At 56.8% G+C, this 113024-nt stretch carries 105 protein-coding genes; 71 read left to right on the top strand and 34 right to left on the bottom strand.

The features are described from left to right. Positions 1-123: 123 nt before the first annotated feature. Positions 124-1626, top strand: coding sequence for a nucleobase:cation symporter-2 family protein (locus QCBJ_RS12210; RefSeq protein WP_093546036.1), 1503 nt, complete (start codon positions 124-126; stop codon positions 1624-1626). 115 nt (positions 1627-1741) lie between these two features. On the opposite strand, the gene QCBJ_RS12205 is transcribed toward QCBJ_RS12210, so the two are convergent. Both QCBJ_RS12205 and QCBJ_RS12200 read right to left on the bottom strand, forming a co-directional pair. Beyond that, a complete protein-coding gene (locus tag QCBJ_RS12205) occupies positions 1742-2674 on the bottom strand; it encodes a proline iminopeptidase-family hydrolase (protein ID WP_012722916.1) in 933 nt (310 codons plus the stop codon). Between the two features lie 92 nt (positions 2675-2766). Further along, positions 2767-3531, bottom strand: coding sequence for a LuxR family transcriptional regulator (locus QCBJ_RS12200; protein WP_012722917.1), 765 nt, complete (start codon positions 3529-3531; stop codon positions 2767-2769). 182 nt (positions 3532-3713) lie between these two features. On the opposite strand from QCBJ_RS12200, the gene QCBJ_RS12195 reads away from it, so the two are divergent. From QCBJ_RS12195 to QCBJ_RS12170, 6 genes are read left to right on the top strand one after another with little or no spacing between them, the layout of a single operon-like run. After that, on the top strand, positions 3714-4601 hold the full coding sequence (locus QCBJ_RS12195) for a proline iminopeptidase-family hydrolase (protein ID WP_012722918.1): 888 nt from the start codon (positions 3714-3716) through the stop codon (positions 4599-4601). Positions 4602-4604: 3 nt separating this feature from the next. Next, entirely contained in the window at positions 4605-5552 is a 948-nt protein-coding gene (locus QCBJ_RS12190; protein ID WP_012722919.1) for an ABC transporter permease, read from the top strand. Further along, on the top strand, positions 5549-6406 hold the full coding sequence (locus QCBJ_RS12185; RefSeq protein ID WP_012722920.1) for an ABC transporter permease: 858 nt from the start codon (positions 5549-5551) through the stop codon (positions 6404-6406). Before QCBJ_RS12190 ends, QCBJ_RS12185 begins: the two co-directional genes overlap by 4 nt. Continuing rightward, on the top strand, positions 6403-7359 hold the full coding sequence (locus QCBJ_RS12180; protein WP_046035078.1) for an ABC transporter ATP-binding protein: 957 nt from the start codon (positions 6403-6405) through the stop codon (positions 7357-7359). The genes QCBJ_RS12185 and QCBJ_RS12180 overlap by 4 nt, the downstream gene beginning before the upstream one ends. Then, positions 7356-8327 (top strand): ABC transporter ATP-binding protein, encoded by a 972-nt coding sequence (locus tag QCBJ_RS12175; RefSeq protein WP_102060905.1) that lies wholly within the window; start codon positions 7356-7358, stop codon positions 8325-8327. The genes QCBJ_RS12180 and QCBJ_RS12175 overlap by 4 nt, the downstream gene beginning before the upstream one ends. Before the next feature lie 32 nt (positions 8328-8359). Next, positions 8360-9874, top strand: a complete 1515-nt coding sequence (locus tag QCBJ_RS12170; RefSeq protein WP_012722923.1) for an ABC transporter substrate-binding protein — start codon at positions 8360-8362, stop codon at positions 9872-9874. Positions 9875-9942: 68 nt separating this feature from the next. Here QCBJ_RS12170 and QCBJ_RS12165 read toward each other — a convergent pair whose 3' ends face one another. The 4 genes from QCBJ_RS12165 to QCBJ_RS12145 all read right to left on the bottom strand — a co-directional run bounded on the left by QCBJ_RS12165 (position 9943) and on the right by QCBJ_RS12145 (position 13632). Next, positions 9943-10683 (bottom strand): YciK family oxidoreductase, encoded by a 741-nt coding sequence (locus QCBJ_RS12165; protein ID WP_012722924.1) that lies wholly within the window; start codon positions 10681-10683, stop codon positions 9943-9945. Positions 10684-10861: 178 nt separating this feature from the next. Continuing rightward, entirely contained in the window at positions 10862-11533 is a 672-nt protein-coding gene (gene mupP / locus QCBJ_RS12155) for an N-acetylmuramic acid 6-phosphate phosphatase MupP (RefSeq protein WP_102060904.1), read from the bottom strand. 4 nt (positions 11534-11537) lie between these two features. Further along, a complete protein-coding gene (gene ubiG / locus QCBJ_RS12150; RefSeq protein WP_003172645.1) occupies positions 11538-12236 on the bottom strand; it encodes a bifunctional 2-polyprenyl-6-hydroxyphenol methylase/3-demethylubiquinol 3-O-methyltransferase UbiG in 699 nt (232 codons plus the stop codon). A gap of 64 nt (positions 12237-12300) precedes the next feature. Further along, positions 12301-13632, bottom strand: a complete 1332-nt coding sequence (locus tag QCBJ_RS12145; protein ID WP_102060903.1) for a TRZ/ATZ family hydrolase — start codon at positions 13630-13632, stop codon at positions 12301-12303. 108 nt (positions 13633-13740) lie between these two features. On the opposite strand from QCBJ_RS12145, the gene mtnA reads away from it, so the two are divergent. From mtnA to QCBJ_RS11990, 31 genes are all read left to right on the top strand, one after another. Further along, entirely contained in the window at positions 13741-14817 is a 1077-nt protein-coding gene (mtnA, locus tag QCBJ_RS12140) for an S-methyl-5-thioribose-1-phosphate isomerase (RefSeq protein ID WP_102060902.1), read from the top strand. Between the two features lie 423 nt (positions 14818-15240). Next, complete coding sequence (gyrA, locus tag QCBJ_RS12135; RefSeq protein WP_046035074.1) at positions 15241-17895, top strand: DNA gyrase subunit A; 2655 nt, start codon at positions 15241-15243, stop codon at positions 17893-17895. Between the two features lie 242 nt (positions 17896-18137). Continuing rightward, on the top strand, positions 18138-19223 hold the full coding sequence (serC, locus tag QCBJ_RS12130; RefSeq protein ID WP_012722929.1) for a 3-phosphoserine/phosphohydroxythreonine transaminase: 1086 nt from the start codon (positions 18138-18140) through the stop codon (positions 19221-19223). Continuing rightward, positions 19223-20317: a prephenate dehydratase gene (gene pheA, locus QCBJ_RS12125; protein ID WP_102060901.1), complete on the top strand. Its 1095-nt coding sequence runs from the start codon at positions 19223-19225 to the stop codon at positions 20315-20317. Before serC ends, pheA begins: the two co-directional genes overlap by 1 nt. 9 nt (positions 20318-20326) lie before the next feature. Next, entirely contained in the window at positions 20327-21439 is a 1113-nt protein-coding gene (gene hisC, locus QCBJ_RS12120) for a histidinol-phosphate transaminase (RefSeq protein WP_012722930.1), read from the top strand. A gap of 28 nt (positions 21440-21467) precedes the next feature. Next, positions 21468-23678 carry a bifunctional prephenate dehydrogenase/3-phosphoshikimate 1-carboxyvinyltransferase gene (locus QCBJ_RS12115; RefSeq protein ID WP_043204980.1) on the top strand — a complete coding sequence of 737 codons (2211 nt, stop codon included), beginning with the start codon at positions 21468-21470 and terminating at the stop codon, positions 23676-23678. Next, complete coding sequence (gene cmk / locus QCBJ_RS12110) at positions 23675-24364, top strand: (d)CMP kinase (RefSeq protein ID WP_012722932.1); 690 nt, start codon at positions 23675-23677, stop codon at positions 24362-24364. The genes QCBJ_RS12115 and cmk overlap by 4 nt, the downstream gene beginning before the upstream one ends. Before the next feature lie 120 nt (positions 24365-24484). After that, positions 24485-26176: a 30S ribosomal protein S1 gene (rpsA, locus tag QCBJ_RS12105; RefSeq protein ID WP_012722933.1), complete on the top strand. Its 1692-nt coding sequence runs from the start codon at positions 24485-24487 to the stop codon at positions 26174-26176. Between the two features lie 161 nt (positions 26177-26337). Continuing rightward, the gene (locus QCBJ_RS12100; RefSeq protein WP_102060900.1) at positions 26338-26622 is read left to right on the top strand and encodes a hypothetical protein; all 285 of its coding nucleotides are present in this window, start codon (positions 26338-26340) and stop codon (positions 26620-26622) included. 182 nt (positions 26623-26804) lie between these two features. Then, entirely contained in the window at positions 26805-27467 is a 663-nt protein-coding gene (locus QCBJ_RS12095; RefSeq protein ID WP_102060899.1) for an acetyltransferase, read from the top strand. Between the two features lie 145 nt (positions 27468-27612). Then, entirely contained in the window at positions 27613-27906 is a 294-nt protein-coding gene (ihfB, locus tag QCBJ_RS12090; RefSeq protein ID WP_102060898.1) for an integration host factor subunit beta, read from the top strand. A gap of 30 nt (positions 27907-27936) precedes the next feature. Then, positions 27937-28155 carry a lipopolysaccharide assembly protein LapA domain-containing protein gene (locus QCBJ_RS12085; RefSeq protein ID WP_102060947.1) on the top strand — a complete coding sequence of 73 codons (219 nt, stop codon included), beginning with the start codon at positions 27937-27939 and terminating at the stop codon, positions 28153-28155. 350 nt (positions 28156-28505) lie between these two features. Then, a complete protein-coding gene (locus QCBJ_RS12080; RefSeq protein WP_102060897.1) occupies positions 28506-29939 on the top strand; it encodes a UbiA family prenyltransferase in 1434 nt (477 codons plus the stop codon). Next, positions 29936-31249, top strand: a complete 1314-nt coding sequence (locus QCBJ_RS12075) for an FAD-binding oxidoreductase (RefSeq protein WP_102060896.1) — start codon at positions 29936-29938, stop codon at positions 31247-31249. Before QCBJ_RS12080 ends, QCBJ_RS12075 begins: the two co-directional genes overlap by 4 nt. Continuing rightward, positions 31246-31986, top strand: a complete 741-nt coding sequence (locus QCBJ_RS12070) for an SDR family oxidoreductase (protein ID WP_102060895.1) — start codon at positions 31246-31248, stop codon at positions 31984-31986. The genes QCBJ_RS12075 and QCBJ_RS12070 overlap by 4 nt, the downstream gene beginning before the upstream one ends. Beyond that, on the top strand, positions 31983-32939 hold the full coding sequence (locus QCBJ_RS12065; protein ID WP_102060894.1) for a lysylphosphatidylglycerol synthase transmembrane domain-containing protein: 957 nt from the start codon (positions 31983-31985) through the stop codon (positions 32937-32939). Before QCBJ_RS12070 ends, QCBJ_RS12065 begins: the two co-directional genes overlap by 4 nt. Positions 32940-33017: 78 nt before the next feature. After that, entirely contained in the window at positions 33018-34661 is a 1644-nt protein-coding gene (locus QCBJ_RS12060; protein WP_145994226.1) for a hypothetical protein, read from the top strand. A gap of 95 nt (positions 34662-34756) precedes the next feature. Further along, on the top strand, positions 34757-36052 hold the full coding sequence (locus QCBJ_RS12055) for an NAD(P)/FAD-dependent oxidoreductase (RefSeq protein WP_102060892.1): 1296 nt from the start codon (positions 34757-34759) through the stop codon (positions 36050-36052). A 1009-nt stretch (positions 36053-37061) separates the two neighbouring features. Continuing rightward, entirely contained in the window at positions 37062-38201 is a 1140-nt protein-coding gene (gene wecB / locus QCBJ_RS12050) for a non-hydrolyzing UDP-N-acetylglucosamine 2-epimerase (protein WP_122748553.1), read from the top strand. Between the two features lie 22 nt (positions 38202-38223). Continuing rightward, entirely contained in the window at positions 38224-39495 is a 1272-nt protein-coding gene (gene wecC, locus QCBJ_RS12045; protein ID WP_102060891.1) for a UDP-N-acetyl-D-mannosamine dehydrogenase, read from the top strand. Between the two features lie 88 nt (positions 39496-39583). After that, positions 39584-40834 (top strand): oligosaccharide flippase family protein, encoded by a 1251-nt coding sequence (locus QCBJ_RS12040; RefSeq protein ID WP_158242098.1) that lies wholly within the window; start codon positions 39584-39586, stop codon positions 40832-40834. Positions 40835-40931: 97 nt separating this feature from the next. Continuing rightward, positions 40932-42071 (top strand): N-acetyl sugar amidotransferase, encoded by a 1140-nt coding sequence (locus QCBJ_RS12035; RefSeq protein ID WP_164441104.1) that lies wholly within the window; start codon positions 40932-40934, stop codon positions 42069-42071. Next, positions 42068-42673 (top strand): imidazole glycerol phosphate synthase subunit HisH, encoded by a 606-nt coding sequence (gene hisH, locus QCBJ_RS12030; protein ID WP_102060888.1) that lies wholly within the window; start codon positions 42068-42070, stop codon positions 42671-42673. The genes QCBJ_RS12035 and hisH overlap by 4 nt, the downstream gene beginning before the upstream one ends. A gap of 3 nt (positions 42674-42676) precedes the next feature. Next, positions 42677-43456 carry an AglZ/HisF2 family acetamidino modification protein gene (locus tag QCBJ_RS12025; protein ID WP_102060887.1) on the top strand — a complete coding sequence of 260 codons (780 nt, stop codon included), beginning with the start codon at positions 42677-42679 and terminating at the stop codon, positions 43454-43456. A gap of 77 nt (positions 43457-43533) precedes the next feature. Then, positions 43534-44352, top strand: a complete 819-nt coding sequence (locus QCBJ_RS12020; RefSeq protein ID WP_102060886.1) for a glycosyltransferase family 2 protein — start codon at positions 43534-43536, stop codon at positions 44350-44352. An 11-nt stretch (positions 44353-44363) separates the two neighbouring features. After that, positions 44364-46499, top strand: coding sequence for a bi-domain-containing oxidoreductase (locus QCBJ_RS12015; protein ID WP_102060885.1), 2136 nt, complete (start codon positions 44364-44366; stop codon positions 46497-46499). 80 nt (positions 46500-46579) lie between these two features. Further along, positions 46580-48328 carry a heparinase II/III-family protein gene (locus QCBJ_RS12010; RefSeq protein ID WP_256581499.1) on the top strand — a complete coding sequence of 583 codons (1749 nt, stop codon included), beginning with the start codon at positions 46580-46582 and terminating at the stop codon, positions 48326-48328. Next, positions 48325-49536, top strand: coding sequence for a glycosyltransferase family 4 protein (locus QCBJ_RS12005; RefSeq protein ID WP_102060883.1), 1212 nt, complete (start codon positions 48325-48327; stop codon positions 49534-49536). The genes QCBJ_RS12010 and QCBJ_RS12005 overlap by 4 nt, the downstream gene beginning before the upstream one ends. A gap of 3 nt (positions 49537-49539) precedes the next feature. Beyond that, on the top strand, positions 49540-50133 hold the full coding sequence (locus tag QCBJ_RS30190; protein ID WP_102060882.1) for a sugar transferase: 594 nt from the start codon (positions 49540-49542) through the stop codon (positions 50131-50133). Between the two features lie 317 nt (positions 50134-50450). Next, positions 50451-51626, top strand: coding sequence for a DegT/DnrJ/EryC1/StrS aminotransferase family protein (locus QCBJ_RS11995; RefSeq protein ID WP_102060881.1), 1176 nt, complete (start codon positions 50451-50453; stop codon positions 51624-51626). Positions 51627-51700: 74 nt separating this feature from the next. Then, positions 51701-53695, top strand: a complete 1995-nt coding sequence (locus QCBJ_RS11990) for a nucleoside-diphosphate sugar epimerase/dehydratase (RefSeq protein WP_102060880.1) — start codon at positions 51701-51703, stop codon at positions 53693-53695. 135 nt (positions 53696-53830) lie between these two features. Here QCBJ_RS11990 and QCBJ_RS11985 read toward each other — a convergent pair whose 3' ends face one another. Further along, on the bottom strand, positions 53831-55180 hold the full coding sequence (locus QCBJ_RS11985) for an O-antigen polymerase (protein ID WP_102060879.1): 1350 nt from the start codon (positions 55178-55180) through the stop codon (positions 53831-53833). Here QCBJ_RS11985 and QCBJ_RS30130 point away from each other — a divergent pair. Then, the gene (locus QCBJ_RS30130; RefSeq protein ID WP_158242097.1) at positions 55170-55325 is read left to right on the top strand and encodes a hypothetical protein; all 156 of its coding nucleotides are present in this window, start codon (positions 55170-55172) and stop codon (positions 55323-55325) included. The two genes, QCBJ_RS11985 and QCBJ_RS30130, sit on opposite strands and share 11 nt — an antisense overlap. A 275-nt stretch (positions 55326-55600) precedes the next feature. Continuing rightward, a complete protein-coding gene (locus QCBJ_RS11980; protein WP_102060878.1) occupies positions 55601-55933 on the top strand; it encodes a helix-hairpin-helix domain-containing protein in 333 nt (110 codons plus the stop codon). A gap of 19 nt (positions 55934-55952) precedes the next feature. Here QCBJ_RS11980 and QCBJ_RS11975 read toward each other — a convergent pair whose 3' ends face one another. Further along, entirely contained in the window at positions 55953-56531 is a 579-nt protein-coding gene (locus QCBJ_RS11975; RefSeq protein ID WP_102060877.1) for a TetR/AcrR family transcriptional regulator, read from the bottom strand. 133 nt (positions 56532-56664) lie between these two features. Between QCBJ_RS11975 and QCBJ_RS11970 the strand changes: the two genes are divergently transcribed. Then, positions 56665-57309: a GntR family transcriptional regulator gene (locus QCBJ_RS11970; protein WP_102060876.1), complete on the top strand. Its 645-nt coding sequence runs from the start codon at positions 56665-56667 to the stop codon at positions 57307-57309. A gap of 14 nt (positions 57310-57323) precedes the next feature. Then, positions 57324-58172 carry a DUF1989 domain-containing protein gene (locus QCBJ_RS11965; RefSeq protein ID WP_102060875.1) on the top strand — a complete coding sequence of 283 codons (849 nt, stop codon included), beginning with the start codon at positions 57324-57326 and terminating at the stop codon, positions 58170-58172. 9 nt (positions 58173-58181) lie between these two features. Here QCBJ_RS11965 and QCBJ_RS11960 read toward each other — a convergent pair whose 3' ends face one another. Next, positions 58182-58349 (bottom strand): DUF2897 family protein, encoded by a 168-nt coding sequence (locus QCBJ_RS11960; RefSeq protein WP_012722955.1) that lies wholly within the window; start codon positions 58347-58349, stop codon positions 58182-58184. 112 nt (positions 58350-58461) lie between these two features. Continuing rightward, positions 58462-59826: an ethanolamine permease gene (gene eat / locus QCBJ_RS11955; RefSeq protein ID WP_010211919.1), complete on the bottom strand. Its 1365-nt coding sequence runs from the start codon at positions 59824-59826 to the stop codon at positions 58462-58464. Positions 59827-60228: 402 nt separating this feature from the next. Between eat and kdpF the strand changes: the two genes are divergently transcribed. From kdpF to QCBJ_RS11925, 6 genes are all read left to right on the top strand, one after another. Further along, the gene (gene kdpF / locus QCBJ_RS11950; protein WP_003218754.1) at positions 60229-60318 is read left to right on the top strand and encodes a K(+)-transporting ATPase subunit F; all 90 of its coding nucleotides are present in this window, start codon (positions 60229-60231) and stop codon (positions 60316-60318) included. A 9-nt stretch (positions 60319-60327) separates the two neighbouring features. Beyond that, positions 60328-62022 carry a potassium-transporting ATPase subunit KdpA gene (gene kdpA / locus QCBJ_RS11945; RefSeq protein WP_046035051.1) on the top strand — a complete coding sequence of 565 codons (1695 nt, stop codon included), beginning with the start codon at positions 60328-60330 and terminating at the stop codon, positions 62020-62022. A 15-nt stretch (positions 62023-62037) separates the two neighbouring features. Continuing rightward, positions 62038-64095: a potassium-transporting ATPase subunit KdpB gene (gene kdpB / locus QCBJ_RS11940; protein WP_177410659.1), complete on the top strand. Its 2058-nt coding sequence runs from the start codon at positions 62038-62040 to the stop codon at positions 64093-64095. A gap of 138 nt (positions 64096-64233) precedes the next feature. Continuing rightward, positions 64234-64779 carry a potassium-transporting ATPase subunit KdpC gene (gene kdpC / locus QCBJ_RS11935; protein ID WP_043204996.1) on the top strand — a complete coding sequence of 182 codons (546 nt, stop codon included), beginning with the start codon at positions 64234-64236 and terminating at the stop codon, positions 64777-64779. A 123-nt stretch (positions 64780-64902) separates the two neighbouring features. Beyond that, a complete protein-coding gene (locus QCBJ_RS11930) occupies positions 64903-67554 on the top strand; it encodes a sensor histidine kinase KdpD (protein WP_102060874.1) in 2652 nt (883 codons plus the stop codon). A 37-nt stretch (positions 67555-67591) separates the two neighbouring features. Continuing rightward, complete coding sequence (locus QCBJ_RS11925) at positions 67592-68281, top strand: response regulator (RefSeq protein WP_043204998.1); 690 nt, start codon at positions 67592-67594, stop codon at positions 68279-68281. A 114-nt stretch (positions 68282-68395) separates the two neighbouring features. Here the strand turns inward: QCBJ_RS11925 and QCBJ_RS11920 are convergent, their stop codons facing one another. Then, a complete protein-coding gene (locus QCBJ_RS11920) occupies positions 68396-69433 on the bottom strand; it encodes a patatin-like phospholipase family protein (protein ID WP_012722961.1) in 1038 nt (345 codons plus the stop codon). A gap of 239 nt (positions 69434-69672) precedes the next feature. On the opposite strand from QCBJ_RS11920, the gene QCBJ_RS11915 reads away from it, so the two are divergent. From QCBJ_RS11915 to QCBJ_RS11905, 3 genes are all read left to right on the top strand, one after another. Continuing rightward, complete coding sequence (locus QCBJ_RS11915) at positions 69673-69951, top strand: hypothetical protein (RefSeq protein ID WP_012722962.1); 279 nt, start codon at positions 69673-69675, stop codon at positions 69949-69951. Positions 69952-69992: 41 nt separating this feature from the next. Next, positions 69993-70754 (top strand): CHAD domain-containing protein, encoded by a 762-nt coding sequence (locus QCBJ_RS11910; RefSeq protein ID WP_012722963.1) that lies wholly within the window; start codon positions 69993-69995, stop codon positions 70752-70754. A 90-nt stretch (positions 70755-70844) separates the two neighbouring features. Continuing rightward, the gene (locus tag QCBJ_RS11905; RefSeq protein ID WP_012722964.1) at positions 70845-71642 is read left to right on the top strand and encodes an acyl-CoA thioesterase II; all 798 of its coding nucleotides are present in this window, start codon (positions 70845-70847) and stop codon (positions 71640-71642) included. Between the two features lie 2 nt (positions 71643-71644). Here QCBJ_RS11905 and QCBJ_RS11900 read toward each other — a convergent pair whose 3' ends face one another. The 7 genes from QCBJ_RS11900 to QCBJ_RS11870 all read right to left on the bottom strand — a co-directional run bounded on the left by QCBJ_RS11900 (position 71645) and on the right by QCBJ_RS11870 (position 81062). Continuing rightward, positions 71645-72007, bottom strand: coding sequence for an Mpo1-like protein (locus QCBJ_RS11900; protein WP_012722965.1), 363 nt, complete (start codon positions 72005-72007; stop codon positions 71645-71647). A 192-nt stretch (positions 72008-72199) separates the two neighbouring features. Beyond that, on the bottom strand, positions 72200-72832 hold the full coding sequence (locus QCBJ_RS11895) for a hypothetical protein (RefSeq protein WP_046035047.1): 633 nt from the start codon (positions 72830-72832) through the stop codon (positions 72200-72202). A gap of 223 nt (positions 72833-73055) precedes the next feature. Beyond that, positions 73056-73313, bottom strand: a complete 258-nt coding sequence (locus QCBJ_RS30370; protein WP_256581498.1) for an Imm50 family immunity protein — start codon at positions 73311-73313, stop codon at positions 73056-73058. Between the two features lie 49 nt (positions 73314-73362). Next, positions 73363-73764: an Imm50 family immunity protein gene (locus QCBJ_RS11885; RefSeq protein ID WP_102060873.1), complete on the bottom strand. Its 402-nt coding sequence runs from the start codon at positions 73762-73764 to the stop codon at positions 73363-73365. Then, complete coding sequence (locus QCBJ_RS11880) at positions 73761-78479, bottom strand: RHS repeat-associated core domain-containing protein (protein WP_102060872.1); 4719 nt, start codon at positions 78477-78479, stop codon at positions 73761-73763. The genes QCBJ_RS11885 and QCBJ_RS11880 overlap by 4 nt, the downstream gene beginning before the upstream one ends. Before the next feature lie 198 nt (positions 78480-78677). After that, a complete protein-coding gene (locus QCBJ_RS11875; RefSeq protein ID WP_093546040.1) occupies positions 78678-80159 on the bottom strand; it encodes a methyl-accepting chemotaxis protein in 1482 nt (493 codons plus the stop codon). Between the two features lie 96 nt (positions 80160-80255). Continuing rightward, positions 80256-81062, bottom strand: coding sequence for a TatD family hydrolase (locus tag QCBJ_RS11870; protein WP_093546043.1), 807 nt, complete (start codon positions 81060-81062; stop codon positions 80256-80258). A gap of 235 nt (positions 81063-81297) precedes the next feature. Between QCBJ_RS11870 and QCBJ_RS11865 the strand changes: the two genes are divergently transcribed. From QCBJ_RS11865 to QCBJ_RS11855, 3 genes are all read left to right on the top strand, one after another. Next, positions 81298-82719: a transglycosylase SLT domain-containing protein gene (locus QCBJ_RS11865; RefSeq protein ID WP_012722969.1), complete on the top strand. Its 1422-nt coding sequence runs from the start codon at positions 81298-81300 to the stop codon at positions 82717-82719. 103 nt (positions 82720-82822) lie between these two features. After that, entirely contained in the window at positions 82823-83257 is a 435-nt protein-coding gene (locus QCBJ_RS11860) for a DoxX family protein (protein WP_012722970.1), read from the top strand. Positions 83258-83507: 250 nt separating this feature from the next. Further along, positions 83508-83816, top strand: coding sequence for a hypothetical protein (locus QCBJ_RS11855; protein ID WP_102060871.1), 309 nt, complete (start codon positions 83508-83510; stop codon positions 83814-83816). A gap of 4 nt (positions 83817-83820) precedes the next feature. Here QCBJ_RS11855 and QCBJ_RS11850 read toward each other — a convergent pair whose 3' ends face one another. The 3 genes from QCBJ_RS11850 to QCBJ_RS11840 are packed head-to-tail and all read right to left on the bottom strand — an operon-like array spanning position 83821 to position 87215. Beyond that, positions 83821-85551, bottom strand: a complete 1731-nt coding sequence (locus tag QCBJ_RS11850; protein WP_102060870.1) for a Gldg family protein — start codon at positions 85549-85551, stop codon at positions 83821-83823. Between the two features lie 15 nt (positions 85552-85566). Next, positions 85567-86292 (bottom strand): ABC transporter permease, encoded by a 726-nt coding sequence (locus QCBJ_RS11845; protein WP_012722973.1) that lies wholly within the window; start codon positions 86290-86292, stop codon positions 85567-85569. Next, positions 86289-87215, bottom strand: a complete 927-nt coding sequence (locus tag QCBJ_RS11840) for an ATP-binding cassette domain-containing protein (RefSeq protein ID WP_102060945.1) — start codon at positions 87213-87215, stop codon at positions 86289-86291. The genes QCBJ_RS11845 and QCBJ_RS11840 overlap by 4 nt, the downstream gene beginning before the upstream one ends. A gap of 218 nt (positions 87216-87433) precedes the next feature. On the opposite strand from QCBJ_RS11840, the gene QCBJ_RS11835 reads away from it, so the two are divergent. Both QCBJ_RS11835 and greB read left to right on the top strand, forming a co-directional pair. Further along, positions 87434-88420: a hypothetical protein gene (locus tag QCBJ_RS11835; protein WP_012722975.1), complete on the top strand. Its 987-nt coding sequence runs from the start codon at positions 87434-87436 to the stop codon at positions 88418-88420. Between the two features lie 112 nt (positions 88421-88532). After that, positions 88533-89006: a transcription elongation factor GreB gene (gene greB, locus QCBJ_RS11830; protein WP_012722976.1), complete on the top strand. Its 474-nt coding sequence runs from the start codon at positions 88533-88535 to the stop codon at positions 89004-89006. Between the two features lie 45 nt (positions 89007-89051). On the opposite strand, the gene QCBJ_RS11825 is transcribed toward greB, so the two are convergent. Further along, positions 89052-91562: an ABC transporter permease gene (locus tag QCBJ_RS11825; RefSeq protein WP_102060869.1), complete on the bottom strand. Its 2511-nt coding sequence runs from the start codon at positions 91560-91562 to the stop codon at positions 89052-89054. Then, positions 91562-92245, bottom strand: a complete 684-nt coding sequence (locus QCBJ_RS11820) for an ABC transporter ATP-binding protein (protein WP_005786391.1) — start codon at positions 92243-92245, stop codon at positions 91562-91564. Before QCBJ_RS11820 ends, QCBJ_RS11825 begins: the two co-directional genes overlap by 1 nt. A gap of 10 nt (positions 92246-92255) precedes the next feature. On the opposite strand from QCBJ_RS11820, the gene QCBJ_RS11815 reads away from it, so the two are divergent. The 3 genes from QCBJ_RS11815 to QCBJ_RS11805 all read left to right on the top strand — a co-directional run bounded on the left by QCBJ_RS11815 (position 92256) and on the right by QCBJ_RS11805 (position 94252). Continuing rightward, on the top strand, positions 92256-92861 hold the full coding sequence (locus QCBJ_RS11815; RefSeq protein ID WP_012722978.1) for an arylesterase: 606 nt from the start codon (positions 92256-92258) through the stop codon (positions 92859-92861). Between the two features lie 58 nt (positions 92862-92919). Continuing rightward, entirely contained in the window at positions 92920-93213 is a 294-nt protein-coding gene (locus tag QCBJ_RS11810; protein WP_043205006.1) for a hypothetical protein, read from the top strand. Between the two features lie 73 nt (positions 93214-93286). Next, positions 93287-94252 (top strand): L,D-transpeptidase family protein, encoded by a 966-nt coding sequence (locus QCBJ_RS11805; protein WP_102060868.1) that lies wholly within the window; start codon positions 93287-93289, stop codon positions 94250-94252. Positions 94253-94436: 184 nt separating this feature from the next. On the opposite strand, the gene oprI is transcribed toward QCBJ_RS11805, so the two are convergent. Then, the gene (gene oprI / locus QCBJ_RS11800; RefSeq protein WP_003172710.1) at positions 94437-94688 is read right to left on the bottom strand and encodes an outer membrane lipoprotei OprI; all 252 of its coding nucleotides are present in this window, start codon (positions 94686-94688) and stop codon (positions 94437-94439) included. A 613-nt stretch (positions 94689-95301) separates the two neighbouring features. Here oprI and QCBJ_RS11795 point away from each other — a divergent pair. After that, complete coding sequence (locus QCBJ_RS11795; protein WP_003189869.1) at positions 95302-95583, top strand: GNAT family N-acetyltransferase; 282 nt, start codon at positions 95302-95304, stop codon at positions 95581-95583. Positions 95584-95647: 64 nt separating this feature from the next. Here the strand turns inward: QCBJ_RS11795 and QCBJ_RS11790 are convergent, their stop codons facing one another. Both QCBJ_RS11790 and QCBJ_RS11785 read right to left on the bottom strand, forming a co-directional pair. Then, a complete protein-coding gene (locus QCBJ_RS11790) occupies positions 95648-96724 on the bottom strand; it encodes a 3-deoxy-7-phosphoheptulonate synthase (RefSeq protein WP_010211874.1) in 1077 nt (358 codons plus the stop codon). Positions 96725-96855: 131 nt separating this feature from the next. Further along, positions 96856-97290, bottom strand: coding sequence for a PilZ domain-containing protein (locus tag QCBJ_RS11785; RefSeq protein ID WP_012722983.1), 435 nt, complete (start codon positions 97288-97290; stop codon positions 96856-96858). Here QCBJ_RS11785 and QCBJ_RS11780 point away from each other — a divergent pair. The 5 genes from QCBJ_RS11780 to cysB all read left to right on the top strand — a co-directional run bounded on the left by QCBJ_RS11780 (position 97289) and on the right by cysB (position 101204). Continuing rightward, on the top strand, positions 97289-97675 hold the full coding sequence (locus QCBJ_RS11780) for a hypothetical protein (protein ID WP_012722984.1): 387 nt from the start codon (positions 97289-97291) through the stop codon (positions 97673-97675). The genes QCBJ_RS11785 and QCBJ_RS11780 overlap by 2 nt on opposite strands. Then, positions 97672-98634: a putative 2-dehydropantoate 2-reductase gene (locus QCBJ_RS11775; protein WP_012722985.1), complete on the top strand. Its 963-nt coding sequence runs from the start codon at positions 97672-97674 to the stop codon at positions 98632-98634. The genes QCBJ_RS11780 and QCBJ_RS11775 overlap by 4 nt, the downstream gene beginning before the upstream one ends. Before the next feature lie 15 nt (positions 98635-98649). After that, positions 98650-99555, top strand: coding sequence for a 5'-nucleotidase (locus QCBJ_RS11770; protein ID WP_012722986.1), 906 nt, complete (start codon positions 98650-98652; stop codon positions 99553-99555). A 70-nt stretch (positions 99556-99625) separates the two neighbouring features. Continuing rightward, entirely contained in the window at positions 99626-100126 is a 501-nt protein-coding gene (locus QCBJ_RS11765; RefSeq protein ID WP_012722987.1) for a universal stress protein, read from the top strand. Positions 100127-100229: 103 nt separating this feature from the next. Further along, positions 100230-101204 carry an HTH-type transcriptional regulator CysB gene (gene cysB, locus QCBJ_RS11760; protein WP_012722988.1) on the top strand — a complete coding sequence of 325 codons (975 nt, stop codon included), beginning with the start codon at positions 100230-100232 and terminating at the stop codon, positions 101202-101204. Positions 101205-101255: 51 nt separating this feature from the next. Here the strand turns inward: cysB and QCBJ_RS11755 are convergent, their stop codons facing one another. Both QCBJ_RS11755 and QCBJ_RS11750 read right to left on the bottom strand, forming a co-directional pair. Beyond that, complete coding sequence (locus QCBJ_RS11755) at positions 101256-101738, bottom strand: GreA/GreB family elongation factor (protein ID WP_102060944.1); 483 nt, start codon at positions 101736-101738, stop codon at positions 101256-101258. 5 nt (positions 101739-101743) lie between these two features. Continuing rightward, a complete protein-coding gene (locus tag QCBJ_RS11750) occupies positions 101744-102112 on the bottom strand; it encodes a hypothetical protein (RefSeq protein WP_043205008.1) in 369 nt (122 codons plus the stop codon). A gap of 132 nt (positions 102113-102244) precedes the next feature. Here QCBJ_RS11750 and earP point away from each other — a divergent pair, with 132 nt between their 5' ends. Together earP and QCBJ_RS11740 are read left to right on the top strand one after the other, a co-directional pair. Then, entirely contained in the window at positions 102245-103378 is a 1134-nt protein-coding gene (earP, locus tag QCBJ_RS11745; RefSeq protein WP_102060867.1) for an elongation factor P maturation arginine rhamnosyltransferase EarP, read from the top strand. Between the two features lie 49 nt (positions 103379-103427). Beyond that, positions 103428-104000 (top strand): elongation factor P, encoded by a 573-nt coding sequence (locus QCBJ_RS11740; protein ID WP_003172723.1) that lies wholly within the window; start codon positions 103428-103430, stop codon positions 103998-104000. A gap of 64 nt (positions 104001-104064) precedes the next feature. Here the strand turns inward: QCBJ_RS11740 and QCBJ_RS11735 are convergent, their stop codons facing one another. The 4 genes from QCBJ_RS11735 to QCBJ_RS11720 all read right to left on the bottom strand — a co-directional run bounded on the left by QCBJ_RS11735 (position 104065) and on the right by QCBJ_RS11720 (position 107246). Continuing rightward, complete coding sequence (locus QCBJ_RS11735) at positions 104065-105081, bottom strand: alpha/beta hydrolase fold domain-containing protein (protein WP_102060866.1); 1017 nt, start codon at positions 105079-105081, stop codon at positions 104065-104067. Positions 105082-105109: 28 nt separating this feature from the next. Further along, the gene (locus QCBJ_RS11730; protein WP_012722993.1) at positions 105110-105529 is read right to left on the bottom strand and encodes an organic hydroperoxide resistance protein; all 420 of its coding nucleotides are present in this window, start codon (positions 105527-105529) and stop codon (positions 105110-105112) included. 234 nt (positions 105530-105763) lie between these two features. Next, positions 105764-106216, bottom strand: coding sequence for a MarR family winged helix-turn-helix transcriptional regulator (locus QCBJ_RS11725; protein ID WP_012722994.1), 453 nt, complete (start codon positions 106214-106216; stop codon positions 105764-105766). A gap of 79 nt (positions 106217-106295) precedes the next feature. Then, positions 106296-107246, bottom strand: coding sequence for a LysR family transcriptional regulator (locus tag QCBJ_RS11720; protein WP_102060865.1), 951 nt, complete (start codon positions 107244-107246; stop codon positions 106296-106298). 109 nt (positions 107247-107355) lie between these two features. Here QCBJ_RS11720 and QCBJ_RS11715 point away from each other — a divergent pair, with 109 nt between their 5' ends. Then, entirely contained in the window at positions 107356-108105 is a 750-nt protein-coding gene (locus QCBJ_RS11715) for a sulfite exporter TauE/SafE family protein (protein ID WP_046035032.1), read from the top strand. On the opposite strand, the gene QCBJ_RS11710 is transcribed toward QCBJ_RS11715, so the two are convergent. Beyond that, on the bottom strand, positions 108095-108976 hold the full coding sequence (locus QCBJ_RS11710; RefSeq protein WP_102060864.1) for a LysR family transcriptional regulator: 882 nt from the start codon (positions 108974-108976) through the stop codon (positions 108095-108097). The genes QCBJ_RS11715 and QCBJ_RS11710 overlap by 11 nt on opposite strands. Positions 108977-109046: 70 nt before the next feature. Here QCBJ_RS11710 and QCBJ_RS11705 point away from each other — a divergent pair, with 70 nt between their 5' ends. Beyond that, positions 109047-109253: a DUF1127 domain-containing protein gene (locus tag QCBJ_RS11705; RefSeq protein WP_043205011.1), complete on the top strand. Its 207-nt coding sequence runs from the start codon at positions 109047-109049 to the stop codon at positions 109251-109253. A 45-nt stretch (positions 109254-109298) separates the two neighbouring features. Continuing rightward, positions 109299-110528 carry a winged helix-turn-helix domain-containing protein gene (locus QCBJ_RS11700; RefSeq protein ID WP_102060863.1) on the top strand — a complete coding sequence of 410 codons (1230 nt, stop codon included), beginning with the start codon at positions 109299-109301 and terminating at the stop codon, positions 110526-110528. Between the two features lie 118 nt (positions 110529-110646). Here the strand turns inward: QCBJ_RS11700 and QCBJ_RS11695 are convergent, their stop codons facing one another. Next, on the bottom strand, positions 110647-111993 hold the full coding sequence (locus tag QCBJ_RS11695; RefSeq protein ID WP_012723000.1) for a class II 3-deoxy-7-phosphoheptulonate synthase: 1347 nt from the start codon (positions 111991-111993) through the stop codon (positions 110647-110649). Between the two features lie 124 nt (positions 111994-112117). On the opposite strand from QCBJ_RS11695, the gene QCBJ_RS11690 reads away from it, so the two are divergent. Then, positions 112118-112873: a spermidine synthase gene (locus QCBJ_RS11690; RefSeq protein WP_012723001.1), complete on the top strand. Its 756-nt coding sequence runs from the start codon at positions 112118-112120 to the stop codon at positions 112871-112873. Positions 112874-113024 lie beyond the last annotated feature (151 nt).

Here is a 113024-nt window from a genome sequence, read left to right as displayed (position 1 = left end):
CCGGATTGTTTTTGTAACGCCGATGGAGGGTATCTTGTTCGATTGATTGTATACAACTCTATGGACATCCAGTCCGAACATTGCATACAGTGGCGGCACAACAAAAACAGAGAACCCCTCACCATGACTATCCCGAAGGCGTCACCGCAGCGGCCAGAAGATGAGAATCTCGGCGTCGCCGCCAACATGGCTTACGGCCTGCAACATGTGCTTACCATGTACGGCGGTATCGTCGCGGTACCGTTGATCGTCGGCCAGGCAGCCGGGTTGTCGCCGGCAGACATCGGCTTGCTGATCGCCGCGTCATTGTTTGCCGGTGGCTTGGCCACGCTATTGCAGACCCTGGGGCTACCGTTTTTTGGCTGTCAGTTGCCGCTGGTGCAGGGCGTCTCGTTTGCCGGTGTGGCAACCATGGTGGCGATTGTCGGCAGCGATGGCGCTGGCGGGGTGCCGGCGATTCTCGGGGCGGTGATGGCCGCGTCGTTTATCGGGCTACTGATTACCCCGGTGTTTTCGCGGATCACCAAGTTTTTCCCGCCGCTGGTGACGGGTATTGTGATCACCACTATCGGCCTGACCCTGATGCCCGTTGCGGCGCGCTGGGCCATGGGCGGCAACAGCCGCGCCGCGGATTTCGGCAGCATGTCAAACATCGGCCTGGCGGCATTGACGCTGGTGCTGGTGTTGCTGCTGAGCAAGATCGGCAGCGCGACCATTTCGCGCTTGTCGATCCTGCTGGCGATGGTGATCGGCACCGTGATTGCAGTGTTCCTCGGCATGGCCGATTTTTCCGGCGTGACCCAGGGGCCAATGTTCGGTTTCCCCACGCCATTCCATTTCGGCATGCCCACCTTCCATGTCGCCGCGATCATTTCCATGTGCATCGTGGTGATGGTGACCCTGGTCGAGACCTCGGCGGACATCCTGGCCGTGGGTGAAATCATCGACACCAAGGTCGATTCCAAACGCCTCGGCAATGGCCTGCGCGCCGACATGCTGTCGAGTATGTTTGCGCCGATCTTCGGGTCCTTCACCCAGAGTGCCTTCGCCCAGAACGTCGGCCTGGTCGCGGTTACCGGGGTCAAGAGCCGCTTTGTGGTGGCCACGGGCGGGTTATTCCTGGTGGTCCTCGGCCTGCTGCCCTTTATGGGGCGTGTGATCGCGGCGGTGCCCACCTCGGTGCTGGGCGGGGCGGGGATTGTGCTGTTCGGCACTGTGGCAGCCAGCGGTATCCGCACCTTGTCCAAGGTCGATTACCGCAACAACATGAACTTGATTATCGTGGCGACATCCATCGGTTTTGGCATGATCCCGATTGCTGCGCCGAGCTTCTACGATCACTTCCCGAGTTGGTTTGCGACCATCTTTCACTCGGGGATCAGCTCCTCGGCGATCATGGCGATCCTGCTGAACCTGGCGTTCAACCATTTCACCGTGGGCAATTCGGACCAGCAATCGGTGTTTGTGGCGGGGACTGAGCGCAGTTTGTGCTTCCGTGATGTGTCGGAACTGCGTGATGGGGATTACTTCAAAGGCGGCAAGCTGTTTGATGCCGAGGGCAGGGAGATCCCGTTGGTGGCGGAGGTGCCTAGGAAGGTCACCAAACCCGAGGCTAGCGAGGCCTGAATGTGGGAGGGGGCTTGCCCCCGATTACGGTGTATCAGCTGAGTGATTGGCTCCTGACACACCGCTATCGGGGGCAAGCCCCCTCCCACAATTGGAATGCATCCAGCTTGAGCATTCAGCCCGCCTTGAGCACGTTGTGCGGTACTGAACACACCTCATCCAGAAACTTCACCACGGTCCCCATGCACGCCTGGCGTTCTTCCACATGCGGCATGTGGCTGGAGTCTTCAAACAGCGCCCAGCGCACATCTGCGATTTCATCCAGGAACGGCTTGACCACCAACGGCGTCGCTTCGTCGTGCCGGCCGGAAATCACCAGCGTCGGCACGTTGATGGCCGACAGGCGGCCAATGGATTTCCAGTCCTTCAAACTGCCGATCACATGGAATTCGGTCGGGCCGCTCATGGCGTGGTACACCGTCGGGTCCGCATCGACCTGGGCGAAAGTGCGTGCCACTTCTTCCGGCCACGGGTTGACCCGGCACACGTGATGGTCATAAAACACCCGCGACGCCGCGAGGTATTCCGGGTCCTGATAGGTGCCGGCGGCTTCATGCTTGAGCAGGGTTTCATGCACACCTTCCGGCAGCAATTTGCGCAGGCGGTTGGCTTCGCTGACCCAGGTGCGCATGCACGTCGGCGAGTTGGCCGGGATGAAGGCGCGCAGGCCCTTGGGTTGCAAAATCGCATGTTCACTGCCGAGCATGCCACCCCAGGACTGGCCGAGGATCGCGTAGTTATCGCTGATCTGCAGGTGGTCCAGCAGGTTGTTCAGTTCTTCGAGGAACAGGCCCACGGTCCAGAAGGACGGGTCTTTGTCAGGCAGATGGGTGGAGCGGCCGTTGCCCAACTGGTCGTAGTGGATCACGGCGTGGCCGCTGGCGGCGACGTCCTTGAAGGCGTCTACATAGTCATGCGTGCATCCGGGGCCGCCGTGGATAACCACCAAGGGGGTGCGGCCGCTGGAGAGGTCACCGGTGACGCGGTACCAGGTTTGGTAGGCGCCAAACGCCGCATAGCCTTCGCGGATCTTTTCGATGAATTCCATTTCGTGCCCTGCTCTGAAAAAAGGATCAGGGACACGATAAGGCGTCATGGAAATTTAAGTAACTAGCAAAACAGCTAGGTTTTGCCGGACGGTCAGTCCTCCAGCAGGCGGTAATGAGTGGCGCGAACCACCGCCTGTACGCGGTTCTTGGCCCCCAGCTTGTGCATCGCCGAGGCCAGGTGCAGGGTGACCACCGCCAATGAGCGGCTCAGTTGCGTGGCTATTTCAGCGGCGGTCAGGCCGTCGGCGGCCCATTTGAGGCACTCGCGTTCGCGTTTGGTCAGGTGAATATGCGGGTAAGTGCGCAGTTCCTTGCTGAACAGCGGGTAGGCTGCTTCCTGCAAGGCGTGGGAAATCAGGCTGAAATCCGACAAGGTCTGCTGCGCATCCTGCAGCACACTGTGGGCCTTGCCGGTACGCAAGCCGGTCAGCGAGGCGAAGCCGCCGCGTGGCAGGTGGATCGGCACGCTGACGCCGCAGGTCAACTGCTGGTCATGCAGGTAGGTCGACACCGGGGCGTGGCAGGGATCGATGATCTTTTGCAGGGGGGTGTCGACCTTGACATCGTAGGACCACACGAAGGGCGACACCGTACTCAGGGCCAGATGTTGCACCGGATCGATCTGGTAGAAGCCCTTGCTGCACCATAAGGCGTGCCAGTCGGGCGGGGTGTTGCGCAGTTCCAGCACCGAAGGGGTGATCAAGGCGCCATCCTGGTCGATCGGCACCGGGGTGTAGTCATACACCAGTGCATCGAAACCCAACTGCTGGGCGAGGATAAACGTGTTGTCCATCTGCTCGTCCAGGCTCCTGCCCGGCATCAGACGGTGATTTAAGGCAGTAAGCTTGGCCAGCATCCGTTCTGCTCCCGAATTCATTTGAATCTCGACTTGCTGCAAGTAGAATGCCACGCCCCGGCGAAGGACTGCCAGGCCAAACCTATAAGAAATGCTAGGTTATGGACGCGCGGCATCCTCGGTAGTGTTGGTCGATAAACGGCCGCTACCTGCCAGGCCGACACAACACAAGGAATGTATGCATGTGGCGTGAAATTGCCCCCGACCAGCAGTACAACGTGCAAGTCGACGGCCATAACCTCGTGGTCTACAGCTTTGGCGAAGGCGATGAGGTGCTGCTGTGCCTCAACGGCGGGCCGGGCCTGCCGTGTGACTACCTGCGCGACGCCCATGGCTGGCTCAAGGAACACAACCTGCGAGTGGTTGCATTCGACCAGCTTGGCACGGGCGCATCAGCCAGACCCACCGACGTTTCGCTGTGGGAAATCGGCCGATATGTCGAAGAAGTCGAAACCGTGCGCCAAGCCCTGGGCCTGGGCCGCGTGCATCTGCTCGGGCATTCCTGGGGCGGCTGGCTGGGCATCGAATACGCCATCCATTACCCCGACGCGCTGAAAAGCCTGATCCTCGAAAACACCGTCGGTGACATTCCGCACCTGTCCCAGGAGCTCGAACGCCTGCGTGGCGCCCTCGGCAGCGAAACCGTGGCGATGATGCAGCGCCACGAAGCCATGGGCACCCTGGACCACCCGCAGTACCAGGCCGCGATCACCTTGCTCAACTACCGCCACGTGTGCCGTCTCGACGAATGGCCCGAGCCGGTCAAACGTTCCCTCGGCGACTGGAACATGGGCCCTTACGAAACCATGCAAGGTCCCAACGAGTTCCTCTACATCGGTAACCTCAAGGACTGGAACCGCATCCCTGAGATGGCCGCGTTCACGATGCCGATCCTGATCACCACCGGCCAGCACGACGAACTCACCCCGGCCTGTGCCCTGCGCATGAAAATGGCGGCCAAACACGCCCAATTGCACGTTTTCCCCAACAGCAGCCATATGCCCTTTTATGAGGAACCCCAGGCGTACTTCCCGGTGCTGTTGGACTTCCTTGCGCGTCATCGAGGCTGACGGATGAACCTGGCGCGCTACCGTTTTGTCCTGTCCCGGCCGCTGCAGTTGCTGCCGGTGCTGTTTGGCATCAGCCTGATTACCTTTGTGCTGGTGCGCTCGATTCCCGGCGACCCGGCCCGTGCCCTGCTGGGTTCGCGCAGCACGCCGGACGCCTTGCTGAAAATCCGCGCCCAGTACGGCCTCGACCAGCCGTTGTGGCTGCAATATTTCTACTTCCTGAAAAATCTGCTCAAGGGCGACCTCGGCCAATCGCTGCTGTACAAGGTCGACGCGCTCAAGCTGATCGTCACCCGCATCGAACCCACGCTGGTATTGGTGCTCGGCAGCGTGGTGCTGGCGCTGCTGATCGCGGTGCCGCTGGCGACGTTGGCCGCGCGTAACAAGGGCGGCTGGGCGGATAACCTGATCCGCGTGTTCACCACGGTCGGCCTGGGCATGCCGGCGTTCTGGCTGGGCTTGATGCTGATCCTGTTGCTGAGCGTGCAGTGGGGCTTGTTTCCCGTGTCCGGTTACGGTCGTACCTGGCTGGACAAGGCGCATCACATGGTGCTGCCGTGCCTGACCATCGCCCTGGCGCTGTCGGCGGTGTTGGTGCGCAACCTGCGGGCGAGCATGCTGATGGAGTTGCAGGCTGACCATGTCACCGCCGCCCGGGCTCGTGGGCTGTCGGAAGCCGCCGTGTTTCGCCGCCATGTGTTGCCCAATTCCCTGGTGCCGGCGGTCAACCTGCTGGCGGTGAATATCGGCTGGCTGATCAGCGGCACGGTGGTGATCGAAAGCCTGTTTGCCATTCCCGGCATCGGCCAGTTGCTGGTGCGCGGCATTTTCACCCGCGATTATATGGTGGTGCAGGGCGTCGCCATGGTGCTCGCCTGCGCGACAGTGGTGGTCAACTTCATCGCCGACGTGGTGACCGTGGCCCTCGACCCACGGGTGAAGATGCAATGAGCAGCCGCCCGTTGATTGCCCCGTGGCGTCTGCGCCTGCGTTTTGGTTTTCGCAATGGCCGGCTGACGGCTGCGTGGGGCCTGTTGATTTTGCTGGTGTGGCTGGCGCTGGCGCTGTGTGCGCCGTGGATTGCGCCTTATGACCCGATTGCGCAAAACACCGATATCAGTTTGCTCGGCCCGAGCCTTGCTCATCCCTTTGGCACGGATAACTACGGTAGGGACATCCTGTCGCGGGTCATCTGGGGCGCGCGCATTGACCTGCAGTTGGCCATCGTCGGGGTGATTTTCCCGTTCATGATCGGCACCTTTGTCGGCGCGGTGTCGGGCTATATCGGCGGGCGTTTTGACAGTTTCTGCATGCGCCTGATCGACGTGATCCTGGCATTCCCGTTCCTGGTGTTGATGCTGGCGATCATGGCCATCCTCGGTCCAGGCCTGAAGAGTTTCTATATCGCCATGGCGTTGGTGGGCTGGGTGTCGTATGCACGGCTGATCCGCTCGCAAATCCTGGTGCTCAAGGAAAGCGACTTTGCCCTGGCCGCCAAGAGCCTGGGCTTTGGCCATGGGCGCATTCTGTTCCGGCACTTATTGCCTAACGCCATGTTCGGCTCGATCGTGTTTTCCATGTCTGACGCCGTATTGGTGCTGCTCAATGGCGCCGCCGTGAGTTACCTGGGCCTGGGCGTGCAACCGCCGACCGCCGAGTGGGGGACGATGGTGGCCGAGGGGCAAGCCTTTATCACCACCGCGTGGTGGATCTGCACCTTCCCAGGGCTGGCCATCGTGACCTTGGCGATGGGCTTCAGCTTGCTGGCGGATGGCGTGGCGCAAGTGCTGGGGGATCGCTCATGAGTGTGCTGCAGGTGCGCGATCTCAGCGTGATCGCCAACAATGCCGGGCGCGAGGTGACCTTGGTCGACCGCGTGTCTTTCGATCTGGCCGAGGGCGAAATCCTTGGCTTGGTGGGCGAGAGCGGCTCGGGCAAGACCATGGCCTGTCGCGGTCTTATGCGCTTGCTGCCATCGCCCAACCTGCGGGTGCAGGGCGGTGCTGTAAGGCTGGCCGGGCAGGACCTGTTGCAGCTGGATGATGCGGGGATGCGCGCGATACGCGGCGGGCAACTGGGCATGATTTTCCAAAACCCCAGCAGCCACCTTGATCCGCTGATGCGCATCGGTGAACAGATTGCCGAAGGCATTCGCCTGCACCAGGGCGCATCGAAGAAAGATGCCCGGTTGCAGGCCATCGACGTGTTGCGCCAGGTGGGCATTCCCGATCCCCAGGCGCGCATCGACAACTACCCCCACGAGTTTTCGGGCGGCATGCGCCAGCGCGCAATGATCGCCGTGGCGCTGGGCTGCAACCCGAAAGTGCTGATCGCCGACGAGCCGACCACCGCCCTGGATGTGACGGTGCAGGCGCAAATCCTGCGGCTGTTGCTGGACCTGCGCGATCAACGCGGCCTGTCGATCATCATGATCACCCACGACCTCGGCGTGGTCGCGCAAACCTGCGACGCCATTGCCGTGATGTATGCCGGGCGCCTCTGCGAGCACGGCAGCAAATACGACCTGCTGGCCCGGCCACAGCACCCGTACACCGCCGGTTTGATCGACTGCCAGCCCGCCCACAGCAGTGGCCACGCCTTGCTGCGCACCATCCCCGGGCAGCCGCCGTTGCTGGATGCATTGCCCGCCGGCTGCCGGTTCAACCCACGTTGCCCGCAGGTCGGCGCCTTGTGTACCGAGGTGCTGCCGGAAGGCGCGCGCGTCGCCTGTCATTACCCGTTGGGAGCGCAGCCATGAGCCTGTTGCAGATCAAGGACCTCGAGGTGAAGTTTGCCGCGTCCGGCACCGGCTTGTTTGGTTTGAACAAGCAGTGGGTAAGGGCGGTGAACGGCGTGTCGCTGAACCTGGCGGCGGGCGAAACCCTGGGGCTGGTCGGCGAGTCCGGCAGCGGCAAAAGCACCTTGGGCCGCGCTATTCTGCACCTCAACCCGATCAGCGCCGGCCAGGTGTTGTTTGATGGCGTCGACATGGCGCATGGCAGCGCCATCGACATCACCCGCCTGCGGCATGAAACCGCGATGATCTTCCAGGACCCGTACGCCGCGCTAAACCCGCGCCACACCATCGGCGAAACCATCGCCGAAGTGCTGCGGGTGCAGCGCAAGGTCGCGCCGCAGCAGATTCCCGCGCGCGTGAATGAGTTGCTCGACCTGGTCGGCCTGCGCCCCGAACTCGCCGACCGCAAACCCGGCTCCCTCAGCGGCGGGCAATGCCAGCGCGTCGGCATTGCCCGGGCGCTGGCGGTGGAGCCACGACTGATCATCGCCGATGAGTGCGTGGCGGCGCTGGATGTGTCGATCCAGGGCCAGATCATCAACCTGCTGCTGGAACTGCAACAGCGCATGAACCTGGCGATCCTGTTCATCGCCCATGACCTCGCCATCGTGCGCCGCCTGTGCGACCGCGTGGCGGTGATGTATTTGGGCAAGATTGTCGAGGAAGGCCCGGTGGAGGCGGTCTTTACAATGCCACGTCATCCGTACACGGCGGCGCTGATCCAGGCGATTCCCGAGATTGACCCGCATCGGCCGTTACCTACGGAGCCCTTGCCGGGTGAACCCCCGAGCCCACTGAATTTGCCTACGGGCTGTGCCTTTCATCCGCGTTGCCGGCATGCCCGCTCCATGTGTTCCGTGGTGTTGCCGCCGACGCATTTCCTGCACGAGCATCGGTACAGTTGCGTGCTTGAAGAACCTTTGCTTTAACCCTCTGCCATTCATTAACAAGGAGTTGTGATATGCAATCGCGCCACTTGAAGTTGCTCGCCGCCGCCACATTGACCGCCTGGTCGCTGACCGCTGGTTTTGCCCAGGCGGCGGGTGTATTGACCATCGGCTGCCGTGAAGACAGCACCACGTTCGACCCGATCAAAAGCGCTCAGAACCGCGACACCTGGGTCTTCGCCAACGTCTACGACACCCTGGTGCGCGTCGACAACCTGGGCACCAAGATGGAGCCGGGTCTGGCCGAAAGCTGGGACATCTCCAAGGACGGCCTGACCTACACCTTCAAGCTGCGTGATGCGAAGTTCTCGGATGGCTCGCCGATCACCGCCGAAGATGCGGCGTTCAGCCTATTGCGTATTCGCGACAACAAGGCCTCGCTGTGGGCCGATCCGTTCAACCTGATCAACACCGCCAAGGCGTCGGACCCGAAAACCCTGGTGGTCACCCTCAAGACTCCGGCCGTAGCCTTCCTCTCGCAACTGGCGTCGCCGACGGTATCGATCCTGTCGGAAAAAGCCATGACCAAGATGGGCGAAGACGCCTACTCGGAAAACCCGGTGACCTCCGGTGCGTTTACCGTGGACGAGTGGCGCAAGGGCGATCGGGTGATCCTCAAGAAGAACCCGAACTTCTGGCAGGCCAAGAATGTGAGCCTGGATGGCGTGGAGTGGGTGTCCGTCACCGACGACAACACCCGCATGCGCATGGTGCAGAACAACGAGCTGGACACGGCGATCTTCGTACCGTTCTCACGGGTTGAAGAGCTGAAGAAAGACAAGAACGTGGTGATCCACGCCGACCCGTCGACCCGTGAAGATCACCTGCTGATCAACCACGCCCATGGCTTGCTGGCCAAGCAGGAAGTGCGTGAAGCGCTGGACATGGCTATCGACAAACAATCGCTGGTCAAGACCGCCACCTACGGTCAGGGCACCGTGGCCTATTCCTACATTCCAAAGGGCTCGCTGTACCACTACGCCAACAACCTGCAGCGCCCGTACGACCCGACCGCCGCCAAGAAGCTGCTGGAGCAGGCCGGCGCCAAGGACTTGAAGCTCAACTACGTGGTCAACGCCGGCAACGAAGCCGACGAGCAGATTGCGGTGATCATCAAGGACCAACTGGCCAAGGTCGGCGTGACCGCCAACCTGCAAAAGGTCGACCCGACCCAAAGCTGGCAGATGCTGGTGGACGGTGAGTACGATATTTCGGTGATGTACTGGACCAACGACATCCTCGACCCGGACCAGAAGACCACCTTCGTGCTGGGCCACGACACCAACCAGAACTACATGACCCGCTACAAGAACGACAAGGTCAAGGACCTGGTAGCCGCCGCACGCATTGAGGCCGACCCGGCCAAGCGTGAGCAGATGTATGTGGAATTGCAGAAATTGGCGAAACAGGACGTGAACTGGATCGACTTGTACTACAGCCCGTACATCAACATCTCACGCAAGAATGTGAGCAACTTCCTGCAAAACCCGCTGGGGCGTTTCACCCTTGAGGAAGTGGTGAAAAACTAAAGAACACTGCAATAAAAAATGTGGGAGGGGGCAAGCCCCCTCCCACATTTGGTTTTATAGTGTGCCTGTTATTGCGCGTCGAACGCCTGCCCGTTGATGCCGGCACTGTCCGGCCCCATCAGGTACAGGTACACCGGCATGATCTCTTCCGGCGCAGGCCTTTCCATCGGGTTTTCCCCTGGGTACGCCTGGGCGCGCATGCTGGTGCGCGTGCCACCGGGGTTGATGCTGTTGGCCCGTACTGCCGCCACGTCCTCCAGCTCATCGGCCAGGGTTTGCATCAGCCCCTCGGTCGCAAACTTTGACACCCCATAAGCCCCCCAATACGCCCGGCCCTTACGCCCGACGCTGCTGGAGGTGAACACCACCGACGCATCCTGGGACAGTTTGAGCAGCGGCAGCAGGGTGCTGGTCAGCATGAACATCGCGTTGACGTTCACGTGCATGACTCGCATGAAATTCTCACCGGACAACTGCTCGATCGGCGTGCGTGGGCCGATGATCGAGGCGTTGTGCAGCAGGCCGTCGAGGTGGCCGAATTCTTTTTCGATCATCGCGGCCAGCTCATCGTACTGATGGGGCAGGGCGGTCTCCAGGTTGAACGGGATCACCACCGGTTGCGGCTGGCCCGCCGCTTCGATTTCGTCATAGACCTGGGCCAGGTTGGCTTCGGTCTTGCCCAGCAACAGCACGGTAGCGCCATGGGCGGCGTAGGTTTTCGCCGCTGCCGCGCCAATCCCGCGACCGGCACCGGTCACCAGGATGATTCGGCCTTTGAGCAGTTCTGGACGTGCGGAGTAATCAAACATAAACAACCTCGACAGAATTCACAGAAAATCCATGTGATTGATCGCAACCTTTGCTTTTGTGGCGAGGGAGCTTGCTCCCGCTGGGGCGCGAAGCGGCCCCAAAAGATGGGCCTGCTACGCAGGCCAGCGGGAGCAAGCTCCCTCGCCACAAAGGCACATCAGCCGCAAGCATTCCCAATCAGCAACTGCACAGTGCGTTATCCAGTACTTTACGCAGCTCCAGCGGGTGATCCACCACCACATCGGCACCCCAATGGCGCGGGTTGTCGTCCGGGTGGATATAGCCGTAGGTCACCGCCGCGGTACGGGTGCCGGCGTCGCGGCCGGACTCGATATCGCGCAGGTCATCGCCCACGAACAGCACGCTGGCCGGGTCCAGGTCGAGCATCTTGCACGCCAGGATCATCGGCTCCGGGTCCGGCTTGCTGTTTTTCACATGATCGGGGCAGATCAGCAGCGCCGAGCGCTCGGCCAGGCCCAGCTGCTGCATGATCGGTTCGGCAAAGCGCAGTGGCTTATTGGTGACCACGCCCCAGATCAGTTTGGCTTTTTCGATGTCTTCCAGCAGCTCGGCCATGCCGTCGAACAATGTGCTGTGGACCGCGCAGCCCTTGAGGTAGCGCTCGAGGAACTCCTGGCGCAGCGCTTCAAAGCCTGGGGATTCCGGGTCCATCGAGAAGGTCACGGCGACCATCGCCCGTGCACCGCCGGAGATTTCATCGCGGATGTGCTGGGGATTGATCGGCACCAGGCCGCGGTCGGCGCGCATGGCCTGGCAGATGGCGATAAAGTCCGGCGCGGTGTCCAGCAGGGTACCGTCCATATCGAAGAGAACCGCTCGCAACTTCACAGGCTCACTCCTCGCGCAGGGTCTGGATCATGTAGTTGACGTCAACATCGCTGGCCAGCTTGTAGTGTTTGGTCAGCGGGTTGTAGGTCAGGCCGATGATGTCCTTGACGGTCAGCCCGGCCTGGCGGCTCCAGGCGCCCAGCTCGGAAGGGCGGATGAATTTCTTGAAGTCATGGGTGCCGCGCGGCAGCAGCTTCATGATGTATTCGGCGCCGATGATCGCGAACAAGTAGGCCTTGGGGTTGCGGTTGATGGTGGAGAAGAACACCTGGCCGCCCGGCTTGACCATGCGGAAGCACGCACGGATCACCGAGGACGGGTCCGGCACGTGCTCGAGCATTTCCAGGCAGGTGACCACGTCGAACTGCTCGGGCATCTCTTCAGCCAGGGCTTCGGCGGTGATCTGGCGATACTCCACGCTCACGCCGGATTCCAGCTGGTGCAGCTGGGCCACCGCCAAGGGCGCTTCACCCATGTCGATGCCCATCACGGTCGCGCCGCGCTGGGCCATGGCTTCGCTGAGGATGCCGCCGCCGCAGCCCACGTCCAGCACCTTCTTGCCGGCCAGGTTGACGCGTTCGTCAATCCAGTTGACCCGCAGCGGGTTGATGTCGTGCAGGGGTTTGAACTCGCTTTCGCGGTCCCACCAGCGGTGAGCCAGGGCTTCGAATTTGGCGATTTCGGCGTGGTCGACGTTGCTCATGGTGAATCCTCTAAATCTGATAAATCGGTTTGTCAGCCCTGAACGATACGGTTCAAGACCGGCGTTATTCGCTGTGCCCGCTGATACGTTGGCCCCAGGCGATGGCCGTGGCGGTCAACTGGTGTTCATCCATGCGGGTCAACTGCCGGTCGTCGAGCAATTGCTTGCCGGCGACCCAAAGGTGTTTCACGCAATCGCGTCCGGTGGCATATATAAGCTGTGAGACCGGATCGTAGATCGGTTGTTGCGCCAGCCCCGACAGATCGAAGGCAACGATATCCGCCGCCTTGCCGACCTCCAGCGAGCCAATCTCGTTTTCCAGGCCCATGGCCCGCGCGCCATTGAGCGTCGCCATGCGCAGGGCACGGTGGGCATCCAGCGCTGTGGCCGAACCGGCGACGGCCTTCGCCAGCATCGCCGCAGTGCGGGTTTCGCCCAGCAGGTCGAGGTCATTGTTGCTGGCGGCGCCATCGGTGCCGATGGCCACATTCACGCCAGCCTGCCACAGACGCTCCACCGGGCAAAAGCCGCTGGCCAGTTTCAGGTTGGATTCCGGGCAATGGATGACGCTGGTGTTGCTTTCTACCAGCAAAGCCAGGTCATCTTCGCTGATTTGGGTCATATGAACGGCCTGGAAGCGCGGCCCCAACAGCCCGAGGCGGCCCAGGCGCGCCAGTGGGCGCTCGCCGGTCTGCTCGACGGCTTGCTGCACTTCAAAGGCGGTTTCGTGAACATGCATATGGATCGTGGCGTCCAGCTCTTCGGCGATTACGCGGATTTTTTCCAGGTTGTCATCGCACACGGTGTAAGGCGCATGGGGGCCGAAGGTGATCTTGATGCGCGGGTGGTGCTTGAGGTCGCCGAACAGTTCAATGCCCTGGCGAATCGCCTCATCGGCCGTGCTGGCGCCGGGAATCGGGAAGTCGAGGATCGGAATCGCGATCTGCGCGCGCATGCCGCTGTTGTGCACGCAGTCGCTGGCGACCTTGGGGTAAAAGTACATGTCGGAGAAGCAGGTGATGCCACCCTTGAGCTGCTCGGCGATGGCCAGGTCGGTGCCGTCGCGTACGAACGCTTCATCGACCCACTTGGCCTCGGCGGGCCAGATGTGTTTTTCCAGCCAGGTCATCAGTGGCAGGTCGTCGGCCAGGCCGCGAAACAGGCTCATCGCCGCATGCCCGTGGGCGTTGATCAGGCCGGGGCTGAGCAGCATGCCCGGCAGCTCGCGCACCTCGTGGGTTGCCAGCTTCAAGGCCGCTGCCCGTGGCCCGATAAAGGCAATGCGCCCATCGCGGATGCCCAGGCCATGCTCCTTGAGCACCACGCCAGCGGGTTCGACAGGCACCAGCCAGGTTGGCAGCAGCAACACGTCGAGCGGGGCGGCAGTGGCGGTCATCGCGGGCTTCTTCCCAGGCAGCTATAAAAGAAGGGCGAAGTATACCCGAGCGCCCTGGCTGGCGGATCGCTATAATCGGCGGCTTTGTTCTTGAGTGCGGAGTAAGGGATGCGCGATCGACTGTTGGCAGCGGAGAAGGTGAAGGCCATCGATTGGCGTGATGGCGCGCTGTACCTGCTCGATCAGCGTGCCTTGCCATCCCGGGAAAGCTGGGTGGCCTGCGTGACGGTCGAAGACGTGGCGGCAGCCATCCGTACGATGGTGGTGCGCGGTGCGCCGGCCATTGGCATCAGTGCTGCGTATGGCCTGGTGTTGGCGGCCCGTGTGCGCATCGCCGAGGGCGGTGACTGGCAGGCTGCCTGGGAAGAAGACTACGCACTGTTAGCCGATGCCCGTCCCACCACATCGAACCTGTTCTGGGCGTTGAAGCGCATGCGCGACCGTCTGGATCGTGTCAAGAAGCACGCCGATCCGCTGGCGGTGCTGGAAGCCGAAGCCATCGCGATCCATGAAAGTGATCGCGAAGCCAACCTGACCATGGCCCAACTGGGCGTCGAACTGATCCGCAAGCACCAGGGCAATGCCCAGGCCATCCTCACCCACGGCAACGCAGGCGCCCTGGCGACCGGCGGCGTGGGAACGGCGCTCGGAGTGATTCGCGCAGCCTACCTGGAGGGCATGGTCGAGCAGGTCTATGCCAACGAAACGCGCCCCTGGCTGCAAGGTTCGCGGCTGACCGCCTGGGAACTGGCGGGCGAGGGTATCCCGGTGACGGTGAATGCCGATTCGGCGGGGGCGCATATCCTCAAGACCAAAGGCGTGACGTGGGTGATCGTCGGCGCCGATTGCATTGCCGCCAATGGTGACGTGATCAGCAAGATCGGCACCTACCAGCTGGCGGTGTGCGCGATGCACCATGGCGTGCGTTTCATGGTGGTGGCGCCGAGTTCCACCCTGGACATGATGATGGCCACTGGCGATGACGTTGCCCTGGAAGAGCGCGATGCCGGTGAGTTGCTGGAAGTGGCCGGCCAGCGCTTTGCGGCGGATGTGAATGCCTACAACCCGGTGTTTGACGTGACGCCGGCCGACCTGATCGACGTGATCGTGACCGAGAAAGGTGTGGTCGAGCGGCCGGATACGGCCAAATTGGCCAAGTTGATGTGCCGTAAGCGGTTGCATTGAGGGGTGTGGTGTTTGTGGAATGGCCTTCGGGGGCAAGCCCCCTCCCACACGTGAGCGGCGAATGCATTCAAAATGGGGGAGGGGCTTGCCCCCGATTGGCTTTATAAGTCAACAAAACCCTCGGATCTGCCCTCAGAAAAAAGCACCAACCCACCTCTGAGCCCCTCTCGTCGCCCTCAAGCCTGTCATCCGTCAACTTACTATGCTCCATGCGCATCAGGGGGATAGGTGCGTGGCGGCGATTGTGATAACATCCGGCGGTTTCCAGGGCCACCCCGAGGGGTGGCCTATAACGTGCAGATCCGTGTCATAACTCGTTGATTTGTCGTAAGTCGTTGTCAGGCACTCTGCCGGCAGCGGCGAGCTTCGTTCGTCCCAAATGGATGTGACGAGGTTTCACCCGAAAAAGGAATCAGGCTTCTCATGGGCGAACTGGCCAAAGAAATCCTCCCGGTCAATATCGAAGACGAGCTGAAACAGTCCTACCTCGACTACGCGATGAGCGTAATTGTCGGTCGGGCACTGCCTGATGCGCGCGATGGCTTGAAGCCCGTGCACCGGCGTGTGCTGTTCGCGATGAGCGAGCTGGGTAACGACTGGAACAAGCCGTACAAGAAATCTGCCCGTGTTGTCGGTGACGTGATCGGTAAGTATCACCCTCACGGCGACACTGCGGTGTACGACACCATCGTTCGGATGGCCCAGCCGTTTTCCCTGCGCTACCTGCTGGTAGACGGCCAGGGCAACTTCGGTTCGGTCGACGGCGACAACGCTGCGGCCATGCGATACACCGAAGTGCGCATGACCAAGCTGGCGCACGAGCTGCTGGCCGACCTGCATAAAGAAACCGTGGACTGGGTGCCGAACTACGACGGCACCGAAATGATCCCGGCCGTCATGCCAACCAAGATCCCCAACCTGCTGGTCAACGGTTCCAGCGGTATCGCCGTGGGCATGGCCACCAACATCCCGCCGCACAACCTCGGTGAAGTCATCGACGGTTGCCTGGCCCTCATCGACAACCCCGAGCTGACCGTCGATGAGCTGATGCAATACATCCCCGGTCCGGACTTCCCGACCGCCGCGATCATCAACGGTCGCGCCGGCATCATCGAAGCCTACCGCACCGGTCGCGGCCGCATTTACATGCGCGCCCGCTCGATGATCGAAGACATCGACAAGGTCGGTGGCCGCCAGCAGATCGTCATCACCGAGCTCCCTTACCAGCTGAACAAGGCGCGTCTGATCGAGAAGATCGCCGAGCTGGTTAAAGAGAAGAAGCTGGAAGGCATCACCGAGCTGCGCGACGAGTCCGACAAAGACGGTATGCGCGTCGTGATCGAGCTGCGCCGTGGCGAAGTGCCTGAGGTGATCCTCAACAACCTCTATGCCCAGACCCAGCTGCAAAGCGTGTTTGGTATCAACGTGGTTGCACTGATCGATGGCCGCCCGCGCATCCTGAACCTCAAGGATCTGCTGGAAGCCTTCGTCCGTCACCGTCGCGAAGTCGTTACCCGCCGTACCGTGTTCGAACTGCGCAAGGCCCGCGAGCGCGGCCACATCCTGGAAGGCCAGGCGGTTGCGCTGTCGAACATCGACCCGGTGATCGCCCTGATCAAGGCTTCGCCGACCCCGTCGGAAGCTAAAGAAGCCCTGATCAAGATGCCGTGGGAGTCCAGCGCCGTGGTGGCGATGGTTGAACGTGCCGGCGCCGACTCGTGCCGTCCGGAGACCCTGGATCCGCAATACGGCCTGCGTGACGGCAAGTACTTCCTGTCGCCGGAACAGGCCCAGGCCATCCTGGAATTGCGCCTGCACCGCCTGACCGGTCTTGAGCACGAGAAGCTGCTGGCCGAGTACCAGGAGATCCTCAACCAGATCGGCGAGTTGATCCGCATCCTCAGCAGCGCCGTGCGCCTGATGGAAGTGATCCGCGAAGAACTGGAAGTGATCCGCGCCGAATACGGCGACGTGCGCCGCACCGAGATCCTCGACGCGCGCCTCGACCTGACCCTGGGTGACATGATCCCGGAAGAAGAGCGTGTGGTGACCATTTCCCACGGTGGCTATGCCAAGACCCAGCCGTTGGCGGCGTACCAGGCCCAGCGCCGTGGTGGTAAAGGTAAATCGGCTACCGGCGTCAAGGATGAGGACTACATTGCTCACCTGCTGGTCGCCAACAGTCACACCACGCTGCTGCTGTTCTCCAGCAAGGGCAAGGTGTACTGGCTGAAAACCTACGAAATCCCGGAAGCGTCGCGTGCCGCCCGTGGTCGTCCGCTGGTCAACCTGCTGCCGCTGGACAGTGATGAATACATCACCACCATGCTGCCGGTCGAGGAATACACCGAAGGTCACTTCATCTTCATGGCGACCGCCAAAGGCACCGTGAAGAAGACCCCGCTGGAATCCTTCAGCCGTCAACGCAGCGTGGGCCTGATCGCCCTGGAGCTGGACGAAGGCGACGTACTGATCTCCGCCGCCATCACCGATGGCGAGCGTGAAGTCATGCTGTTCTCCGACGGTGGCAAGGTGACGCGCTTCAAGGAATCCGACGTTCGTGCCATGGGCCGTACCGCCCGCGGTGTGCGCGGCATGCGCCTGCCGGAAGGGCAGAAGCTGATTTCGATGCTGATCCCGGAAGAAGGCAGCCAGATCCTCACCGCTTCCGAGCGCGGTTATGGCAAGCGTACGGCCATCAGCGAGTTCCCGGAGTACAAGCGTGGCGGCCAGGGCGTGATCGCCATGGTCAGCAACGACCGCAACGGCCGTCTGGTCGGCGCGGTCCAGGTGCTCGACGGCGAGGAAATCATGCTGATTTCCGACCAGGGCACCCTGGTGCGTACCCGTGTGGCTGAAGTGTCGAGCCTGGGCCGTAACACCCAGGGCGTGACCTTGATCAAGCTGGCCAAGGACGAAAAACTGGTCGGCCTGGAGCGTGTCCAGGAGCCGTCGGAAGTCGAAGGCGAAGAGCTGGAAGGCGAGGAATTTGAAGGCGAGGTGATCGCAGCAGGCGATGACAACGTCGACGAGCCAACCCTCGATGCTGCCGCAGACGAAGAAGAACCGCAGGAATAAGCGGACACACAGGGGGCGGATGAAGATTCGCCCCCTTGTTGTTTGTCCCTTATGAAATAAACGTCCTTTGGCTGGACGCGGTCAATGTGGGAGCTGGCTTGCCTGCGATGGCAGCGCCGCGGTATCACTGCGCTACCGAGGTGCCCTTATCGCAGGCAAGCCAGCTCCCACAAGGGTTCGCTCCCGATAAAGGTTGTTGCCGAATATGATTGCAGCCCCACCAGATCAGAGTGAGATTGGATGTGAGCAAGAGAGCCTATAACTTCTGTGCCGGTCCCGCGGCGCTTCCTGAAGCAGTCCTGCAGCGTGCGCAGGGTGAACTCCTCGACTGGCATGGAAAAGGCCTCTCCGTGATGGAAATGAGCCATCGCAGCGATGAGTTCGTGTCCATTGCCACCAAGGCCGAGCAGGATCTGCGCGACTTGCTGGGCATCCCCTCCCACTACAAAGTGCTGTTCCTGCAGGGCGGCGCGAGCCAGCAGTTCGCCCAGATCCCGCTGAACCTGCTGCCGGAAGACGGCACTGCCGACTACATCGACACCGGTATCTGGGGTCAGAAAGCCATTGAAGAGGCCTCCCGCTACGGTCACGTCAATGTGGCGGGCACCGCCAAGCCTTACGATTACTTTGCCATTCCCGGCCAGAACGAGTGGAAGCTGTCGAAGGACGCCGCCTACGTGCATTACGTAGCGAACGAAACCATCGGCGGCCTGGAATTCGACTGGGTACCGGAAGTCGGCGACGTTCCGCTGGTGTGCGACATGTCTTCTGACATCCTTTCGCGCCCGATCGATGTGTCCAAGTACGGCATGATCTACGCGGGTGCGCAGAAGAACATCGGCCCGAGCGGCATCCTGGTCAACATCATCCGCGAAGACCTGCTGGGGCGTGCCCGTTCGCTGTGCCCGACCATGCTCAACTACAAGGTCGCGGCTGATAACGGCTCGATGTACAACACCCCGCCGGCGTTCGCCTGGTACCTGTCCGGCCTGGTCTTCGAGTGGCTGAAAGAGCAGGGCGGCGTCGCCGCCATGGGCAAGCTCAACGAAGAGAAGAAGCGCACCCTGTACGACTTCATCGACGCCAGCGGCCTGTACAGCAACCCGATCAACCTGACCGACCGCTCGTGGATGAACGTGCCGTTCCGCCTGGCTGACGATCGCCTGGACAAGCCATTCCTGGCCGGTGCCGACGAGCGCGGCCTGCTGAACCTCAAGGGCCACCGTTCGGTCGGTGGCATGCGCGCCTCCATCTACAACGCTGTCGACATCAATGCCATCAAGGCGCTGATTGCCTACATGGCAGAGTTCGAAAAGGAACACGGCTAATGTCTGAGCAAGAACTCAAGGCCCTGCGCGTACGCATTGACAGCCTGGACGAGAAAGTCCTGGAACTGATCAGTGAGCGCGCGCGGTGCGCCCAGGAAGTGGCACGCGTGAAGATGGCGTCCCTGGCGGAAGGTGAAGTGCCGGTGTTCTACCGGCCTGAGCGTGAAGCCCAGGTGCTCAAGCGCGTGATGGAACGCAACAAGGGCCCGTTGGGCAACGAAGAGATGGCGCGGTTGTTCCGTGAAATCATGTCCTCGTGCCTGGCGCTGGAGCAGCCGCTGAAAGTGGCTTATCTGGGCCCTGAGGGCACCTTCACCCAAGCGGCGGCCATGAAGCACTTCGGTCACGCAGTGATCAGCAAGCCCATGGCGGCGATCGACGAAGTGTTCCGTGAAGTGGCAGCCGGCGCGGTGAATTTTGGCGTGGTGCCGGTGGAAAACTCCACCGAAGGCGCGGTCAACCACACGCTGGACAGCTTCCTCGAGCACGATATGGTGATCTGCGGCGAAGTCGAGTTGCGTATCCACCACCACCTGTTGGTGGGCGAGAACACCAAGACCGACAGCATCAGCCGTATCTATTCCCACGCCCAGTCCCTGGCCCAGTGCCGCAAGTGGCTGGATGCGCATTACCCGAATGTCGAGCGCGTGGCGGTCGCCAGCAACGCCGAAGCGGCCAAGCGGGTCAAGGGTGAATGGAACTCGGCGGCCATCGCCGGTGATATGGCGGCGGGCCTGTACGGCTTGACGCGCCTGGCCGAGAAAATAGAGGACCGCCCGGACAACTCCACGCGCTTCCTGATGATCGGCAGCCAGGAAGTGCCGCCGACCGGCGACGACAAGACTTCGATCATCGTCTCCATGAGCAACAAGCCCGGCGCGCTGCATGAACTGCTGGTGCCGTTCCACGACAACGGGATTGACCTGACGCGCATCGAGACTCGTCCTTCGCGCAGCGGTAAATGGACTTACGTGTTCTTTATCGACTTCATCGGCCATCACCGCGACCCATTGGTCAAAGGCGTGCTCGAGAAAATCAGTCAGGAAGCCGTCGCACTCAAGGTGCTGGGCTCTTACCCGAAAGCGGTTCTGTGAGGCGTTAACATGAGTGGCAACTTCCTCGCCCTGGCTCAGCCGGGCGTGCAACAACTGTCGCCTTACGTTCCGGGCAAGCCTGTGGACGAGCTGGCGCGTGAGTTGAACCTGGATCCGTCCAAAATCGTCAAGTTGGCGAGCAACGAGAACCCGCTGGGCCCTAGCCCTAAAGTGCTGGCGGCGATCCGTGAAGAGTTGGCTGAGCTGACCCGCTATCCCGATGGCAACGGCTTTGCGCTCAAGTCCCTGCTGGCGGAGAAGTGCCGGGTCGAGCTGAACCAAGTGACCCTGGGTAACGGTTCCAACGATATTCTTGAGCTGGTCGGTCGTGCCTACCTGGCGCCGGGCCTGAACGCGGTGTTCAGTGAACATGCGTTCGCGGTCTATCCGATCGTGACCCAGGCGGTCGGCGCTGACGCGCGCATTATTCCTGCGAAGGAATGGGGTCATGACCTGCCGGCCATGCTGGCGGCCATCGACGCACAGACCCGTGTGGTGTTTATCGCCAACCCGAACAACCCGACCGGCACCTGGTTCGACGCTCAGGCGCTGAACGACTTCCTGCAAGACGTGCCTGAGCACGTGCTGGTGGTGCTGGACGAGGCGTACATCGAATACGCCGAAGGCAGCGACCTGCCGGACGGCCTGGATTTCCTGGCCGCCTACCCGAACCTGCTGGTCTCGCGCACCTTCTCCAAGGCTTACGGTCTGGCGTCGCTGCGGGTCGGCTACGGTTTGTCCAGCGCGGTCGTCGCTGACGTGCTGAATCGCGTGCGCCAGCCGTTCAACGTCAACAGCCTCGCCCTGGCGGCGGCCTGTGCGGCGGTGAAGGATGCCGAGTACCTGGAAGAAGGCCGTCGCATCAACGAAAGCGGCATGTTGCAGTTGCAGCAAGGCTTCCGTGAGCTGGGCCTGGGCTGGATTCCATCCAAGGGCAACTTCATCTGCGTCGACCTCGGCCAAGTGGCTGCCCCGGTCTTCCAGGGCCTGCTGCGCGAAGGCGTGATCGTGCGTCCGGTGGCCAACTACGGCATGCCGAACCACCTGCGCATCACCATCGGTTTGCCGGCTGAAAACAGCCGCTTCCTGGAGGCGTTGGCCAAGGTTCTGGCTCGTGGTTGATGTCACTGCATTGCAACCTGCTGTGCCTATGATCGGTCGCCTGGTGGTGGTCGGTCTGGGGTTGATCGGCGGCTCTTTCGCCAAAGGCCTGCGTGAAAGCGGGCTGTGCGGCGAAGTAGTCGGTGTGGACCTGGACCCGCAATCGCGCACGTTGGCGGTTGAGTTGGGGGTGGTGGATCGTTGTGAGGCGGACCTGGCGCTCGCGTGCCAGGGCGCTGACGTGATCCAGCTGGCCGTGCCGATCCTGGCCATGGAGAAGTTGCTGGCCGTGTTGGCGGGCATGGACCTGGGCCAGGCGATCCTGACGGATGTCGGCAGTGCCAAGGGCAATGTGGTGCGTGCGGCGCAACAGGCGTTTGGCGGCATGCCCGCGCGCTTCGTGCCGGGCCATCCGATTGCTGGTTCCGAGCAGAGCGGGGTGGAAGCGTCGAATGCGCAGCTGTTCCGTCGCCACAAAGTCATCCTGACGCCGCTTGCGCAAACCGACCCGGCCGCGTTGGCGGTGGTGGATCGTCTGTGGCGTGAGCTGGGGGCGGATGTCGAGCACATGCAGGTCGAGCGTCACGACGAAGTGCTGGCGGCGACCAGCCATTTGCCGCATTTGCTCGCATTTGGCCTGGTGGACTCGCTGGCCAAGCGCAACGAAAACCTTGAGATTTTCCGTTACGCCGCCGGTGGCTTCCGCGATTTCACGCGGATTGCCGGCAGCGATCCGGTGATGTGGCACGACATCTTCCTCGCCAATCGCGAAGCGGTGTTGCGCACCCTGGACACCTTCCGCAGTGACCTCGACGCCTTGCGCGACGCGGTCGATGCCGGAGATGGCCACCAATTATTGGGCGTGTTCACCCGTGCGCGGGTGGCGCGTGAGCATTTCAGCAAGATCCTGGCGCGCCGGGCCTACATGGAAACCGCTGTGAACACCGATGACCTGACCTTCCTCGCCAATCCGGGCGGCCGCTTGAGCGGACGCATTCGGGTGCCGGGTGACAAGTCGATCTCCCATCGGTCGATCATGCTGGGTTCGTTGGCCGAGGGTGTGACTGAGGTCGAAGGTTTCCTCGAAGGCGAGGACGCCTTGGCGACGTTGCAGGCGTTTCGTGACATGGGCGTGGTGATTGAAGGGCCGCACCATGGGCGCGTGACCATCCATGGCGTGGGGTTGCATGGCTTGAAGCCGGCACCGGGGCCGATCTACCTGGGTAACTCCGGTACGTCGATGCGCCTGCTGTCCGGTTTGCTGGCCGCGCAGCGCTTCGACAGTGTGCTGACGGGCGACGCGTCCCTGTCCAAGCGCCCGATGAATCGCGTGGCCAAGCCTCTGCGGGACATGGGCGCGGTGATCGAGACGGGGCCGGAAGGGCGTCCGCCGCTGACTATTCGGGGTGGTCAGGCGTTGAAAGGCCTGACTTACGCCATGCCGATGGCCAGTGCCCAGGTCAAGTCCTGCCTGTTGCTGGCGGGGTTGTATGCCGAGGGCAAGACCGCCGTGACCGAACCGGCACCGACCCGTGACCATACCGAGCGCATGTTGCGCGGTTTTGGTTACCCGGTGGCCGTGGAGGGCGCGACGGCTTCGCTGGAGTCGGGTCATGCCTTGATCGCCACCCATATAGAAGTGCCGGGGGATATTTCCTCCTCCGCATTTTTCCTGGTGGCGGCGTCGATCGCCGAGGGTTCCGAGCTTTTGCTGGAGCACGTGGGGGTCAATCCGACGCGTACCGGGGTGATCGAGATCCTGCGGCTGATGGGGGCGGATATCACCCTGGAAAATCAGCGCGAAGTCGGCGGCGAGCCTGTGGCGGACTTGCGGGTGCGTGCGGCGTCATTGAAGGGGATCGAGATTCCCGAAGCGCTGGTGCCGTTGGCCATCGATGAGTTCCCGGTGCTGTTCGTCGCGGCGGCCTGCGCCGAAGGGCGGACCGTGTTGCGTGGGGCGCAAGAGCTGCGCGTGAAGGAGTCCGACCGTATTCAGGTCATGGCCGATGGTCTGCTGGCACTGGGGGTGAAGTGTGAACCGACCCCTGATGGGATTATCATTGACGGTGGCCTGATGGGCGGTGGTGACGTGCACGCCCATGGCGATCACCGGATTGCCATGGCGTTCAGCGTAGCTTCCCTACGGGCGGCGGCGCCGATTCGTATCCATGACTGCGCCAATGTTGCTACGTCTTTTCCGAACTTTCTTACACTGTGTGCCCAAGTCGGCATCCGTGTTGCCCAAGAGGCTCAATTGTGAATATCAAAGCACCGGTGATTACCATCGACGGGCCAAGCGGCTCGGGCAAAGGCACGATCGCCGGCATCCTGGCCAAGCGCCTGGGCTGGTGCCTGCTGGATTCCGGCGCGCTGTACCGCCTGCTGGCATTTGCCGCTCGCAACCATGGCGTCGACCTGACCAACGAAGAATCCCTGAAGCTGCTGGCGGCGCACCTGGATGTGCAGTTCGTCGGCGCGACGGAAGGTCATCCCCAGCGCATCATCCTCGAAGGGGATGATGTGACGGATGACCTGCGTAACGAACAAGTCGGTTCCTGGGCTTCCCAGGTTGCCGCGCTGCCGGCCGTGCGTGATGCGCTGCTGCAGCGCCAGCGGGCATTTCAGGAGCCGCCGGGCCTGGTGGCTGATGGCCGTGACATGGGAACCGTGGTGTTTCCCGAGGCGCCCTTGAAGATTTTCCTGACCGCCAGCGCCGAGGAGCGGGCTCGCCGCCGTTACTTGCAGTTGAAGGGCAAAGTCGATGGTGTTAGTCTGTCGAGTCTGCTAGATGAGATCCGTGCACGCGATGAGCGTGATACCCAGCGCGCAGTAGCCCCGCTTAAACCGGCGGCTGATGCCATACAGCTGGATTCCACGGAGTTGTCCATCGAGCAGGTGCTGGAACGCATCATGAGTGAGATCGCCATTCGCGATATCGCCGGGTGACCAAGAAGGCCGCAGGGGACCAGTCATAGTCCTGCGGTGGCTTCTTTTAACTGAAACTGACCCACACCGTCTGGGGTGTGGAGATGGGCGTATTCTTCGCCCTTATCAACAGGAATTAAAATGAGCGAAAGCTTTGCGGAACTCTTTGAAGAAAGCCTAAAAACCCTGAACCTTCAGGCAGGCTCCATCATCACCGGTGTTATCGTTGATATCGATTACCAAGCTCGCTGGGTAACCGTTCACGCTGGTCTGAAGTCTGAAGCTCTGATCCCGCTGGAACAGTTCTACAACGATGCTGGTGATCTGACAATCAATGTCGGTGACGAAGTTCACGTTGCTCTGGACTCGGTTGAAGACGGTTTCGGTGAAACCAAGCTGTCCCGTGAAAAAGCCAAGCGCGCTGAATGCTGGATTGTTCTCGAAGCAGCCTTCGCAGCTGAAGAAGTGGTCAAGGGCGTTATCAACGGTAAGGTTAAAGGCGGCTTCACTGTCGACGTTAACGGCATCCGTGCGTTCCTGCCAGGTTCTTTGGTCGACGTTCGTCCAGTGCGCGACACCACGCACCTGGAAGGCAAAGAACTCGAATTCAAGGTCATCAAACTCGACCAGAAACGCAACAACGTTGTCGTTTCCCGTCGCAGCGTCCTGGAAGCAGAGAACTCCGCCGAGCGTGAAGCTCTGCTGGAATCCCTGCAGGAAGGCCAGCAAGTCAAAGGTATCGTCAAAAACCTCACCGACTACGGCGCATTCGTCGACCTGGGTGGCGTGGATGGCCTGCTGCACATTACCGACATGGCTTGGAAGCGCATCAAGCATCCTTCCGAAATCGTCAACGTTGGCGACGAGATCGATGTCAAGGTTCTGAAATACGATCGCGAACGCAACCGTGTTTCCCTGGGCCTGAAGCAACTGGGTGAAGATCCATGGGTCGCTATCAAAGCCCGTTACCCAGAAAGCACTCGCGTCACCGCACGTGTTACCAACCTGACCGACTACGGCTGCTTCGCTGAGCTGGAAGAAGGCGTTGAAGGCCTGGTACACGTTTCCGAAATGGACTGGACCAACAAAAACATCCACCCTTCGAAAGTCGTACAAGTCGGCGACGAAGTGGAAGTTATGGTTCTGGACATCGACGAAGAGCGTCGTCGTATCTCCCTCGGCATCAAGCAGTGCAAATCTAACCCATGGGAAGATTTCTCTGGCCAGTTCAACAAGGGCGATAAAATCTCCGGCACCATCAAGTCGATCACCGATTTCGGTATCTTCATTGGTCTGGACGGCGGCATCGACGGCCTGGTTCACCTGTCCGACATCTCCTGGAACGAAGTGGGCGAAGAAGCTGTTCGTCGTTTCAAGAAGGGCGACGAGCTGGACACCGTTATCCTGTCGGTTGACCCAGAGCGCGAGCGTATCTCCCTGGGTATCAAGCAACTGGAAAGCGACCCGTTCTCTGAATACGTTCAGGACAACGACAAAGGCGCAATCGTTAAAGGCATCGTGAAAGAAGTTGACGCTAAAGGCGCCATCATCACTCTTGCCGACGATATCGAAGCGACTCTGAAAGCCTCCGAAATCAGCCGTGACCGCGTTGAAGACGCGCGTAACGTTCTGAAAGAAGGCCAGGAAGTAGAAGCCAAGATCATCAGCGTTGACCGCAAGAGCCGTGTAATCCAGCTCTCCATCAAGTCGAAAGACGATGCTGAAGAGAAAGAAGCCATCCAAAGCTTGAAAGACAAGCCTTCGGATAGCATCGCTGCTGGTCCTACCACTCTGGGCGACCTGTTGCGTGCGCAAATGGAAAAACAGAACTAAGTTCTGTCAGACCATAGAAAAAGGGCGACTTCGGTCGCCCTTTTTTGTGCCTGAAATTTATTGAATCAACAACCGAGAACCAGGGCGTATAGCTCACTGTCAGAACTGACTATAGTCTTAACAAAAACGCGTTCAGCGTGGTTGCTTCAATAAGGATATGAATGAACAGGCTTATCGTAATAGTCGCAGTGCTCATGCTCGCAGGCTGCTCTGCCACCAGCGCCAAGACCCACGCCAAGCGCGGCGTCAGCGGCATTGAGGTCGATTGCTCAGGGCTGGGTAACAAGTGGGAGAAGTGCGAGAAGCGAGCGGCCCGCGAATGCAAGTTGCAGGGCTACAAGGTCATCACCCGGTCCAGCGACGCGAAGGACGAGGAGGGTGACTATCCTTTCGGCTGGAACCCCGCCGGCGCGGTAACGCGAACCATGCTGGTGATCTGTAATTAAGGTATAAGTGCGTCCCCCTGTGCAGCTGTCTAGCTTAATGGTGTCGGGGTGCCTAATTTATTGTGTCGATAGAGACTTGGTGTCGTGGTGATCATGAAGATTAATATGGCCTCCCATTCAGGAGGAGGTGCTCGCGCTGGGGGGCTGTCAACGTCAGAAGGTCGGGTTTGGTGTGAGGTTGTATGCGAAATATTTTAGTGGTAGGGGCCTCAGGCCATGCCAAAGTGATCTTGGATATAGTCGAAAAACAAGGGCTATATACAGTTCTAGGGCTGATTGATTCATTTAGGCCTGTTGGACAGGAGGTGCTTGGTTATTCTGTTATTGGAGGCGAGTCTGACCTTCCGGAAATTTTGACTAACTACGAAATCGAGGGGGTGATTGTCGGTATCGGCGATAACGGCGTCCGCGCTGAGGTGAGTGACCGGATTTCCACGATGTGCCCCCAATTGCCATTCGTTTGTGCTATCCACCCAAGTGCGACAGTTGGTAAGGGGGTAAGTATTGGGGAGGGTACAGTGATCATGGCTGGGGCTGTCGTGAATGCCTGTAGCACCGTAGGTCGATTTTGCATAATCAACACTTTGGCCGGATTGGATCACGACTCGATAATGGCTGATTTTTCTAGCTTGGCCCCAGGCGTTACTACCGGAGGCAATTGCAAAATTGGTACATATTCTGCGATAGGTATAGGTGCTAGCGTGAGTCATGGGGTGACCATTGGTGAGCACGCGGTAATTGGTGCGAAATCCATGGTGTTGGTTGATATAGACGCATATTCGGTGGCTTACGGGGTGCCTGCCAGAAGAGTCAGATCTCGAAAAAAATCAGAAAAATATCTTTAATGTTCCGATTTTTACTGTTTGGCACAATACATGCTTGTGATAATGGGCGTCCGAAATAAGTCAGCGCTGGACTGTTCAAAATCATTGCGTCATGCTAAAACCTTCTGATCGCTTTTCCTAGCTGCTTGAAAAAGAAGGGAAAAATATGACGAAGTCGGAGTTGATCGAACGAATTGTCACCCATCAAGGGCTGCTTTCATCCAAGGATGTAGAATTGGCCATCAAGACAATGCTCGAGCAGATGTCCCAATGCTTGGCTACCGGTGATCGAATAGAAATTCGTGGATTCGGAAGTTTTTCGTTGCATTATCGCGCACCCCGGGTTGGTCGTAATCCAAAAACGGGACAGTCTGTCAGCCTCGATGGTAAATTCGTACCCCATTTCAAGCCGGGCAAGGAACTGCGCGACCGTGTGAATGAAGACGAAGAAGACGTCTGATTGTGTCTTTTTTTTGGGGGGGGGAGGCTAATGCGTAGGTTGAAGAGTTTTGCACAAGTTTTGCTAATTTTGATCATTTTTATAATGGTTTTGGGTTTTGTGCTTGAAAACCAGCAAGCAGTTACGCTGTTTTTTGGAGGGTGGGTGGCGCCGCAGGCACCTGCTTCATTCTATATCGTTGGCGCGCTTATCGTTGGTATGGTTATAGGGCCGGTACTTAGCTTGCTTGTTCGGCGTAGGCATGAGTAACTCGCTTTCATTCCTGATGGCGATTTTAAATTGCATGGGAGTGGTGTTAACGTTAAACGCTTTGTTTGATAGGGCTGCGGGCGCTTTACGTTAGATCTGTTGATCGGCAGCATATCTTTGAGCTGTAACGTTGGGCTGGCCCGATACAAAAAGCCCTATTTCGCTGCAACTGTAGCGTGGCGGTTTGCGATCATATCTCTCAATTGAGATAATGGGCGGCGCGAATAGCGCGATCATGGCTGCAAAGTTCGACCATAGCATCGATTTTGGTCATTTTCTGATTCGTCAACTTTGCAATAACCTCACAAGCGTATAAGCGCTTGACATTTTTTACAAGTAGATGAATTTTCGTGACTAGCACCCACCTCCCGCCCCTCGTTGTCGATCTTGACGGGACGCTGTTGCGTTCTGATTTGCTTCTTGAGACCGGTATCGCGTTTTTGCGTAACAGGCCTCTTCAAGTGTTGAGCCCTTTAATTTGGCTTTTTAGGGGCAAAGCTTATTTGAAGAAAAAGTTAGCTGAGGCTGTGGATATCGATGTTAGCGTGCTGCCATATAATATGGAAGTTATTGCGTTAATAAAAGCTGAGCGAATAAGAGGTCGTAAAATAGTATTGGCTACCGCCAGCTATTATACATTGGCTGAAAGTATCTCAAAAGAGTTGGAGCTGTTTGATCTCGTATTGGCCACAGATGGGGAGTGCAATCTTTCAGGTCATCGAAAAAGAGACGCTTTAATTGAGCGCTTTGGTGAGCAGGGTTATGATTATGTTGGTAACGCCAATGAGGACCTTGCTGTATGGGCGTCTGCTCAATCTGCTTATGTAGTCAATCCCGGTAGAGGGGTTGAGCGTAGGGCTCGGTTGCAGGGAAATGTTAAGTGTGTATTTAATTCAAATGCTGCAGGGCTTAAGGATTGGCTTAGAGCGATAAGGTTGCATCAGTGGGTTAAAAATGCATTGGTCTTCGTGCCGCTACTGGCGGCCCACCAGTTGACTAATCCGCCTCTACTTTGGCAGGGCGTTCTGGCATTTTTGCTCTTTGGTTTGTGCGCGTCCAGTGTTTATATTTTGAATGATTTGCTGGATTTAGCTGATGACCGGCATCACGCGTCTAAATGCCATCGTGCATTTGCTGCCGGACATCTTTCTATAAGTGCTGGTCTAATTACTTTTCCAGTTCTGCTGCTCAGTGCATTTGCGGGTGCATATTTATGGTTGCCCTTGCAGTTTTCTGGCGTATTAGCAGCCTACTACGGATTGACGCTTGCATATTCTCTATATCTAAAGCGTAAGATGGGTGTGGATGTAATTGCACTTGCTATTCTATACACAATACGTATTATTGCTGGTACTTTTGCAATGAGCATGCAGTTGACCTTCTGGATGTTAGCATTCTCGATGTTTATGTTCCTTAGTTTGGCTTTGGTTAAGCGATACGCTGAGCTTAAAGATGCCGTTCGAAAAGGTCATGAGCATAAAACTCGTGGTCGCGGTTATTATCCAGCTGATCTGGAAATGATATCCTCTTTAGGTGCATCTTCAGGCTACTTGGCCGTGATGGTGCTGGCGCTTTATATTCATGATCAGTCTACTATTGGACTATATTCTCGCCCACAGGTAATTTGGTTAGCGTGCCCGTTGCTCTTATTTTGGATTACCCGTGTTTGGATGCTAAGTCACCGAGGTGAGATGCATGACGATCCTGTTGTTTTTGCTATAAAGGATCGCGTAAGTTTAATAGTGGGAGCATTATTTGGCTTAGTCTTCTGGGTGGCTGCATGAATCGTCAGTTATCTTCTTGGGGGCGATTTCCTTATGCGCCGCAAACGGCAGATACCTGTCATTGGCGTCATGAAGTGCCTAGTAAACTCTGCTCACTTGTATCAACGCAAGGATCAACATTGCCCTATGGGAATGGGCGTAGCTACGGAGACAGTTGTTTAGCGGCCAGTGATCACGTGCTTAGTCTTCGATCCCTTGACAGATTTATTCAAGTCGATTGGCAGCGAGGTCGTGTGGTCGCTGAGGCCGGGGTTACATTAGCGCAAATTCTGGAAATATCCATCCCTAGAGGTTGGTTTCTGGCCGTCGCACCGGGAACTCAACTTGCCACTTTAGGTGGGGCTATAGCTAATGATGTCCACGGTAAAAATCATCATGTAAGAGGTACATTCGGAAACTATCTAATTTCGATGGGGCTGTTGCGTCACCGCGAGGAGGTCGTAACATGCTCCGCCTCGCAGAACACGGAACTCTATTCCGCCACCATCGGGGGGCTGGGTCTGACTGGTATAATACTGTGGGCGGAAATACAGCTTATACCAATTTTGTCCAGCCAGATTGATAGTGTAACTGTACGATTCGGTAGCCTTGAGGAGTTTTTTAGTTTGTCCGCCGAGCTTGACGCTAAACATGAATATAGTGTTGCTTGGATAGATTGTCTCTCCAAAGGAAGCCAAGTCGGTCGAGGGGTCTTCATCGTTGGTGACCATGCGCATTATGGTTCATTAATTGAGAAAGAACGGACTCAATTGGTGATGCCCTTTTCTCCCCCGATATCCTTAATCAACAAGGCATCACTTCGAGTTTTCAACGAGGTATATTGGCGATTGCACCCGTCAGAACGAGCATTGCGAAGAAATAGCTACGAGTCGTTCTTTTTTCCTTTAGATCGCATTAATAACTGGAATCGCATCTACGGCCGAAAGGGATTTCAGCAGTACCAGTGCGTTATTCCTGAGGCTGTTGCCCCGCGCGTAATGGGGGAGGTGCTCAGAGTGATATCTTCATCTGGGCAAGGGTCATTCCTTGCGGTGCTAAAGCGGTGTGGTGAAATCGTCTCGCCAGGCATATTGTCGTTTCCTATGAAAGGCACCTCTCTGGCGTTAGACTTTCCGCAAAACACGCAGCTTGCCTCACTTTTTGAGCGTCTGGACTCTATGGTGCATGAAGCCGGAGGGCGCCTTTACCCCGCGAAAGATGCTCATATGAAGGGCTGCGACTTCCGCCGTGCGTATCCTGCGTGGCAGCAGCTCGAAGTTCTACGTGACCCCACTCTGATGTCCCGCTTTTGGAAAAGAGTTATCGAATGAAACGAATTTTGATCGTCGGTGCCACATCGGCAATAGCTACTGCTTGTGCTCGCCTTTGGGCTGCTAAAGGAGGGCAATTTTTTCTAGTTGCTCGCGATGCTGAAAAGCTGGAGCAGACGGCATCCGACTTAATGGCAAGAGGTGCAAAGTCTGTAACCACATATGAGATGGATGCCACTGATTTTTCGGCACATTCCCCTATGATAGCAAGTTGCATTGGCCTGATGCATCAGATTGATATCGCTTTGATAGCTCACGGGACGCTCCCAGACCAAAAAGAGTGTGAGAAAAATGTAGATGTTGCGCTACGCGAGTTCACAAGCAACGGATTGTCTGTAATTGCTTTACTAATAAGACTTTCTCAACAATTTAAAATTCAACGATGTGGCACTATCGCAGTTATTTCTTCTGTGGCAGGAGACCGAGGAAGGCCAACAAATTATCTGTATGGCGCTTCGAAGTCTGCGGTTTCTACATTTTGCGAAGGGTTACGGGCAAGTCTTTATAAGGTCGGTGTTCATGTCATGGACATCAAGCCAGGTTTTGTTGCTACGCCTATGACCCAAGGGCTCGCACTACCAAAATTACTGGTCAGTGCACCTGAGACAATAGCAAAGCTAATTGTTGAAGGTGTAAAGCGCAAAATGAACATTCTGTACGCTCCTGGTTTTTGGGCTGTGATCATGTTCATCATTCGAAATATCCCACAAACGATCTTCAAAAGGCTCAACCTGTGAGCTCGGGAATGTTTCTTTCAGGCTGGCGTTATAAGACTATTGTGCTATCGGTTATTTTTTCGGCCATAGGGTATTTAGGAGTATCCCTCTGGGGTGGCTGGGATGGTGTAATTAGCGCCTTTGGCAAGGTTGGTGTGTTCGGTATTCTAGCTGCCCTACTGATGTCATCCATCAACTATATATTACGATTCCTGCGTTGGAGCATGTACTTGAGGGTCCTCGGGCAAGATATACCTTGGGAAAGTAACTTAAAGATTTATCTAGCCGGATTTGCTATGACTACGACGCCTGGACGGGCAGGAGAGGCGTTACGTGGTGTTCTACTCAAACCATGGGGTGTGCCTTATACCAAGAGTTTCGCAGCATTTTTCAGTGAGCGTCTTTCAGACCTGATCGCTATTTTGGGAATGACCCTTTTCGGTTTGTCGCAGTATTCCGACGCAAAAAATATCATTCTTGGTGGCGGGGGGTTAATAATTATTGGATTGGTTTTATTGTCTAATCCCAAACTTATCATAAAGGTAGTTAATGTCGCGAGTGATCGTTATCGCATGCCTCTAAAGTTTTTCCGACATTTATGTGATGTTCTTGCTGAAGCTCAACGATGCCACCGCCCTATTATTCTAATTGGTGCGACTTTGCTAGGTGTGTTGGCGTGTAGTGCAGAAGCAATAGCTTTTTATTGGATATTGAATTGGTTAGGTGGCGATATATCTCTTCCATTTGCAATATTTGTTTATGCAACAGCGCTGTTGGCAGGTGCCTTAAGTTTCCTGCCTGGTGGGTTGGGTGGCACCGAGGCGGTAATGGTGGGGCTGTTAATTGCAAAAGGAATGCCACATACGGATGCCATTGCTGCGACTATCTTGATAAGATTGTGCACGCTTTGGTTCTCGACCACCGTTGGGGTTGGCGCGCTAATTAATAGTAAGCAAAACCCGTCAGCTGCTTAGAATGCGAAATGATAAATAATAGTCTTTAAATGGCAGCAAGAGTGAGCTCTCTCATTTCTAATGTCTCAGGTTTATTTCATGAATTACAATCAAAAAGTATATGCGAGTTCAATAGTGAATCGTACAGAGGTGGCGGTAAATTTTACATGGGCGCCATGGATTGTATTTTTGGCTGCGGTTTTGTTACAGATCTTAGCGTTTGACCCTCTGATAGGTATTTATGATGAGGGGCTAATCGTAACGGGCGCTGAGCTGATTTCTAGCGGTAAGCTGCCATATCGTGATTTTTGGACGATGTATGGTCCGGCACAATTTTACCTTACATCCTGGGGGTTTGATGTATTCGGACACGCCGACTTGGTGGTGCGTGCAATAGGGATAGTTTCTAAAGCTCTTATTGTAAGCGTGTCTTATTCTCTTGTAGCGCTGCTTTCTCCGCGTGTTCATGCTGCAATAGCAGCGGCTGTTATTCTATTTTTACTGATTGCGGCTCGACAAGATGCTTTTCCAGTTTTTCCCGCCGTTGCGTTCTCTCTGCTATCCATTCTGTGGGTGGTAAAGGGCTTCAACCGAAATGGAAAGTATTTATTCTTCGCTGGGTTGTCGACAGCGGTGGTGATTGCTTTTAGGCATGATTTAGGCGCTTATAACGCGTTAGCAGTTGTTGTTAGTCTGTTTGTAGCGAATTTGTCAGTGACGAATTCGAGTATTTATTTGACAGTTAAAAAAACATTTATTCAATCATCTTGCTATGGTGCCGGTATTGTTCTAATACTTGTTCCAATCCTGTCAGCGTTGCTATATTTCGTGCCTTTGTATGATTTGAATGAAAATCTAATCCAGATCCCCTCAAAGATATATCCACATGTTCGTTCGTTGCCATTTCCAACGTTAGATGATTTTTTAATATCCAAGCAGATTTCGATTTATGTCGTTTATGCTCCATTTGTTGCGTTGCTATGGGCATTCGCTGCGGAGATCCATAGCCGCGCAAGTCGCAGCAGCGTTGTCGCCGCGATCTGGGTTCCACTTGTGATTATTACGTGCGCCTTATTTATAATAAAAGGGTTGGTCAGAACTCAGTTTCTACACATGGTGCAGTCATTGGTTTTTGTAGTTGTATTAATAGCGTTTTATGTTGGGAAGATTAGGTTGAGTTCGGGCGTGGCTAAGCTTGTGTTGGTTCCAGGGCTTCTGGTTTTATTGCTCTTAATGGGCTCCCAAATACGTCAGGGTGGTAAAGAGATTGTTCAGGGAGTTAAAGATATTGTTAAAGGGCGATCAGTTGTGCTGGGTAATTGTTTTTCGCCTCCATTGCCATCGCTTCGTTGCATAGGCGTTGATGAGAATTATCTTAAAGCGGCAAAGTACGTTATCGAACATACAGAACCTAATGACAAGATTTATGTGGGTGTGGCACAGCACAGGAAGCTATTTCTCAATGCTGTTTCTTTCTACTTTATGGTAGGTCGCCAACCTGTCACTAAATGGTATGATTTGCATCCCGGTGTGCAAACTCAAGAGAGAATTCAACGTTTAATGATAAGTGAAATGGAAGGCGCGCCTCCAAAGTTGATTGTACTTGATGATCAATGGGATCAGATAATGGAACCTAATGATTCGCGCTTTGCGACAGGTTCTGGGCTACTCGATAGCTATATTCGTGATAAGTACAAACCTATACAGCGCTTCGGAACTATTGAGCTGTGGGCGCTTCGATAACAATATTGGCCCGCATTCTATTTTGAAGAATCACTGGTTCACATACGTCGCCTTTCAGAGAGATGAGCGATAATCATAATTAATTGGAGTATGGCATGGGGCAGCGTGTAGCGGTTCTTGGGGCGGGTCCCATGGGTTTGGCAACAGCATACCAACTTGTTAGGGATGGTCATCATCCCGTGCTTTTCGAGGCCGGCGAGCGCGTAGGTGGTATGGCCGCCTCTTTCGATTTTTCCGGTTTGGAGATTGAACGGTACTATCATTTTCATTGTATTTCTGATCATGCATTTTTGAACGTGCTTAATGAGTTAGATTTAAGTGAAAGAATGCAATGGGTCGAGACCAAAATGGGGTACTGGTTTGAAAATCGCTTACAGCCATGGGGCAATCCATTGGCGTTGCTGAAATTTCGTGGGCTGAGCTTTACCGCTAAATTTAGATATGGACTCCACGCGTTCTTATGTACTAAGCGGAAAGACTGGCGGCCTCTGGATAACATAGAGGCCAGTGGTTGGATTCGTCGCTGGGTCGGTCAAGAGGCATGGGAGGTACTATGGCGTCGCCTTTTTGATTTTAAGTTTTATGGCTATGGAGGCAACCTATCCGCTGCTTGGATTTGGAGTCGGATACGTCGTATTGGTAATTCACGCTACAGCCTGTTCAAAGAAAAATTGGGCTATTTGGAAGGCGGGTCAGATACTTTATTAAACTCAATGAAGGCGTATATAGAGAGTAATGGTGGTGAAGTGCGCCTTGACTCAGCTGTTAATAAGGTGGTGCTAGGTGATGGCGCTGTACTCGGGGTCGAAGTGGCTGGCCAATTCGAGTCATTTGATAAAGTGATCAGCACTGTTCCGCTACCATACGTTTCTAAGCTCATCCCGGATTTGCCAGCGGATATTATAGGTCAGTTTGAAGCGCTGAAAAATATCGCGGTCGTATGTGTTGTCGCAAAATTGAGTAAGCCAGTGACAGAGAATTTTTGGCTTAATATAAATGATCCTGATATGGATATTCCCGGTCTCGTCGAGTATAGCAACTTACGCCCGCTAAGCAGTCATATCGTTTACGTACCTTTTTATGTTCCCGGCGAACATCCTTTATTTTTGGAGCCCGATCAGAACTTTCTCGATAAGGTCCGGAAATATATTAAAAAAATTAATCCTTCGCTTCGGGATGAGGACTTTATTGACTTGCGCGCAAGTCGGTACAGGTTCGCACAGCCTATCTGCGAACCGGGTCACTTGAGTAAGTTGCCCCCAGTGTCACTACCGGTAAAAGGGCTTTGGGTTGCTGATACCTCATACTACTATCCTGAGGATAGGGGTATATCAGAGAGCATAGATTTCGGTAGAACGATTGCTAGGAACGTTACATCATCGGAAGTGTAAGCGTATCGGGACGTAGCATAAATCTTTTGATCGTCGTCGGGGGGGGGGGCGGGGGTGCAGCAGGCTCATGCTGGATCGAGGATTATGCTTGGGTACTGGATGCTGGTATCGGAATTTTTTGGAGTCAAGACTATTTGCAGTTGTCCGAGTGATCGTGCCTACCCTTGATGATGCTGTTCGGCTTCAGACCATCAGTGAAGCGAGCATCTTTCAATTGTATACTGCGAGCTCATGCTTTTGAGAGCAGGTGAATAAGAGGCCCGTTTTTGTGCTCGCACGTTTAGCTTTTGAGCGGTATAGAGCGTGCAGAGGGTGCGATACCGCGATGGATGCTCCTAGACACGCAAGCCAAGACGCATGCCAATATGAGCGAGGGCGCGACTGTCGACATGGCTATTTGCTCGTAGCAGAATGCCTCGTACTTCCTGCGGTGAAGGTCTTGATGAGATGTACGTGCAGGCAGGTAGTGATGAATCGATATTATCGATGTATGCGTCTGTCGAATCGCCAGAACAGCGTAGTAATTGGTCACCCGTAATGCTTAAAAATCAAGATTTCCTGTGCATTCGTTCATTCATATGTACAAGCATGACAGTTCACCGCTGGCACGCCGCACGCGTGGTGTCAACCGCTTGGTTTCTTCCGGTGGTAACCAATGCCGAGGAGCAGAACCATCGGATTATTAAGTGGCCCAGTCCGGTGAGGCTCATAGCAGATCACGTAGCCGTTTCATTTTTTCAGCTGTTCTCAACGGCCTCAATAGTGTTTTCATGCCTGTGGCAGTAAAGAACGAATTATCGACTGGTTGGTTTTTTCAACGATCGGCAGTAGCGGGTGGGCCTGCCATTGAGCAGTATTTCATGCAGTGGCTGAGTCTCGGCTAGTCGGCCTTGGTCTATTGTTCTCAGGAATTAGGCGCTAAATCCTTGAACTGTAGCGTCCCTGTGTCTGGTTAGCCGAGTCGTGCCAAGACACATGCCGCAATTTACCTATATTTTTTGGGATGCAAATGTTGATAAAAGTGCTTTCAGTTTTTGGAACTCGCCCGGAGGCCATCAAAATGGCCCCTCTCGCATTGAAGCTGGCGGCAGATGAACGTTTCGATTCGCGAGTATGCGTCACAGCACAGCATCGTCAGATGCTCGACCAGGTGCTGGACTTGTTCGAGCTAGAACCTGACTACGACTTGGACATCATGAAGCCCGGGCAGGACCTTTCCGATATCACCACCAGCATCCTTTTGGGCATGAAGAAGGTTTTCAACGCTTTCATGCCTGACATCGTTTTGGTGCATGGAGATACGGCAACCACCTTTGCCACCGCGTTGGCGGCCTACTATCAGAAGATTCCAGTTGCTCACGTTGAGGCAGGGCTGAGGACTGGGAATCTCTATTCGCCTTGGCCTGAGGAGGCGAACCGGAAGCTGACCGGAGCCCTAGCAGCCTTGCATTTCGCGCCTACCGAGAACTCAGCCCGAAACCTCTTCAACGAAGGGGTCCGCAGCGACATTGTCCATGTGACCGGCAATACAGTTATTGATGCACTGTTGGATGTTGTGAAAAAACTTGATAGCGATTCTGAATTGAAAAGGCGGTTCGAAGAGCAATTCGCTTTTTTGGATAAAGAAAGGAGAGTCGTGCTCGTAACCGGGCACCGCCGGGAGAGCTTTGGCGGCGGTTTTGAAAGAATCTGTACAGCGTTAGCTGAAACCGCACGAGCTTTTCCTGATGTTGAAATCGTTTACCCTGTGCATCTTAATCCTAATGTTCGGGAGCCTATAAACAGATTGTTGTCTGGTATCGACAACATTCACCTGATAGAGCCTCTGGATTATTTGCCGTTTGTTTATCTGATGAATCGCGCCTACTTGATTCTGACTGATTCGGGCGGGATACAAGAAGAGGCACCGTCGCTGGGTAAGCCTGTCTTGGTGATGCGAGAAACCACAGAGCGTCCTGAGGCGGTCGATGCTGGAACGGTCAAGCTCGTGGGGACAGATGTCGCCGCAATTACAGAGGGGTTGGCGCGGTTACTGGTGGATCAGTGTTTCTACGAGGAAATGTCTTACGCGCACAATCCTTACGGAGATGGTGAGGCGTGTAGTAGAATTGTCAATATCTTATTTCAGCATCTAGAAAAGCGTGCTTAACGAAAATCAAGGATATTTATTCGTGTTCAAAACTATTTCTGTCATCGGTTTAGGTTATATCGGGTTACCTACCGCGGCCGTTTTCGCTTCGCGCAAAATTAACGTAATCGGTGTCGATGTTAATAAAAAGGCTGTAGAAACAATCAACAAAGGAGAAATCCATATTGTCGAACCCGATCTCGACATGGTAGTACACGCAGCGGTGACCGAAGGCTATCTGCGCGCCACTATTACTCCCGAGGCCGCCGACGCTTTTTTGATTGCTGTGCCCACTCCCTTCAAGGAGGGTCATGAGCCTGACCTTTCCTATATCGAATCCGCCTGTAAGGCTATTGCGCCAGTTTTAAAAGTTGGCGATTTGGTTATTCTGGAGTCCACTTCACCGGTGGGAGCTACTGAACAGATGTCCAAGTGGCTTGCTGAGATTCGAGATGACCTGACGTTTCCCCAGACCCATGGAGAGGGTTCAGATATAAGGATTGCTCACTGCCCTGAGCGCGTGCTGCCAGGCCATGTGCTACGGGAGTTGGTGCAGAATGACCGTGTCATTGGTGGCATGACGCCCAAATGCTCGGACGCCGCCGTTAGCCTTTATAAGCTGTTTGTAGAAGGCGAGTGCATCATCACGAACTCACGTACGGCGGAAATGTGCAAGCTTACGGAGAATAGTTTCCGTGATGTGAACATCGCTTTTGCCAACGAACTTTCAATAATTGCTGATCATCAGGGTATCAATGTCTGGGAGCTGATCAAGTTAGCTAACAGGCATCCGCGCGTCAATATTCTTCAGCCAGGGCCGGGGGTAGGCGGACACTGTATTGCAGTGGATCCATGGTTCATTGTGAGCAGTGCGCCACAGCACGCTAAACTCATCCGTTGCGCCCGTGAAGTAAACGATAGTAAGCCTGAGTGGGTGGTCAGCAAAGTTCAGGTGGCGGTCGCGGAGTATTTGCAAGCCAACCCACAACTCACTGCCAGGGATGTGACCATTGCGTGCTTTGGTTTGGCCTTCAAACCAGATATTGACGACCTGCGCGAGAGTCCCTCTGTGGGCATTACGCTAAAGATTTCACAGCAACATCCTGGTCAGGTCTTTGCGGTTGAGCCTCATATAAGCGAGTTGCCAGAGGTACTGAAGGGCTACGTAGCTTACCGTACTGTTGAAGACGCCCTCAAAGAAGCAAACATTATCGTGTTGCTGGTCGATCATAAATTTTTCAAGCAAATTTCTGTCAGCCAATTATCTGAGCATAGAGTTATTGATACTCGTGGTATATGGCAGGCGCAATTTTGACGAGTGTTGAAGGAAGCTTTATTAACGGGTTTTTACCATCGCTGACTGAGAAAGATGCAACTAATGAGAAAATCTGCGAGATATAATTTTGCTACGTAGAAACCTGGTTAATATTTTTTCGCTCGCCTCTGTGCAGGGCGCGAATGCACTTCTGCCCATTTTGATATTTCCCTATGTCCTACACATGTTTGGCGCAGAGAAATATACAAGCTTGGTGGTGGGGGAAGCAATCAGTCTAATTGTGCTTGCGGTCGTTATTTACAGCTATGAAATTAATGGCGTTTCGAAAGTAGTAAATTGCCTAAAGTCTGATGGATTGACCAGCGCTTCGGCAGTGTTTAGCGAGGTATTTTGTTGCCGACTTTTTATTTGGGTGATATGTCTTATTATCGTGCTGGGCGCTGGTGCTTTCATACAGCCTGAGCTATTCCTCGCCCTGTTATGCTGGATGTTGGTGCCATTAGCCTACGTATTTCAATCGGCTTATTTTTTTCAGGCTCTAGAGAAAAATTTACCCGTTGCGATTTTTACGGTAATTAGCCGTGTGGTCTGTTGTTTAATAGTGTTTTTTTGGCTAAAGCCTATACATCCATTTTTTTTATTGCCGCTGATTGTCGGGGGCGGGTATTTGGTAGGCGGTGTGTGTGCCTGGATTTATCTAGTGTCTGTGGCAGGTGTCAAGTTTAAGCGAATATCTTGGATCTGCTTACGCGATAGCTTACAGGAAGGGAAGGAAATATTTTTCGGAAACTTTGCTGTGGTTCTTTTTCGAGATTCAAATGTTCTTATTCTGAGCTTTTTTGGAATTAGTGCAGCAACTATCTCTAGCTACTCTGTTGTTGAAAAATTTATTAAGGCGTTTCAGGCGATAGTAAGACCCTTGAATCAGTTCTTCTTTCCGAGGGTTATTCATGCTGTTCACGGGCGCCTTGGTCCAGACAGAGTAGCGCTATCGAGAATATCCCGTTTGACCTATTTGCAATTGGTTGTACTGTTTTGTATTTTGCTTTGTTTTATAGGCCTTTGGGCTGGCTTAAAAGATCGTGTCGAGTTTTTGGCCAGCTATCCAAACAAAACGCTTATGCAGAGCTTATTTATATTTATGTCTATAGGCGTGTTCTTCGGTATTTCGAATTTTATGTTTGGCACTGCCGGCCTGAACGCACTCGGCGCTAAAAATTATCTAGCAAAGTCTTTGGTGTGTACTGGAGTAGTCACCTTGGCACTGTGTGTTATATCGACTAAAGTCATAGGGGTATATGGTGCTGCCGGTAGTTTTGTGTTTGGTGAAGTGATGCTTTTTACCTTGATCATGCACAGATATTTCAGAGGAAATTAGGCGGGCTAAGAAAATAAAGACATTCGTAGTGCGGAAAGGTATTGACGCTTATCCCCATGAGTCTAACTTTTAGATTATTTTTATTATGGAGCTCGTTATGAGTAACAGGCAGTATCAGATTTGTACAAGTTGTGTGATGGATACATCGGACGAGAATATTACGTTCGATGAAAAGGGTGTATGCGATCACTGTACTGGCTTCTATCGTGATCTTTTGCCCCACTGGGATACAGGCGCAAAAGGCCGTCAGCAGATCACCGAGATTTTTGAGAAAATTAAGCGTGATAGCAAAGGAAAGCCATTTGACTGCATCATGGGCATGAGCGGGGGGCTAGACAGTTCCTATTTGCTTCACATCGCGGTCAAGGAGTTTGGTCTGCGTCCGTTGGTCTTCCACGTGGACGGTGGCTGGAACTCACAGTTAGCGGTGCATAATATTGAAGTGATTGTTGAAAAGCTCGGGCTCGATCTATACACAGAAGTAATTAACTGGGAAGAGATGAAAGACTTTCAGCGCGCCTTCTTCAAGGCGTCTGTCCCACATATCGATATCCCCCAAGATCACGCGTTCATTGCCACGCTATACAAATTTGCAAACAAACACGGTATAAAATACATCCTTAATGGCGGAAATTTTTCAACGGAGTGCGTTCGTAATCCGTTGGAGTGGATGTATTATGGCACGGATATGTGGCAGCTGAAGGATATTCACGGCCAGTTTGGCGAGCGACCTCTCAAGGATTATCCGTTAAGCAGCATATGGTTTCATAAAGTCTACCTCCGCTTTATAAAAGGTGTGAAAGTTGTCAAGCCACTAAATTATGTGCCGTATATCCGTGCCGAGGCAATTAAGACGTTGACTGAAGAGTACGGTTGGAAAAGTTACCCTCGAAAACATGATGAGTCTCGCTTTACAAAGTTTTATGAAGGCTATTGGTTGCCCAAGAAATTTGGCTACGATACTCGAAGAATCCAGTACTCAAGCTTAATTCTGACAAAGCAAATGACTCGCGAAGAGGCCTTGGACAAGCTTGCGTTGCCTGCGCACGACCCAGAAACAATTGAGCAGGATTTTGAATATGTTGCCAACAAGCTGGATATGACTGTCGCAGAATTACAACGACTTATGGAGTTGCCAAATAAATCCTATCGTGATTATAGGTCTCAACGATATTTATTTGAGTTGGGGGCTAAGGTGATGCGTCTTTTGGGAATGGAGAGGGCTATCAAAAGATGATAACAGTCGTTGATTACGGTATTGGTAATATTCTATCGTTTATGAATCTTTATAAGCGATTAAATATAAAGTGCCAGGTCGCCACTACGGCTCGAGACTTTGAGGGGGCGACTAAGATTATCCTTCCTGGTGTCGGGTCGTTTGATCATGCGATGGACAGTTTGAACGCTTCAGGGATGCGCGAAACTCTGGACGAATTGGTAGTGGAGAATAAGCTGCCGGTGCTTGGTATCTGCGTTGGAATGCAAATGCTCGCAGATGGCAGCGACGAAGGGCAGCGTGCTGGCTTGGGTTGGGTTCCGGGGCGTGTTAAAAAGTTTGATCTGAGTAGGGTTAAACAACTGCCTCATATGGGTTGGAATGATGTGGAACCGATTGCCAATGTCGGGATTTTCAATGATTTCCATACAATACCGCGATTCTATTTTCTTCACTCTTACTACTACGAATGCGCTAAACAAGAGCATATTCTTGCCAGTACTCATTACGGCGACGACTTCACCTGTGCCGTAACCAATGGTAATGTTTACGGGGTTCAGTTCCACCCTGAAAAGAGCCACCAATCCGGTATGAGCTTGCTTAAGAACTTTGCGGAGTTGTAAGTTATGTTGCGACCTAGAATTATTCCTTGCCTGCTGATTCGTGGTAAAGGTTTGGTTAAAACCGTGAAGTTTAAAGACTCCAAGTACATTGGAGATCCACTCAATGCAGTAAAAATTTTCAATGAGAAGGAAGTGGATGAGCTCATTGTATTGGATATTGACGCTACTGCGGAGGGACGTGAGCCAGATTACGCCTTGATTCAAAAAATGGCGATGGAGTGCCGGATGCCATTTTGCTATGGGGGGGGGATTTCAACTGCTGCTCAAGCCAAGAAGATCATTGGCCTGGGTGTAGAAAAAGTAGCGATTAGTTCAGCAGCGGTAAATGACCCATCGTTAGTGAGTCAAATTGCCGAGGAAATAGGTAGCCAGAGTGTCGTCGTTGTTTTGGACGTCAAGAAAAAATTGTTCGGAGGGCGCTATGAAGTTTGGGTACATAACGGTAAGAAAAATACCGGGAAATGCCCGATAGATCTTTCAAAGCAATTACAAGATTTAGGTGTCGGCGAAATAGTTATAAATTCGATCGACTGCGATGGTGTGATGAAGGGGTATAACCTTGATATTACCGATAAAGTTTATAATGAGGTTCATGTCCCTATAACGGTGCTTGGTGGAGCAGGCTCGTTGGAACATGTAGGTCAATTAATTAATAAATTTGGGATTGTCGGAGCTGCTGTCGGTAGTTTATTCGTGTTCAAAGGTGTTTATAAGGCGGTGCTTATAAATTATCCAGCACCTGCGGAAAAGGATGAACTGTTGAGGCGTTATTTTGTGACCTAATAGGCTAGGAGCTTGCTAGCCGTGCGGTTTGGGCCGTGTTACAAATTTATTATGATGAGCTGTGTGAGTAGGGTGCTATGAAAGTCGCGATAGTTTGTATCTGTTACAATGCATATGACCACTTGCTGAAGTACGCACGTTCTTTAGAACTCGCGCTGTCAGGGTGTGCTGGCGTGTCATTTACATTTGTGGTAGTGGATAATTCGACTGCACCTACGGATGATCAAGCGTTACAGGCAATTGCCGAGATGGATTTTGATTTTCGTTATCTTAAGTCGCCGAATGTGGGTTACTTTCCTGCTTTTACCAGAGGGGTCGAGCTGCTGTCGTCCCCTAAAGATTTCGATTGCGTAGTCATATCTAATGTTGATTTGAGTGTGAGCTCTGATTTTTTTGCTTCCCTTCAGCAGAGCTTGGGTGGGATTGACAAAAATATCGGTATTGTTGCACCCGCCATTATGTCCATTGGGCGAGGGGCCGATCTTAATCCGAAAACGATACACAGACCGACGCGTTTTGCATTGCAAAAAAATATTTTCATCTTTAAAAGAATTTGGCTATTTAAACTTTATCGAAAGTTGTCGGATCTCAAAGCCAAGCGCCCGTTTATTAGTTATCCGCCAGGGCTGAATTTTTATTCGCCGCACGGTTCTTTTATTATCTTTACACGACAATATTTTTTAAGTGGAGCTTTGTACAATTATCCGCAATTCTTATTTGGGGAAGAAGATTTTGTTGCGGAAGAGTGCCGGCGAGTAGGGCTGCAGGTTAATTATCAGCCCTCGGTGAAAATCTTTGATGACGATCACGGCTCTACCTCTCGCGAGAAACTCAGCTTCATTGCGAGTGAACACGTCAAATCTCTTAAGTACATTGTCGACACTTATCATTCTTAATTCGGTGATTTATGAAGCAGATTTTGCAAGATATGGCTAAAGGCGGTACCAGTATTGCTGAAGCCCCTGCGCCTCGGGCGTCTCGTGGAAGTATTGTTATCAACACCCGTGTTTCCCTAATCTCTGCTGGCACCGAGCGTATGCTGGTGGGGTTTGGTAAAGCGTCCTATCTGGAAAAGGCACGCCAGCAGCCGGATAAGGTAAAAATGGTGTTGGAAAAGGTCCGTACCGACGGATTGATGACGACTATCGATGCTGTGCAGTCCAAGCTGTCGCAACCGCTTGCCCTCGGTTACAGCAATGTCGGTGTTGTTGCTGAGCTTGGTTCCGATGTCGAAGGCTTCAAGGTAGGAGACCGAGTTGTTTCCAATGGTGCTCATGCTGATGTGGTGAAAGTACCGAAAAATCTCTGCGCACTGATTCCGGACGAAGTTTCGGATGCTGACGCAGCGTTTGTCGTGGTGGCGAGCATCGGCCTACAAGGTATTCGACTGGCCAAACCGACATTGGGCGAGTCGTTTGTTGTGACTGGTGCAGGACTGATTGGCCTTTTAACAGTTCAGCTTTTACGTGCTCATGGTTGCCGGGTCCTGGCGGTTGATTTCGACGAGTCAAAGCTTGAACTCGCTCGGCAGTTTGGAGCGGTGACATGCAACCCTAGTAAAGGCGAAGATCCGGTAGCCGCTGGAATGGCGTTCAGCCGAGGCCAAGGCGTGGACGGGGTCATTATCACGGCGTCTACCAAAGTCAGCGATCCGGTTACTCATGCCGCCAGGATGTCCCGCAAACGCGGACGTATTGTTATGGTCGGAGTTACTGGCCTAGAGCTAAACCGCGCAGATTTTTATGAGAAAGAACTGACATTCCAAGTTTCTTGCTCTTACGGTCCCGGCCGTTATGACACGGCCTACGAGGAGAAGGGCCAAGATTATCCTATCGGCTTTGTGCGTTGGACGGAGCAGCGCAACTTTGAAGCGGTACTCGATATGCTTGCATCTGGTCAGCTTAATGTTAAGCCGCTCATCACGCATCGTTTTGCCTTCGAACAGGCTTCTGAAGCTTATCAGGCGCTGACCGATGACAGGTCAGGCCTTGGCATCGTTCTGGATTACACCTCGGACGTCTCCGTACGTGGTATTAAAGAGGTTGCTCTGAACGATACCGCTGTGTTCACCACGCAGTCCCCTGTGATGGCATTTATAGGGGCGGGCAATTATGCTTCTCGCGTTCTGATACCCGCCTTCAAAGCTGCCGGTGCTCAATTCCATACGATCGTGACTGCAGGTGGTATTAGCGGAACGGTCCACGGAAAAAAGAGCGGATTTGCCAAAGCATCTACTGATTTTGACGCCGCTCTTGCAGACGCGCAAATCAATACGGTTGCGATCGTTACTCGTCACGATAGCCATGCGCGGTTTGTTTCAGAGTCTTTGGCTGCTGGCAAACATGTCTTTGTAGAAAAGCCTCTGGCCATATCCCACGCCGAACTCGATCAAGTGCGACAGGCTTATTCAGCGTCCCGGGGTGATGGCACCGCTCCTCAGTTGATGGTTGGATTTAATCGTCGGTTCTCACCACAAGTGGTCAAGATGAAGGCGCTTCTTGAATCCACAAAGGAACCCAAGACCTTTCTGTTGACGATGAATGCCGGCGCGATTCCGTCTAGCCACTGGACCCAAGACAATGCAGTAGGTGGCGGCCGGATTATTGGTGAGGCGTGCCATTTTGTTGATTTGATGCGCTTTCTGGCGGGGAGCAAGATCGTCTCTCTTCAAGCTCGTCGAATGGGAAATGCCCCGGGTATTGATATTGTGGAAGACAGAGCTTCAATTACCTTGGGGTTCGAAGATGGCTCCTTCGGTACGATTATCTATACGGCTAACGGTGCGTCTAGTTTCCCGAAGGAGCGAGTGGAAGTATTCGTTGCCGGTAGAGTGCTTCAGTTGGATAACTTCCGTAAGCTCAAGGGCTACGGTTGGCCTGGGTTCAAGAAGCTTAATTTGTGGAAGCAGGATAAGGGGCAGCACCAATGTGCAGCTCAGTTCATAGGAGGCATAAAGCGTGGCCAGCCAGCCATTCCTGCTGACGAGATTTTTGAGGTCGCTCAAGTGACTATCGAAATTGCTGAAATACTGCGCGCTCAATGACAAGGTTTTTTGTTAAGCCATTGACTGCTTGGTCCCTGGGGGCGGCGAATCTGTTTCGGGTGTTGATATACCGATTGGGCTTGAAGCTGAATCTGAACCCCATCTTCAGGCTCAAAGGTAAAATACCCAAAGGGGAATTTTTTTTGCCCCCCAGTGCGTTTTCCAGAAATTTGATTTCCAGCGATAGTTGGCTTGAAAAGGGGCTCTTGTTCGGCCATCTATCTTATCCGTTGAGGGAGGTGCCGCCTAATTGGCACCAAAATCCGCTCACTGGCGAAGTCATGCAAGGTATGGAGCGTAACTGGTGGCAAATTCCTGATTTTGACCCTCTTGTCGGTGATGTAAAGCTAATATGGGACGCTTCACGTTTTGACTGGGTTTTGTCTTTTGCGCAGAGAGTCAAACACGGCGACCTCGCACTCCTGGAAAGGCTGAACATATGGTTAGCAGATTGGTGTGAAAAAAATCCTCCTTATTGTGGCGCTAACTGGAAGTGTGGTCAGGAGGCATCAATCCGTGTCATGCACCTGGCAATGGCTATTGTCATTATTGACTCGCCGGCAGGTGTATCCCAAACTCTTCTTGAGTTGGTCAAGTTACATTTGAATCGGATTGCGCCAACCCTCAGCTACGCGATCGCTCAAGACAATAACCATGGTACTTCCGAGGCTGCTGCCCTTTATATTGGAGGCAGCTTGTTGGCTCGCTTCGGGGTAGAGAACGGTGCGAAATGGCAGCGCCTAGGACGTCGTTGGCTAGAAAATCGTGCATCCAGATTGATAGGGCGCGATGGTAGTTTTAGTCAGTATTCTGTGACCTATCACCGCGTATTGCTTGATACTTTTTGTATGGTTGAGGTTTGGCGACGTCGTACTAACGATGCAGCGTTTTCACGTGCATGGTACTCGCGTACTGCTCTGGCCTCGGAGTGGTTGCGCACGATGACGCGAGGTGAAAATGGCGATGCTCCCAATCTTGGCGCCAACGATGGCGCGCGTTTGCTTCCTTTGACAGAAACGGATTACCGCGATTTCAGACCGACAGTGCAGATGGCCAGTTGTCTGTTTCAGGGGTTGAGGGCCTATCCGTCTGGGGTATGGGATTATCAGTTACGCTGGCTTGGCCTGGAAGAGGCCGAGCAGGAGGCGACTATCCCGCAGAGTAGAACCTTCGATGATGGTGGTTTTGCCGTGCTTCTGGCGGGTGAGGCAATGGCAGTGATGCGTTACCCACGGTTTCGCTTCCGGCCCAGCCAGGCTGATGCGTTGCATGTGGACTTATGGCTTGGAGGGACTAATCTGCTCCGTGACGCTGGCAGCTATTCCTACAATACCAATGCGCCGTGGCAGGAGTATTTTCCGGGCACGCATGCTCATAATACAGTGCAGTTTGATGGGCGTGACCAGATGCCTAGGATAAGTCGTTTCCTTTTCGGCAGATGGCTGAAGACCCATTCGCTGCGACCGTTAGAAACCACGCATGGAAGTGTCAGCTTTTCCGCGGGGTATAAAGATGGTGAAAAGGCAACTCATCTAAGATCGGTAGAGCTGAACGCTGATCATCTCAAAGTCGTCGATGAAGTCAGTGGCTTTAAGACCTCGGCTGTCCTTCGCTGGCGCTTGGCGCCCGGAGTCTGGTGGAATGAGGGCTGTTCTTTTACAAACGGAGATCACCGCATTTCAGTCAGTGCATCTGTTGCAATTGAGCGTTTAGAAATTGTTGAGGGCTGGGAGTCCCGCTATTACCTGGAAAAGGTAAAATCCCCGATTCTTGAGCTGGAAGTTACTCAGCCAGGATCTTTCACTACGGAGTACCGCTGGGGTCTATGAAGATTATTTATTTCCACCAACATTTTTCCACCCCCAAGGGGGCAGTTGGTATTCGCTCTTATGAAATGGCCCGCCGACTCATTGCTCGAGGTCATGACGTAACTATTGTTTGTGGCAGTTACGGTGGTGGCGATACCGGGTTGAAAAGTACTTTTGTAAATCGAATTCGCCGTGGAACGGTCGATGGAATAAATATTATTGAATTGGACCTTGCGTACTCCAATAGCGACGGACTATTAAGGCGTGCCACCACTTTCTTGCAGTTTGCGCTATCGAGTATAAAGATCGCGTTGGTCGAGCCTTATGATCTGATCTTTGCTACAACCACACCATTGACTGCCGGGATCCCTGGTATTTTTGCTCGTTGGTTAAGGGGCAAGAAGTTTGTTTTTGAGGTTCGTGATCTTTGGCCGGAATTGCCAAAGGCAATGGGCGTAATTCGCAGTCCTTTTTTGCTTGGCGCGCTTTCTTTTCTTGAGTGGGCTAGTTATCGATCAGCGCATCGAATAATAGGTCTTTCGCCAGGAATTGTTGAGGGTATTGTTCATCGTGGAGTGGACCCCTCTCGTATCGCGCTGATACCTAATGGTTGTGACCTTGATATTTTCAGCGAGGCTGTGCTGCCCTGGAGGCCTGCGGATATTGCCGAGACCGATTGTCTAGCACTGTTTGCTGGCACGCACGGACTAGCAAATGGCCTCGATTCGGTCTTAGATGCGGCGAAGGAGTTGAAACGCCGCGATCGCGTAGATATTAAATTTCTTTTAATCGGCCAAGGAAAACTGAAGCCAATGCTGCAGGAAAGGGTTCTTAAAGAAGGGCTGGAAAACGTTGTATTTCATGAACCGGTTAACAAGGAAAAACTATCCGGTTTGATGGCCAGCACTGACTTAGGTCTCCAGATATTAGCCAATGTGCCCGCGTTCTATTATGGAACATCACCGAATAAGTTTTTCGATTATATCGCTGCGGGTCTTCCTGTTTTGAATAATTACCCAGGATGGCTGGCGGGTATGATAGAGCAAAATAACTGCGGTTACGTGGTTCCACCTAATGATTCTTCAGCGTTTGCGGATGCTTTAGAGTCAGCTGCAGACAGTAGAGACTTGTTGATAGAGATGGGATGTAATGCGCAAAAATTAGCCCGTGAAAAATTTGATCGAGCATTGCTTTCTAATCAGTTTGCAGATTGGATCGAAGGAACATAAAAAATGCTAAAGCGCTTATTTGATATCGTTGTGTCAGCCCTCGGGTTGCTCGTTCTTTCTCCCGTAATTGCATTTACTGCTTGGCGTATCCGCAAAAAGCTAGGTTCACCGGTACTTTTTCGCCAGACAAGGCCAGGCCTCAATGGAAAACCGTTTGAAATGGTCAAGTTTCGCACGATGCTCGATGCGTTTCATCCGGACGGCACACCATTGCCCGATGCCCAGAGAATGACGTCTTACGGTGCATTTCTTCGATCGAGTAGTCTGGACGAATTGCCAGAGTTGATAAATGTCTTGAGAGGTGAGATGAGCCTTGTGGGACCGAGACCTCTCCTGATGGAGTATCTGCCTTTGTATTCAAAGGAACAGTTTCGGCGTCATGAGGTAAAGCCTGGGGTGACGGGTTGGGCTCAAGTCAACGGGCGAAACGCGTTGAGTTGGGAAGAAAAGTTCAAGTTAGATATTTGGTATATCAACAATCGTTCTTTTCTGCTGGACTTGAAGATAATTCTCGCTACCGTGAAGAGGGTGCTTACTCGCGAAGGCGTAAGCGCCTCTGGTGAAGCAACCATGAGCAAATTCACAGGTAACAAATAGGTGATTAGACAAAACGGTCAGGTCGTCCATTGGCGATATGACTCCTATCCAAAGCATCAGCTTACGCGCTCCTGCGTGCGCTGCAGCAAGCAGACGAGCCCCTAGCGGTGTGGTCGTTGTCGCTTAAATTGTTGTGTCGGACTCCTGGTGGGGGAGAGGTTGCCCCAGAATGATGTTAATCTCTCAGCGACTTCGGCACTTCATATCATCACAACGTACTGCAGGGGCCGCCCCTTTCTACGGAAGGGCCAAAACCCAATAGTCTGAGTCGGACGCTCGACCACGGCCTCTTCAAATATTGCCCAGAGATTATTCAAATGCTCAATACACCTTTTTCTCCATGGCCATCTTTCACTGAAGATGAAGCGAACGCAGTGCGTGACGTTATATTGTCCAATAGAGTTAATTACTGGACGGGTGAAGAATGTCGCGGTTTTGAGCAAGAATTTGCCGCTTGGTGTGGCACCCGTCACGCCGTTGCTGTTGCAAATGGTACCGTCGCACTGGATCTTGCTTTGCACGCTTTGTCAGTCGGTGATGGTGACGAAGTCATCGTTACGTCGCGCACTTTTCTTGCCTCGGTATCAAGTGTTGTGCTTGCAGGGGCTACCCCGGTTTTCGTAGACGTTGATCGAGACTCCCAAAATATTACCGCCGATGGGATCGCCTCCGCTATTAGCTCACGCACCAAGGCGATCATTTGCGTCCACCTAGCCGGTTGGCCCTGTGACATGGATCCGATCATGCAACTGGCTGCCGAACACGGGCTCAAAGTCATAGAGGATTGTGCCCAAGCTCATGGTGCGCGCTATAAAGGGCGAGCAGTGGGGAGTATTGGGCATATTGGTGCGTGGTCTTTCTGTCAGGATAAGGTGATGACCACGGGCGGCGAAGGAGGGATGGTAACAACTGATGACCCCGACCTCTGGGCGTCGATGTGGGCGTATAAGGATCATGGCAAAGACTGGAAAACAGTGTACGAGCATCAGCACCCTCCGGGCTTTCGCTGGTTGCATGCCAGCTTCGGTACGAACTGGAGAATGCTGGAAGTACAAGCGGTGCTGGGAAGACTGCAACTGAAGAAGATGACAACTTGGAGCGAGGTCCGGGTGGCGAATGCGCGTAAAATCTGGAGTTGTGCCGAATCGTTCAAAGCATTGCGGGTTCCAAAAGTGCCTGCGGATTGTACTCATGCCGCGTACAAGTGTTATGTCTTTGTAGAACCGCAGTTTTTAAAAGAGGGATGGAACCGCGATAGGATTATTTCATCGCTCGTGGAGTTGGAGGTCCCTTGTTTTTCTGGTTCTTGCTCAGAAGTATATTTGGAAAAGGCATTCGATAATACGTCGTTTAGACCATCGGTTCGTCTGCCCATTGCCAAAGAGTTAGGCGAATGTAGTTTAATGTTTCTAGTACACCCGACACTGACTGAATCGAATATGCGAAAGACATGTGAGGCATTAACAGAGGTAATGCTTGAGGCAAGCCGTTAATACTGAATGCAGGTGTTTTTCATATGATTGCTCGGATGAGAGTGGAGTCAATGCTGGAAAGGGATATGGGTTAAATGGATAAGATACGCAATTTTTTGTTGAACCTACCGCGCAGGAAAAAACGAGCATTCCAGCTGCTGGCAGATGTGCTGCTTGTTTGGTTGGCGTTGTGGATGTCGTTTGTTGTCCGTCTCGGCGTTGATGATTTGATTAACCCTCTTCACGAGCATCTGTGGCTCTTTATCAGTGCGCCAGCTGTAGCGCTCCCTCTTTTTGTAAAATTTGGCATGTATCGCGCAGTGATGCGGTATTTTGGTAATGATGCTCTTATTGCAATTATCAAAGCGGTTACACTTTCATCTTTAGTGTTGGGTTTTATAATCTATTGTGTCGGCAGTCATCAGGGTGTTATTCCTCGTTCCATCATGTTCAACTATTGGTGGTTGAGCCTCGTTATGATAGGCGGCTTGAGGCTCGCCATGCGTCAATATTTCTTGGGCGACTGGTTTTCAGCATCTCAACATGTGCCTTTTGCTACTCGAGATGTCGGTATCCCTAAAGTAGCTATCTATGGGGCTGGGGCCGCAGGTAACCAGTTGGTCGCCGCTCTACGTATGGGTAGGTTGATGCGTCCAGTAGCGTTTATTGATGATGACCCTTCAATCACTAATAGTGTAATCGCTGGCTTGCAGGTCTTTACGCCTAAGAGCATTTTGCGCATGGTTGAACTAACGGGCGCTCAAGAAATATTACTAGCGATACCTTCATCCACACGTGCGCGCCGACGTGAAGTCCTAGATTATTTAGAATCTTTTCCTCTCCACGTAAGAAGCGTCCCCGGTTTTATGGATCTCGCCAGTGGGAGAGTCAAGGTTGATGATATTCAGGAAGTGGATATAGCTGACCTGCTCGGAAGAGATGCCGTTCCCGCACAAGAAGGGTTGCTTAAACATTGTATTAAAGGCATGAACGTACTCGTTACGGGTGCAGGAGGTTCAATAGGCTCAGAACTGTGTAGGCAGATTATTCAATTAAAACCTACGGTGTTATTGCTCTTTGAACACAGTGAGTTTAATTTGTATACTATTTTTTCCGAGTTGGAGCAACGTATAAAGCGGGAATCTCTGCCTATTAAGTTATTACCTATTCTTGGTTCCGTGCGCAATCAGGATAAACTCTATGATATTTTTAAATCGTGGAGCATTGATACGGTCTATCACGCGGCAGCCTATAAACACGTACCCATGGTCGAGCACAATATTGCTGAAGGTGTGATCAATAATGTCAATGGTACATTACATACTGCACAGGCTGCACTCTCGGCGGGTGTTTCAAATTTCGTATTAATTTCTACTGATAAAGCAGTAAGGCCTACCAATGTGATGGGTAGTACGAAGCGTCTTGCTGAGTTGGTTTTGCAGGCATTAAGTCGAGAGAAGGCTCCTGTGCTCTACGGCAATGGCGATAGCATTTCTACGATCAATAAAACGCGTTTTACAATGGTTAGGTTTGGCAATGTCCTTGGGTCGTCCGGCTCCGTTATTCCTCTATTCCATAAGCAGATTAAGTCCGGCGGCCCGGTAACCGTAACTCACCCAAAAATTACACGTTATTTCATGACTATCCCTGAGGCAGCCCAACTCGTCATTCAGGCAGGCTCAATGGGCGTTGGGGGCGATGTATTCGTATTGGATATGGGGGAGCCAGTAAAAATCGCGGAGCTGGCCAATAAAATGATCCATCTCTCTGGAATGAGTGTCCGTTCCGACTCAAATCCCCATGGGGATGTTGCTATTGAATTTACAGGCTTGCGACCCGGAGAGAAATTATACGAAGAATTGTTGATCGGTGAAAATGTTGCTGCGACCGACCACCCTATGATCATGAGCGCTACGGAAGATTATATTCCATGGGATCACTTAAAAGAGAAACTTGAGCAGCTCAACGCGGCAGTGTTGGCTGACGATTATAGTCGAGTGAGACAGTTGTTAAGGGAGTCAGTGAGTGGTTATTCACCCGACGGTGAGATAGTAGATTGGTTCTACCAGCAGCACCGTTTGGACTCTTGAGTACGTCGAGTCATCAATTGTGGAAAAGCTATAACCATCTCAGCTAGTAGTTTTTCGATAAGCAGAGACGGTGTTAAGGTTTTAAAGGAGCCAATCTGTCACTGGATTTAACAGTCTCTAGTGAGATTGGCTCGTTTAGGAGAAGTGTTTTATATTGGCTCTGCCATTTTGTGATTTAACTATAAGCTTGTCAATTGCCAGTATGGCGCTCAGCATGAAGAATAATGCAAATATGCTATTCCATATCATGATGCTAATAATGAATGAAGTGTATATGTAACCCCCCATGCATATGAAAAGTGCCACAGAAAATACTGGTTTTCTTCGCTTCAATAAGAAAATATAACAAATATTGAAAAGTGATCCGCTGAGCAGCATATACACTCCCGAGCCTATAATGCCGAAGTCCTGAATCAGGCCTCTGTAGATAGTGTAAATATTGCTTTGTATTATGTCTCTGTATCTAAAATATTCATCATAGTATCCATCAGGGACTACCGTGTTATCTCCGAAAAGTCGAAAAATTGCCATAAATGTCGAAAACCCCAATGTGGGGTCAGTTACAGGAGCATAGGTCTGACTGGCCACGCCGTATATATAAAAATCGAGCCAGTCAGAAAATGCATAAAGGTGGGCAAATGCATAGGAGCATATATAGTAAACTAGTTTGTCAATAATTTCGCTTGTGCTGGTTGTGTCGGAGCTTCGAGCTAAGAAGGAGAAGATTAAAATTGGTAATAACGTTATGGTTAAATAAATGACGGTTCTAGTGGTCTTGGAGTTTGTTAGGGATGTATCGAAATGATTAAGCCGTGTGATAATGATTCCTGAATAAAAAATTGCAGCACAAAGAAAAAGTGTACCCTTGTCAGCGTACATTACCATATATAAGACTGATGGTAAGAAACTAAAAATTAGGATTCTTAGTTTTCGTTTTTTTGACTCCAGTATAAGCCCCCCTAACGCTGCTCCGGTATAGTTTAGGACGACGCCGATTTGAGCAAATACGTTATGTTCGATCCCGCCCGAGTAGCGCAGGTCCAAATATTTCTTGGCGGTAGCAAGTGGTTCGCTAATGAATTCAGCTATCGATATACCTTGTATGCTTATGTTTAACGCAATGCAGATTACAACGGACGATTGCATGCTAAAGAACATTATAGATATGAATGTTCCACTGTAGATGTTTTGAACGCTGCGCTTGTTTTTCAGGTTCATTGCAAGTGCTTTTTTGTGCGAAGTCAGAAATGTGGGCGCTCCAAATAAGAAGACGCAAGATGCTATAAATAGTGTGCCCCATACGCTAACGGGGACTGTAAACATAATTACAAGAGGGCAGAATGTGAAAAAAAACCAGAATAGTGAAAATAATACCGCAGGAGTCGTCCAGGACTGTGTGTGCCTTTTTAGTGCTAGTGAATAAAAAAGAATGCCCAGGCTAACGAATATTGAGAATAATTTGTTGAGTAAGTCTATGGTTTCCATTTCTGCTCCTGACGATGATTTATATTTTTTAAACGGTATTGTTGAAGTGTTTTTCGAGTTGATGTCAGGTGTTGGTGTAGAGATTTTTAAGGCTTTAGATTTTGCTCGTCACAGGCCGGTTGAATTGAGGTGGCCAAAACTGTGATTGTTTTTTGGGTTGTGCGTCGATTAGCGTGATTTCCCAGTGCGGATATGCATATTCCCGCCAATACGTGCTAGGCCTAATGCTGAAGTGCCACTACTTGCATTGTTGAGATTTATGTTCTTGCATTCGTTTTTAATTGTCAATTTTCGCTCGACGTTTATTCTACAACACACTCTGTTACTCGCCCATATTTGACTCCCTTCAAACATCGCCTAACGTGGAAAAGCAGCTTCGGAAAAGCTGCTTTTCTCTTACGCATGTCATGGAGCGTCACAATGCAAAACACCTACCTCACCTCCCTAATCTTCGCTTTCCTCACCACTCTCTCCGTCACCACCACCGCAGCCCCGTCCATCAAGGCCGACGCAGCCACTCCTATCACCGCCCAGATGTCCATGGCTGAGCAGTCTGCGAAGGTCAATTTGAACGCTGCCGACGCCGAAACCCTGCGTCGCGACTTGTTCGGCATTGGTGCTGCCAAAGCCAAGGCGATCATTGCCTACCGCGAAAGCAATGGTCCGTTCACGGCGGTGGATGAGTTGTTGGAAGTGAAGGGGATTGGCAAGGCTTTGCTAGAGAAGAACCGCGGCAGGCTTGTAATCAACTAAGCCAATAAGGGGAGGCCGGTCACTGACCGGCTTTTTCAGTTTCTGAAACCTGGGTTTTCACGCTGGCCCGCACCACGTCCATGATTCGTCGCGCCAGTGCCTTGTCTTTAACACTTCGCGCCAGCACCAAAGCACCTACCAGCGTTGACATCATCACCAGGCCTTGTGCATCGGTCTTTCTATCGCCCAGGGCGGTTTCAATCTGCTGGATCCGAGCGTCGAGCACCGCATCTGTCGTCGCACTTTGCTGGCCTCTCAGCCCTAGCTCCGAAGACATGGTCGGCAATGGGCAGCCTTCAGCCGGCGAGTTCAGGTGCCACGCCGACAGGTAGCTATCAATAAACCCTTCCAGTGGCCGTTCCTGGCTGAAGAGCATTTCGCAATGGGCATCCAACTCGGCAGCTGCGGCCAGCAGCGCCTTTTCCACCAGCTCGCCCTTGGATTTGAAATGCGCGTAGAACCCGCCGTGCGTCAGGTCCAGCGCCCTCATCAGCGGCTGCAAGCCGGTGGCACCGATTCCGTCGCGGCGAAAGCGTACGGAGGCTTCCTTGATGATGCGTTGGTGGGTCTGGGCTTTATGGTCGGATGAATAACGCATAGGGCGGCCTCGGTGACAGGCGTCAAGGTTAACCCACTCGAAGCGTTTCACACACACACGGCCTAGGCGGTGGAATTGGCATGAAAAGTGATTACCTGTCTGTAGAGGATTGTTCAACAATCGTGAGGTAACCATGACGCTCAGCTTGTCTTTAGCCGACCAGATTGCGCTGGAGCTTCGTGACGACATTATCGGCGGGCGGCTGTTGCCGGGCATGCCGTTGGTCGAAGTGGAGCTGGTAAAAGCCTACAACGCTTCGCGCAACACGATCCGCGAAGCGCTGCACCGGCTGGGCCAGGAAGGGCTGACCCGTTATGTGCGCAACAAGGGCGTCATGGTCCGTCGGCTGGCACGAGAGGAAGTGCGTGATTTGTTTGTGGTCCGTCGCACCCTGGAGTTGCAGGCCATCGCCCAAAGCGGTCCTCTGGCTGAGGATCAATCCGCGCGTATGCAAAACGCCATTGACGCCACCACCCTGGCCCGTGAGCGCGAAGACTGGCGTGCGGTCGCGACTCACAGCCTGGTGTTTCACCAACAAATCGTCAGCTTGATGCGCAGTCCCTTGTTCGATGAGTTTTTTGCCCAGGTGATCGCCCAGCTACGCCTGGTGTTTTGCGCTGCGCCCGACGAGCAACGCTTCCAGTCGCCCTGGTTGGAGCGTGATCGCGAGATTTACACGTTATTGGTCCAGCAGGATAAACCAGCTGCAGGGGAGGCGATGAGCCTGTACCTGGATGATTCGGAACGCCTGTCGTTGGCCTTGTTCAACCACACCTGATTGAGGATTGCACCATGTACAAAGACTATCCGGCCGCTTACCAGGTCAGCAAAGGATCGGCGTTGCAGGTGGATACGGCGTTCTACGAGCGTATCCGTGATCGGGCTGACCAGCGCACGCTCGTTGAAAGCTTCGAGGTACCGATTCGCACGGGCAGGGCGTGGAAGGTGCCGGCCGGGCATGTGTTCCGGGTCACCACGCCGGTGGGGCCACAGGTGGGTGACTTCAATGTGTGGAACGCCAATGACCCACGTGAGCGTTTGTGGGCGGCGCGTACGCGCCAGTTGCAAGGCGCGCATGTCAGCACCCATGACCGCTTGTGGTCGAACCTGCCCTTTCTGCGGCCGTTGGTGACGATCACCGACGACAGCCTGGCCGGTTACAGTATCGATGAGCACGGCGGTCGCCTGCACGATTTACTCGGTACCCGTTGCGATCCCTATGTGAACCGCATGCTCACCGGTGAAGACTTCCATCACCATTGCCACTCGAACCTGACGCGCGCGGTTTTACCCCACGGCCTGACGGAATTCGACGTGCATGACGTGCTGAATATTTTCCAGTGCACGGGCCTCAATCACGACGATATGTACTTCATGAAAGCCTGCCCGGCACAAAAGGGCGACTACTTGGAGTTTTTTGCCGAAATTGATGTGTTGTGCGCGCTGTCGACGTGCCCGGGCGGGGATCTGTCGTTGCCGATGTGGGGGCCGGATGCACAGGATCCGCTGACGGTGTGCCGCCCGCTGGGGGTTGAGATCTATAAGCTGGAGGATGAGCTGCTGAAGGGCTGGAGCCAGCCTGAGCGTGCTGCCTACAAGGGGCAGCACGGTTTGCATATTGCCAAGGCGGCTTGGGAGTAACCCCAAGGTTCAGCGATCCTGCGCATCCTTGGCGTCCGCCTGGGCGTTTCGCTCGGCCACGCGCTTGCGTTGTTCGTCGGTGAGTTCCACTTTGTTGGCGCTGTCACGCAGCATCATCAGTCCACCGACGATCGACCCGATGGCGACCACTAATATCAACCATGCATACCACGGCATAAGGCTCTCCTTGAGGCAGATTGCCGTGGGAGAGTTTTCCCACGGGAATAACTGCTTTGAGTGACGGGCTTTCTTACTAGTTCAGTGTAGGCCCGTTCTGCCTCTAAGTAGATCAGAGCCCGGTCAACATCGCATCCGCCGGTGCATCGGCGCGGTCTTGCGCGGTCATCTGGAAGTAGGCGAACCCCACGACCATAAAGCCCAGGAAGATCAGCCCGATCAGTGCATTGAACCAGGCCATGGCCACCAGGCACACCACCGCCAGCACCAGCGCGATGCCCGGCACGATGGGGTAACCCGGTGCGCGGAAGGTGCGTTCCAGCAGCGGTTCGGTCTTACGCAGTTTGAACAGGCTGAGCATGCTCATGATGTACATCACGATGGCGCCGAATACCGCCATGGTGATCATCGCGGCGGTCAACGTCATGCCGCCCAGGTTGATCAGGCCGTCGCTGTAGATTGCTGCGATGCCGACCACGCCACCGGCGATGATTGCGCGGTGCGGTGTCTGAAAACGCGACAGTTTGGCTAGGAAAGAAGGCAGGTACCCGGCGCGGGCCAGGGCGAAGAACTGGCGCGAGTAACCCAGGATGATGCCGTGGAAGCTCGCTACCAGGCCAAACAAGCCGATCCACACCAGCATGTGCAACCAGCCGGAGCTGTCGCCGACCACGGTTTTCATGGCTTGTGGCAGCGGGTCGTTGATGTTCGACAGGGTGCGCCAGTCGCCCACGCCGCCGGCGAAGAACATCACGCCCATGGCCAGGATCACCAGGGTCAGGATGCCGCTGATGTAGGCTTTTGGAATGGTGCGCTTCGGATCTTTCGCTTCTTCGGCCGCCATGGCCGCACCTTCGATGGCGAGGAAGAACCAGATGGCGAAAGGAATCGCGGCAAACATCCCGGCAATCGCCGGGGCGCCGAAGGTATCAGAGCCGGCCCAGCCGTTCAGGGCGAAGTTGCTGAAGCTGAAGGCAGGCGCGACCACGCCCATAAACACCAGCAGTTCAGCGACGGCGAGCACGCACACCACCAGTTCGAAGGTGGCGGCCAGTTTCACGCCGAGGATGTTGAGGCCCATGAAGACGATATAGGCGCCGACGGCGGCGTGTTTCGGGTCCAGTGCTGGAAACTGCACATTCAGGTAGGCGCCGATGGCCAAGGCGATGGCGGGGGGGGCAAAGACGAATTCGATCAATGTCGCGAGCCCGGCGATTAAGCCACCTTTCTCGCCAAAGGCACGACGGCTGTAGGCAAAAGGCCCGCCTGCGTGAGGAATGGCGGTGGTCAGTTCGGTGAAGCTGAAGATAAAGCAGGTGTACATTGCGGCGACCATCAATGAGGTCACCAGGAAGCCCAAGGTCCCGGCGACGCCCCAGCCATAGCTCCAGCCGAAATATTCCCCGGAAATCACCAGCCCGACCGCAATACCCCATAAGTGCAGGGTGCCCAAGGTGGGTTTGAGTTGTGTGTTCATTGTGTTGCTCTCCCTGAACCGGTTGGAATGATTCAAGGTGTTGCAGCGGACATGCCAGGCTGGGAATCATTGTCGTAAAGCTGCGCAACTGTCGCGCTGGGGATGGTTTGGCGTTTGAACATGTCCGGTATCGCACCAGATAAGTGCGGGAGTGGCTGTGCGGGCCTCATCGGGGGCAAGCCCCCTCCCACACTTGGCCTGCGTACACCGGTCAAAATGTGGGAGGGGGCTTGCCCCCGATGAGGCCTTCCCAATCACCACAAATCTCTCTGTAACCTGCGTATAAACCCACTCTTTACGCCGTCTTTACGCCCCACCCACACCCTCGCTCTCGTTCCTTTACACCACTCCTGCCGACAATTGCCCTACACGCGGCACTCGCCGCTAAACGGAGAGACTTCCATGAGCGTTCTGGACGGGGTGTCACTGCTATTGGCCGTGGCGCTGTTCATTTATCTGCTGGTTGCGCTGTTACGCGCGGATCGGAACTAGGAGCGGGCTATGCACAGTTATGACTATTGGCTGATCATCGCCTTCTTCGCCGTGGTACTTGTGCCGGCACCGTTCCTGGGGCGGTTCTATTACAAGGTGATGGAGGGGCAGCGCACCTGGCTCACGCCGGTATTGGGCCCGGTGGAACGTGCCTGTTATCGCCTGTCGGGCGTGGATGAGCAGCAAGAACAAAGCTGGCAGAAATACATGCTGGCCTTGCTCGCGTTCAACCTCGCGGGCTTTTTGCTGTTGTTCGCGATCCTGCTGTTCCAGGACTACCTCCCACTGAACCCGCAGAAATTGCCGGGGCAGGAGTGGACCCTGGCCTTCAACACCGCGGTCAGTTTCATGACCAACACCAACTGGCAGTCCTACAGCGGTGAGGCATCCCTGAGTTACCTCAGCCAGATGGCCGGCCTGACGGTGCAGAACTTCGTCAGCGCGGCGACCGGTCTGGCGGTCTTGGTCGCGCTTTGCCGTGGGATCGGTCGCAAATCCACCAAGACGCTGGGCAACTTCTGGGTCGATATGACCCGCGCCACGCTCTACGGCCTGCTGCCGTTGTGCCTGGTGCTGGCGTTGTTCCTAGTGTGGCAGGGCGTGCCGCAGACCTTCGCTCACTACGTTGACGCCGTGACAATGCAAGGCGTGGATCAAGTGATTCCCCTGGGCCCGGCGGCGAGCCAGATTGCGATCAAGCAATTGGGCACCAACGGCGGCGGCTTCTTCGGTGTCAACTCGGCACACCCGTTTGAAGACCCGACGGCCTGGGCCAACCTGTTTGAGTTGGCGGCCATCATTCTGATCCCGGTGGCGCTGGTGTTCACCTTCGGCCACTACGTCAAAGACCTGCGTCAGAGCCGCGCGATCCTCGGCTGCATGCTGGCGCTGTTCCTGATCGGCGGCGCGACCTCGTTGTGGGCCGAATACCAGCCCAATCCGACCCTGAATAATCCGGCCGTGGAGCAAACCGCGCCGCTGGAAGGCAAGGAAGCCCGCTTCGGCACCACCGGTACGGTGCTGTGGTCGGTGACGACGACGGCGGCGTCCAACGGTTCGGTCAACGGCATGCAGGACAGCCTCAACCCCCTCAGCGGCATGGTTGCGCTGGTCAACATGATGGTCGGCGAAGTGATCTTCGGCGGCGTCGGCGCCGGCATGTACGGCATGTTGCTCAACGTGTTGATTGCGGTGTTCCTCGCCGGCCTGATGATCGGCCGCACCCCTGAATACCTGGGCAAAAAGCTACAGGCCAAGGAAGTGCAATTGCTGGTCGTGACCCTCTTGGTGATGCCGGTTGGCGTGCTGGTGCTCGGCGCCATTGCCGCGAGCCTGCCCGGCCCGGCCGGCGCCATCAGTAACCCTGGCCCCCACGGTTTCAGCCAGTTGCTCTACGCCTACACCTCGGCCAGTGCCAACAACGGCTCGGCATTCGGCGGTTTCAGCGCCAACACGCCGTTCCACAACCTGATGCTGGGCCTGGGCATGTTGATCGGCCGCTTCGGCTACATCCTTCCGGTACTGGCCCTGGCCGGCAGCCTGGCGATGAAGAAGACCGCACCGATTGGCCAGAACAGCTTCCCGACCCACGGCCCGCTGTTCGTGACCCTGTTGACCGTGACCATTTTGCTGGTGGGCGGCCTGACTTTCCTGCCAACGCTGGCGTTAGGCCCCATCGCTGAACACTTGAGCATGGGCTTCTAGTAAAGGGATATGAAAATGAATATGCCTGCAAAAAACGCGGCCCCGGTCAAAACCCAGGAGCCCGCCAAAACCGCCATTTCAGCCCTGTGGCGCCCGGCGCTGGTCCAGGCGTTCGTCAAGCTGGACCCGCGTCAACTGCAACGCTCGCCGGTGATGCTGGTGGTCGAGCTGACCGCCATCCTCACCACCGTGCTGTGCTTCGTGCCCGACACCGCCGTGCCGACGTTCGTCGCGGTGCAGATTGCCGTGTGGTTGTGGTTCACCGTGCTCTTCGCCAACTTCGCCGAAGCCTTGGCCGAAGGGCGTGGCAAAGCACGTGCCGACAGCCTCAAGGCGGGTAGCGAAGGCCTGAGCGCACGCCGCAAGGAGGCGGATGGCAGCTTCAAGGTCGTGCCGGCCACCAGCCTGCGCAAAGGCGATGTGGTGCGCGTCGCCGCCGGGGAAATGATCCCCGGTGACGGCGAAGTCATCGAAGGTATTGCGGCGGTCAACGAAGCGGCGATCACCGGGGAGTCCGCACCGGTGATCCGCGAGTCCGGCGGCGACCGTTCGGCCGTCACCGGCAACACCCGCCTGGTCTCGGATTGGCTGCTGATCCGCATCACCGCCAACCCCGGCGAGTCCACACTCGACCGCATGATCGCCTTGGTGGAAGGCGCTAAACGCCAGAAAACCCCCAACGAAGTCGCGCTGGATATCCTGCTGATCGGCCTGACCCTGATCTTCCTGTTGGTGGTGGTGACCCTGCAACCGTTCGCCCACTTCGCCAATGGCAGCTTGCCGCTGGTGTTCCTGGTCGCACTGCTGGTGACGCTGATTCCTACCACCATCGGCGGCTTGTTGTCGGCCATCGGTATCGCCGGCATGGACCGTCTGGTGCGCCTCAATGTCATCGCCAAGTCCGGGCGTGCCGTGGAAGCGGCGGGCGACGTGCATGTGTTGCTGCTGGACAAGACCGGCACCATCACCTTTGGTAACCGTCGCTGCGCGGCGGTGGTCGCGGCGCCTGGCGTCAGTGGCAAGGAAGTGGCCGAAGGCGCGTTGTTTGCCTCGCTGGCGGATGACACGGCGGAAGGTAAGTCCATCGTCGAATACCTGCGCGCCTTGCACCCTCAGGCCGAGCCGACTGCGGACGAGCTGACGGCCGTGCCGTTCAGTGCCGAAACGCGGTTGTCCGGTGTCGATTATCAGGGCCGCGTATTTCGCAAAGGCGCGGTGGATTCGCTGTTGGCGTTCATCGGTCTACAACGTCGCGACCTGCAGCCCGCGCTGTCGCGGGAAATCGACAAGATCGCCCAAAGCGGCGGCACCCCGTTGCTGGTGTGTGCCGATGGCAAGTTGCTCGGCGCGATCCACCTGAAGGACGTGGTCAAGCCCGGCATTCGTGAGCGCTTCGCTGAACTGCGCAAACTGGGCATCCGCACCGTGATGGTCACCGGCGACAACCCGCTGACCGCTGCCGCGATTGCGGCCGAAGCGGGCGTGGATGATGTGCTGGCCGAAGCCACGCCGGAGAAAAAACTCGCGCGCATTCGCCATGAACAGAACGACGGTCGCCTGGTGGCGATGTGCGGTGACGGCGCCAATGACGCCCCGGCGCTGGCCCAGGCGGACGTCGGCATGGCCATGAATGACGGCACTCAGGCCGCTCGCGAAGCCGCCAACATGGTCGACCTCGACAGCGACCCGACCAAGCTGCTGGACGTGGTGCAGATCGGCAAGGAATTGCTGGTGACCCGTGGCGCGCTGACCACCTTCTCCATCGCCAACGACGTGGCCAAGTACTTCGCGATCCTGCCGGCGTTGTTCGCCTCGATCTACCCGCAACTCGGCGTGCTCAACGTGATGCACTTGCAGAGCCCGCAGAGCGCGATTCTCTCCGCCATCGTGTTTAACGCCTTGATCATTGTGGTGCTGATTCCGTTGGCGCTGCGCGGTGTGCGTGTGCAGGCGGCGAGTGCGGCGGCGTTGCTGCGGCGCAACCTGTTGATCTACGGGCTGGGCGGGATTCTGGTGCCGTTCGTGGGCATCAAGGCGATCGACATGCTGCTGACTGCGCTGCACCTGGTGTAACCGAACCCTTCTTGTGTGGCGAGGGAGCTTGCTCCCGTTGGACCGCGCAGCGGTCCCAAGCTCTGCGGCTGCTACGCAGCCGAACGGGAGCTAGCTCCCTCGCCACAGGGGTTTCTCGACTGAATTGAGGATTTGAATATGTCCAACATTGTCCGCCCGGCCCTGAGCCTGCTGGTGCTCATGACCCTGATCACTGGCGTCGCCTACCCATTGGTGGTGACCGGCGTCGCCCAAGTGGCTTTCCCGGACCAGGCCAATGGCAGTCTGGTACGCGACGCCAGCGGCAAAGTGCGCGGTTCCAGCCTGATCGCCCAGGACTTTACCGGCGACGGCTGGTTCCACCCGCGTCCGTCTGCCGGTGCTTTTGCGACGGTTTCCAGCAGCGCCAGTAACCTCGGCCCAAGCAACCCGGCGCTGGCGACGCGTATCTTCGATGACGCAAGCAAACAGTTAGTGCCGAGCCAGGGGCCGGTGCCCTTGGTATCGCTGACTACCTCTGGCAGCGGTCTTGATCCACACTTGCCACCCCAGGCGATTGCCTATCAACTGGCGCGGGTGGCGGCGGCGCGGAATGTGCCGGTGTCGACCCTGCAGCGGTTGCTGGATGAACACATCGAAAGCCCGTTGGTGGGCCCGCCGGTGGTGAATGTGCTGGCGCTGAATATGGCCCTGGAAAAGTTGTAGACAGTGGCTCCGGCATCGCAGGCAAGCCAGCTCCCACAGGGGAATGCATTCCAAGTGTGGGAGTGGGCTTGCCCGCGATGGCGGCCTGAGGTGCAACCAATAAACATCTGAAGGAACCCGAGCATGAGCGACTCCGGCCGCGCCGACGCCCTGTTAGCCGATCTGCCCCGGGACGGCCGTGGCCGGCTCAAAGTTTTCCTCGGCGCTGCGCCGGGGGTGGGCAAGACCTACGCGATGCTCCAGGCCGCGCACACGCAGTTGCGCCAAGGCGTGCGGTTGGTTGCCGGCGTGGTCGAAACCCATGGTCGCGCCGAGACCGAAGCGTTGCTCAGCGGCCTGCCACAGCAACCCTTGCTGCGCAGCGAATACCGCGGCGTGATGCTCGAAGAAATGGACCTCGACGGCCTGCTCGCCGCCAAGCCCAGGCTGGTGTTGGTGGACGAACTGGCCCACAGCAACGCCCCCGGCAGTCGCCACGAAAAACGCTGGCAAGACATCCAGGAATTGCTTGCCGCCGGCATCAACGTGTTTACCACGGTCAACGTCCAGCACTTGGAAAGCCTCAACGACCAAGTGCGCGGTATCACCGGCGTGCAGGTGCGCGAAACCTTGCCGGACTGGGTGCTGCAAGAGGCCGACGAACTGCTGCTGATCGACCTGCCATCCCGCGAATTGCTGGAGCGCTTGCGCGATGGCAAGGTCTACGTGCCGGAACAGGCCCGCGCGGCCATCGATGCGTTTTTCACCCAGACCAACCTGATGGCCCTGCGCGAGTTGGCGATGCAAACCGCCGCCGCCCACGTCGATGACGATCTGGCCCAGGGTTATCGCCAACTGGGCCAGTCCGCGCCGGCAGTGCGCGGGCGCTTGCTGGTGGGGGTGGATGGCGACGCGCAGGCTGAACGCCTGGTGCGCCATGCCAGCCGCGTTGCCCAGCGCCGCCATTTGCCGTGGAGCCTGGTGCATATCGACAACGGCCGGGCGCGGGATGAACAGTCGAGGCTACGGCTGCAGAATGCCCAGCAACTGGCCGAACGCCTGGGCGGTGAGGTGGTGTTGCTGCGGGCGGGGGAGGTGGCCAAGACGCTGATCCAGCATGCCGCCGAACGCCGTGCCAGCTTGTTGCTGGTGGGGCAATCGCGGATGCGTTGGCGGCGTCGGTTATTCGGGGGTGGCCTGGCCGCGCGCTTGCTGCGTCATGCGCGGGGTCTGGAAATCAACATCCTCGACAGCGACGACATGCCCGCGTCGCCCCGTTTGCCGGAGGTGCGCGGGCTGGTGTGGTTCGACTACGCACTGGCGGTCGTGGCGACGGTGGTTGCGGCGGCAGTGGCTTGGGCGGTGTCCAGCGTGTTGCCGTTGCCGAATATCTCGCTGGTGTTCCTGGCCGCGGTATTGCTGGTGGCGGTGCGCAGCAGCCTGGGGCCGTCTTTGGTGTGTGCGGGGTTGTCGTTCATGACCTACGACTTCCTGTTTATCCCACCGAATTTTTCCTTCGCCATCCAGCGCGAAGAAGACGTGCTGACCCTGTTGTTCTTTCTGTTGATGGCGGCGCTGACGGGCAACCTGGCTGCGCGCCAACGCCGCCAGTTGCAGGCGCTGCGCGATACCCAGGAAGAAACCAGCGAACTGCTGGACCTGTCACGCAAACTCACCGCCGCTACCGATCGCCAGGCAGTGATCAGCGCGGCGGCGCATCATTTGGAAGGCTGGAGCGACCTCGACCTGTGCCTGGTCAACCGCGACGGCCAGGGCGGCTGGGCGATCGAGACCGGGGGCCCGCTGACGCTGACCGAAGCCGAGCGCGCCGCCGCCGACTGGGCCTGGCAGCACGATCAACCGGCGGGCATGGGCACCGGCACGTTGCCGTTCGGGCGTTGGTGGTGGTGGCCGCTGTCGGGCGAAGAGGGCCCGCTGGGGTTGCTGGGGGTCAGTCCCAAGCCCGGTCTGGAATTGAGCGGTCAACGCCGTCGCTTGCTGACCGCCTTGAGCCAACCGCTGGCCCAGGCACTGGCGCGGGCGCAACTGGCCCAGGAGCTTGAGTCCGCTCGGCTGCATGGCGAAACCGAACAACTGCGCAGTGCGTTGCTGGCTTCGGTGTCCCATGATTTGCGCACGCCGCTGACCTCCATGCGCGGCAGCATCGACAGCCTGCTGGCACTCGGTGAGGCCATTCCCCTGGAGGATCGCCGCGAATTGCTCGAGGGCACCCGCGATGAGGCCGAGCGCCTGGATCGCTATATCCAGAACTTGCTGGACATGACACGCCTTGGCCACGGTGCATTGAAACTGGCGCGGGATTGGGTCTCGCCGGGCGATATCGTCGGCAGCGCCCTCGGTCGTTTGCGGGCGGTATTGGCGCCGTTGCAGGTGAGTGCCGATGTGCCGCCGGAGCTGCCGTTGTTGTATGTGCATGCCGCGTTGATCGAGCAGGCCCTGGTGAATGTGCTGGAAAACGCCGCACGCTTTTCACCGCCGCAAGGCCGCTTGCAACTGAGTGCCGGGGTGTTGGATAACCAGCTGTTTTTCGCCGTGGCTGATGAGGGCCCCGGCATTCCCGAAGACGAGCGCGCAAAGATCTTTGACATGTTCTACACCGCCGCTCGCGGTGATCGAGGCGGGCAGGGCACAGGCCTGGGCCTGGCGATCTGCCAAGGCATGGTCGGTGCTCACGGTGGGCATATCAGCGTGGCCGACGGTATCGACGGGCGCGGCACCTGCATCACCTTGTTCCTGCCCTTGCCGACACAGCCTGGCCTGGAGCGCGAGGCATGAGCTACCCTGCTTTCTCCACGGATTTTGATTGGACACCATGAGCCAGACCGCGACGATTTTGGTCATTGATGACGAACCGCAGATCCGCAAATTCCTGCGCATCAGCCTGGCCTCCCAGGGCTACAAAGTGATCGAGGCCGGCACCGGCACCGAAGGCCTGGCCCAGGCGGCGCTGAGCAAGCCGGACTTGCTGGTGCTCGACCTTGGCCTGCCGGACATGGACGGCCAGCAGGTGCTGCGCGAATTCCGCGAATGGTCGACGGTGCCGGTGCTGGTGCTGTCGGTACGGGCCAGCGAAGGGCAGAAGGTCGAGGCCCTCGACAGCGGTGCCAATGACTATGTGACCAAACCCTTCGGCATCCAGGAGTTTCTCGCCCGTGTGCGCGCGTTGCTGCGTCAGGCCCCGGCCGGTGAAGCGCAGGAAGCGGCCTTGAGTTTTGGCCCGTTGACGGTGGACCTGGCCTATCGCCGGGTGCTGCTGGACGGGGCGGAAGTGGCGTTGACCCGCAAGGAATATGCGGTGCTGGCGCAACTGGCACGGCATCCGGGGCGGGTGATTACCCAGCAACAGTTACTCAAGGATATCTGGGGGCCGACCCATACCGAAGACAGCCATTACTTGCGCATTGTGGTGGGGCATCTGCGGCAGAAACTGGCGGATGACCCGACCCAGCCAAGGTTTATCGTGACTGAGGCGGGGGTGGGGTATCGGTTGTTAGGCGGGTAGATCGTTGGTGCTTGCTCTGGCGTCATCGCAGGCAAGCCAGCTCCCACAGGGAAATGCATTCCAAATGTGGGAGCTGGCTTGCCTGCGATGGGGCCATCAGCATCACCAACGATCTCAGCGCTGCTCACTCTCATAGCGATCCAACGTGTCACTGGCAATCTCCCGGCCCAGCGCGATCAACTCCGGCGCCTTGTAGAACTCGAAAAACCGACACACGCGCTTTGGCACGTTAATCAACACATCCGGCGGATAACCGGCAATCTTGTACTGCGCCAGTGACGTCTGCATCACCTCGAAACTCTGGTTGATCAGGTCGAGCAGCGACGCCGGGCCGACGTTATCGATGATGAACGAACCGGTCGCCGACTTGGGGGCGCCGGGCTTTTCCGGCGCGGCGGCGGGTTGCTGGGACTCGGGCTCGGCAGACTCCAGCCACGGGTTGATCTCCGCCGCCTGGGCCTCCAATGCTTCCTGCTCCAGCTTCATCAGTTGTTCGGCCTGCTTGCGGCGAAACGGCAAGTGCGAACCGAGTGATTTCGCCAAGTTGTTGAAGCGACTCTTGAACGCTGGCGGGCGCTGGATCACCGGCAACTGGTAGTGCTTCTGGTTGGTGGCGTTAAGGTTGACCGCGATGATCAAGTCACAGTGGCTCGACACCACCGGCACGATGGGCAGAGGGTTGAGCAAGCCGCCGTCGACCAGCATGCGATTGCCTTGCATCACCGGAGTAAACAGGCTGGGAATCGCCGCCGAGGCGCGCATGGCCTGGTGCAGGCAGCCTTCCTGGAACCAGATCTCCTGCTGGTTGGTGAGGTCGGTGGCGACGGCGGTGTAGGGGATGCGCAGCTCTTCGATATTGATCTCGCCGACGATCTTGCGGATCTGCCCGAAGACTTTCTCGCCACGAATGGCCCCCAAGCGAAAACTCACGTCGACCAGGCGCAGCACGTCGAGGTAGTCGAGGCTTTCAATCCAGTTCCGATATTCATCCAGTTTGCCGGCGGCGTAGATCCCGCCGACGACTGCCCCCATGGAACACCCGGCGATACAAGCAATGTCATAGCCACGCCGTTCGATTTCCTCGATCACGCCGATATGCGCGTAGCCCCGGGCCCCGCCGGAGCCCAGCACCAAGGCAACACGTTTATTCATGGTCCATGTCCTCCCCAAGGCAGGTGCCCACAATGCACCCATTGAGGGGGCGGCTTCAATCTTCGCGGGGCCTGCAATATTTTTCCAGGATAGCCGCAGTGCTCGGGTATGCTCTGGTATTGCTCGGCTATTGCTCGGCTATGTAGGTACTATCGATTTCAGGCTAAGGACAGGCACTTTTCCATGTAGGCAACGTCTACAGCGTACGACTGTTTTTTCTTTATTTTGAGGTGTCATCGATGAAAGCCTGGATGTGTGTGCCTGTGATCGTGTTGGCCCTTGCCGGTTGCGCCGGGAAAACCGCGTATCGCGACAGCTGCGGCTCGCAACTGGACGCCGCCTGGAAAGAGCTGGACTTGGCCAAGGCGGAAGGTTTTGCCGGGACCGTGAGCTATTCCAAAGCCTTGTCTTTGTTGACAGGGGCCAAGACCCAGCAACAGTTCGAGGCGTTTGAAGGCTGCTCCAACAAGGCCGAGAAAGCGCGGTTCTATATCCGAGAGTCTCGCGCAGGGCGTTAACCTGCTGTGAGTAGGACATTTCATCAGCTAGCGAGGGCAGAATGTCAGCTTTGGTCGATCAGTTAGTCGCTCAGGTCATTGGCCTGGAAGTAGGGTTACTGAGCTGCCAGGCTCGCCTCGCCGCCGTCACCGACGATGAAGCCCTGCACGACCTGCGCACCACCGTGCGCCGTTTGCGCAGTTTGTTGCGCCCCTTGCGTGGGTTGCCTGGGGTTGAGCAGCTTGAATCGGCCGCCCGTACTGTCGGCCAATTGACGACGCCGCTACGCGACCGCGAGGTGCTGGCGGCTTATTTACTCCAGCAGGGTCATCACGAGGCCGCCGACCGGCGACTGCGCCTGCAACCCGCTGCTTATCGCCAAGTGGCGCAGAGCCCGGAGCTCGCGCATTTGCTGCTGATCCTCGACGCTTTCCCACGTTTTATCCGGGCCTCTGAACACCAGAAATTGCTCAAAGGTTTGCGTGCGCGCATCGAAAAACGCTTGGCCAAGCAATGGCAGAAGCTCGATGAAGCGTTGAAGGACCCCGACCATGATCGCCATCGCCTGCGGTTGTTGATCAAGCGTGTGCGTTACGCCGCTGAGGCTTACCCCGAATTGGACAAGTTGCCTGCCAACGCCCTGTCGCGGCTGAAAAAGGCCCAAGGCGCCTTGGGGGATTGGCATGATTGCTGGCAATGGTTGGCGCAAGCCGAGCATCAGGCGGATCTGCAACCTTGTGTTGCGGTGTGGCATCGCACCATGGCCAAGGCTGAAGGGCAGGCGGATCGGGTGCTGGACAAACTCAGCGCCGATTGTTTCTGAGCCGGTCCGGCTTTTGGCCGGAATAGGCGCTGTACCTGGCCGGTTCGATGGTTAAGATCGCTCATCTGTTCCTCTTGATGTGAGACCGCTATGCGCTTTAGTGATTTGCTCGATGCCGCCCGTAGCAACCCGCTGGATGTCACCATCCCCGCCGAATGGGCCCAGGGTCGCGCGACCTTTGGTGGGTTGGTCGCCGCATTGCAATACGAAGCCCTGCGTGCCCAAGTGCCGGCCGATCGCCCGCTGCGGTCGCTGGCAATCACCTTCGTCGGCCCTGTAGCGCCCGACGTTTGCGCCAGTTATCAAGTCGAAGTGTTACGCGAAGGCAAAGCGGTCAGCCAGTTGCTCGGCCGCGTGGTGCAGAACGGAGAAGTGGCAACGTTGGTACAAGCCAGTTTTGGCGCGTCCCGTGAGTCGGAAATTGCGGTTGAGAGTCAAGCACCACCCGTGTTCAAACACTGGGATGAGTGCCAGGAGCTGCCCTATATCAAGGGCGTCACCCCCGAATTCATGCGCCACCTGGCAATGCGCTGGAGCGTCGGCGGCTTGCCGTTCACCGGCAACAAATCCCGCGATATGGGCGGTTGGGTGCGGTTGCGTGGAGATGTGAAAGAAGAGCCACTGACCGAGGCACATATACTCGCCCTGGTCGATGCCTGGCCCCCGGCACTGTTGCCGCACCTCAAAAAACCGGCACCGGGCAGCACCCTGACGTGGACCATCGAATTCATCCAGCCCCTGCAAGACCTCACGACTCTCGACTGGTGCCAGTACTACGTCAACATCGAGCACGCCCGCGACGGCTATGGCCATGCCGCCGCCGCGCTATGGAGCCCGACCGGCGAACTCATCGCCATCAGCCGCCAGACCGTGGTGGTCTTCGCCTGACCTCAATGCCTGTGGCGCTGCCGCCAGGCACGCCACCAGCCACCGCTCAACACAAAACGCGGAAAGGTCACGAACTGCTCGACCACCAGGCGTTGTACCGCATCATTACGGTCACTGAACGGCTCACTGGCCTGGGCTTCCAGGCTATGGCCATGCCGCTGCAGCGCCAAGCCGGCCAGGATACCGACAACCCCGATGGCAAAACTGGCCAGGCTCAGACTGAACACACCGGACACGATCAACAGAAACCCGATGATAAACAGCGGCACGGCAATCAGGTGCAACGCCAGGTTGGTCGGGTGCTGATGGTTCTGCGGGTAGTTACGCCATTGCCAGGCGGGGAGATTGGGATGACGTTTGCCCATGATGGTGAATCCTCTGTCCGTTGAAACAACATGGAGAGAGTTTAGGCGGGGTTGGGTGGGGGGGCGAATTGGGGTTGGCTATGGGGTCTATAGGTTTGACATAAAATAATAGGCACTGGCTATCTGCCCTGCTCAGGCTTTTTTGAAACTGTAAACGCGTAGATTAAAAGGTGAAAATTATTTTTTTATGCGCTATTTGTGGATGAACTCGTAAACATCTTCCTGCTGAATTTCTTCTAGATTAATTTTTTTGAAGATTTTTTCTAAGAGTGGAAAATGTTTTGAATGGAAGATGAGTTGGGTGACACCATGTGTTTCTGAGTCGTGGAATCTAAGATAGATGGAGCTTTCACCGGAAAGTATCAATTTTAAATTTTCAGTTTTTGAAATGTCAGTGAGATTGCTTAGTTTGCTCCATAGATCATCAAGGTTGGTATGTTTTTTCAGCATAAGTACCATGGATGTATGATGGCCTGTCATGCTCTTAGGGTCTGTATTATAAACGTCGCTGTCTAAATTAATTATTTGGGAGTAGATGTTGGTTGATTCGTTTTTTCTATAAATATCCTCTGGTTTTGAATGCGCATAGAACTTTTTTTGTGATATATATTCTTGGCTTTTACTGTGGTGAGGTAATAGCTTTGTGTGCCATTTCACAATTTTTGGCCATTTTTTTTGAATTGATAAGCTGACCTCGCACCAGGTTTTCCACGCTCCCGCATACTCTTGGTTGAGAAATGTCATCGTTATGAATTTTTCATCAGTACTAGTATCCAATTGCTCCCAAGGGTGAATGCCGGTTTCGTGTATGAGTACTGTGTCCATCAGTTGCCTCTTGAAATAAATGTGAGAGTCTTTACCGATAGGTAGTGGAGTCTTTATTTGCTAAGTGTCATTCAGCTGTTTGAGGTGGTAATCGTCCGAGCTGTTGATGTAGACACTAGGTCCGCCAAGTGAAATAAATTTTGCATTGAATTTTATTGAGGCGCCGTCAATTATAGCTCGAATGTGAAGTAATGGTTGTCTTTGAAGATTTTACCGTAAATATCTAATGTGCAGGGATGTTCAAGATTTTTAGGTTTTTAATTTCATTGCAGGTTATGCCAATCCTACACATGTTATATCCTTTGTTTTTCCATTTTTCTGGGAGGAAGTTTGGGAGTCCAGGTATGTCGAAACCCATTCCAATACAAGGTTGATCATTTTCTATCCTTAAAGAGAAAAGAGCGATCTTTTTAGTTTCAATAGGGCGGCTGAAAGTCTTGCTAAGAAATATACTGTTATCTAGTTCGTTCCAGTATTTCATTGTTTTTGGTTTTTTTTGTATGAGTGTGTTTGTTGTTGATGCCAGTATTCTAAAAATTCTCATCGTTGCCTTTGATGTAAACGTTCGGGTCGCAAATTGAGATGGATTCTGCTTTGAATTCGACTAAAGAGTCTTTGTTGGTGGCTTGAAATAGAAGGTGGTCGTATTCTTTTCTTATTTTTAAAGAAAGATCTTTATGGGTCGGTATGTTTATTATTTTTAGATCTCTAATTTCGTAGCAATCAATGCCAAATCTACAAACGTTGTAGCCTTTGTTTTTCCATTTCTCCGGTAGTCTATCTGGGAATTCAGATATGTCGAAACCAATTCCTAGGCTCGGGCGGTCGTTGTCTATCTGTAGAGAGGTTAGTGTGATTTCACCTACCTCGACAGGCTGGCTGAAAATCATCTCAAGAAATATGTTCTTATCGAGTTCGTTCCAGTATTTCATTTTTTTCTCCTGAAGAAATAATGTGCTTCAGCATCGCTGAGTTTGCCGTTTCGGGGTTGTTCAATAGGTCGTAAATTGAAGTGTGTTGTTTGATCGCCAACTCCATCTGCTCTGCCGAATTTGTGTCCTGCTGAGTGATCCTGAATAAGTACTTGTGAGCCATCTTCTCTTGTAAATTGATATACCTTGGTCTCTATTGGTTGGCCGGCGTCATTGAGTATTTTTTTATTACTTTTATCGGTCATTGGTTCTGTTTTGTACTGTGTCGCTCGTCCTGTTGTAGGGTGGATAGAAATATCTGGGCTTTGATTCATCGGTATATGGGCATCCCTTTTAGCTTGCCTGAAAGCCCCCTTACGAGAAACTTCTGGAACGTCCGGTTCAGTAGGAGTTGAGCAAGCAGGATTTTTCTTAATCGGCCCAGGGCAATTTGCGCTGAGCCCCAAAGGATCTATCCATCCCGTAGGGTTGGGCACGTACTGGTACGCATTGATCCCACCCGCCAGCTTCACCGGATCAGGCGTCAGGTACCGACCAATATCCGGATTGTAGTAGCGATGGCGGTTGTAGTGCAGCCCGCTTTCTTGATCGAAGTATTGGCCCTGGAAGCGCAGCGGGTTGTCGACTTTTCCGATGTCGAGCCGGCTGATTTCGCCGTACGCGCGGTAGTGCGCGGACCAGACGATTTCTCCTTCGGTGTCGGTGAGTTCTTGTGGGGTGCCGATGTGGTCAAGTTGGTAGTGGTAGGCCTTGGTTTCTTTTGGGCCGAAGCCTTCCAGCAGCGCCAGTGGACGAAAGCTATCCGGTTCGTAGAGGTAGCTGCGGTGACGGTCCGCGTGGTGCTCGGCGATGAGTGTGTCGCCTTGCCAGAAGAACTCGGTCGTAAGGCCATCAACGGTTTTGCTGATACGCCGCCCAAACGGGTCGTAGCGGTAGCTGGCAGTTTGGCCGTTAGGTTGGGTGATGCCGATCAGGCGGTGCTGGCAGTCGTAGCGGTACTCGGTGACGAGTGCGTGGCCTTTACCGCGTCGTTCGCGGATGAGGTTGCCGAAGGCGTCGTAGTCGTAGTGGCGGTCGCCTTGGATCATCAGGCGATTGCCCGCCACGATGTCGGGGCCCGGCCGGTCTTGCATGAGCAGGTTGCCGGCGGGGTCGTGGCCGAAGCGTTCTTGCTCGCCTTGGGAGTGGTCGGCGCGGATGAGGCGGCTTAGTGGGTCGTAGTGATAGCGGTGCTCGCCTTTGCGGGTGTCGAGCAGGCGGGTGAGGTTGCCGGATTCGTCGTAGTCGTAATGACGGCGGTACACCGGGCCTTCGTCATCGCCGATGCTCTGGTTGAACAGGCGGCCTTGGTGGTCGTGTTGGTAAGTGCTGAGCAGTTTTCCTTGGGTACGCTGGTGTTCACGGCCGGCGTTGAATTGGTGTGAGGTCAGTACCGTGCCGTTCAGTTCAACCGTGGAAAGGTGACCGCCTTTGTCGTGGTTGAAGGTGAGGCGGTTGTTGTCGGGCAGGCGCAGGTTTGTAAGTTGGCCGCAGGCGTCGTAGCCATAGCGCAGGGTGCCCCAGCCTTGGTGTTCGGTGGTAAGGCGGTTTTGGACGTCGTATTCGTAGGCTAAAAACCAATTACCGTCGTCAACGCTGAGGAGGTTGCCCTGACGGTCGTAGGCATAGTCGACAGAGTTTCCATCAGGCAGGGTTTTTCTTACGAGCCGACCGGCATAGTCGCGCTCGTAGCGGGTAACCAACTGACTGCCGTCATCACCGTGTTCGGTCTTTTCCTGAAGATTGCCGTTGAGGTCGTAAACGTAAGCGGTGCGCTGACCGTCAAAGCCGATCTCCTGTTGGATCAGGCCGTTGGCGTGGTAATCAAGCTTGTAGGTTTCGCCAACCTCGTTTTCGATCTCGGTCAGCAACAAACGCACGTTGTCGTAGCGGTAGTTGACCTGGCTGCCATCGGCGTTTAGGCGACGGCTGATCAGGTGCAGGCCGTCGGCGTATTCGTAGCGGGTGACGTTCCCCAGTTCATCGCGTTCGGAAGTGATTTTTCCGTAGGGGTTGTAGGTATATTTACGCGTGTCGCCGCTCGGCAAGACGATTTGGACTAACCGCCCAACGTCGTTCCACTCAAATTGTGTGAGCGCACCGTGCTCATCTTCTTGGGAGATTTTTCGCCCAAGGTCGTCATAGCGATAACGCTTGATCCCGCCATTCGGCAACTGCTCTTCAAGCAACTGCCCACGTTCATTCCAAACCAGCTTCTGACAGCTGTGATCCGGATACCAAACCCCAACCAACTGCCCATATTTGTTGTAGCTGTAGTCAGTAGCGTGACCATCAGGATCGGTCCTACGCGTCACATCGCCCTGATCATTCCGCTCATACTTCCAAACCGCTTCACCACGCCGTACAACCCGTACGAACCCATTGTCATGCTCGTAGGTCGTCGGCTCATCCTCTCCCGGAAACAACGCCACCAAGCGTCCGGCTTCGTCGTACTGATACGCCGTCACCGCCCCCAGCGGGTCCTGCTCAACCGTCAGCCGCCCTTTTTCATCGTAGGATTTAAAGTGCTCAGCACCGTCCGGATCCACCCGCTGCACCAGACGCGCCCGCTGGTCATGCACGTAGACTTCCTGGCTGCCGTCGGCGTTAAACACCGTGACCTGCCCGTTGTCATCCCAGGTATACCGCGTGTCCATCTGCGAAAAGCTGGCCCAATGCCGCACACACCGCGCCGCCTTGCCAGCCCGTTCCCACTCCCAGTAGAAACTCGCCCCACCGGCCAAACCACGCTCAAGAATGACGTGCTGTTCGTCGTACCGATAAACCTCGCGTTCACCGACAGCATTGGTCGCAGAAGCCAGTCGCCCAGCACCGTCATACGCGTAGGAAACAAGCTTCTGCTCCGTCACCCAGACGTATGGACCATCGTCCTTAAAGCGCTGGATCTGATAATCCACCGCCACGATCCGCCCCGACGCATAACGCAAAAACAATGAACGCCCGACACCGTTATCCAGCCGCTCAATCTGCCCCAGATAATTGCGGGAAATGCGCAACCGGTTGTCATACGCATCGCTGATCGCCGTCAGCGCACCGTCGCGAAAGTGGTAGAACCGTGACGCCTGCGCCAGCACCAGTTCATCAGGCAACGACCCCAAGTAGATCGCCGCTTCCGCCAAACTATTGGTAATCGCAGGCCGAGAAACCGTAGGCAAGGGCAGGGTGGTCGAGCGATTTTCATGATCGGTCCACACCACCGAATCACCGGAAACACTCAACCGATGCGCCAGCGAGTGACTCCAGCCAAACCCCAACCCACAATCCACTTCCACCGCACTGGTGCGGTACAACCGCGTCCACTCAAACGGTAAAACCCCGTCCAGCGCCCCATCGGTCAGCGTCAGCAGTTCCTCGCCGGTGACCATGGACACCGGGCAACCGTTAGTGGCCGTTTTATCCGAGAAAGCCGCCGCATCCCCGTTGGGGTTACGAGCAGAAGCAGGCACGTCATCCACAGGCTCCTGCCGCACCAACACCGTCCGTTGCTTGGCCTTGCCCCGAACCACCGGCACCGGGTTGGCAACCACCTGATCCCCAGCCTTCAACGGCACATCCGGAATCACCCTGATCGGCGTCCCCGCGCTGCCGAGCAATAACGGCTTGGCCGCTTCGGCATGCGCTTCCAACCGAGGCCCGACCAGTTGATCAGCCAGCCTCTCCAGCCATTTGCGTGCTCTACTCGATTTGATAGGCCCCAACACCTGCATGCCCAGGCGAACCTGAACCCCCATGCCCCGCGTCGCCCAGATCAAGAAAAGATTGATCAGCACCTCGCCGGTCATCTCGCCCAACAGCTCGTACATCTCAGGCGGCGGCAGCAGGCGTATCCAGGCGACCATGGCCGACAGATAGATAAACAAAAGTGGTTCATCGCTGAGCACGAGCAGGCCATGGGCAATGGCGTCTTTGCCCAGTTTCAGCAGTTCGTCGAGTTCGGCCTGTGAGACGTACTGCAGCAACTTCTGGCTATTGGCTTTGATATCCGCCAGCAGCTCGAACAACTGGGTGAGGTTGTCCCACAGGTTGTAGAGCGCCTTGGCAATCCCAGTTGAGAACGCCAGGCCTTGCATCGCGCTGCGCTCGAACGGCGTGGCGTTGGCAAAGTCTTTCCATTGCGGCTTGAAGGTCTTCGTCCACTCATCACGCAGGCCCATTTCCAGCCCCGCGATCACCGACTGATAAGACGCGTACAGCGCCTTGACATGATCCTTGGAGACATTGGGGTAAAAGGTGATTTGGTAGCGTTGATCGCGGGTGCAGTCGCTGACTTCGAGAATGCCACTGGGGCCTATGGTGCGATGGATCGGCGGGCCCATTGGGCTGCCGTCAGGAGCAATGGCCTGCAGCATCACCGGGGTATTGCCGATCGGCACGAACCGCGTGCTCTCGAACATATGCACCAGGGTCAACGAGCCCTGGGCCTTGCAGAGGGCAACCGTGGAGTTTGGTTTTTTGGACGATACGGGAGCAATGAGGGAAACTTCTTCCCCTACCTTGAACACCTGCTCCACTTCCAGGGCCGAACCGCTCCAGAAGCTCTCGGCCCATTCGTCAAAGGTATTCAGGCAATTGCGGAAGTCACGAAAAACGCTGTCGACGTCCGGCTTCTTGTCATCCATGGGGGACAGGACGAACTTGGCGATAACCGGAATCATGCGACGGCCCCATTCAGTGGGGCACGGATAGAGAAGTGCATCGGCGGTCCCTCGCGCTGATTGATCAGGCGAGAGACTTTGGAGAGGTTGAAAGGGAAAAGATGTCGGCGTTATTCGCGGGTAACGCTAGGAAGTTTCGCCAAAACCTCGGGTAAACCGTGGTTTTGGTGTAGGCAGAAGATTACAGGTTGAACAGTCCTACAGCTTCAGTTGCCCAATTGCCTTGCTCAACTCCCCGGCCAAGGTTGCCAGTTCATTGCTGGTGGTCGCCGAATCCACGGTTTGCTGCACGGTGTTCTCGGTCACATCTCGTATGCTCACCACGGCGCGGTTCATTTCTTCGGCGACGTGGCTCTGCTGTTCGGCGGCGACGGCGATCTGGGTATTGCTTTCGCGCATCTGCGCCACCGCGCCGGTGATTTCGGCGAGTGCGGCGCCGGCTTCCTGGGCTTGCTGTACACAATCGTCGGCCTTGAACGAGCTTTCCTGCATGAAGTCCACTGCGTCACGGGTGCCGTCTTGCAGTGCCGAGACCATGCGGGTGATTTCGTCGGTGGAGCTTTGCACGCGTTTGGCCAGGTTACGCACTTCGTCGGCAACCACGGCAAAGCCACGGCCCATTTCCCCGGCGCGGGCGGCTTCGATGGCGGCGTTGAGGGCGAGTAGGTTGGTCTGTTCGGCGATGCTGTGGATCACGCTGACCACGCCGTTGATTTTCTGGCTGTCCTCGGCGAGTTTCTGGATCATTTCGGCCGTCTGTTGCACCCCCGTGGACAGGCCTGCAATCGAGCGTTGCACACGGGTGACCACTTCCTGGCCGCTGCCGGCGAGGGTGTCGGCGGTTTGCGACAGATCCCGGGTAGCGCCGGCATGTTGGGCAATGTGATGGACGGTGGCGGTCATCTCGTTAATGGCAGTGGCGGCCTGGTCGGTTTCGCTTTGCTGGCCGAGCATGCCGTGCTGCACCTCGTTCATGCTGCTGGCCAGCCGCGCAGCACCCTCGTCCAGTTGCCGGGCGGTACGCGCGACGGTGTTGACCACGCGCTGGTAACCGGCCTGCATGGCGTTGAAGGCGCTGGCCATCTGGCCAACTTCATCCTTGCACGCCAAGGGCACGCGGGCGGACAGGTCGCCGGTTTTTTCCACGTGCAGCATCACGTCTTTTAGCGTGTTGAGCTGGCTGAGCAGAAAGCGGATCAGCAATTGCGAGGCACCGAGCATCGCCAGCATCAGGATCAACACCGCCACTGCGTAGTTGGCGAAGCGTTCGGTGAACACCTGGCTCAAGCTGGGGGCGTAGGCGAGCACGGCGACGTGTTGCCCGTCGGGGCGGGCGATCACTTCGGCACCCATCAGTGGGTTTTCGCCAAAGAGGGGCATGTGATTGAGTTCGACCCAGCCGTTGGCGTTGCTCAGGGCTGACAGGTCTTGATCGGCCAGTTGTGGGACTTGGCCACCTGCGAACGTCAGCCAAAGCTCTCCCTTGGGCAGCGTTTTGTCCGCCGGCCAGGCGCTGAGTAACCGCGCTTGCGCCTGCACCGAGGCGTGTGACGCCGTGCTGCGGGCCTGTTGTTCAAGCTGCACGGCGTAGAGCACCAGCAGCAGTGTGGTAATGAAGGCGACCGCATTGACGGCCCAGAATTTGTACTTCAGCGAGATATTGCTAAGCCAGGCACCCATGGAAGGTTTTCTCTGATAGCGGAAACAGCATTGGCAAGGTGCCATTATTGTGCCGCTACTCAGGAAAACCGTTTTGACATGGGTCAATGCGCCGCATCAAACAGTGGCAGGCAAACCGAAAAAAGCGCGTGCGCTGGCGGTGCTGTGTTGGGCCAGGTCTTCCACGTTTTCGTTGCGGTGCAGGGCGACTTCGCGCAGTACCTCCGGCAGATAGGCGGGCTCGTTGCGACCATTTTTCGGTTTTGGGCGCAGTGTGCGTGGCAGCAGGTAGGGCGCGTCGCTTTCCAGCATCAGACGGCCTCGGGGAATTTCCCTGACAAGTGGGTGCAGGTGCGTCCCACGGCGTTCGTCGCAGATCCAGCCGGTGATACCAATGTGCAAGTCGAGGTCGAGGTAGCTGAACAACGCTTGCTGTTCGCCGGTAAAGCAATGCACCACGGCGGCGGTGAGGTGGTCGCGGTAGCCCTTGAGGATCTCCAGCAGGCGCACGTTGGCGTCGCGTTCATGGAGGAACACCGGCAGTTTCAGCTCGACGGCCAAGGCCAGGTGTTCTTCCAAGACTTTTTCCTGCTGGGGGCGGGGCGAGAAGTCGCGGTTGAAATCCAACCCGCATTCGCCCACGGCACGCACGCGGCTTTCACCGAGCAATCCACGCAAGCGCTGGGCGCTGTCGCCGTTCCAGTCGCTGGCGGAGTGGGGGTGAATGCCGGCGGTGCTGAACAGGCGTTGAGCGCTTTCATCCTGTTTTATGCAGAGCTCCAGGGCCTGTTCGCTGCCCTCGACGCTGGTCCCGGTGAGTACCAATTGTTGCACGCCGGCGGCGTAGGCACGCTCGAGCACGGCCTGGTGCTTCTCGTCGAAACTGGGGTTGGTCAGGTTGACGCCGATATCAATGAGTTGCATGGTGCTATCTCCGCCTGCGGCCGGAAAGCATATCAGAGCTGTAGATTTATAAGAAAATCGAAGAACTACAACGAGTTATAGCTGTCTTTGAACGTCGCAAGTGACATTGTGTTTGGCTCAACGCCTTGCCCGTGCCACCGTTGCGCGCAAAGTCTGCGCATTAAGCGCTCTGTTTCTGACTCCCACGCCTTCATTTTTCGCGAGGGCGTTGGCCAGTATTCTTTCCGGAGAGCGGATGATCCGACCCTCGGCGTTGCTTATGTTGTGCCTGACGTTATGGCTGCCCCTGGAGGCGGTCGCGCGTCTGGACGGGCCGCTGGAAGTGACCAAGCCCGGCAAGGTTCGCGATCTGGCGGAGATTCGCTCGAGCCGCACCCTGCGCGTATTGGTCAACCAGAGTCGCAACAGTTCCGGCGAGGTTCAGGGCCAGGCCATCGGTGTCGAATACCATCGCTTGCGCGCCTTCGAGCAATACCTCAACGGCCACGCCCGTGATGGCCAGGAAATCAACCTCAAGATCATTCCCAAGGCCAAGGACCAGTTGCTCGGCGCGCTGGCGCGTGGCGAGGGTGACCTGGTCGCACCCGGTGAATTGCTGGATGTGAAGGCCGTGCACAAGATCAGCACCAGCGACCCGATTGCCAGCGATGTGCCGCTGTGGCTGGTAGGCGTGAAGGGCGAGCGACGGTTCACCAAGTTGGAGCAATTGTCCGGGCGTACGTTGGCGTTGACCACCGGCAGCGCGGCGGCGGATGCCATCAGCCAGGTCAACCAGAAGCTGGCCCTGCACAAACAGCCACCGATCAAGGTGGAATGGGTCGACCCGACCCTGGCCGTGGAGGATGTGCTTGAGATGGTTCAGGCGGGGATTTTCCACCTGACTATTGTCGAGAAGCCGATTGCCGAGCGCTGGTCGAAGATCCTGCCCAAGTTGCGTTTCGATAAGCAGGTGGTGGTCAGTGCACCCGGTGACGAATATTGGTTTGTGCGCCAGGATGCGTCGATGCTGCGGGCCAGCATCGATCGATTTCTCAAGACCTATCGAACCCCCTCCGATCAGGACGTGGCGTTCCAGCGTATCTACCGTCGCCTCTATCAGGTGCGCAACCCGCTGGCCCGCGTCGACCGCCAGCGCCTGGAAAAACTGCGCCCCGTCTTGCAAAAGCATGCTCGCGAGCAGGGCATGGACTGGCTCAACCTCGCTGCGCTGGCCTTCAAGGAGTCGGCGCTTGACCCGGGTGCACGCAACAGCGGTGGCCCCACCGGCCTGATGCAGATCACGCCGTCGGCGGCGCAGCGCGTGGGGGTCAACAACATCGAGAACCTCGATAGCAATGTGCAGGCGGGGGCACGCTACCTGGCGATGATCCGTCGCAAGTTCTTCGCCAGCCCCAAGCTCAATGAGCGTGAGCGCATGGCCTTTGTGCTGGCGGCCTACAACATGGGGCCCGAGCGGGTGCAGGGCATGCGCACCGAGGCCAAGCGCCGGGGGCTCAACCCCAATCAGTGGTTCTTCCAGGTTGAACGCATAGCCATGGAGCAAGTAGGGATGGGCGGCGTCAGCTATGTTAATAGCGTCAACAAATACTATTTGGCGTTCGACCGGGAACGGGAGTCCCTGGAGCCGCCGACGCCGAAAATCGCCTCGCGAAAGTAATCGGTTATTTCGATATTAATCAGGCATTTTTTCGGCTTTTATCATTCTTTAAACTGATTAATATAGCGGCCAACCAACCCCTACTTAGAAAAGGATTATCACCATGAGCCCACTGATCAAAAGCATTCTGTCTACCCGCGCCGGCTACGGCCTGACCCTCTTGCGTATTGTGGTCGGCATCATCTTCGCCGCCCACGGCTCGCAAAAACTCTTTGGCTGGTTTGGCGGCTACGGTCTGGCGGGCACTGCCCAGTGGATGGAAAGCATCGGCCTGGCCCCAGGTACCCTGATGGCGCTGCTGTCGGGCGGTACCGAGTTCTTCGCGGGCTTGGCGCTGATCATCGGCCTGCTGGCTCGCCCAGCGGCATTGGGCCTGACTATCCTGTCGCTGGTGGCGATTTTCTCGGTGCATATCCATAACGGTCTGTTCATGGCTAACAACGGTTATGAGTTCGCACTGGCCTTGCTGGGCGGCTCCCTTGCGGTGCTGCTGGAAGGTGCCGGCAAGCTGTCTGCCGACCGCGCCATCGCTCACTGATCATTCTGCAGAACCCTGAATCGGCCCGCCATGCGCGGGCCTTTTCGTTGCTCGAGATTCTTGACACCGCCCCACCGGCTTCTCTAGGATGCCGCTCATGCGCCGATTTAAACAGCTAATTGCGGGGCGCCATGGGTGATCGTTATCGATCCCGACAGAAGCATGCTCCATGCTTCGAAATTCCGCTAAAGCGCTGGTTCGGTGTTGCCTCTCACCTGCCCGCAGACTTTTGAGGCAGAGACACGACACAATGAGTGCATTACGCCCCCTGATACGCCTGGCTCCGATCACTGCGGACCTCACTCAACGCAATCCGAAAATTCTCCTGGGCGGCAAGCACCAGCCGACGCTGTTGCGTTACCTGGATGGTTGGCCGCGTCGCACAGGCCGACCGTCAGCGTTCCTCATCCAGTTTGTCGAGGACGGCGATTCCCTGGCGCGTTTTGCCAGCAACAGTTTTGACCTCGCGGTTATCCAGGCCCCCAGCGCCAGTGATGCCGATGAGGTCATCCGCGAATTGACCCGCGTTGCCCGGCAGGGGCTGATAGCCCGTCGTTGAACGCTCAGTGAATCACGTTGCCGGCTTGCAGCCGACGACGGCGCTGGCGTAGAAAGACCGTCCAGGCGATCAGGCATAACGTCAGCGGTATGGCAAAGATCACGACCAACTTGATGACCAGTTCCAGGCGACGCACCTGGGCATACGCTTGGTGCTGCAAGGCATGCAACTCCATGGGCAGGCGCAGGCGTTCTTTGTTGAGTGCTTGTAGTTGGGTGGTGGTGTCCACGGCCTGAGTGCCGAGGGTCGTTGCCCAAGGGGTCAGCCGCTGCCATTCCTGCTCGGTTCGTAGCAGGCGTCGTTCCAGTTCACCGGCCTTTGAGCGATAGGCGTGTCTTGCGGCTTCCCGCATGTTCTCCAGTACCGTCGGCGGCATTTGCTGCGCCACTCGAGGACGAATCGCAGCAAGCCTGTCGGGGACGGACAGGTTATCCAATGTGTTCAGGACAAACAGGGCGTTGCTGTCTGGCGCCGAGTCGCTGACCTTATCCGTGAGCATGTCCGTGTCCGCAATGACCACGACGTGGATCTGCGTCGCTTTCTGCAAACCTGGCGGCTGCCCCTTGATGCCATCGGGAAATACCGAATAGGTCGGTCCCTCGATACGCGCGGCAATGACATGGCGTTGCTCTTTGCTCGCCGCCTCTTCAATCAATGCGTCGAATGGGGCTGCGCTGGTAAAACTGGTGGCATCCAGCAGCACCGATTGCTCGGAACTTTGCAGGAGAGGGGTGAAGGTCGTTCGACTTTTACTCAGTCGGATAAGGGCGCCACTGCTCGAGGCGGTCACCCTATTGAGGATCCATGTGCTGATATCGTTTGGGTTCATTGCCTGCCGGGGCAGGTTCAACCTGGCCTGATTGGGGGCGTTTTGGGTTTCCAAAGGCGTATAGAGGTAGTCGAACACCAGCGTGTGCGCCGGCATCTGGATGCCCCAAGCGGCAAGCAGTTCGTCCAGCCGAGTGTTGACTGGACCGGCGTTGGCGCGTTGGTCGCTCAACGGGTCGATAAACATCATCAACCTACCGCCTCTCAATACAAATTGTTCAATCCCGTACAGGGTTCGCTCAGAAAACGTCTGAGGGTGCACAACCATCAGTGTGTTGATGTTTTCGGGTATTTGCGCGGCGGACGGTTCCAGATTCACCAGATCGAATTCATGCTGCAGCGCCTTCAGCAGTCGACTTGCAGATTCGTCCATCGCCAGACCCGACAGCAGCGCAATCACTGGGCGCTGCGGGTGCTGCAACTTATAGAGCAGATGGCTGATTTCATACTCGAGCAACGGCTCCCGGTCGAGGCTGAAGGATCCAATACGTCGCACGCCGTGACCGGCGCGGGTGGCTATAAGGCCGAGAAATCCAGCGTTGTCGTCGAGACCCGATAGCCGGGCTTTGTAGGCGTCTTCCGAAAAAGGTGCAGGTTCAATAACGTGCAGGTTGATCATGCCCTTGGCGTTTTTCTCGTACTCTTTCAGCAGATCTTCAATCCGTTTGCCGTAGCGTTTCACGGCGTAGCTTCTTTTCGGATGGTTGTTTGAATTGAAATAATATAAGTCCACTGGGCTTTCCAGTGTCGCGAGTAGTTGTTGTGCCGGCAGCGATAAAGTGTGAACTTTTTGTTGAGAAAGATCCCACCTTGCATCAGGAATTTTACCTATCCAAACCAAGTTAAAAGCCAGGAATAGCAGCAAGATAACGGTAAGTGTCATACCGATTCGCAGAATGGACCGCATTAAGGGTTTCCCTTCTCAGCTGTGTTTGTAGTTGAGTGTGACCGTGGTCGCAGTGAGAAAGGCGAGGATCATGCTGAAGAAGTAAAGTAAGTCGTGAAGTGTGAGTTTTCCATCGTCGATGCTGCTGAATCGCCAGGAAGGACTGAGGGACACTAAACTGTCGGCCAACCCTATAGGCACTTGGTGCTCAAGCGCATCCAGTAGAGAAGAAAGCCCGCTGGCTGTGAGCAATAAACCCACGGTCAGTACGAAAATGACCGTGCGCTGACATACAAGCGCGCAAATAAAACATCCCGCGGACAGGTAGCCCCCCGCCAGCAGCCAGCTTGCCAAGAATTGCGAGGCGATCACGCTGTTGTCTGCCTTACCCAGATAGTTGGCGATAATAACGAGAGGGAACATCAGCAACAGGCTGGTGCCTGCCACGAGCCAGGCGGCGATGAATTTTCCGATGACCCATTCAAACAGCGTGATGGGCATGGTTTTCATCAGGCCGTAAAACCCCGCGTTGGTTTCATCCGACCATAGTTGCGTCGCCAGGGCGGGAATCAGGAGCAGATAGAGCCAAGGATGGAACTGGAAAAACACCTGCAGGTCGCTGCCATTTTGTTCCAGCCACGGGCTTATGTAGAACCCCAGTGCCACCGACAGCATCGGAAAGATGGCGATGCTCAGGTACGTACTGGGTGCGCGCGCATAGCTGGTGAGCTGACGCTTTAAAATGACGGGCAATAGTTTCAAAGGGGCGCCTCCTGGCTCAGGTGGTGGACCACATCATTCAGGCGACCTGGCTCCAGGTTCAGTGAATTGATTTTCCAGCGGCGGCTGGCAATCAGCGTGTTGATATGGGGATAGATGGTGTGTCCCGGCATGGCGAGAACGGTCACCGTACCGGGTGCATGCCGGTGCTCTTCGATGCCTGCTACGCCTGGCAGTACGGCCAGTGCGAGTAAATCCAGCGGGGTCTCGGCACTGAGCGTGACGGCCTGGAAGTGGCGCGAGTCGCGCTGTAGATCGGGAAGGGGGGTATCGGCCACCAGGCGATCGCCTGCAATGACCAAGGCACGGGTACACAGCTCGGACAATTTATCGCAGTGGCGAGAGGCGATGATCACGGTCATTTCTTGCGTCAATGAATGGATCAGCGCCTGGAATGTACGCCTCTGATCAGGCGCGAGTCCTTCGGTGGGTTCATCCAGCAGTAAAAGGGAAGGACCATGTAGGATGGCCTGGGCGATGGCGACTTTGCGATTCCAGCCGATGGAAAGAGCGTCGAGCGGCGCGTTGAGCACCGCAAACAACTCCAGTCGCGCGATAGCCTGTTCCAACCTGGCGCGCTTTTCGGCACCGTGGAAACCACGGAGGGCAGCGATGAAGTCAAGGAACGCTTTGACGGACATCGTCGGATGGCCGAGGTCCTTGGACAGTTGATAGCCGACGAGTTGCCTCGCCTTAAGTGCGTGGGTTTGTGTGTTGAACCCTTGGATATTTATAGAGCCGCTGGAGGGTTGCGTTGAACCGGCTATTACATTGAGCAGGGCTGTCTTGACAATAGGGTCTTGCCCGAACAGCCCCAGACATTCTTGTGGGTGTGCAATGAATGAAAAGTCACTGATTATTGTTGTGTTACCCGTGTGTTTTGTCAGATTGCTTATTTCGATCATTTTTTTACCGAATAAGTTTGGCATGACGTAGGGGGGCTAAAAAAGGGTACGGGTAATGATCGTTTTTGGGAACGTCGATCAGTCTTAATAAGAGAAGTCCTACGTGCGAGTCAGGCGGGCCACTGAAACAATGGGTGGTGTTTTAGAGTGTCCAAATTTCGAGTGTTTATTTGTTGTTTATGTAAACTTTCTGCCCCGCATATTGAGGCCTGATTGCCATGATGCTGCTACGTACCCTTGTTCTTGAACGCAATGGTCAGGATGCTCCGGTTAACGGTGCCTTGCTCTGTGGGTTTGCTGTAGGTCAGGCGGCCTCCAACTTTCTTGTTTATAGTTTGGATGAAGAGGTCGAACCCGGAAGTTCGAGGGTTTATATCGCGGCCTTGCGTAAGAAACTTGACCGCTATTTTTTGAGTGGCGTTGAGTCCAAGGAAGATCTGCAAGTAGCCTTGCATGTGTTCAAGCAAATACTGACGTTGGCCGCGTCTGGCATTAAGGCGGGGGGTGTTACCGAAACGCAGGTGCCCTATCATTTTCTCGATTTGAAAGGTTGCAAGCTGCCGCCTGCCAGGCCCGAGGATCATCATTCGGTGATCATCAAGAAGGCGTTGGTGATGAAAGTGATCACCTTGGGCATGTCGGCGCCAACGCTACCGGCGATCGAAAGTGCCTCAGTGATCGTGCCGTCCATTCGGTTCTCGTCGCAAATGACTTCTCCTCCCAAAGGAGCGGGCGCATCCGAGCCTTCCCGGCCGCCGGTGCATGAACAACCTGTTGAGGAGCCCCGGCAGGCGCGCGTCGAAGCGCCCGTGATCATGACGCCGGCCGTGCCTGCTATCCCGCATGAGCCTGATGCGCCGACGCAATCGAATCTCCCTGCATCCGGCGAGCACAGTACATTGTTCGAAGTCGACAGCACCTTGACCAACCTTGCCCGTGTCGCTCAGGAGCTGACCCAGCAAAAACGCGCAGCACTCGAACGGGAGTCGGCACTTGAGCAATGGCAGGCGCGATTGCAGCAAGAGCAGAGTCAACTGGATCAGAAGGTTCGAGAACTGGAGCAACGCACCACTCAACTCCATGACCATTCGCTTGCTGTCAGCCAGAGGGCTGAAGCCCTGAAGGCCATGACGTCGCAGGTGTCGGGCTTGCGCCAGAGCCTGCGGGGCATGCTGCTGGAGCTGGATCAGGCGTTGGATGGCTAGACTGGCCTGGCTACTTTCACGGGTTCATTTATCATCAGGGCCAGCCAGCCGAGGCCCGGGTGTGAAACCCAGGTATCTCGGTACCTATGGACATGCCTGGGGATGCACGCGTTTGAGTACCAAGCTGATTACCAAAGAAGGTCATGAAGCGCTGAAAAAGGAGTTGGATTACCTGTGGCGTGAAAAACGCCCGGACACCACGCGCAAAGTGACATGGGCGGCCTCGTTGGGCGACCGCAGCGAAAACGCTGACTACCAGTACAACAAGAAGCTGCTACGCGAGATCGACCGCCGCGTGCGCTACCTGCGCAAGCGTCTGGAAGACATGCGCGTGGTGGAGTACATGCCCGAGCAGGAGGGCAAGGTGTTCTTCGGTGCCTGGGTGGACATCGAAAACGAGCAAGGTGAGACCAAGCGTTTTCGCATTGTCGGTTATGACGAGATTTATGAGCGCATGGACTACATCTCCATCGATTCGCCGATGGCCCGTGCGTTGTTGCGCAAGGAAGTGGACGATGAGGCCATCGTTCAGACCCCCAGTGGTGACGTGTGCTGGTGGATCACCGGGATCGAGTACGTGAAGTGAGCGAAATGGGCCCGCATTCTGTGAGGAATGCGGGCCCATCGCGTTTTAACCTTCGCGCAACACGGTCAGCGGGCTGGCATTCAGTGCGCGGCGGGTGCCGAACACACCGGCACCGCCGATCAGCACCGCACCGATCACCGGCAGCAGCAACAGCCACGGGTGAGGGTGCCAGGCCAGGTCAAACGCGTAGCGGTACAGCACGAACGTCACCAGCTCGGTGCCCAGCGCCGCCAGCAGCCCGCTGACGGCACCCAGCAAGCCGAACTCGATACGCCTGGCCTTGACCAACAGCTTGCGCTCGGCGCCCAGTGCGCGCAGCAGCGCGCCTTGGCGGATGCGCTCATCCAGAGTGGCTTGCAGGCCGGAGAACAACACCGCCATGCCTGCTGCGAGGACGAACAGCAACACGTACTCCACCGCCAGGGTCACTTGGGCGAGGATGCTGCGTAGCTGCTCCAGCAGCGCTTCGACTTGCAGGATGGTCACCGCCGGGAACGCCCTGGACAGGTCGACGATTTGTTGGTCATGGCCTGGCGCAAGGTAGAAGCTGGTCAGGTAGGTGGTCGGCAGGTCCTTCAAGGTGCCCGGCTGGAAAATCATGAAGAAGTTGGGCTGGAAGTTATCCCAATTGATGGTCCGCAGGCTGGTCACCCGCGCTTCACGATTTTCGCCGCCCACCGTGAACACCAGGTGGTCATTGAGCTTGAGCTTGAGGCTTTCCGCCACCTTGGCCTCAACAGAAACGCCAGGGATTTCGTCGGCGGGTTGCTGTGACCACCACGAGCCTGCGGTGAGTGCGTTGCCCGGCGGCAGGTCGGCGGCCCAGGTCAGGCTCAGGTCACGTTGTACCGCACGATCGCCGCTGGAGTCCTTGCTGACGATTTCCTGGACCGGTTCGCCATTGATACTGATCAGGCGGCCCGGCACCACGGGGTACAGCGGCGCCGATTGTGCCTGCACTTCCAGCAAGCGTGCGCCGAAGGCTTCCTTGTCGGCCGGCAGGATATTCAAGGCGAAATAGTTGGGCGCGTCCTTGGGCAGTTGGTTTTGCCAGGTGTCGAGCAGTTCGCCACGCAGCAGGGCGATCAAGCCCATGGACAGCAGGATCAAGCCAAACGCCAGGGATTGACCGGCGGCTGCCAGCGGGTGACGCAGCAATTGGCCCAGGCCCAGGCGCCAAGGCAGGGAGGCACGTGCCAGCAGGCGGCGCAGGCTTTGCAGCAGGAGCAGCAGCAGGCCGCCAAGCACCAACGCAGCGACCACGCCACCGCCGAGCAGGGCGAACGTCAGCACTAGGTCGAGGCTCAAGCGCCACATGATCAGGCCCAATGCAAACAGCGCCGCGCCGTAGACCATCCAGGTACTGGAGGGGATCGGCAGCAGGTCGCGGCGCAACACCCGTAGCGGTGGTACGCGACCCAAGGCGGCCAAGGGCGGCAGGGCGAAACCGGCGAGGGCAACCAGACCGGTGCCGATCCCGGCAATCGCCGGTAATAGCCCGCCGGGTGGAACGTCCGCCGGCAGCAAGTCGTGGAGGAAGTAGAACAGGCCAAACTGCGCCAGCCAGCCGAGCAGGGCGCCGGTCAGGCTGGCCAGCAGGCCGAGGACGCTCAGTTGCAGGCTGAACAGCAACATGGCTTCCCGACGTGACAACCCCAGGCAGCGCAGCAACGCGCTGGCGTCGAAACGTCGGGCGGCAAAGCGGTTGGCCGACAAGGCCACGGCCACGCCGGCCAGCAACACGGCCACCAGGCTGGCCATGTTCAGGTAGCGTTCGGCCTTGCCCAGCGCGCCGCCGATCTGCTGGTTGCCGTCCCGTGAATCCTGCAGACGCTGGTTGGCGGCGAGCCCCGGCTTGACCAGGTCACGGTAGGTTTGCAGCACCGTGCTGCCCTGTGGCCCGCGCCATAATTCGCGGTAACTGACGCGGCTGCCGGGCTGCACGACGCCGGTGGCGTCCAGGTCCGCCAGGTTGATCATTACCCTGGGCGTGAGGCTGTAGAAGTTGCCGGCGCGGTCCGGCTCGTAGGTGAGCACGCGGGCGAGGCGCAATGTCTTCATGCCCACATCGATGCTGTCGCCGACCTTGAGGTCGAGTGCCGTCAGCAGCCGCGCCTCCACCCAGGCTTCACCGGGTTTGGGGCCGCCGCCTGGCGTCTCGTCACCAAAGGGCGCAGCGGCGCTTTTCAGCTGGCCCCGCAGGGGATACTGCTCGTTGACGGCCTTGATGCTGGAGAGCTGGATGCCGTTATCGGTGGCGATGACGCTGGAGAATTCCACGACGCGGGCGTGATCCAGGCCCAGCTCGGTGCCGGACTGGATTTGCTCGGTGCGGGCCGGCGAGCTGCCTTCCAGCACCAGGTCGGCGCCGAGGAATTCGGTGGCGCGCAGCAGCATCGCGCCGTTGAGGCGCGCACCGAAGTAGCCGATGGCGGTGCTGGCGGCCACGGCCACCAACAGGGCGAAGAACAGCACGCGCAATTCGCCGGCGCGGGCATCGCGCAGCAATTGGCGCATGGCAAGGCTGAACAGACGCAACAGCGGCAAACGTGCCATCAAGGCTCCAGGGGCGCGACCATCAGGCCGGCTTCAAGGCGGATCAGGCGTCGGCAGCGGTGGGCCAGGCGCTCGTCGTGGGTGACCAGCACCAGGGTCGTGCCGCTCTCTTTGTTGAGTTCGAACAGCAGGTCGCTGATGCGCTCGCCGGTGTGGCTGTCGAGGTTGCCGGTGGGTTCATCGGCAAACAGCACGTCCGGTTCTGCGGCAAAGGCACGGGCAATCGCCACCCGTTGCTGCTCGCCACCGGAGAGTTGGCGTGGCGAGTGGGTCAGGCGCTGGCCCAGGCCTACACGTTCCAGCAGGTGCCGGGCGCGTTCGCGGGCGTCTTTGCGGCCGTCCAGCTCCAGCGGCAGCATGACGTTTTCCAGCGCGTTGAGGCTGTCGAGCAGTTGGAACGACTGGAACACGAAGCCCACGTGCTCGGCACGGATGCGTGCGCGCTGGTCTTCGTCCAGGGTGCTGAGGGCTTGGCCGGCGAGGGTGACTTCGCCGCTGCTGGGCAGGTCGAGGCCGGCCAGCAGGCCCAGGAGAGTGGATTTGCCGGAACCGGAGCTGCCGACGATAGCCAGGCTATCGCCCTTGTTCAGTTCCAGGCTCAGTTCGTGCAGGATAGTCAGTTCACCTTCCGCGCTGGGAACCACTTTGCTAAGGTTCCGCGCGGTGAGAATGCTTGCGCCCATGGAGAATCCGATGCGAATGTGGTTTTTGAGTGCTGGCCTGGCCTTGATGTGCATGGCCCAGAACGCAGCGGCGGGTACAGTCCTGATCGTTGGCGATAGTATCAGTGCCGGTTTCGGCCTGGATACCCGCAAAGGGTGGGTGGCACTGCTGGAGCAACGGCTCAAGCAGGAGGGTTTCGACGATAAAGTGGTCAACGCCTCCATCAGTGGCGACACCAGTGCCGGAGGCCTGGCGCGGCTGCCGGCGGCGCTTGCAGAGCATAAGCCTGACGTGGTGGTGATCGAGTTGGGCGGCAATGATGGCTTGCGCGGGCAACCGCCGGCGCAATTGAAACAAAATCTTGCATCGATGATTGACCAGTCCAAGGCCGGCGGTGCCAAGGTGTTGTTGCTGGGTATGCAGCTGCCGCCCAACTATGGCCCGCGATACACCACCGCATTTGCCGAAGTCTATGGTGTGTTGGCCAAGGAAAAAAACGTCCCGCTGGTACCGTTTTTCCTCGATGGCGTGGGCGGTCATCCGGAGCTGATGCAGGCGGATCAACTGCACCCGGCGGTCGGCGCCCAGGGCAAGTTGCTGGAAAATGTCTGGCCGACGCTAAAACCACTGTTATGACGCTTTTCTACCGGCAGGCTTTCGGCTAAGGTGGCGCCCCCCCGATTTGGAGCCCTCGATGTCGCGTCCTGCCTGGTCCCTGTTTAACTATCAACTGATCGAGCCGGACGAGCAGCTGGATCTGTTCGCCTGCCAGGAAGTGCGGGTGCATCTGGTGACGCGTCAATTGGAACTGGGCGGCACCATCGATCGCACCTTGTGCGGCACGCTATTGCCGGCGCAACCGCGTTGGTCGCTGGTGGATCGTTCGATCTTCCAGGACCAGCGCCTGTGCCCTTTGTGCCGCGCCATCCTGGAGTCCCAGAAGCGCGGGACGCCGCCGATCTGGCCGGAGTTGCGTTTCGAGTTGTAGGGGGCAGCTAGAAGCGCGCTTCACGTATACAATCGATGTTTACCTACCCGTCGTTCTGCGAAGGATTTTCCGGATGTTGTCGCGCCTTTCCGTCGTCACCTGCTGCCTGTCCCTCGCTGCACTTTGTGCGGTTGGCTCCGCTTCAGCCTTGCAGTTGCCTTTGCCTCCACCGGGTGAAGACATCGTCGGCCAGGTCCAGGTGATCAAGGCCAAGTACGAAGACACCTTTGCCGACCTGGGCACCACCTATGACCTGGGTTATTCGGAGATGGTCGCCGCCAACCCCGGCGTGGATGCGTGGTTGCCGGGGGCGGGCACCGAGATCGTGTTGCCGACGCGCTTCATCCTGCCGCCCGGTCCTCGGGAAGGGATCGTGATCAACCTGGCGGAATACCGGCTCTATTATTTCCCCAAGGGCCAGAACGTGGTCTACACGTTCCCGTTGGGGATCGGTCGTGAAGGCTGGGGTTCGCCCATCGCCCACACCAGCATCATTGCCAAGACACCCAACCCGACCTGGACCCCGCCCGCGTCGATCAAAGCCGAGCACGCCGCCAACGGCGACCCGCTGCCTAACGTGGTGCCGGCCGGCCCCGACAACCCGTTGGGCCCGTTCAAGTTCACCCTGGGCACGCCGGGTTACCTGATCCACGGCTCCAACATGAAATTTGGTATCGGCACGCGTACAAGCCACGGCTGCTTCCGTATGTTCAACAACAACGTGCTGGAGATGGCGGGCATGGTGCCGGTGGGCACATCGGTGCGCATCATCAACGATGCCTACAAGTTCGGCAGCAGTGGCGGCAAGGTGTACCTGGAAGCGCATACGCCGTTGAACGATGACGGTACGCCGTCGGTGGTCGACAAACACACCGCGGTGATCAACGCCTTGCTCAAGCGTGAAGACCTGGCCAACAACCTGCGGGTCAACTGGGATCAGGTGCGTGACGTGGTCGCGGCGGAAGATGGGTTGCCGACGGAAATCGGCGTGCCTGGCGCAGCCTCGGTCGCGGTAAGCGCTCCGATCGAGCTGCAATAGGCGCGAGATCACTGTGGCGAGCAGGCTTGCTTAAAGGGTCCTCAAAAGCGGGGACTGCTGCGCAGTCAACGGGAGCAAGCGCCCTCGCCACAAAAAGCCTGCTACTGGGGCTTGTGATCAAACCCCAGGCAATAAAAAAGCCGACCCATAAATGGATCGGCTTGATAACAATCCCGAGGGATTATTACTTGCGGCTAGCTTTTTCAAGCATACGCAGAGCGCGCTCGTTAGCTTCGTCAGCAGTCTGTTGTGCTTTTTGAGCAGCAGCCAGCGCTTCATCAGCTTTACGGTAGGCTTCGTCTGCACGAGCCTGGGAGCGAGCTGCAGCGTCTTCAGTTGCAGTCAGACGTGCTTCGGTTTCTTTGGAGACGCTGCTGCAACCGGTAGCCAGAACTGCGGCCAGAGCCAGTGCAGAGAATTTCAGAACGTTGTTCATCGTGTTCCCCTTCAAGGACTTTCTATTAGATGGCTAGTTTCTCAGAGTGAGCTAATAGCCGGCGTACATACTACCCATTACTTGTAGTAAGTAAACTGACGTAGCGCAAGAAGCAAAAAAAATTCATGCGCCGAATCTATTTTGGCTAATCTTTTGGAGGTTTGTATAAAAACTGTCCAAAATTTTTCATTCAGGCGAACACTGGATCCAGGCTGAAAGGGCCGGCCCGCATGTGTTAAGCCCTGTAAACAGATGAAATTTTATATATCCGCGCTGACACTTCCGTTCAGCACGGCGTTGTGTTGCCCTGCATCTTTTGTGCATGTAGAGGTGACTTTAAGAGCGCCTGTTCGTCTCAAGGTTCAACTGCCGGCAATGTTCAGGCTTTCGATCGTTGGTTGATCGGGGGCCCTTTCTATATCCACCAGCGGCAGGGGATGACGAGTGCGCCTTGAGCAATCCCGGGATTGGCGCCTACTATTCCCTACGTGCTGGTTGTAAGCGCTCAAGGTTTTCTCGTTGTCGAAACCGGCACGGGGTGGCGTAGATGTTCCTTCGCCGGAAAAACATCGGTAAGGTAGGGGTCAGAAACCAAGACCCGCGAGGAGTAGTGATGAGCGAGGCGTTGTCCATCCACCATGACCAGGCTGGTCATCAGTTCGAGACCAATGTGGACGGTCATCGTGCCTATCTGACCTATATGGACCTCGGGAAACAGACCCTGGATATCTATCGGACCTTCGTGCCCAATGCACTGCGGGGTCGTGGTATTGCGGCGGCACTGACCGAGGAGGCCTTGAAGTTCGCCGAAGAGGCCGGCTATACGGTGATCCCGTCCTGCTCCTATGTTGAACGCTACATGGAGCGCCACCAGCGCCATGCCGCGAAGCTGTAAGCCATACACCGCACCATGAAAAACGCCGGGCTAAGCCCGGCGTTTTTGTGTGCGCAGCGTTAAGTCAGGTGCGTTTGCGTTTCGGCAAGACGTCCTTGAGCTTGGCATGCATGCTGCGCAGGGTGTTTTCGGTGGCGGACCAGTCGATGCAGGCATCGGTGATCGACACGCCGTACTGCAAGTCGGCCAGGTCTTTTGGAATCGCCTGGCAACCCCAGTTCAGGTGGCTCTCGACCATCAGGCCGATGATCGACTGGTTGCCTTCCAGGATCTGGTTGGCGACGTTTTCCATCACCAGCGGCTGCAGGGCCGGGTCCTTGTTGGAGTTGGCGTGGCTGCAGTCGACCATGATGTTCGGCTTGATCTTGGCCTTGTTCAACGCCTGCTCGCACAGGGCAACGCTGACCGAATCATAGTTGGGCTTGCCATTGCCGCCGCGCAGCACCACGTGACCGTAGGCGTTGCCCTTGGTGGTGACGATGGACACGCCACCTTCCTGATTGATGCCCAGGAAACGGTGTGGGCTGGAGACCGATTGCAGCGCGTTGATCGCCACGGTCAGGCCGCCGTCGGTGCCGTTCTTGAAGCCCACGGCCGAGGACAGGCCGGACGCCATTTCCCGGTGAGTCTGGGATTCGGTGGTGCGTGCGCCGATGGCCGACCAGCTGATCAGGTCCTGCAGGTACTGCGGGGAAATCGGGTCCAGGGCCTCGGTCGCGGTGGGCAGGCCCATCTCGGCCAGGTCCAGCAGCAGTTGACGGCCGATGTGCAAGCCGTCCTGGATCTTGAACGAGTCGTCCAGGTACGGGTCGTTGATCAAGCCTTTCCAGCCGACGGTGGTGCGCGGTTTTTCGAAATAGACGCGCATCACCAGGTACAGGGTGTCCGACACTTCCGCCGCCAGCACTTTCAGGCGCTCGGCGTACTCGTGGGCAGCCTTGAGGTCGTGGATCGAGCAAGGCCCGATGACGACGAAGAGGCGATGGTCGGTGCCGTCGAGAATGTCACGGATGACTTCGCGGCCCTTGGTGACGGTCTGCAGGGCAGCGTCGCTCAGGGGGATTTCGCGCTTGAGCTGGTCGGGTGTGATCAGCGTCTCGTTGGATTCGACGTTTAGGTCATTGATCGGTAAATCAGCCATCGTGTTACTCGTCAGGGTCACGGGTGCCGGCCGCCAGCCATCCCCGTGCGGCGGAGCACAGCATGATTTGGATGCAGGGGGGAGGAACCTTAGCGCGTAACACGGGCCCGCGACAATGGGCAAAGCCCGCTTTAATCCAGCGCTGGCGCCACAAAGGCCTCATGGGAGAACTCGCTGGCATGACGCGATACCCACTCGCGGGCCAGGGTTTCGAGTTGCTGGGGTGTCGGCTCGGCATCTTCGTGCTGGCGGCAGTAACGCTCTATCCGGCATGCTTGCTCACCCATGCGTGCACCGAACAAGGCATGTTCATCGGTAAACGAAATGCCGACGCGGTAGCCGGTTTCCACCTTGCGGCACCACGCCACATAACCCGGATAACGCGCACTGGGGCCCAAGGACGGGATATGCAGGTCAACCGCCGTGCCCTCGCGCCAGGCACGCGGCCAATTGCAGGCGACACCGCCCAGGCCGATAGTGTGCAGGCGTTGGCGGGGGACAGCGGGAGAGGGGCGTTGGATTAACTCGACAGCGACATCATCAGGGTGAGGTAAAAAACGACCCATGTACACGGACTCCGAGCACCGTCCAATTGACGGCAGTGGCAGCAGTATAGTGAAGGAACTGGAATTGACCGACCTGGATATTGACCAGCAATTGCTGGGATTGCCAGGTATTTCGCTCGTCGTGTTCACAAGCCATGGGTGTTCCAGTTGCCGTTGGGCGCGCCAGCAATTACCGGGCTGGCCGCTGCCGGTGGACCGGTTGTGCTGGGTGGACGCCGGGCACAACGGCGGTGCGGTCGAACGCTACCAGATCTTTCATTTGCCGGCGTTGTTCGTGGTGTGCGAGGGTCAATTCCTCGGGCAGATACAGACACGTCTTACGCGTGACGACGTTTTCGATGCCGTAAAACAGGCACTCACCCGTCCACCTGAGGATTTGCCATGACAGCAGCTACACCCCAATCGCCACGGATCGGCATCATCGGCACCGGCGCCATCGGTGGTTTCTACGGCTTGATGCTGGCGCGCGCCGGTTTCGATGTGCACTTCCTGTTGCGCAGTGAATACACGGCCGTCAGCGAGCACGGCCTGCACGTGAACAGCACGGTGCATGGAACCCTGCACCTGCACCCGGTGCAGGCCTACGCCCGGGCTGCCGATATGCCGCCGTGCGACTGGCTGCTGGTGGGCACCAAGTCGACCGGCAACGTCGAGCTGGCCCCGACCCTCGCCCAGGTGGCGGCGCCGGATGCCAAGGTGGTATTGCTGCAAAACGGCCTCGATGTCGAAGACAGCCTGCGTGAACACTTGCCGGCATCGCTGCACCTGCTGGGAGGCCTGTGCTACATCGGCGTGCACCGTTCTGCCCCCGGCGTTGTCGAGCATCAGGCGTTGGGCCGGGTCAACCTGGGTTACCACAGTGGCTCGGCGGCCAATGATGACGCCGGGCAAAAGGCGATTGTCGAAGCCGGTGCGGCGCTGTTTCATCAGGCCGGCATCGAGTCCCAGGCCATGGCCAATGTGCATCAGGCCCGTTGGCACAAGTTGGTGTGGAACGTGCCCTACAACGGCCTCTCCGTGTTATTGGGCACCGGCACCACGGCCATGATGGCGGACGAGTCCAGTCGTGAGCTGATCCAGGCGCTGATGGCCGAAGTGGTGCAGGGCGCCCACGCTTGTGGCCATGACATTCCCCAAAGCTACGCCGAGCAGATGTTCACCATGACCGAAACCATGGCCGACTACCTGCCGAGCATGTACCACGACCACGTGCATAAACGCCCGCTGGAACTGGCGGCGATCTATGCCCGGCCACTCGCCGCCGCCAAAGCCGCCGGTTGCGAACTGCCGCGGATGCAGGCGCTTTACCAGGCCTTGAGTTTTATTGATCGGCACAACCGCTGAGTCGAGGGACACACCATGGCAAAAGGATTGGGCGACAAACTGGTGCTGGCGATTTCGTCGCGGGCACTGTTCGACCTGAGCGACAGCCACAAGGTCTACCTCGCGCAAGGCGTCGAGGCTTACCGCCAGTACCAGATCGAACACGAAGAAGAATTCCTTGAGCCCGGCGACGCCTTCCCGTTGGTCAAAAAGCTGCTGAGCCTGAATGCCAGCCTTGGCCGTGCCCGGGTCGAAGTGGTACTGGTGTCGCGCAACAGTGCTGACACCGGCCTGCGCGTGTTCAACTCTATTCAGCATTACGGTCTGGATATTTCCCGCGCCGCTTTCGTAGGAGGGCGTAGTCCTTATCCTTATTTGGCCGCCTTTGGTTGCCATCTGTTTCTTTCGACCCATGCTGAAGATGTACGCAGTGCCCTCGATGCCGGGTTCGCGGCGGCGACGATTTTGTCCGGCGGCCCGAACCGCGCTTCCAGCGAAGAATTGCGCATTGCCTTTGACGGTGACGCCGTGCTGTTTTCCGATGAGTCGGAGCGGGTGTACCAGGCCGGCGGCCTGGAAGCGTTCCAGGCCAATGAGCGGGAGTCGGCACGCCAGCCGTTGCACGGCGGTCCGTTCAAAGGTTTTTTGGCGGCACTCAACTTGTTGCAGCGCGAGTTTCCAGATGACGCGTGCCCCATCCGCACCGCGCTGGTCACCGCCCGTTCGGCGCCGTCCCACGAGCGTGTGATCCGCACCTTGCGTGAATGGGATATACGTCTGGACGAGTCCTTGTTCCTCGGCGGCCTGGAAAAATCCGCGTTCCTGGAAGCGTTCGCCGCCGACGTGTTTTTCGATGATCAGGCCGGTCATTGCGAGAAAGCCAGGGAGTTTGTGGCCACCGGGCATGTACCCCATGGCATCAGTAATGAGGTGAAGATGTAACTCAATCCAAGTCGTCCGGGCGCTGCTAAGCTCAGTTCATCTCCGCCATCCTGGCAGCCCAGGAGGTTCTATGATTCGTTCGATGCTGTACGCCACGGACCTCGGCCTGTATGCGCCTTATGTGATGCAGCATGCGCTGGCGTTGGCGCGGACGTTCAAGGCGGACTTGTACGTGATTCATGTGGTCGAGCCCATCGGGCTGTTCGCCGAATCGGTGCTGCAGAGCTACCTTGATGAGCAGGCCCTGAGTGAATGGCAGAGCCAGGGGCTGACCACGGTGATGGCGACGATCGAACAGCGGGTGCTGGACAGTTTTCGCGAGGAGTTGGGGGATGGGGAGCAGGACCTGAAGTTGATTCGTTCGGTACGGGTGATTCAGGGCGACCCGTGCGAGGTGATACTCGACCAACTGCGTAAACTTTCCGTGGATCTGTTGATCGTAGGCAGTCATAGCCATGCAACCGCAGCGGCTACTCCGTTGGGGCGCACCGCTGCACGGGTGCTGCAGTTGTCTACGGTGCCGGTTTACCTGGTGCCTTCGTTGCAACGTCGACGCAGTGATGACGTCTGATGGGTGAAAACGATAAAAAGTTCTAGATTTATCCATCGAACCTTTAATATAGTTATATACCGTCGCTGATACCCGTGGCGTCTATCTGCTTTGAGGGACACATATGAAGCTCCAACAACTGCGCTACATCTGGGAAGTGGCGCACCACGACCTCAACGTTTCCGCTACCGCTCAAAGCCTTTACACCTCGCAACCCGGTATCAGCAAGCAGATCCGCCTGCTCGAAGACGAGTTGGGCGTCGAAGTGTTCGCGCGCAGCGGCAAGCACCTCACCCGTGTCACGCCGGCCGGTGAGCGCATCATCACCACCGCTGGCGAGATCCTGCGCAAAGTCGAAAGCATCAAGCAGATCGCCCAGGAATTCTCCAACGAGAAGAAGGGCACGCTGTCCATCGCCACCACTCACACCCAGGCGCGTTATGCGTTGCCGCCGGTGATTCGCGATTTCATCAAGCAGTACCCTGACGTGGCCTTGCACATGCACCAGGGTTCGCCGATGCAGATCGCCGAGATGGCCGCTGATGGCACCGTCGATTTCGCCATTGCCACCGAAGCCCTGGAGCTGTTCGGTGACCTGGTGATGATGCCGTGCTACCGCTGGAACCGTTGCGTCGTCGTGCCTCAGGGTCACCCGTTGGCCAAGCTGCCGAAGCTGACCCTGGAAGCCCTGGCTGAATACCCGATCGTGACTTACGTGTTCGGCTTCACCGGCCGCTCCAAACTTGACGAAGCCTTCAGCCATCGCGGCCTGACGCCGAAAGTGGTGTTCACCGCCGCCGACGCCGACGTGATCAAGACTTACGTGCGCCTGGGCCTGGGCGTGGGGATCGTCGCCAAGATGGCGGTCGACACCGCACTCGACAAAGACCTGGTGGTGCTCGATGCCAGCGAGCTGTTCGAGTCCAGCGTGACCAAGATCGGCTTCCGTCGTGGCACGTTCCTGCGTGGCTTCATGTGCGATTTCATTGAGAAGTTTGCGCCGCACCTCACCCGTGAGGTCATGGCCAAGGCGATCCAGTGCCACAACAAGCAGGAGCTGGAAGAGCTGTTCGACGGCGTAGAACTACCGGTTCACTGACACTGTGGGGAGGGCGCAAACGCCCTCTCCAGAGTAAGCCCGACCCTAGGGTTATTTAGCCTCGGTAACCGTGAAATGTTGCCGAGCGCCCGCTACCAGAATCTCCACCTCATCCCCTTCGAACTTGCCCAGCAGGCTTTTGCCCAGCGGTGAGCGCGGGGTGATGACGGTCACCGGTTGCCCGACCACGTCCACTCTCAAGCCCGCCGCATCCGGCGCCAGGAACAACCATTGCTGGCGGCCATTCTCGTCTTCCAGACCCAGTAGCGCGCCGACCGCTATGCCCCGCTGATCATCGTAGGGGCGCAGTGCCATGGCCTGGCAGAGCGTCAACGCCTGCTTGATCTCCTCGACACGCTTGGCTTGCCCGGCCGCCAGGTAAGAGGCCTCCAGACCCAAGGTGTCGTACTTGTTTTCGGCGATATTTTCTTCGTGGGTCGCGGTTTCGTAGGCGGTCTGCGCGGCACGTTGGGCAATGTCGAGATCGACGCTGAGCTTTTCCAGGATCAGCTGGTGGACGGCGTGTTTATTCATGGTCATCAATCACAGAATTGCAGGACATTGGCACGTGTCTTTTCGTTGGGCGCGTTCTGGTCCTGTTGCAGCCAGAACTGGCATTTGGGGTTGGACAGGTTGCGCGCATTGTTGCGCGCCTGGTCCAGGCTTTGTTGCTGTTCCTGCTTCTGCAGGTTCTGCTGGTATTGCTCGAACATACGATTCGGCGGTTCCGGTGCCACCACCGCAGGCTTGCCCAATTGCTGCACCGCCTGGGCCACCGGCGCCAGGCTCTGCGGGAACAGGTAGCGCGAGGCCAGCCAAGTGGTCAGCACGATGGCGATAAACCCCAGCCATACGCCGAACGCGATAGAGACACTGAGCTTGAACAGCGACAACGAACGATCGGACATGATTGCCTCCTGGCGGGCATTTGCGGCGTGGCGGCGATTGTCGCACAGCCACTGTGCAGAATAATCGCGATCAAGCCTTCTGCATCCGTGCATTTATGCGGACAATCGAGCCTTTGAACGTTGGAGCCCGGAATGAGAGCCCGCTGGGATATTTTTTGCAGCGTCGTCGACAACTACGGCGACATCGGCGTGACCTGGCGCCTGGCCCGGCAATTGGTGGTGGAGCATGCCTGTGATGTGTGCTTGTGGGTCGACGACCTGCGCGCCTTCGAACGCATGTGCCCGGACATTGATGTGCGGCAAGACCTGCAATGGCAGGAAGGCGTGCAAGTGCGCCATTGGCCGGCCGAATGGGTGGCGGCGCCCGCGGCGGATGTGGTGATCGCCGCGTTTGCCTGCCAGTTGCCACCTGAGTACATGGAAGCCATGTCGGCCCACGAGCGTGTGCCGTTGTGGATGAACCTGGATTACCTCAGTGCCGAAGAATGGGTGGTGGGCTGCCACAAGCTGCCGTCGGTGAAATTCAAGGGGGTGCAGAAGTTCTTCTTCTTCCCTGGGTTCAGGCCTGGCACCGGTGGCCTGCTGCGCGAGGCGGGATTGCTGGAGCAGCGTCAGGCGTTTCAGCAGGATGCCAGCGCGCAGCAACATTTCCTGCAAGCCTTGGGCGTGTCTCCTACAGCCGGAGCGCGGCTGATCTCACTGTTTGCCTACGAAAATGCTGGGCTGGCCAGTTGGCTGGAGGTGTTATCGACGGACGGGCGTGCCACTCATCTGTTGGTTCCCGAGGGGCGCATTCTCGGCGATGTGCAGCGCTGGCTGGGCCTGGACCGGCTGGCAGCGGGGGATATCCACCAGCGCGGAGCACTGACGGTGCAGGTGATTGCGTTCGTCCGCCAAGAGCAATATGACCGGCTGTTGTGGTGCTGCGACTTCAACGCCGTGCGCGGCGAAGACTCGTTCGTGCGTGCCCAATGGGCCGGTCGGCCGCTGCTGTGGCACATCTATCGACAGGACGAAGACATCCATCTCGACAAGCTCGACGCGTTCCTCGAGCTGTACACCGCCGACTTATCACCGGACGCAAGGGCGGCGCTGATCGGGCTCTGGCAAGCCTGGAACACCGAGGCCGATATGGCCCAAGCGTGGAAAAGGCTGCTGGAACACTGGCCGGAGGTGAGCCTGCACGCTGAAACATGGTGTCTGGAACAGGGTTTGCAGGCCGATCTTGCGACGGCGCTGGTGCAGTTTTATGAAAGTTGGATATGATACGCCACCTTGAATTTTGTAAATCCCATCCAAATTTCGGATATATGCAATGAAAACTGGTAAAGAACTGAAACCCGGTACAGTGATCCGTCTCGAAAACGACCCTTGGCTGGTTCAGAAAGCTGAGTTCACCAAGTCTGGTCGTAACAGCGCAATCATGAAGACCAAGCTGAAGAACCTGCTGACCGGTTACAAGACCGAGATCGTCTACAGCGCCGATGACAAACTGGACGACGTGATCCTCGACCGCAAAGAAGCGACCCTGTCCTTCATCAGCGGCGACACCTACACGTTCATGGACACCACCGACTACACCATGTACGAGCTGAACGCTGAAGATATCGAAGCCGTTCTGCCGTTCATCGAAGAAGGCATGGAAGACGTCTGCGAAGCTATTTTCTTCGAAGAGCGCCTGGTTTCCGTAGAGCTGCCGACCACCATCGTGCGTAAAGTGGCCTACACCGAAGGTTCCGCTCGCGGCGACACGTCGGGCAAGGTGATGAAGCCTGCCAAGCTGAGCAACGGTACCGAACTGCAAGTCGCCGATTTCATCGAAATCGACGACCTGATCGAGATCGACACCCGCGAAGGTGGCTCGTACAAAGGTCGCGCCAAGAAGTAATTCTGGCCCTGCCGATACGAAAAAAGCCCGACCTTGAGTCGGGCTTTTTTGTGGGCGTTACCTTTTACTTCAAGTGTTGCTTCAGCTCGTCCGAGGCCTGGAGCAGGGCTGAACGTACGGCCGGCACCTGGCTGACGACGTTGAGCAAACCGTAGTCGTGGATCATGCCGTTGTAGCGCACAGCGGTCACCGGTACACCGGCCTGGTCGAGCTTGCGTGCATAGGCTTCGCCTTCATCGCGCAGCACGTCGGCTCCCGCCGTCTGAATCAGCGCGGGCGGCAAGCCCTTGAGCTGGTCAGGGGTGGCCCGCAGCGGCGAGGCGTAGAGCTCGGCGCGTTGCTTGGCGTCGGTGGTGTAGTTGTCCCAGAACCACTTCATCATGTTACGGGTGAGGAAGTGCCCTTCGGCGTATTGGTTGTAGGACGCGGTGTCGAAGTTGGCGTCAGTCACCGGCCACAGCAGCAGTTGGAACTTGATCGCCGGCGTGCCCTTGTCCTTGGCCATCAGGCTGACCACCGCCGCCATGTTGCCGCCGACACTGTTGCCTGCAACCGCCAGGCGCTTGCCGTCGACGTTGATCTCTTGGCCGTGCTCGGCCACCCATTTTGTCGCGCCGTAGGCCTGGTTGATCGCCACCGGGTAATGCGCTTCCGGCGAAGGCGTGTAGTTGACGAACACCGCCACCGCCCCCGAACCCACCACCAAATCCCGCACCAGGCGTTCATGGGTCGGGTAGTCCCCGAGCACCCAGCCGCCGCCGTGGAAGAACATGAACACAGGCAATGTGCCCTTGACCCCGGCCGGACGCACGATGGTCAGGTCCAGCGGCTTGCCATCGACCTGAATGGTCTTCTGGCTCACATCCGCCTTGGGCAAGGTCAGCTTCACGCCGGCCTGGGCGCCGGTCAGTACGGCACGAGCGTCCTTGGGCGTCAGCTGTTCGATCGGTTTGCCGGTGCCTGCGTTCAACACATCCAGGAACGCCTGGGTGGTGTGCTCGACCTCACCGGTCGCAGCAAAGGCGTGGGTGATGGACAGGGCGAGCAGGGTGCCGGTGAGCGCTTTACCAATGGTGTTCATGTTCTTCTCCAGGGGCGGCCAAGGTCATTTAGACGGTGACGTGCAGGCGTACATCGACGTTGCCACGGGTGGCGTTGGAGTACGGGCAGACTTGGTGAGCGGCGTCGACCAGGCTTTGCGCGTCGTCCTGGGCCAGGCCCGGCAGGCTGATGTGCAGGTCGATATCCAGACCGAAACCACCGGTGATCTGGCCAATGCCGACGTGGGCAGTGATCGAGGCGTCATCCGGGATTTTGCGTTTGGTCTGGCTGGCGACGAATTTCAGGGCGCCGATAAAGCACGCCGAGTAGCCGGCAGCGAACAGTTGTTCAGGGTTGGTGGCCTGGCCACCGGCACCACCCAGTTCTTTGGGGGTGGAGAGTTTGACATCGAGGATGTTGTCGCTGGAAACAGCACGACCATCACGGCCGCCGGTGGCGGTAGCGACTGCGGTATAGAGAGTTTGCATAGTGTTTTCCTCTTCGTATGTAGCGCAAAACATTTGCGCGCTAAGTAGTTGGTGAGATGAATGTATAGCGCTAATGTTTAGTGCGCAAGATAAATTTATAAAATATTTTCGTGTAGCAGAAACCAATGTGGGAGGGGGCTTGCCCCCGATGACGGTCGCTCAGTCAACATCGCTGTCGACAGACATTCCGCTATCGGGGGCAAGCCCCCTCCCACATTGCATGGTTTTGCTGTTCTAAATTGCGTTCTGCAGATTGCTACGCAGTGCAATCAAATCAGCTTGCAGCTTGCGCAGTTGCTCCAGCGCCAGGCCGCTCGCGCCAAGGATGCACTGCGGAATGCCCATGGCCTTGTCCTGCAGGGCCCGGCCGGCGTCGGTCAACTCTACGACGACCACCCGTTCATCTTCGCGACTGCGGGTGCGGCTGAGCAGGCCTTCAGCTTCCAGGCGCTTGAGCAGGGGGGTGAGCGAGCCCGGATCGGTCAGCAGGCGGCTGCTGATTTCGCCGACGGTCAACCCATCCTCTTCCCACAGCACCATCATGGCCAGGTATTGCGGGTAGGTGAGGCCAAGGGCTTGCAGCAGTGGCTTGTAGACCTTGGTCATCAGCAGCGAAGTGGAGTGCAGGGCAAAACACAGCTGGTTGTCCAGCATCAGTGATTCGCAGGGATCAGGGTTTTTGCTCATGGTGGTACCTCGAAAAGCGTGTCTACGCTGGAATCTAGCGGGCAAATCTTTAATGCGCCAGATAATTCTGTTCGAGCGCTCAGACCAAGCCATTTTGCAGTGCCAGGTCCCAGGGCGGCACCGGGCTGAAACGGGTTTTCAGGTATTCCAGCAACAGCCGGCTGCGCGCATTGGGTTGTTGTTCCAGGCGCAGCGCATAGATCCCGGTGGTCTCCGGGCTGGGCAGGCCGTTTTCGCAAAACAGCGGTAGCAGTTCGCCACGCACCAGGTACTCACTGGCCAGCCACGTCGGCAGGTGGGCGATACCCAGCCCGGCCAGAGCGCCGGACAGCAAGGCTTCGGCGTTATTGGCGCTCATGCGGATGCGTTGCGGGCGATAAGTCGCGCGGCGTCCGTCCAGTTCGAAGCGCCAAGCGAACATCGGCGCCAACCCGTCCCAGTCGAGCCCGTCGTGCTCGCTCAGCTCCCGAGGATGAAGTGGCGTGCCACGGCTTTTCAGATACGCCGGACTGGCACAGGCGATGCGCACGATGCTGGCCAAGGGCGTGGCGATCAACCGGGTGTCGACGATATGCCCGGCGCGCAACACCAGGTCCACCTTGCCCAGGTGCGCGCCCTGCATGTCCACAAAGCTGTCGATCAAATGCAAGTGCACATCCAGGCCTGGGTACACGTTGAGGAAGTCCGCAATCACCGGCGCCAGGTGCCGCCGCCCAAACGCTGCGGGCGCGTCCACCCGAATCAGGCCCTCCGGCGCATGGCTCAGGGACACCGCCTCAGCCCGCGCCAGCTGCAACTCGCTGACAATCCGCCGCGCCCGTTCGGCAAACGCCAAGCCTGCCGGGGTCGGCACCACCGCGTGGGTACTGCGCTGGAACAGGCGGCTGCCCACCGAGCTTTCCAGGCTGTCGATACGCCGCGCCACGGCCGAGGGTGTCAGCGGATGGCGGCGCGCGGCGGCGGAAAAACTGCCGGTCTCCAGTACATCAAGGAACAGGCCCAGTTGATCGGTGAGGGTATTGGGGTTCATCGAAAAGCCGCTTATGCGAGATTGGCACAGCCATTGTGCGTTGCTGTGCGTTTCCACGCTAGAGCCGACTGCGTAGCATGCAAGGCCTGGGATTGCGGAGTAACAAACGGTGGTGGATTTAGTGATGTACCTGGTCTTGGGCGCGGCGCTCGGCACGGTGGGCGGTCTGTTTGGGATTGGCGGTGGGCTGATAGCAATCCCGGTGCTGGGCGTGCTGTTCGGCCTGGATCAGCAGTTGGCCCAAGGCACAGCGCTGGTGATGGTGGTGCCCAACGTGATGCTGGCGCTGTGGCGCTATCACCAACGCAACCGCATTGAGCTGCGCCATGCGCTGCCGTTGGGCGTCATGGGGTTCACCTTTGCCTGGCTGGGTTCGATCTGGGCGGTGGGCCTGGACGCGGGGGCCATGCGCATTGGCTTTATCGCTTTCCTGCTGACACTTTCAGCCTACAACCTGCTGCGCATGTTCACCCGCAACGCGCCGCCGACCGCGCAGATGCGTTACTCCTGGCCATGGCTTGGGGTGCTGGGTGCCGCCTCCGGCTCCATGGGCGGTTTGTTCGGTGTGGGTGGTGCGGTGGTCGCCACGCCAGTGCTGACCAGTCTGTTCGGCACCACCCAGGTGGTTGCCCAAGGCTTGTCCCTGGCGTTGGCATTGCCCAGCACCGGCGTGACACTGGTGACTTACGCCTGGCACCAGGAAGTGGACTGGATGATCGGCGTACCGTTGGCCGTCGGCGGGTTGCTCAGTATCAGTTGGGGCGTGAAGGTCGCCCATGCACTGCCGGAGCGCGTATTGCGCGGTCTGTTCTGCGGCTTCCTGGTGGTGTGCGCAGTGATGCTGACCTTTAAAGTCTGAAGCCTTCGAGGATGTACTCCGCCAAGCATTCGGTGATGGGGGAGGTCATTGCCGGGTTGCGTAGCAAGCGCAGATTCATCGACGGCAGCGGCGGAAAACCTTCTTCGCTGCCGAGTACGCGCAGATCTTCCGTCACCAGGCTTTCCATGCTGACCATCACGGCCAGTCCGGCGCTCACCACGGCCTGAATCGCCGCCACGTTAGAGCTGTGGTAGGCCAGCCGGTAATCGCGCCCGGCGGCGTCCAGCGCCGCCCGGGTCCACTGGGTGCAGAAACTGTCGACCCCGGAAATCGCCAGTGGCAGCGCGTCGTGCTCGTCCACGCAGAAGCACGGGGCGGCCACCCACACCATGCGTTCGGTACGCAACAGCTCGCCGACTTCATTGCCGGGCTCGCGGCTGATGACCGTCAGGGCCAGGTCGCGACGTTGCATCAGCACCGTCGACGCCTCGCAGTGCATCTCGATCTGGATGAGTGGATACGCCTTGGAAAACCGTTTGAGAATCCCCGGCAGGAAACGCATCACGTAGTCATCCGGTGTACCGATACGCACCAGTCCCACCATGTGCGGTTCGCGCAGGGTGTTGAACACTTCGCTGTGCAGTTTCAGGATGCGCCGCGCGTACCCCAGCAATACCTGGCCTTCGGGCGTCAGCCGCACCTGGCGACCGTCCCGCTCGAACAGCTTGCGCTGCAACACGTCTTCTTCCAGGCGCTTCATCTGCATACTCACCGCCGACTGCGTACGGTTGACCAGTTCGCCGGCGCGGGTAAAACCGCCCTGGTCGGCGATGGCGACGAAGGTGCGCAGCACTTCAGTGTCGATGCTCGGGTAGCCGGACAATTGATCAATCTCCGAGATGTATTGCATAAGAAACATTCGTTGGATTGATCTTAAGCCCAGGCACACACTTGCGCCATCCCCACTGGAGGGCGAGAAGATGAAAGGTCAACGAGGGTTTGTATTGATGGCGAAGCGTCCGTTTTCCGGGCTTTTTCAGAAGGTGGCCCGTTGGCAGGCGCTGCATGAGGAGCGCCAGGTGCTGGCGAACTTGAGCGATGATGCACTCAAGGACATCGGCCTCAATCGCGGCGACGTCGAGCAGGACCGCCACCTGCATTTCTGGCAAGACCCGCTGCGCAAATGATCGCGGATGCAGTAGGGTGGTCGGCGCGCCCACACGGAGAACCCCATGCCCGCCGACCTGTCGTTTTCACTCAAGCAAGCTCGACGCATGGCGCTGGCGGCCCAGGGTTTTTCCGGGCGCCAGGCGCCTGCACTGATCAAGGCTGCGCACCTCAACCGCATGATCGAGCGCCTGGGCGTCTTGCAGATTGATTCGGTCAATGCCGTGGTGCGCTCCCATTACTTGCCGCTGTTTTCCCGTCTGGGCAACTACTCCCCGCTGATACTTGAACAAGCCGCCTGGAGCCAGGGGCGGCGGCGCTCGCTGTTCGAATACTGGGGGCATGAGGCGTCGCTGTTGCCGATGGCGCTGTACCCGCTGATGCGCTGGCGCATGGAGCGGGCCAAGCAGGGCCAGGGCATTTATTCGCAAATGGCGCGCTTCGGGCGTGAGCAGCAGGCCACGATTCAGCGTGTGTTGCAGACCGTCGAGGAGCAGGGCGCATTGGGGGCCGGCAGCTTGTCGACCCGAGAGGAACGCGCCGGCCCGTGGTGGGACTGGAGCGACGAGAAACATGCGCTGGAATGGCTGTTTGCCGCAGGCTTGGTCACGGTGGCCGGTCGCCGTGGGTTTGAGCGGCTCTATGATTTGCCGGAGCGGGTCATTCCCGGCGATATCCTGCAAACTACGGTCACTGAAGCTGAGGCCCTGCGCGGCTTGCTGTTGCACAGTGCTACTGCGCTGGGCGTGGGGACCGAGAAGGACTTGCGCGATTACTTCCGTCTCGACCCCGCCGACAGCCGCAATCGCCTGGCCGAATTGGTCGAGGATGGCCAGCTGCAGGTGTGCCAGGTACAAGGCTGGAAACAACCGGCTTACTGCCTGCCCGAGCCCAAAGTGCCGCGCAAGGTGTCGGCCAGCGCCTTGCTGTCGCCGTTCGATTCGCTGGTGTGGGAGCGTGCGCGTACCGAGCGTTTGTTCGATTTCCGTTACCGCCTGGAGATCTACACCCCGCAAGACAAGCGGGTGTACGGCTACTACGTGCTGCCGTTTCTGCACAATGAACGGATCGCCGCACGCATTGATTTACGCGCCGAACGCGCCAGTGGGCTTCTGGCCGTGCATGCGGTGCATGAGGAAGAGCCGGGGTTGGATGAGGAGGGCATGTTGGCGCTGGCGCAGAACCTTCGGCAAATGGCCGACTGGCTGGGGCTGGAACAGGTGCAGCTCAATTGCCAAAGGCCGAGTGCCGACCGGTTGCGGGCGGCAATGATCAGCATGGATGTTGGTCTTTAAGGCCTCATCGGGGGCAAGTCGAATCGTCGCACCGTCCCTCCCACATTTTGATCTGTGAATACATTCAAGTGTGGGAGGGGGCTTGCCCCCGATGAGGCCCTGAAGGCAACTAAAAATCTCAGCGCTTCACCTGTTTCAACGTCTCGGCAATCAAAAACGCCAATTCCAGCGACTGATCGGCATTCATCCGTGGGTCGCAGTGGGTGTGATAGCGGTCCGACAAACCGTCCTCGGTGATCGGTCGCGCGCCGCCGATGCATTCGGTGACGTTCTGCCCGGTCATCTCGATGTGAATCCCGCCGGCATAGCTGCCTTCGGCCTGGTGCACCTGGAAGAACTCCTTCACCTCGCCCAGGATCTGCGCAAAGTCGCGGGTCTTGTAGCCGCTGCTGGCCTTGATGGTGTTGCCGTGCATCGGGTCCGAGCTCCACAGCACTTGCTTACCTTCGCGCTGCACCGCGCGAATCAGGTTGGGCAGGTGGTCGCCGACCTTGCCTGCGCCCATTCGCGCGATCAGGTTCAGGCGGCCGGGGTCGTTGTCCGGGTTGAGGATGTCGATCAGCCGGATCAGGTCATCCGGGTTCATGCTCGGGCCGACCTTGACCCCGATCGGGTTGTTCACCCCACGCAGGAACTCGACGTGGGCACCGTCCAGTTGGCGTGTGCGGTCGCCGATCCACAGCATGTGGGCCGAGCAGTCGTAGTAGTCGTTGGTCAGGCTGTCACGGCGCACGAAGGCTTGCTCGTAGTTGAGCAGCAGCGCTTCGTGGGCGGTGAAAAAGCTGGTTTCGCGCAGTTGCGGCGAACTGTCCATGCCGCAGGCGCGCATGAACGCCAGGGTTTCGTCGATGCGGTCGGCCAGTTGGCTGTACTTTTCGGCCAGCGCGGAGTTGGCGATGAAGTCCAGGTTCCACTTGTGCACTTGGTGCAGGTCGGCGAAGCCGCCCTGGGCAAAGGCGCGCAGCAGGTTCAGGGTGGCGGTGGACTGGTGGTAGGACTGCAATAGGCGGTCCGGGTCCGGCACACGGCTTTTTTCGTCGAAGCCGATACCGTTGACGATGTCGCCACGGTAGGCGGGCAGGGTGATGCCGTCGATGGTTTCATCGTTGGCCGAACGCGGCTTGGCGAACTGGCCGGCCATGCGTCCCACTTTGACCACCGGGCAACCGGCCGCGAAGGTCATCACAATGGCCATCTGCAGCAGCACCTTGAAGGTGTCGCGGATTTTTGCGGCGGAGAACTCGGCAAAACTCTCGGCGCAGTCACCCCCTTGCAACAGGAACGCGCGACCCTGGGTGACCTCGGCAAACTGGCGGCGCAACTCGCGGGCTTCCCCGGCGAACACCAGCGGCGGGTAGCTGGCCAGGCTTTGCTCCACGTGCAGCAAGTGCGCAGCGTCCGGGTACTGGGGTTGTTGCTGGATTGGCAGGGCGCGCCAGCTGTCGGGGCTCCAGGGTTGGCTCATCATGAACTCGATTGGGTGGTTGACGGTCGGGTGCCAATGTTATCAGCAATTAGTGCGTGACCTGTTGCCGCCGGTTCGCCGACAATCGCGCCTTTGCCGTGTAGCAAACCCGTTAGGAGTAGTGATGACCGAGGAGCGTGTCGAGCGCCTGCTGGCTGAAGTCCATGATGATTTCGGCATGATCCGTGTGCTCGAAGTGGCCGATTACCGTTTTCTCGAGTTTGGCGACGCCATCGAGCAAAGCTGCGTGTTCACTGCCGACCCAAGCTGGCTGGAGTACGACTACACCCGCGCGATGCTGATTGGTGCGCTGTGCCATGAGCAGCCGGAAAGCGCGCTGTTCCTTGGCCTGGGCGCCGGCACGCTGACCCAGGCGTGCCTGAAGTTCCTGCCGCTGGACGATGTGGAAGCCATCGAACTGCGCCCCGATGTGCCGCGCCTGGCCATCGAGTATCTGGGGCTGGATGATGACCCGCGTTTGTACATCCGCGTCGGCGACGCGCTGGAGTTACTCGACAGCGCCGAATCGGCCGACCTGATTTTCGTCGACCTTTATACCGATGTCGGCCCCGGCGTCGGGCACCTGGCGTGGACGTTCCTGGAGAACTGCCAGAAGAAACTCAACCCCGGCGGCTGGCTGGTGATCAACCAGTGGGCGACCGACGATGGCAAGCCGCTGGGCGCAGCGTTGTTGCGTGGCTTGTACCACCGCCATTATTGGGAACTGCCGGTGAAGGAGGGCAATGTGATTCTGTTGGTGCCGTCCGAGCTGGACCAAGAACTGGATAGGGGGGCGCTCTCGGACCGTGCCGAAGCGTTGGCGCCGCGGTTGGGGTACTCGTTGCAGCCGTTGATCAAGGCGATTCGGCCGGCAACTTAGTTGTCTGCACCGACGCCATCGGGGGCAAGCTGAACTGGCCTAATGATTTTGGACACTTCAATCGGGCGCTATGATAGCGCCCAAATCTGAGGTGTTTGGATATGCGTAAATCTTATTCGAGTGAGTTCAAGCTCAAGGCTGCCAGCATGGT

Source organism: Pseudomonas sp. QC2 (assembly GCF_002859085.1).
GTDB lineage: Bacteria > Pseudomonadota > Gammaproteobacteria > Pseudomonadales > Pseudomonadaceae > Aquipseudomonas > Aquipseudomonas petroselini.
The sequence above is the reverse complement of the archived record's forward strand: the minus strand, read 5'-3'. Positions and strand labels throughout refer to the sequence as shown.

What these genes read in the sequence shown, in the direction of transcription:
- QCBJ_RS30130 (WP_158242097.1), top strand. Translation starts at nt 55,170, where the DNA reads ATGGTTTCCATTTCTGCTCCTGACGATGATTTATATTTTTTAAACGGT.
- QCBJ_RS11855 (WP_102060871.1), top strand. Translation starts at nt 83,508, where the DNA reads ATGAGTGCATTACGCCCCCTGATACGCCTGGCTCCGATCACTGCGGAC.
- ihfB (WP_102060898.1), top strand. Translation starts at nt 27,613, where the DNA reads ATGACGAAGTCGGAGTTGATCGAACGAATTGTCACCCATCAAGGGCTG.
- QCBJ_RS11695 (WP_012723000.1), bottom strand. Translation starts at nt 111,993, where the DNA reads ATGAGCCAACCCTGGAGCCCCGACAGCTGGCGCGCCCTGCCAATCCAG.
- QCBJ_RS12195 (WP_012722918.1), top strand. Translation starts at nt 3,714, where the DNA reads ATGTGGCGTGAAATTGCCCCCGACCAGCAGTACAACGTGCAAGTCGAC.
- QCBJ_RS11720 (WP_102060865.1), bottom strand. Translation starts at nt 107,246, where the DNA reads ATGAACCCCAATACCCTCACCGATCAACTGGGCCTGTTCCTTGATGTA.
- QCBJ_RS11750 (WP_043205008.1), bottom strand. Translation starts at nt 102,112, where the DNA reads ATGTCCGATCGTTCGTTGTCGCTGTTCAAGCTCAGTGTCTCTATCGCG.
- QCBJ_RS11860 (WP_012722970.1), top strand. Translation starts at nt 82,823, where the DNA reads ATGAGCCCACTGATCAAAAGCATTCTGTCTACCCGCGCCGGCTACGGC.
- QCBJ_RS12055 (WP_102060892.1), top strand. Translation starts at nt 34,757, where the DNA reads ATGGGGCAGCGTGTAGCGGTTCTTGGGGCGGGTCCCATGGGTTTGGCA.
- hisC (WP_012722930.1), top strand. Translation starts at nt 20,327, where the DNA reads ATGAGTGGCAACTTCCTCGCCCTGGCTCAGCCGGGCGTGCAACAACTG.
- QCBJ_RS12175 (WP_102060905.1), top strand. Translation starts at nt 7,356, where the DNA reads ATGAGCCTGTTGCAGATCAAGGACCTCGAGGTGAAGTTTGCCGCGTCC.
- QCBJ_RS11780 (WP_012722984.1), top strand. Translation starts at nt 97,289, where the DNA reads ATGTACACGGACTCCGAGCACCGTCCAATTGACGGCAGTGGCAGCAGT.
- kdpB (WP_177410659.1), top strand. Translation starts at nt 62,038, where the DNA reads ATGAATATGCCTGCAAAAAACGCGGCCCCGGTCAAAACCCAGGAGCCC.
- QCBJ_RS12025 (WP_102060887.1), top strand. Translation starts at nt 42,677, where the DNA reads ATGTTGCGACCTAGAATTATTCCTTGCCTGCTGATTCGTGGTAAAGGT.
- QCBJ_RS11785 (WP_012722983.1), bottom strand. Translation starts at nt 97,290, where the DNA reads ATGGGTCGTTTTTTACCTCACCCTGATGATGTCGCTGTCGAGTTAATC.
- QCBJ_RS11850 (WP_102060870.1), bottom strand. Translation starts at nt 85,551, where the DNA reads ATGCGGTCCATTCTGCGAATCGGTATGACACTTACCGTTATCTTGCTG.
- QCBJ_RS12035 (WP_164441104.1), top strand. Translation starts at nt 40,932, where the DNA reads ATGAGTAACAGGCAGTATCAGATTTGTACAAGTTGTGTGATGGATACA.
- QCBJ_RS12115 (WP_043204980.1), top strand. Translation starts at nt 21,468, where the DNA reads ATGATCGGTCGCCTGGTGGTGGTCGGTCTGGGGTTGATCGGCGGCTCT.
- QCBJ_RS11875 (WP_093546040.1), bottom strand. Translation starts at nt 80,159, where the DNA reads ATGGGTGCCTGGCTTAGCAATATCTCGCTGAAGTACAAATTCTGGGCC.
- QCBJ_RS12085 (WP_102060947.1), top strand. Translation starts at nt 27,937, where the DNA reads ATGCGTAGGTTGAAGAGTTTTGCACAAGTTTTGCTAATTTTGATCATT.
- QCBJ_RS11985 (WP_102060879.1), bottom strand. Translation starts at nt 55,180, where the DNA reads ATGGAAACCATAGACTTACTCAACAAATTATTCTCAATATTCGTTAGC.
- QCBJ_RS12165 (WP_012722924.1), bottom strand. Translation starts at nt 10,683, where the DNA reads ATGTTTGATTACTCCGCACGTCCAGAACTGCTCAAAGGCCGAATCATC.
- QCBJ_RS11765 (WP_012722987.1), top strand. Translation starts at nt 99,626, where the DNA reads ATGATTCGTTCGATGCTGTACGCCACGGACCTCGGCCTGTATGCGCCT.
- cysB (WP_012722988.1), top strand. Translation starts at nt 100,230, where the DNA reads ATGAAGCTCCAACAACTGCGCTACATCTGGGAAGTGGCGCACCACGAC.
- QCBJ_RS12100 (WP_102060900.1), top strand. Translation starts at nt 26,338, where the DNA reads ATGAACAGGCTTATCGTAATAGTCGCAGTGCTCATGCTCGCAGGCTGC.
- QCBJ_RS11895 (WP_046035047.1), bottom strand. Translation starts at nt 72,832, where the DNA reads ATGGACACAGTACTCATACACGAAACCGGCATTCACCCTTGGGAGCAA.
- QCBJ_RS30190 (WP_102060882.1), top strand. Translation starts at nt 49,540, where the DNA reads ATGCTAAAGCGCTTATTTGATATCGTTGTGTCAGCCCTCGGGTTGCTC.
- QCBJ_RS11730 (WP_012722993.1), bottom strand. Translation starts at nt 105,529, where the DNA reads ATGCAAACTCTCTATACCGCAGTCGCTACCGCCACCGGCGGCCGTGAT.
- QCBJ_RS11740 (WP_003172723.1), top strand. Translation starts at nt 103,428, where the DNA reads ATGAAAACTGGTAAAGAACTGAAACCCGGTACAGTGATCCGTCTCGAA.
- QCBJ_RS11995 (WP_102060881.1), top strand. Translation starts at nt 50,451, where the DNA reads ATGCTCAATACACCTTTTTCTCCATGGCCATCTTTCACTGAAGATGAA.
- QCBJ_RS12210 (WP_093546036.1), top strand. Translation starts at nt 124, where the DNA reads ATGACTATCCCGAAGGCGTCACCGCAGCGGCCAGAAGATGAGAATCTC.
- QCBJ_RS12200 (WP_012722917.1), bottom strand. Translation starts at nt 3,531, where the DNA reads ATGCTGGCCAAGCTTACTGCCTTAAATCACCGTCTGATGCCGGGCAGG.
- QCBJ_RS11835 (WP_012722975.1), top strand. Translation starts at nt 87,434, where the DNA reads ATGATGCTGCTACGTACCCTTGTTCTTGAACGCAATGGTCAGGATGCT.
- QCBJ_RS12180 (WP_046035078.1), top strand. Translation starts at nt 6,403, where the DNA reads ATGAGTGTGCTGCAGGTGCGCGATCTCAGCGTGATCGCCAACAATGCC.
- QCBJ_RS11915 (WP_012722962.1), top strand. Translation starts at nt 69,673, where the DNA reads ATGAAAGCCTGGATGTGTGTGCCTGTGATCGTGTTGGCCCTTGCCGGT.
- QCBJ_RS11725 (WP_012722994.1), bottom strand. Translation starts at nt 106,216, where the DNA reads ATGAGCAAAAACCCTGATCCCTGCGAATCACTGATGCTGGACAACCAG.
- QCBJ_RS11815 (WP_012722978.1), top strand. Translation starts at nt 92,256, where the DNA reads ATGCGAATGTGGTTTTTGAGTGCTGGCCTGGCCTTGATGTGCATGGCC.
- QCBJ_RS11700 (WP_102060863.1), top strand. Translation starts at nt 109,299, where the DNA reads ATGCCCGCCGACCTGTCGTTTTCACTCAAGCAAGCTCGACGCATGGCG.
- QCBJ_RS12070 (WP_102060895.1), top strand. Translation starts at nt 31,246, where the DNA reads ATGAAACGAATTTTGATCGTCGGTGCCACATCGGCAATAGCTACTGCT.
- QCBJ_RS11905 (WP_012722964.1), top strand. Translation starts at nt 70,845, where the DNA reads ATGCGCTTTAGTGATTTGCTCGATGCCGCCCGTAGCAACCCGCTGGAT.
- QCBJ_RS12205 (WP_012722916.1), bottom strand. Translation starts at nt 2,674, where the DNA reads ATGGAATTCATCGAAAAGATCCGCGAAGGCTATGCGGCGTTTGGCGCC.
- oprI (WP_003172710.1), bottom strand. Translation starts at nt 94,688, where the DNA reads ATGAACAACGTTCTGAAATTCTCTGCACTGGCTCTGGCCGCAGTTCTG.
- QCBJ_RS11770 (WP_012722986.1), top strand. Translation starts at nt 98,650, where the DNA reads ATGGCAAAAGGATTGGGCGACAAACTGGTGCTGGCGATTTCGTCGCGG.
- ubiG (WP_003172645.1), bottom strand. Translation starts at nt 12,236, where the DNA reads ATGAGCAACGTCGACCACGCCGAAATCGCCAAATTCGAAGCCCTGGCT.
- QCBJ_RS11920 (WP_012722961.1), bottom strand. Translation starts at nt 69,433, where the DNA reads ATGAATAAACGTGTTGCCTTGGTGCTGGGCTCCGGCGGGGCCCGGGGC.
- wecB (WP_122748553.1), top strand. Translation starts at nt 37,062, where the DNA reads ATGTTGATAAAAGTGCTTTCAGTTTTTGGAACTCGCCCGGAGGCCATC.
- QCBJ_RS11990 (WP_102060880.1), top strand. Translation starts at nt 51,701, where the DNA reads ATGGATAAGATACGCAATTTTTTGTTGAACCTACCGCGCAGGAAAAAA.
- QCBJ_RS11795 (WP_003189869.1), top strand. Translation starts at nt 95,302, where the DNA reads ATGAGCGAGGCGTTGTCCATCCACCATGACCAGGCTGGTCATCAGTTC.
- QCBJ_RS11710 (WP_102060864.1), bottom strand. Translation starts at nt 108,976, where the DNA reads ATGCAATACATCTCGGAGATTGATCAATTGTCCGGCTACCCGAGCATC.
- QCBJ_RS12185 (WP_012722920.1), top strand. Translation starts at nt 5,549, where the DNA reads ATGAGCAGCCGCCCGTTGATTGCCCCGTGGCGTCTGCGCCTGCGTTTT.
- QCBJ_RS11910 (WP_012722963.1), top strand. Translation starts at nt 69,993, where the DNA reads ATGTCAGCTTTGGTCGATCAGTTAGTCGCTCAGGTCATTGGCCTGGAA.
- QCBJ_RS12015 (WP_102060885.1), top strand. Translation starts at nt 44,364, where the DNA reads ATGAAGCAGATTTTGCAAGATATGGCTAAAGGCGGTACCAGTATTGCT.
- kdpF (WP_003218754.1), top strand. Translation starts at nt 60,229, where the DNA reads ATGAGCGTTCTGGACGGGGTGTCACTGCTATTGGCCGTGGCGCTGTTC.
- QCBJ_RS11705 (WP_043205011.1), top strand. Translation starts at nt 109,047, where the DNA reads ATGAAAGGTCAACGAGGGTTTGTATTGATGGCGAAGCGTCCGTTTTCC.
- QCBJ_RS30370 (WP_256581498.1), bottom strand. Translation starts at nt 73,313, where the DNA reads ATGAAATACTGGAACGAACTAGATAACAGTATATTTCTTAGCAAGACT.
- QCBJ_RS11930 (WP_102060874.1), top strand. Translation starts at nt 64,903, where the DNA reads ATGAGCGACTCCGGCCGCGCCGACGCCCTGTTAGCCGATCTGCCCCGG.
- kdpC (WP_043204996.1), top strand. Translation starts at nt 64,234, where the DNA reads ATGTCCAACATTGTCCGCCCGGCCCTGAGCCTGCTGGTGCTCATGACC.
- QCBJ_RS11755 (WP_102060944.1), bottom strand. Translation starts at nt 101,738, where the DNA reads ATGAATAAACACGCCGTCCACCAGCTGATCCTGGAAAAGCTCAGCGTC.
- QCBJ_RS12075 (WP_102060896.1), top strand. Translation starts at nt 29,936, where the DNA reads ATGAATCGTCAGTTATCTTCTTGGGGGCGATTTCCTTATGCGCCGCAA.
- QCBJ_RS11825 (WP_102060869.1), bottom strand. Translation starts at nt 91,562, where the DNA reads ATGGCACGTTTGCCGCTGTTGCGTCTGTTCAGCCTTGCCATGCGCCAA.
- QCBJ_RS11900 (WP_012722965.1), bottom strand. Translation starts at nt 72,007, where the DNA reads ATGGGCAAACGTCATCCCAATCTCCCCGCCTGGCAATGGCGTAACTAC.
- QCBJ_RS11790 (WP_010211874.1), bottom strand. Translation starts at nt 96,724, where the DNA reads ATGGCTGATTTACCGATCAATGACCTAAACGTCGAATCCAACGAGACG.
- QCBJ_RS11975 (WP_102060877.1), bottom strand. Translation starts at nt 56,531, where the DNA reads ATGCGTTATTCATCCGACCATAAAGCCCAGACCCACCAACGCATCATC.
- QCBJ_RS11960 (WP_012722955.1), bottom strand. Translation starts at nt 58,349, where the DNA reads ATGCCGTGGTATGCATGGTTGATATTAGTGGTCGCCATCGGGTCGATC.
- QCBJ_RS11805 (WP_102060868.1), top strand. Translation starts at nt 93,287, where the DNA reads ATGTTGTCGCGCCTTTCCGTCGTCACCTGCTGCCTGTCCCTCGCTGCA.
- QCBJ_RS12005 (WP_102060883.1), top strand. Translation starts at nt 48,325, where the DNA reads ATGAAGATTATTTATTTCCACCAACATTTTTCCACCCCCAAGGGGGCA.
- rpsA (WP_012722933.1), top strand. Translation starts at nt 24,485, where the DNA reads ATGAGCGAAAGCTTTGCGGAACTCTTTGAAGAAAGCCTAAAAACCCTG.
- gyrA (WP_046035074.1), top strand. Translation starts at nt 15,241, where the DNA reads ATGGGCGAACTGGCCAAAGAAATCCTCCCGGTCAATATCGAAGACGAG.
- QCBJ_RS12060 (WP_145994226.1), top strand. Translation starts at nt 33,018, where the DNA reads ATGAATTACAATCAAAAAGTATATGCGAGTTCAATAGTGAATCGTACA.
- QCBJ_RS12190 (WP_012722919.1), top strand. Translation starts at nt 4,605, where the DNA reads ATGAACCTGGCGCGCTACCGTTTTGTCCTGTCCCGGCCGCTGCAGTTG.
- QCBJ_RS11870 (WP_093546043.1), bottom strand. Translation starts at nt 81,062, where the DNA reads ATGCAACTCATTGATATCGGCGTCAACCTGACCAACCCCAGTTTCGAC.
- pheA (WP_102060901.1), top strand. Translation starts at nt 19,223, where the DNA reads ATGTCTGAGCAAGAACTCAAGGCCCTGCGCGTACGCATTGACAGCCTG.
- QCBJ_RS11690 (WP_012723001.1), top strand. Translation starts at nt 112,118, where the DNA reads ATGACCGAGGAGCGTGTCGAGCGCCTGCTGGCTGAAGTCCATGATGAT.
- QCBJ_RS11970 (WP_102060876.1), top strand. Translation starts at nt 56,665, where the DNA reads ATGACGCTCAGCTTGTCTTTAGCCGACCAGATTGCGCTGGAGCTTCGT.
- eat (WP_010211919.1), bottom strand. Translation starts at nt 59,826, where the DNA reads ATGAACACACAACTCAAACCCACCTTGGGCACCCTGCACTTATGGGGT.
- QCBJ_RS11840 (WP_102060945.1), bottom strand. Translation starts at nt 87,215, where the DNA reads ATGATCGAAATAAGCAATCTGACAAAACACACGGGTAACACAACAATA.
- mtnA (WP_102060902.1), top strand. Translation starts at nt 13,741, where the DNA reads ATGCGCGATCGACTGTTGGCAGCGGAGAAGGTGAAGGCCATCGATTGG.
- QCBJ_RS11810 (WP_043205006.1), top strand. Translation starts at nt 92,920, where the DNA reads ATGTCGCGTCCTGCCTGGTCCCTGTTTAACTATCAACTGATCGAGCCG.
- QCBJ_RS11735 (WP_102060866.1), bottom strand. Translation starts at nt 105,081, where the DNA reads ATGAACACCATTGGTAAAGCGCTCACCGGCACCCTGCTCGCCCTGTCC.
- QCBJ_RS11980 (WP_102060878.1), top strand. Translation starts at nt 55,601, where the DNA reads ATGCAAAACACCTACCTCACCTCCCTAATCTTCGCTTTCCTCACCACT.
- QCBJ_RS11820 (WP_005786391.1), bottom strand. Translation starts at nt 92,245, where the DNA reads ATGGGCGCAAGCATTCTCACCGCGCGGAACCTTAGCAAAGTGGTTCCC.
- QCBJ_RS11885 (WP_102060873.1), bottom strand. Translation starts at nt 73,764, where the DNA reads ATGAAATACTGGAACGAACTCGATAAGAACATATTTCTTGAGATGATT.
- QCBJ_RS11965 (WP_102060875.1), top strand. Translation starts at nt 57,324, where the DNA reads ATGTACAAAGACTATCCGGCCGCTTACCAGGTCAGCAAAGGATCGGCG.
- QCBJ_RS11865 (WP_012722969.1), top strand. Translation starts at nt 81,298, where the DNA reads ATGATCCGACCCTCGGCGTTGCTTATGTTGTGCCTGACGTTATGGCTG.
- QCBJ_RS11775 (WP_012722985.1), top strand. Translation starts at nt 97,672, where the DNA reads ATGACAGCAGCTACACCCCAATCGCCACGGATCGGCATCATCGGCACC.
- QCBJ_RS11925 (WP_043204998.1), top strand. Translation starts at nt 67,592, where the DNA reads ATGAGCCAGACCGCGACGATTTTGGTCATTGATGACGAACCGCAGATC.
- QCBJ_RS11880 (WP_102060872.1), bottom strand. Translation starts at nt 78,479, where the DNA reads ATGATTCCGGTTATCGCCAAGTTCGTCCTGTCCCCCATGGATGACAAG.
- earP (WP_102060867.1), top strand. Translation starts at nt 102,245, where the DNA reads ATGAGAGCCCGCTGGGATATTTTTTGCAGCGTCGTCGACAACTACGGC.
- hisH (WP_102060888.1), top strand. Translation starts at nt 42,068, where the DNA reads ATGATAACAGTCGTTGATTACGGTATTGGTAATATTCTATCGTTTATG.
- QCBJ_RS12095 (WP_102060899.1), top strand. Translation starts at nt 26,805, where the DNA reads ATGCGAAATATTTTAGTGGTAGGGGCCTCAGGCCATGCCAAAGTGATC.
- QCBJ_RS12170 (WP_012722923.1), top strand. Translation starts at nt 8,360, where the DNA reads ATGCAATCGCGCCACTTGAAGTTGCTCGCCGCCGCCACATTGACCGCC.
- QCBJ_RS12145 (WP_102060903.1), bottom strand. Translation starts at nt 13,632, where the DNA reads ATGACCGCCACTGCCGCCCCGCTCGACGTGTTGCTGCTGCCAACCTGG.
- kdpA (WP_046035051.1), top strand. Translation starts at nt 60,328, where the DNA reads ATGCACAGTTATGACTATTGGCTGATCATCGCCTTCTTCGCCGTGGTA.
- QCBJ_RS12020 (WP_102060886.1), top strand. Translation starts at nt 43,534, where the DNA reads ATGAAAGTCGCGATAGTTTGTATCTGTTACAATGCATATGACCACTTG.